Origin of the sequence: Pseudomonas eutrophicaquae (assembly GCF_023544715.1) — a bacterium.
In the GTDB taxonomy this organism is placed as follows: domain Bacteria; phylum Pseudomonadota; class Gammaproteobacteria; order Pseudomonadales; family Pseudomonadaceae; genus Geopseudomonas.
Genome location: NZ_JAMJEZ010000006.1, coordinates 1 through 113,666 on the forward strand (window position 1 = coordinate 1; position 113,666 = coordinate 113,666).

The 113,666-nt window shown below is 65.8% G+C and carries 103 protein-coding genes, 2 tRNA genes and 3 pseudogenes (1 of these 108 running past the window's edge); 75 read left to right on the top strand and 33 right to left on the bottom strand.

Translation table 11 applies throughout. The annotated features are described in order from the left end of the window. From MXC11_RS03970 to fliF, 6 genes are all read right to left on the bottom strand, one after another. On the bottom strand, positions 1–200 hold a 200-nt coding region (locus tag MXC11_RS03970), incomplete at its 3' end, for a hypothetical protein (protein ID WP_250005672.1). A 9-nt stretch (positions 201–209) separates the two neighbouring features. Continuing rightward, the gene (fliJ, locus tag MXC11_RS03975) at positions 210–683 is read right to left on the bottom strand and encodes a flagellar export protein FliJ (protein ID WP_250005675.1); all 474 of its coding nucleotides are present in this window, start codon (positions 681–683) and stop codon (positions 210–212) included. 29 nt (positions 684–712) lie between these two features. Beyond that, positions 713–2,098: a flagellar protein export ATPase FliI gene (fliI, locus tag MXC11_RS03980; protein WP_250005677.1), complete on the bottom strand. Its 1,386-nt coding sequence runs from the start codon at positions 2,096–2,098 to the stop codon at positions 713–715. Beyond that, positions 2,095–2,832 carry a flagellar assembly protein FliH gene (gene fliH / locus MXC11_RS03985; protein WP_250005679.1) on the bottom strand — a complete coding sequence of 246 codons (738 nt, stop codon included), beginning with the start codon at positions 2,830–2,832 and terminating at the stop codon, positions 2,095–2,097. Before fliH ends, fliI begins: the two co-directional genes overlap by 4 nt. Next, positions 2,825–3,820, bottom strand: a complete 996-nt coding sequence (gene fliG, locus MXC11_RS03990) for a flagellar motor switch protein FliG (protein ID WP_250005680.1) — start codon at positions 3,818–3,820, stop codon at positions 2,825–2,827. The genes fliH and fliG overlap by 8 nt, the downstream gene beginning before the upstream one ends. Beyond that, positions 3,813–5,615 carry a flagellar basal-body MS-ring/collar protein FliF gene (fliF, locus tag MXC11_RS03995; protein WP_250005682.1) on the bottom strand — a complete coding sequence of 601 codons (1,803 nt, stop codon included), beginning with the start codon at positions 5,613–5,615 and terminating at the stop codon, positions 3,813–3,815. The genes fliG and fliF overlap by 8 nt, the downstream gene beginning before the upstream one ends. Before the next feature lie 298 nt (positions 5,616–5,913). Here fliF and fliE point away from each other — a divergent pair, with 298 nt between their 5' ends. The 25 genes and pseudogenes from fliE to MXC11_RS04115 all read left to right on the top strand — a co-directional run bounded on the left by fliE (position 5,914) and on the right by MXC11_RS04115 (position 32,838). Further along, entirely contained in the window at positions 5,914–6,243 is a 330-nt protein-coding gene (gene fliE, locus MXC11_RS04000; protein ID WP_250005684.1) for a flagellar hook-basal body complex protein FliE, read from the top strand. Between the two features lie 133 nt (positions 6,244–6,376). Continuing rightward, positions 6,377–7,756, top strand: coding sequence for a flagellar filament capping protein FliD (gene fliD / locus MXC11_RS04005; protein WP_250005686.1), 1,380 nt, complete (start codon positions 6,377–6,379; stop codon positions 7,754–7,756). Positions 7,757–7,786: 30 nt separating this feature from the next. Beyond that, positions 7,787–8,185: a flagellar export chaperone FliS gene (gene fliS, locus MXC11_RS04010; RefSeq protein WP_250005688.1), complete on the top strand. Its 399-nt coding sequence runs from the start codon at positions 7,787–7,789 to the stop codon at positions 8,183–8,185. A gap of 3 nt (positions 8,186–8,188) precedes the next feature. Next, a complete protein-coding gene (gene fliT, locus MXC11_RS04015) occupies positions 8,189–8,566 on the top strand; it encodes a flagellar protein FliT (RefSeq protein ID WP_250005691.1) in 378 nt (125 codons plus the stop codon). Beyond that, positions 8,563–9,696: a flagellar hook-length control protein FliK gene (locus MXC11_RS04020; RefSeq protein ID WP_250005692.1), complete on the top strand. Its 1,134-nt coding sequence runs from the start codon at positions 8,563–8,565 to the stop codon at positions 9,694–9,696. Before fliT ends, MXC11_RS04020 begins: the two co-directional genes overlap by 4 nt. Continuing rightward, a complete protein-coding gene (locus tag MXC11_RS04025; protein ID WP_250005694.1) occupies positions 9,693–9,986 on the top strand; it encodes an EscU/YscU/HrcU family type III secretion system export apparatus switch protein in 294 nt (97 codons plus the stop codon). The genes MXC11_RS04020 and MXC11_RS04025 overlap by 4 nt, the downstream gene beginning before the upstream one ends. Before the next feature lie 281 nt (positions 9,987–10,267). Further along, positions 10,268–11,137 carry a flagellar motor stator protein MotA gene (motA, locus tag MXC11_RS04030; protein ID WP_250005697.1) on the top strand — a complete coding sequence of 290 codons (870 nt, stop codon included), beginning with the start codon at positions 10,268–10,270 and terminating at the stop codon, positions 11,135–11,137. Next, positions 11,137–12,117, top strand: coding sequence for a flagellar motor protein MotB (motB, locus tag MXC11_RS04035; protein WP_250005699.1), 981 nt, complete (start codon positions 11,137–11,139; stop codon positions 12,115–12,117). Before motA ends, motB begins: the two co-directional genes overlap by 1 nt. Before the next feature lie 21 nt (positions 12,118–12,138). Beyond that, on the top strand, positions 12,139–14,451 hold the full coding sequence (cheA, locus tag MXC11_RS04040) for a chemotaxis protein CheA (RefSeq protein WP_250005708.1): 2,313 nt from the start codon (positions 12,139–12,141) through the stop codon (positions 14,449–14,451). After that, positions 14,448–14,948: a chemotaxis protein CheW gene (locus MXC11_RS04045; RefSeq protein ID WP_250005710.1), complete on the top strand. Its 501-nt coding sequence runs from the start codon at positions 14,448–14,450 to the stop codon at positions 14,946–14,948. Before cheA ends, MXC11_RS04045 begins: the two co-directional genes overlap by 4 nt. 364 nt (positions 14,949–15,312) lie before the next feature. Next, positions 15,313–16,404: pseudogene (locus MXC11_RS04050) on the top strand (methyl-accepting chemotaxis protein); the annotation flags it as partial. Positions 16,405–16,481: 77 nt separating this feature from the next. Then, positions 16,482–18,278, top strand: coding sequence for a methyl-accepting chemotaxis protein (locus MXC11_RS04055; protein WP_250005714.1), 1,797 nt, complete (start codon positions 16,482–16,484; stop codon positions 18,276–18,278). Continuing rightward, positions 18,275–19,129, top strand: coding sequence for a CheR family methyltransferase (locus tag MXC11_RS04060; RefSeq protein WP_250005717.1), 855 nt, complete (start codon positions 18,275–18,277; stop codon positions 19,127–19,129). The genes MXC11_RS04055 and MXC11_RS04060 overlap by 4 nt, the downstream gene beginning before the upstream one ends. Before the next feature lie 102 nt (positions 19,130–19,231). Further along, the gene (locus MXC11_RS04065; protein WP_250005719.1) at positions 19,232–20,299 is read left to right on the top strand and encodes a protein-glutamate methylesterase/protein-glutamine glutaminase; all 1,068 of its coding nucleotides are present in this window, start codon (positions 19,232–19,234) and stop codon (positions 20,297–20,299) included. 25 nt (positions 20,300–20,324) lie between these two features. Further along, a pseudogene (locus MXC11_RS12235) lies at positions 20,325–20,777 on the top strand (Tar ligand binding domain-containing protein); the annotation flags it as partial. Positions 20,778–20,843: 66 nt separating this feature from the next. Continuing rightward, positions 20,844–22,022: pseudogene (locus tag MXC11_RS04070) on the top strand (methyl-accepting chemotaxis protein); the annotation flags it as partial. A 69-nt stretch (positions 22,023–22,091) separates the two neighbouring features. Next, positions 22,092–22,481 carry a chemotaxis response regulator CheY gene (gene cheY, locus MXC11_RS04075; protein WP_250005723.1) on the top strand — a complete coding sequence of 130 codons (390 nt, stop codon included), beginning with the start codon at positions 22,092–22,094 and terminating at the stop codon, positions 22,479–22,481. Positions 22,482–22,504: 23 nt separating this feature from the next. Continuing rightward, positions 22,505–23,191: a protein phosphatase CheZ gene (gene cheZ / locus MXC11_RS04080; protein ID WP_250005725.1), complete on the top strand. Its 687-nt coding sequence runs from the start codon at positions 22,505–22,507 to the stop codon at positions 23,189–23,191. Positions 23,192–23,327: 136 nt separating this feature from the next. After that, a complete protein-coding gene (gene flhB / locus MXC11_RS04085; RefSeq protein WP_250005727.1) occupies positions 23,328–24,500 on the top strand; it encodes a flagellar biosynthesis protein FlhB in 1,173 nt (390 codons plus the stop codon). Then, the gene (gene flhA / locus MXC11_RS04090) at positions 24,497–26,572 is read left to right on the top strand and encodes a flagellar biosynthesis protein FlhA (protein WP_250005728.1); all 2,076 of its coding nucleotides are present in this window, start codon (positions 24,497–24,499) and stop codon (positions 26,570–26,572) included. Before flhB ends, flhA begins: the two co-directional genes overlap by 4 nt. After that, a complete protein-coding gene (gene flhF / locus MXC11_RS04095; RefSeq protein WP_250005729.1) occupies positions 26,572–29,232 on the top strand; it encodes a flagellar biosynthesis protein FlhF in 2,661 nt (886 codons plus the stop codon). Before flhA ends, flhF begins: the two co-directional genes overlap by 1 nt. Next, on the top strand, positions 29,232–29,783 hold the full coding sequence (locus tag MXC11_RS04100; RefSeq protein WP_250005730.1) for a hypothetical protein: 552 nt from the start codon (positions 29,232–29,234) through the stop codon (positions 29,781–29,783). Before flhF ends, MXC11_RS04100 begins: the two co-directional genes overlap by 1 nt. After that, positions 29,780–30,241, top strand: a complete 462-nt coding sequence (locus MXC11_RS04105) for a flagellar protein FlhE (RefSeq protein WP_250005732.1) — start codon at positions 29,780–29,782, stop codon at positions 30,239–30,241. The genes MXC11_RS04100 and MXC11_RS04105 overlap by 4 nt, the downstream gene beginning before the upstream one ends. A 136-nt stretch (positions 30,242–30,377) precedes the next feature. Further along, positions 30,378–31,076, top strand: coding sequence for an RNA polymerase sigma factor FliA (locus MXC11_RS04110; RefSeq protein ID WP_250005734.1), 699 nt, complete (start codon positions 30,378–30,380; stop codon positions 31,074–31,076). A 55-nt stretch (positions 31,077–31,131) separates the two neighbouring features. After that, complete coding sequence (locus MXC11_RS04115) at positions 31,132–32,838, top strand: HD domain-containing phosphohydrolase (RefSeq protein WP_250005743.1); 1,707 nt, start codon at positions 31,132–31,134, stop codon at positions 32,836–32,838. A 74-nt stretch (positions 32,839–32,912) separates the two neighbouring features. On the opposite strand, the gene MXC11_RS04120 is transcribed toward MXC11_RS04115, so the two are convergent. Both MXC11_RS04120 and MXC11_RS04125 read right to left on the bottom strand, forming a co-directional pair. After that, positions 32,913–33,290, bottom strand: coding sequence for a flagellar protein FlaG (locus MXC11_RS04120; protein ID WP_250005745.1), 378 nt, complete (start codon positions 33,288–33,290; stop codon positions 32,913–32,915). Positions 33,291–33,372: 82 nt separating this feature from the next. After that, positions 33,373–33,546 carry a hypothetical protein gene (locus tag MXC11_RS04125; RefSeq protein ID WP_250005747.1) on the bottom strand — a complete coding sequence of 58 codons (174 nt, stop codon included), beginning with the start codon at positions 33,544–33,546 and terminating at the stop codon, positions 33,373–33,375. Between MXC11_RS04125 and mpl the strand changes: the two genes are divergently transcribed. Genes mpl through MXC11_RS04140 form a run of 3 tightly spaced genes read left to right on the top strand, consistent with a single transcriptional unit; the run spans position 33,545 to position 35,852 of the window. Further along, on the top strand, positions 33,545–34,924 hold the full coding sequence (gene mpl / locus MXC11_RS04130; protein ID WP_250005749.1) for a UDP-N-acetylmuramate:L-alanyl-gamma-D-glutamyl-meso-diaminopimelate ligase: 1,380 nt from the start codon (positions 33,545–33,547) through the stop codon (positions 34,922–34,924). The two genes, MXC11_RS04125 and mpl, sit on opposite strands and share 2 nt — an antisense overlap. 2 nt (positions 34,925–34,926) lie before the next feature. Beyond that, positions 34,927–35,559, top strand: coding sequence for a flavin prenyltransferase UbiX (gene ubiX, locus MXC11_RS04135; protein WP_250005751.1), 633 nt, complete (start codon positions 34,927–34,929; stop codon positions 35,557–35,559). Continuing rightward, the gene (locus MXC11_RS04140; protein WP_250005753.1) at positions 35,556–35,852 is read left to right on the top strand and encodes a YceK/YidQ family lipoprotein; all 297 of its coding nucleotides are present in this window, start codon (positions 35,556–35,558) and stop codon (positions 35,850–35,852) included. The genes ubiX and MXC11_RS04140 overlap by 4 nt, the downstream gene beginning before the upstream one ends. A gap of 153 nt (positions 35,853–36,005) precedes the next feature. Here MXC11_RS04140 and MXC11_RS04145 read toward each other — a convergent pair whose 3' ends face one another. From MXC11_RS04145 to MXC11_RS04195, 11 genes are all read right to left on the bottom strand, one after another. Next, positions 36,006–37,961: a response regulator gene (locus tag MXC11_RS04145; RefSeq protein ID WP_250005755.1), complete on the bottom strand. Its 1,956-nt coding sequence runs from the start codon at positions 37,959–37,961 to the stop codon at positions 36,006–36,008. Positions 37,962–38,080: 119 nt separating this feature from the next. Beyond that, on the bottom strand, positions 38,081–39,373 hold the full coding sequence (purD, locus tag MXC11_RS04150) for a phosphoribosylamine--glycine ligase (protein WP_250005757.1): 1,293 nt from the start codon (positions 39,371–39,373) through the stop codon (positions 38,081–38,083). 146 nt (positions 39,374–39,519) lie between these two features. After that, the gene (gene purH / locus MXC11_RS04155; protein WP_250005759.1) at positions 39,520–41,127 is read right to left on the bottom strand and encodes a bifunctional phosphoribosylaminoimidazolecarboxamide formyltransferase/IMP cyclohydrolase; all 1,608 of its coding nucleotides are present in this window, start codon (positions 41,125–41,127) and stop codon (positions 39,520–39,522) included. Positions 41,128–41,195: 68 nt separating this feature from the next. Beyond that, the gene (gene fis / locus MXC11_RS04160; RefSeq protein ID WP_250005761.1) at positions 41,196–41,516 is read right to left on the bottom strand and encodes a DNA-binding transcriptional regulator Fis; all 321 of its coding nucleotides are present in this window, start codon (positions 41,514–41,516) and stop codon (positions 41,196–41,198) included. Continuing rightward, complete coding sequence (dusB, locus tag MXC11_RS04165) at positions 41,513–42,511, bottom strand: tRNA dihydrouridine synthase DusB (RefSeq protein ID WP_250005763.1); 999 nt, start codon at positions 42,509–42,511, stop codon at positions 41,513–41,515. Before dusB ends, fis begins: the two co-directional genes overlap by 4 nt. Before the next feature lie 111 nt (positions 42,512–42,622). Then, entirely contained in the window at positions 42,623–43,567 is a 945-nt protein-coding gene (locus tag MXC11_RS04170; RefSeq protein ID WP_250005765.1) for a DUF3426 domain-containing protein, read from the bottom strand. Between the two features lie 27 nt (positions 43,568–43,594). After that, positions 43,595–44,473, bottom strand: a complete 879-nt coding sequence (gene prmA / locus MXC11_RS04175) for a 50S ribosomal protein L11 methyltransferase (protein ID WP_250005767.1) — start codon at positions 44,471–44,473, stop codon at positions 43,595–43,597. Positions 44,474–44,631: 158 nt separating this feature from the next. Further along, a complete protein-coding gene (accC, locus tag MXC11_RS04180; RefSeq protein WP_250005769.1) occupies positions 44,632–45,981 on the bottom strand; it encodes an acetyl-CoA carboxylase biotin carboxylase subunit in 1,350 nt (449 codons plus the stop codon). Between the two features lie 17 nt (positions 45,982–45,998). Next, positions 45,999–46,457: an acetyl-CoA carboxylase biotin carboxyl carrier protein gene (accB, locus tag MXC11_RS04185; RefSeq protein ID WP_250005771.1), complete on the bottom strand. Its 459-nt coding sequence runs from the start codon at positions 46,455–46,457 to the stop codon at positions 45,999–46,001. Positions 46,458–46,477: 20 nt separating this feature from the next. Beyond that, positions 46,478–46,921, bottom strand: a complete 444-nt coding sequence (aroQ, locus tag MXC11_RS04190; RefSeq protein ID WP_250005773.1) for a type II 3-dehydroquinate dehydratase — start codon at positions 46,919–46,921, stop codon at positions 46,478–46,480. A 125-nt stretch (positions 46,922–47,046) separates the two neighbouring features. After that, entirely contained in the window at positions 47,047–48,852 is a 1,806-nt protein-coding gene (locus MXC11_RS04195) for a protein-disulfide reductase DsbD (RefSeq protein ID WP_250005775.1), read from the bottom strand. A 189-nt stretch (positions 48,853–49,041) separates the two neighbouring features. Between MXC11_RS04195 and MXC11_RS04200 the strand changes: the two genes are divergently transcribed. The 3 genes from MXC11_RS04200 to speA all read left to right on the top strand — a co-directional run bounded on the left by MXC11_RS04200 (position 49,042) and on the right by speA (position 52,466). After that, on the top strand, positions 49,042–50,088 hold the full coding sequence (locus MXC11_RS04200) for a DUF2333 family protein (protein ID WP_250005777.1): 1,047 nt from the start codon (positions 49,042–49,044) through the stop codon (positions 50,086–50,088). 10 nt (positions 50,089–50,098) lie between these two features. After that, positions 50,099–50,470, top strand: coding sequence for a translation initiation factor Sui1 (locus MXC11_RS04205; RefSeq protein ID WP_250005779.1), 372 nt, complete (start codon positions 50,099–50,101; stop codon positions 50,468–50,470). Between the two features lie 88 nt (positions 50,471–50,558). Continuing rightward, positions 50,559–52,466, top strand: a complete 1,908-nt coding sequence (gene speA / locus MXC11_RS04210) for an arginine decarboxylase (RefSeq protein ID WP_250005782.1) — start codon at positions 50,559–50,561, stop codon at positions 52,464–52,466. Here the strand turns inward: speA and MXC11_RS04215 are convergent, their stop codons facing one another. Then, positions 52,467–53,381 (bottom strand): histone deacetylase family protein, encoded by a 915-nt coding sequence (locus MXC11_RS04215; RefSeq protein ID WP_250005784.1) that lies wholly within the window; start codon positions 53,379–53,381, stop codon positions 52,467–52,469. A gap of 162 nt (positions 53,382–53,543) precedes the next feature. Here MXC11_RS04215 and tesB point away from each other — a divergent pair, with 162 nt between their 5' ends. Together tesB and MXC11_RS04225 are read left to right on the top strand one after the other, a co-directional pair. After that, a complete protein-coding gene (tesB, locus tag MXC11_RS04220; RefSeq protein ID WP_250005786.1) occupies positions 53,544–54,413 on the top strand; it encodes an acyl-CoA thioesterase II in 870 nt (289 codons plus the stop codon). Then, positions 54,410–55,003, top strand: a complete 594-nt coding sequence (locus MXC11_RS04225) for an HAD family hydrolase (RefSeq protein WP_250005788.1) — start codon at positions 54,410–54,412, stop codon at positions 55,001–55,003. The genes tesB and MXC11_RS04225 overlap by 4 nt, the downstream gene beginning before the upstream one ends. A 13-nt stretch (positions 55,004–55,016) precedes the next feature. Here the strand turns inward: MXC11_RS04225 and MXC11_RS04230 are convergent, their stop codons facing one another. The 3 genes from MXC11_RS04230 to MXC11_RS04240 all read right to left on the bottom strand — a co-directional run bounded on the left by MXC11_RS04230 (position 55,017) and on the right by MXC11_RS04240 (position 60,029). After that, positions 55,017–57,554, bottom strand: a complete 2,538-nt coding sequence (locus MXC11_RS04230) for a bifunctional diguanylate cyclase/phosphodiesterase (protein WP_250005789.1) — start codon at positions 57,552–57,554, stop codon at positions 55,017–55,019. A 53-nt stretch (positions 57,555–57,607) separates the two neighbouring features. Next, on the bottom strand, positions 57,608–58,687 hold the full coding sequence (trmA, locus tag MXC11_RS04235; protein ID WP_250005792.1) for a tRNA (uridine(54)-C5)-methyltransferase TrmA: 1,080 nt from the start codon (positions 58,685–58,687) through the stop codon (positions 57,608–57,610). Positions 58,688–58,886: 199 nt separating this feature from the next. Further along, positions 58,887–60,029, bottom strand: a complete 1,143-nt coding sequence (locus tag MXC11_RS04240; RefSeq protein ID WP_250005794.1) for a methyltransferase — start codon at positions 60,027–60,029, stop codon at positions 58,887–58,889. 60 nt (positions 60,030–60,089) lie between these two features. Between MXC11_RS04240 and radA the strand changes: the two genes are divergently transcribed. Continuing rightward, positions 60,090–61,451, top strand: coding sequence for a DNA repair protein RadA (radA, locus tag MXC11_RS04245; protein ID WP_250005796.1), 1,362 nt, complete (start codon positions 60,090–60,092; stop codon positions 61,449–61,451). A gap of 9 nt (positions 61,452–61,460) precedes the next feature. Here radA and MXC11_RS04250 read toward each other — a convergent pair whose 3' ends face one another. Together MXC11_RS04250 and glyA are read right to left on the bottom strand one after the other, a co-directional pair. After that, entirely contained in the window at positions 61,461–61,817 is a 357-nt protein-coding gene (locus MXC11_RS04250) for a PilZ domain-containing protein (RefSeq protein WP_250005798.1), read from the bottom strand. A 134-nt stretch (positions 61,818–61,951) separates the two neighbouring features. After that, positions 61,952–63,208, bottom strand: coding sequence for a serine hydroxymethyltransferase (gene glyA, locus MXC11_RS04255; protein WP_250005800.1), 1,257 nt, complete (start codon positions 63,206–63,208; stop codon positions 61,952–61,954). A 225-nt stretch (positions 63,209–63,433) separates the two neighbouring features. On the opposite strand from glyA, the gene ettA reads away from it, so the two are divergent. The 10 genes from ettA (at position 63,434) to MXC11_RS04305 (ending at position 73,408) form a co-directional block, all read left to right on the top strand. After that, the gene (gene ettA, locus MXC11_RS04260; RefSeq protein WP_250005802.1) at positions 63,434–65,098 is read left to right on the top strand and encodes an energy-dependent translational throttle protein EttA; all 1,665 of its coding nucleotides are present in this window, start codon (positions 63,434–63,436) and stop codon (positions 65,096–65,098) included. A gap of 145 nt (positions 65,099–65,243) precedes the next feature. Then, on the top strand, positions 65,244–65,570 hold the full coding sequence (locus tag MXC11_RS04265; protein ID WP_250005804.1) for a TraR/DksA family transcriptional regulator: 327 nt from the start codon (positions 65,244–65,246) through the stop codon (positions 65,568–65,570). A 127-nt stretch (positions 65,571–65,697) separates the two neighbouring features. After that, a complete protein-coding gene (locus MXC11_RS04270) occupies positions 65,698–68,172 on the top strand; it encodes a Lon protease family protein (protein ID WP_250005806.1) in 2,475 nt (824 codons plus the stop codon). A 102-nt stretch (positions 68,173–68,274) separates the two neighbouring features. Beyond that, the gene (locus MXC11_RS04275; protein ID WP_250005808.1) at positions 68,275–68,601 is read left to right on the top strand and encodes a PA4575 family protein; all 327 of its coding nucleotides are present in this window, start codon (positions 68,275–68,277) and stop codon (positions 68,599–68,601) included. Positions 68,602–68,679: 78 nt separating this feature from the next. Continuing rightward, positions 68,680–69,168, top strand: a complete 489-nt coding sequence (locus tag MXC11_RS04280) for a TIGR00645 family protein (protein WP_250005810.1) — start codon at positions 68,680–68,682, stop codon at positions 69,166–69,168. 151 nt (positions 69,169–69,319) lie between these two features. Then, entirely contained in the window at positions 69,320–69,631 is a 312-nt protein-coding gene (locus MXC11_RS04285; RefSeq protein ID WP_250005812.1) for a DUF6482 family protein, read from the top strand. Continuing rightward, positions 69,619–71,019, top strand: coding sequence for a 3'-5' exonuclease family protein (locus MXC11_RS04290; RefSeq protein WP_250005814.1), 1,401 nt, complete (start codon positions 69,619–69,621; stop codon positions 71,017–71,019). Before MXC11_RS04285 ends, MXC11_RS04290 begins: the two co-directional genes overlap by 13 nt. Next, complete coding sequence (locus tag MXC11_RS04295; protein ID WP_250005816.1) at positions 71,016–72,560, top strand: cryptochrome/photolyase family protein; 1,545 nt, start codon at positions 71,016–71,018, stop codon at positions 72,558–72,560. Before MXC11_RS04290 ends, MXC11_RS04295 begins: the two co-directional genes overlap by 4 nt. Then, complete coding sequence (locus MXC11_RS04300; RefSeq protein ID WP_250005818.1) at positions 72,557–72,706, top strand: DUF2256 domain-containing protein; 150 nt, start codon at positions 72,557–72,559, stop codon at positions 72,704–72,706. Before MXC11_RS04295 ends, MXC11_RS04300 begins: the two co-directional genes overlap by 4 nt. 84 nt (positions 72,707–72,790) lie before the next feature. Further along, positions 72,791–73,408 (top strand): FKBP-type peptidyl-prolyl cis-trans isomerase, encoded by a 618-nt coding sequence (locus tag MXC11_RS04305; RefSeq protein ID WP_250005820.1) that lies wholly within the window; start codon positions 72,791–72,793, stop codon positions 73,406–73,408. A gap of 91 nt (positions 73,409–73,499) precedes the next feature. Here MXC11_RS04305 and MXC11_RS04310 read toward each other — a convergent pair whose 3' ends face one another. Then, positions 73,500–74,468 carry a polyprenyl synthetase family protein gene (locus MXC11_RS04310; protein ID WP_250005822.1) on the bottom strand — a complete coding sequence of 323 codons (969 nt, stop codon included), beginning with the start codon at positions 74,466–74,468 and terminating at the stop codon, positions 73,500–73,502. A 241-nt stretch (positions 74,469–74,709) separates the two neighbouring features. On the opposite strand from MXC11_RS04310, the gene rplU reads away from it, so the two are divergent. From rplU to MXC11_RS04335, 5 genes are all read left to right on the top strand, one after another. Beyond that, positions 74,710–75,021 (top strand): 50S ribosomal protein L21, encoded by a 312-nt coding sequence (rplU, locus tag MXC11_RS04315; protein WP_250005824.1) that lies wholly within the window; start codon positions 74,710–74,712, stop codon positions 75,019–75,021. Positions 75,022–75,049: 28 nt separating this feature from the next. After that, a complete protein-coding gene (gene rpmA, locus MXC11_RS04320; protein WP_250005826.1) occupies positions 75,050–75,307 on the top strand; it encodes a 50S ribosomal protein L27 in 258 nt (85 codons plus the stop codon). A 97-nt stretch (positions 75,308–75,404) separates the two neighbouring features. Continuing rightward, a complete protein-coding gene (gene cgtA, locus MXC11_RS04325) occupies positions 75,405–76,625 on the top strand; it encodes an Obg family GTPase CgtA (RefSeq protein WP_250005836.1) in 1,221 nt (406 codons plus the stop codon). A gap of 83 nt (positions 76,626–76,708) precedes the next feature. Further along, positions 76,709–77,827 carry a glutamate 5-kinase gene (gene proB, locus MXC11_RS04330; protein WP_250005838.1) on the top strand — a complete coding sequence of 373 codons (1,119 nt, stop codon included), beginning with the start codon at positions 76,709–76,711 and terminating at the stop codon, positions 77,825–77,827. Beyond that, complete coding sequence (locus MXC11_RS04335) at positions 77,824–78,288, top strand: CreA family protein (protein ID WP_250005840.1); 465 nt, start codon at positions 77,824–77,826, stop codon at positions 78,286–78,288. The genes proB and MXC11_RS04335 overlap by 4 nt, the downstream gene beginning before the upstream one ends. 160 nt (positions 78,289–78,448) lie before the next feature. Here MXC11_RS04335 and MXC11_RS04340 read toward each other — a convergent pair whose 3' ends face one another. The 3 genes from MXC11_RS04340 to MXC11_RS04350 form a co-directional block, all read right to left on the bottom strand. Beyond that, the gene (locus MXC11_RS04340) at positions 78,449–81,262 is read right to left on the bottom strand and encodes an FAD-binding and (Fe-S)-binding domain-containing protein (RefSeq protein ID WP_250005842.1); all 2,814 of its coding nucleotides are present in this window, start codon (positions 81,260–81,262) and stop codon (positions 78,449–78,451) included. A gap of 119 nt (positions 81,263–81,381) precedes the next feature. Beyond that, positions 81,382–82,527, bottom strand: coding sequence for an FMN-dependent L-lactate dehydrogenase LldD (lldD, locus tag MXC11_RS04345; protein WP_250005844.1), 1,146 nt, complete (start codon positions 82,525–82,527; stop codon positions 81,382–81,384). Positions 82,528–82,588: 61 nt separating this feature from the next. Beyond that, positions 82,589–84,289, bottom strand: coding sequence for an L-lactate permease (locus tag MXC11_RS04350; RefSeq protein WP_250005846.1), 1,701 nt, complete (start codon positions 84,287–84,289; stop codon positions 82,589–82,591). A 303-nt stretch (positions 84,290–84,592) separates the two neighbouring features. Between MXC11_RS04350 and MXC11_RS04355 the strand changes: the two genes are divergently transcribed. Continuing rightward, the gene (locus tag MXC11_RS04355) at positions 84,593–85,372 is read left to right on the top strand and encodes an FCD domain-containing protein (RefSeq protein ID WP_250005848.1); all 780 of its coding nucleotides are present in this window, start codon (positions 84,593–84,595) and stop codon (positions 85,370–85,372) included. 41 nt (positions 85,373–85,413) lie between these two features. On the opposite strand, the gene smpB is transcribed toward MXC11_RS04355, so the two are convergent. Then, entirely contained in the window at positions 85,414–85,896 is a 483-nt protein-coding gene (gene smpB, locus MXC11_RS04360) for an SsrA-binding protein SmpB (protein ID WP_250005851.1), read from the bottom strand. Positions 85,897–86,006: 110 nt separating this feature from the next. Here smpB and MXC11_RS04365 point away from each other — a divergent pair, with 110 nt between their 5' ends. Beyond that, a complete protein-coding gene (locus MXC11_RS04365; RefSeq protein ID WP_250005853.1) occupies positions 86,007–86,441 on the top strand; it encodes a type II toxin-antitoxin system RatA family toxin in 435 nt (144 codons plus the stop codon). Next, positions 86,434–86,766, top strand: coding sequence for an RnfH family protein (locus tag MXC11_RS04370; RefSeq protein ID WP_250005855.1), 333 nt, complete (start codon positions 86,434–86,436; stop codon positions 86,764–86,766). Before MXC11_RS04365 ends, MXC11_RS04370 begins: the two co-directional genes overlap by 8 nt. A gap of 30 nt (positions 86,767–86,796) precedes the next feature. Here MXC11_RS04370 and MXC11_RS04375 read toward each other — a convergent pair whose 3' ends face one another. After that, positions 86,797–87,333 carry an outer membrane protein assembly factor BamE gene (locus MXC11_RS04375; RefSeq protein WP_250005857.1) on the bottom strand — a complete coding sequence of 179 codons (537 nt, stop codon included), beginning with the start codon at positions 87,331–87,333 and terminating at the stop codon, positions 86,797–86,799. A 90-nt stretch (positions 87,334–87,423) separates the two neighbouring features. On the opposite strand from MXC11_RS04375, the gene fur reads away from it, so the two are divergent. Further along, entirely contained in the window at positions 87,424–87,828 is a 405-nt protein-coding gene (gene fur / locus MXC11_RS04380; protein WP_250005859.1) for a ferric iron uptake transcriptional regulator, read from the top strand. A 38-nt stretch (positions 87,829–87,866) separates the two neighbouring features. Here fur and recN read toward each other — a convergent pair whose 3' ends face one another. Further along, a complete protein-coding gene (recN, locus tag MXC11_RS04385) occupies positions 87,867–89,555 on the bottom strand; it encodes a DNA repair protein RecN (RefSeq protein WP_250005861.1) in 1,689 nt (562 codons plus the stop codon). Positions 89,556–89,725: 170 nt separating this feature from the next. On the opposite strand from recN, the gene grpE reads away from it, so the two are divergent. From grpE to MXC11_RS04425, 8 genes are all read left to right on the top strand, one after another. Then, complete coding sequence (gene grpE, locus MXC11_RS04390) at positions 89,726–90,265, top strand: nucleotide exchange factor GrpE (protein WP_250005863.1); 540 nt, start codon at positions 89,726–89,728, stop codon at positions 90,263–90,265. A gap of 118 nt (positions 90,266–90,383) precedes the next feature. Further along, a complete protein-coding gene (gene dnaK / locus MXC11_RS04395) occupies positions 90,384–92,309 on the top strand; it encodes a molecular chaperone DnaK (RefSeq protein ID WP_250005865.1) in 1,926 nt (641 codons plus the stop codon). 117 nt (positions 92,310–92,426) lie between these two features. Continuing rightward, positions 92,427–93,554: a molecular chaperone DnaJ gene (dnaJ, locus tag MXC11_RS04400; protein ID WP_250005867.1), complete on the top strand. Its 1,128-nt coding sequence runs from the start codon at positions 92,427–92,429 to the stop codon at positions 93,552–93,554. 78 nt (positions 93,555–93,632) lie between these two features. Then, on the top strand, positions 93,633–94,436 hold the full coding sequence (dapB, locus tag MXC11_RS04405) for a 4-hydroxy-tetrahydrodipicolinate reductase (RefSeq protein WP_250005869.1): 804 nt from the start codon (positions 93,633–93,635) through the stop codon (positions 94,434–94,436). Positions 94,437–94,646: 210 nt separating this feature from the next. Further along, the gene (gene carA / locus MXC11_RS04410) at positions 94,647–95,783 is read left to right on the top strand and encodes a glutamine-hydrolyzing carbamoyl-phosphate synthase small subunit (protein WP_250005871.1); all 1,137 of its coding nucleotides are present in this window, start codon (positions 94,647–94,649) and stop codon (positions 95,781–95,783) included. Between the two features lie 36 nt (positions 95,784–95,819). Then, a complete protein-coding gene (carB, locus tag MXC11_RS04415) occupies positions 95,820–99,041 on the top strand; it encodes a carbamoyl-phosphate synthase large subunit (RefSeq protein ID WP_250005879.1) in 3,222 nt (1,073 codons plus the stop codon). Further along, complete coding sequence (gene greA / locus MXC11_RS04420; protein ID WP_250005882.1) at positions 99,038–99,514, top strand: transcription elongation factor GreA; 477 nt, start codon at positions 99,038–99,040, stop codon at positions 99,512–99,514. Before carB ends, greA begins: the two co-directional genes overlap by 4 nt. A 22-nt stretch (positions 99,515–99,536) precedes the next feature. Next, positions 99,537–99,932: a DUF4149 domain-containing protein gene (locus MXC11_RS04425; protein ID WP_250005965.1), complete on the top strand. Its 396-nt coding sequence runs from the start codon at positions 99,537–99,539 to the stop codon at positions 99,930–99,932. 38 nt (positions 99,933–99,970) lie between these two features. Here MXC11_RS04425 and yhbY read toward each other — a convergent pair whose 3' ends face one another. Next, positions 99,971–100,282, bottom strand: a complete 312-nt coding sequence (yhbY, locus tag MXC11_RS04430) for a ribosome assembly RNA-binding protein YhbY (protein ID WP_250005884.1) — start codon at positions 100,280–100,282, stop codon at positions 99,971–99,973. Positions 100,283–100,610: 328 nt separating this feature from the next. Between yhbY and ftsH the strand changes: the two genes are divergently transcribed. The 14 genes from ftsH to pnp all read left to right on the top strand — a co-directional run. Then, a complete protein-coding gene (gene ftsH, locus MXC11_RS04435) occupies positions 100,611–102,527 on the top strand; it encodes an ATP-dependent zinc metalloprotease FtsH (RefSeq protein ID WP_250005967.1) in 1,917 nt (638 codons plus the stop codon). Positions 102,528–102,533: 6 nt separating this feature from the next. Next, positions 102,534–103,385 carry a dihydropteroate synthase gene (gene folP / locus MXC11_RS04440; protein ID WP_250005886.1) on the top strand — a complete coding sequence of 284 codons (852 nt, stop codon included), beginning with the start codon at positions 102,534–102,536 and terminating at the stop codon, positions 103,383–103,385. A gap of 13 nt (positions 103,386–103,398) precedes the next feature. Beyond that, on the top strand, positions 103,399–104,742 hold the full coding sequence (gene glmM, locus MXC11_RS04445; RefSeq protein ID WP_250005888.1) for a phosphoglucosamine mutase: 1,344 nt from the start codon (positions 103,399–103,401) through the stop codon (positions 104,740–104,742). A gap of 65 nt (positions 104,743–104,807) precedes the next feature. Then, the gene (gene tpiA, locus MXC11_RS04450) at positions 104,808–105,575 is read left to right on the top strand and encodes a triose-phosphate isomerase (RefSeq protein ID WP_250005890.1); all 768 of its coding nucleotides are present in this window, start codon (positions 104,808–104,810) and stop codon (positions 105,573–105,575) included. Next, positions 105,568–105,945: a preprotein translocase subunit SecG gene (gene secG, locus MXC11_RS04455; RefSeq protein ID WP_250005892.1), complete on the top strand. Its 378-nt coding sequence runs from the start codon at positions 105,568–105,570 to the stop codon at positions 105,943–105,945. The genes tpiA and secG overlap by 8 nt, the downstream gene beginning before the upstream one ends. 27 nt (positions 105,946–105,972) lie before the next feature. After that, positions 105,973–106,058 (top strand) — tRNA-Leu (locus MXC11_RS04460). Positions 106,059–106,149: 91 nt separating this feature from the next. Further along, a tRNA-Met gene (locus MXC11_RS04465) sits at positions 106,150–106,226 on the top strand. 124 nt (positions 106,227–106,350) lie between these two features. After that, entirely contained in the window at positions 106,351–106,809 is a 459-nt protein-coding gene (rimP, locus tag MXC11_RS04470; protein ID WP_250005894.1) for a ribosome maturation factor RimP, read from the top strand. Positions 106,810–106,857: 48 nt separating this feature from the next. Next, positions 106,858–108,339, top strand: coding sequence for a transcription termination factor NusA (gene nusA / locus MXC11_RS04475; RefSeq protein WP_250005896.1), 1,482 nt, complete (start codon positions 106,858–106,860; stop codon positions 108,337–108,339). Between the two features lie 27 nt (positions 108,340–108,366). Further along, a complete protein-coding gene (gene infB / locus MXC11_RS04480; protein WP_250005898.1) occupies positions 108,367–110,868 on the top strand; it encodes a translation initiation factor IF-2 in 2,502 nt (833 codons plus the stop codon). An 87-nt stretch (positions 110,869–110,955) separates the two neighbouring features. Next, positions 110,956–111,339, top strand: coding sequence for a 30S ribosome-binding factor RbfA (gene rbfA, locus MXC11_RS04485; protein WP_250005900.1), 384 nt, complete (start codon positions 110,956–110,958; stop codon positions 111,337–111,339). Between the two features lie 2 nt (positions 111,340–111,341). Continuing rightward, the gene (gene truB / locus MXC11_RS04490; RefSeq protein WP_250005902.1) at positions 111,342–112,256 is read left to right on the top strand and encodes a tRNA pseudouridine(55) synthase TruB; all 915 of its coding nucleotides are present in this window, start codon (positions 111,342–111,344) and stop codon (positions 112,254–112,256) included. 96 nt (positions 112,257–112,352) lie between these two features. Next, positions 112,353–112,622: a 30S ribosomal protein S15 gene (gene rpsO, locus MXC11_RS04495; protein WP_250005904.1), complete on the top strand. Its 270-nt coding sequence runs from the start codon at positions 112,353–112,355 to the stop codon at positions 112,620–112,622. Between the two features lie 197 nt (positions 112,623–112,819). Further along, positions 112,820–113,666: the 5' end (the start) of a polyribonucleotide nucleotidyltransferase gene (gene pnp / locus MXC11_RS04500; RefSeq protein ID WP_250005907.1), read on the top strand. The gene runs 1,259 nt beyond the window's last position; 847 of the gene's 2,106 nt are visible here — the first part of the coding sequence; its start codon is at positions 112,820–112,822; its stop codon lies off the right edge, out of view.

Sequence of the window (113,666 nt, forward strand, 5' to 3'; positions counted from 1 at the left end):
ACTTCGTCGTCCTCTACGCTCACATCAGTTTCGTCAGCAGAATCACGCCGAGGCGCTGGCGTGTCACTGGCAGGCACGCGCGCACGGGCGCTGGCCAGGTCGCGGGCGAAGTCGCCACTGCCGGCCGGGATCTGGGTGGCCGCTGCCGGGGAGGCAGCCTCGGCGGGAGCGGCAGGAATGGGCAGGGCAGTGATGTTCATGGCGCCTCTTTATGCACGGCGATCGAGAATCGAGGAGTTCGACAGAGCGGCATCCGTTCGCGAGCGGCTGCTGACCTCATCAGTATCGCGCTGTTCGCGGCGATTGGCACGCAGGGTTTCCGCCTGCTGGCGGCGTTCGGACAAAGTGCAGTACGCATTGAGCGTGCGGTGCTGGGCCTGCCAGGCGCGCTGGCTGTTTTCGACCTTCTGCTGCTGGGTGAGCAGCGTCTGACGGGCCCGGGTGATGGCCTGATCCAGCGAGGCGAGAAACTGCCGGTAGTTGGCGAGGCTGGCCGGATCAATGCCCTGACACATAGCCTCCTGCATGCGCCGCGCATACTCCAGGCGATATTCATCCAGCATCTTCAACTGCTGCTGTACCTGCTGCTGGGTGGTGCGTTCGCTGGCCAGCAGGCGGGCAGCCTGGTCTACGGCTTCGCGGGCCAGGCCAATCAGCGTATCGAGTGCCGAGGTTTTTGCCATCGAAAATCCGCTCGTGAGGTGCCCGGCCGTCAGCCGGAAATCAGCGCATCAAGCGCCTGCCAGGTTTCTTCCAGTCCCGCCCGCTCCTGCACTCGCTGCTGCAAGAAGCGCTCGACCTGAGGATACAGCGCCACCGCATGATCGAGCTGGGCATCGTGCCCGGCGGCGTAGGCGCCCACGCTGATCAGGTCACGGTTGCGTTGATATTTGGACAACACCCGTTTCAGTTGTTGCGCCTTGCGCTGCTGTTTTTCGCTGACGATCGACGACATCGCCCGGCTGATCGAGGCCTCCACATCAATGGCCGGGTAGTGGCCGCTCTCGGCCAGGCTGCGCGACAGCACGATGTGGCCGTCGAGAATCGCCCGTGCCGCATCGGCGATCGGGTCCTGCTGGTCGTCGCCCTCGCTGAGCACGGTGTAGAACGCGGTGACCGAGCCGCCGCCGCGCGGGCCATTGCCGGTCTTCTCCACCAGGCGCGGCAGCTTGGCAAACACCGAGGGCGGGTAACCCTTGGTGGCTGGCGGTTCGCCGATGGCCAGGGCAATCTCGCGCTGGGCCATGGCATAGCGGGTCAGCGAATCCATGATCAACAGTACATTCTGGCCACGATCACGGAAATCCTCGGCCAGACGAGTGGCATAGGCGGCGCCCTGCAGGCGCTTGAGGGGGGAAGTGTCGGCGGGAGCCGCCACCACCACCGAGCGCTTGAGACCTTCGGCGCCGAGGATGTTGTCGATGAAATCCTGCACCTCGCGGCCACGTTCCCCGATCAGGCCGACGATGATCACATCGGCCTTGGTGTAGCGGGCCATCATGCCGAGCAACACGGATTTACCGACGCCGGAGCCGGCGAACAGGCCCATGCGCTGGCCGCGCCCGACACTGAGCAGGCCGTTGATGGCGCGGATGCCGACATCGATCTGGGTGTCGATCGGCGCCCGGTTCAGCGGGTTGATGGGCGGAGTGCTGAGAGGGGCATAGCGGGCCTCCAGCAGCGGGCCGGCGCTGTCAAGCGGCTCGCCGCTGCCATCGACCACTCGCCCCAGCAAGCTGTCGCCGAGCGGGAAGCGCCGGGCGCTGAGCGGATCATGGCCGCTGCCCAGCGGCAGAACCCGGGCGCCGGGGGGCAGGCCACCGAGCTCCTCGAGCGGCATCAGGAACAGCTGGTCACCGGCAAAGCCGACCACCTCGGCCTCGGCAAAGCGCAGCGCCTCCGGCAGATGCCCGGGGGGCGCCAGCTCAATGCGACAGCCGCTACCCAGCGGCAGGCGCAGGCCTGTGGCCTCCAACACCATGCCGGCCGCCCGCACGATACGCCCGCTGCCCCGGTACAGCGGCAGGGTGTCGATCCGCTGGGCAACGCTCTGCAAGGTCTGTTGCCAGTGCCGGTGATAGTCGGCGGTCTGCTTCATGGGCTGGCCGGATCGCTGGGCCGCAGGTGATGGCGCAGCTGGGTCAGCAGCTGCTCCCAGCGGCTTTCCCAGGTCGCATCCAGCTCGCCGCTGGCGCTGCTGGCGCGACAGCCGCCGCGGCTGATCTGCTCGTCCGGGCGCAGCTCCCAGCCGGCGGCGTGCAGTTCGTGATCCAGGTGGCTGCGGACCATGGCCAGATCGGCAGGATTCAGCCACAGGCAGGGCTTGCCCTGCAGGGCCGGTTCGGCGTGCAGCAGGGTCTTGATGATGTCGAGGATCTGCTCGGGGCGGCTCTGTAGCTCGCAGCCGGCCATGTGCCGGCCAACCATCAGCGCGAGGCCGAGCAGGTGCTCGCTCACCTGCTCATCAAGGCTGCCCAGCGCTTGGCTGAACGCTTCGGCCAGTTGCGGCAGGGGCAGCAGGACCTCGCGGGCCTGCTGCTGCAGGGCTTGCTCGCCAGCCTGGCGGCCTTCCTCCAGCCCCTGAGAGTAGCCCTGGGCGCGGCCTTCGTTGAAGCCGGCCTCAAAGCCTTGCCGGTGCGCTTCTTCGCGGGCGGCGTTGCGCAATTCCTCGAGTTCGGCATTGCGGCGAAAAGCCTGCTGACGCTGCGCTTCGCGCTGCAGGGCCTGGCGATCGATGCCGGGGGTGCTGGGCGAGCCGGCTGGGCGATCCAGGGCATCCATCTGCCAGCGCTGCCACTGATCGCCGGCGCCCGGGCGGTGGCGATCAGACATACGCATCGTCCCCGCCGCCCAGCATGATCTCGCCGCTGTCGGCCAGGCGACGGACGATCTGCAGGATGGCCTTCTGCTCGGTCTCGACCTGGGAGATGCGGATCGGGCCGCGCGCTTCCATGTCTTCCTTCATCAGCTGGGCCGCACGGCTGGACATGTTCTGCAGGAACTTCTCCAGCAGCGCCGGCGGCGCCCCCTTGAGGGCAATGACCAGCGAGTTGGTATCGACTTCCTTGAGGATGAGCTGGATGGCGCGGTTGTCCAGTTCCAGCAGATTCTCGAACAGGAACATCTCGTCGAGGATCTTCTGCGCCAGATCCTCGCTGTGGGCGCGCACGTTCTGGATGGCGAGCTCTTCCTGGGTGGAGTTCATCAGGTTGAGGATCTCGGCCGCGGTTCTCACGCCGCCCATCTTGCTGCGCTTGAGGTTCTGGCCGTCGAGCATGCCGCCTAGCACTTCGGTCAGCTCCTGCAACGCGACCGGCTGCACGCCGCTGAAGGTGGCGATCCGCAGCACGATGTCGTTGCGCAGGCGCTCATCGAATAGCTCCAGCACGTCGGCCGCCTGGCCGCGCTCCAGGTGCACGAGGATGGTGGCGATGATCTGCGGGTGCTCGTCGCGGATCATCTCGGCGACCGTCGAGGCTTCCATCAGATTGAGCTTGTCGATGCCGCCGCCGGCGTTGTTGGTCTCGAGGATGTCCTCGATCAGGCTCTCGGCGCGCTCGCTGCCCAGCGCCTTGGTCAGCACGGCGCGGATGTGGTCGCTGGAGTGGATGTTGATCGCCGCATACTGCTCGGTCTCATCGAGAAAGTCCTCCAGCACCTGGCGCATCTCGTCGTGGGAGATCTGCGTCAGGCGGGCCATCTCGGTACTGACCTCCTCGACATCCCGTGCCGGCAGGAACTTGATGACTTCCGCCGCGCTGTCCTCGTCCAGACACAGCATGAGGATGGCGCTGCGCCGTACCGGGCTCATCTCAATCATCTTGTTTGCTCATCCAGGTCTTGACGATCATGGCGACCAGGCGTGGATCTTCCTTGGCCATTTCCCGCACGGTCTGCAGGTTCTGCTCATAGACCGACGACTTGCGCCGCTTCTTGCGCAGTTGCTGCAGCGCTTCCTCGCCCTCGGGCGTGCCGGGCTCGCCAGGCTCGCCGGTGGCGCCGGGGCTCGGCAGGCCGAGCTCGGCGGCGGCGGCCTCGCGGGCAGCGGCTTCGGCAGCCGCGGCGGCGGCCAGGGTTTCCTGATGACGGCGCTTGATCGGGCGCAGCACCATCAGCCACAGCAGCAGGGCAACGAAGGCCACCAGCAGGTAGCGCGACAGGCTGGAGGCGAGCTGGAAGAACTCCGGCGTCTGCCACCACTCGACGGCCTCGATTGCGCCATCACGCTCGGCAAACGGGCTGTTGATGATTTCCAGGGCATCGCCACGGGTCGGCGAGAAGCCCATCGCCTGACGGACCAGACGGTTGATGCGCTCAAGCTCGGCCTCGTCCAGCGGCTCGCGCAGCGCTTCGCCTTCCTCGTTGATGCGCTCACGGTAGTTGATAACCACGGCGGCGGTCAGGCGCTGGATGTTGCCGCGCTGATGCTGGACATGCTCGATGCTGCGATCGACTTCATAGTTGATCAGCTGGTCGCGCTTGAGCGACGGCGGGCTGCTGGGCGGGGCAATGCCGGCGCCCTGTACCTCCGGGGCGATGGCGGTGGCTTCGCCTTCCGCGCCCTGAGCCTGTGCGGCGCCGCCAACATTCGCCTCGGCCTGCCCTTCGGCAGGTGCTGGCAGGTTGGGCGGCGTGTTGGTCAGCGCGCCCGGCACACCGCGGGGCGGCGTCTCGCCACCCAGGTAGTTGACGGAAATCTGCTGGCTGCGCACCGCCGCCTCGTTAGGCGGCTGGTTGGGGCCGAAGCGCTCGGCGGTCTGCTCGCGGGTGGAGAAGTCGATCTGGGCGACCACTTGGGCGCGCACGTTTTCCTTGCCGAAGATCGGCACCAAGATGTTCTCGATGCGCCGCTGATAGGAGCGCTCGACTTCTTCGATGTAGGTGAGCTGGGTGCCGTCCAGGTCGCGGCTGGCGGTCTGCGGCAGCGACAGCAGGCGCCCGCCCTGATCGACCACGGTCACTGCATCAGCGCTCAGGCCCGGCACGCTGGAGGAAACCATGTGCACGATGCCATTGACCTGGCTCTCGCCGAGATTACGGCCGCTGTGCAGGGTCAGCACCACCGAAGCGCTGGCCGGCTCGCGCTCGCGCACGAACACCGACTGCCGGCCCATCGCCAGATGCACCCGGGCGCGGGCCACTGGGCCGAGGGATTCGATCGAGCGGGCCAGCTCGCCTTCCAGACCGCGCTGGAAGTTGACCTGCTCGGCGAACTGGCTGACGCCAAAGGCCTGGTTGTCGAGCAGCTCGAAGCCGACATTGCCGCCCTGCGGCAGGCCCTGCTCGGCCAGTTGCAGGCGCAGCACATGCACCTGCTCGGCCGGGACCAGCAGCGTCTGCCCGCCACTGCCCAGCTGGTAGGGAACGCCGCGGGTCTCCAGCTCCCGGACAATACGTCCGCCATCGGCCTCGTTGAGGTTCGAGTAGATCACCCGGTATTCCGGTGCCTGCGCCCAGAGCAGCAGGGCGGCGACGATCAGCAGCGAGATCACCCCGGCGATCATGAACATCAGCATGGGGTTGCTGCGCAGCTGGCCGAGCAGGCGTTGCGCGCCGCTGGCAGGCTCCGCGGCCGGGGTGAGGGCCTCGTTCGGGCCTGGGGTGCCGTTAGTCAAGCAAACCTCCGGCAGCAGGGCAGGGTGGCTGCCGAGCGGGCAGGCAGACGTGCGCTGCGGTCAGCGGCAGGGTGCGCCAGCGGTGGCGCCCCCGGTAATAGCGGGCCTGCGGTGCAGGAAACGGGCATGTGTGCGGCTCTGTCATGCAATCGGGCATCAGTGACGGCGGAAGGGCGGACGATCGGACGATCGGCGGACAGTATTCCGGCAGAGACTGGCGTAGTAAGCGTGTATTCTATCGCGCAAGCGTGTCGATTGCTTGCGCGCCTGGTTTCATCCTTTTCGGGGGTACGCCCATATGAGCACACCAGCCATTCAGTCCACCCTGCAGCAGATGCAGATCATGGCCGCCCAAGCCGCCGGCAGCAAGGCGGTTCAGCCGGCTGCTGTGAATGCGGCGCTGGCGGGTGGTTTTGCCGGCGAGCTGCAATCGGCGGTCCATCGTATCAACCGTCTGCAGCAGACGGCCAGCGCCCAGGCCGAGGCCTTTCAGTCCGGCGATCCGCGTGTGGCCCTCAATGATGTGATCGTGGATATGCAGAAGGCCAGCGTGGCCTTCCAGATGGGCATGCAGGTCCGCAACCGCCTGATCGGTGCCTATAAAGAAGTGATGAACATGCAGGTCTGACCGGGCCGGTCATCAGGCGGTCAGGGGCGCTTCGCTAAAGTTGGGCGCGCGGCCCGCCGATGGTATCTATATTGTTACAGGCCGCACGATCGTTCATCCCCGTGTCGGCGCAGCGAATCGAGGAGCGCAATCCATGGCAGCCATCACTTCCCTTGGCGTCGGCTCAGGCCTTGATCTCTCGGGACTGCTCAACCAGCTGGATAGCGCCGAGCGCCTCAAGCTGCAGCCGCTGACCCAGCAGAAAGCCGCCAACCAGAGCAAGATTTCCGCCTATGGGCGCCTGCAGGGCGGCCTTTCCAGCCTGCAAGCGGCGGTAGGGCGCCTGAACGATCCCAAGACCTTCGAGGGCATGAGCAGCACGCTCAGTGGCAGCGGTCTGGCGGTGGCGACGACCAGCAGTGCAGCGCCGGGCACCTATCAGGTCAAGGTGGATAAGCTGGCGCAGGCGCAGAGCTTGGCGACGGGCGGCGTTGATGACAGGGCGGCGCCGCTCGGTACCGGCACGCTGGCGATCACGGCGGGCGACTCCAGCCTGTCGATCACGCTGGATGAGAGCAACAACAGCCTTGAGGGTATCCGCAACGCGATCAATGCCGAGAAGGCGGGTGTCACGGCCAGTATCGTCAATACCGGCACCGATACCGGCAGCCGTCTGGTGCTGACGTCGGATCAGACAGGCACTGCTTCAACGCTCGACGTGACCTTTACTGAGGCCAGCAGCGGTAGTGGTGGCCAGCTGAATTCCTTGTTTTTGGACCTGGAGCAAACCGTTGAGGCACAAGATGCCGAGCTCACCGTCAACGGTATCACCCTGACCAGCCAGAGCAATACCTTCGAGGACTCACTGGAAGGCATCACCCTGACGGCCTCGGCCGTCGGCGAGCAGCAGACCCTGACCATCAGTCGCGACACTTCCACGATGAAGGGTGCGGTCAATAACTTCATCGAAGCCTACAACACGCTGGTCGGCACCATGTCCAGCCTGACCTCCTATAACGCTGAAACCCGCGTGGCCGGTGAGCTGCTCGGCGATGCCGCCCTGCGTGGCGTGCAGAGCCAGCTGCGCTCGGCGCTGGCCGGGCTGAGCGAGGAGGGCGCCTACAAGGGGTTGTCTGATCTGGGGATCAGCCTGCAGCTCGATGGCAAGCTCAAGCTCGAGAAGCCCGAGCGTCTGGATGCGGCGCTGAGCGGCAATATCACCGATCTTTCGACCTTCTTCGCCGGCACCAGCAGTGTGTCCAGCACCGACGGCTTTGCTGGCAAGCTCGGCAGCACCCTGACCAGCCTGCTGGACAGCAACAGCGCGCTCAATCGCTCGGTCGAGGGGCTGAAAACCCGCAACAAGGGGCTGGATGAGCGCTATGCTCGTATGGAGTCTGGCATCGAGCAGGTGGTGGAGCGCTACCGCAGCCAGTTCGCCCAGCTGGATTCGCTGATTGCCAACATGAACGCGACCAGCACGTACGTGTCTCAGCAATTCGATGCGCTCAACGCACAGCTGGGCCGCGAATAAACATTCATTCAAACGAGGAAGACCCCTTCTATGAGCAATGACGCAAATGTTTACGCAAAGATGGGCGTACAGACCGGCGTGATGTCCGCATCGCCCCACAAGCTGATCGTCATGCTGTTCGACGGTGCGCTGACTTCCGTTCGTCTGGCTCGCCTGCACATGGAATGCGGCAATGTCACCGAGAAATGCGAGGCCATTTCCAAGGCGGTCGATATCATCCAGAACGGCCTGTGGGCGGCGCTGGACATGGAGCAGGGTGGCGAAGTGGCTCAGGGGCTCGAGCAGCTCTATGACCGCATGGTGACCCAGCTGCTCAATGCCAACCTGCGCAACGAGCCGCAGCTGCTCGACGAAGTGGAAGGGCTGCTGGAAAACATCGCCTCGGCCTGGCGCGAGATCGCTCCGCAGGCGGCAGGCGAAGGAGCCTGAGCCATGTCGCCAGCAGACCATGATCTTGATCCCTATCAGCGCCTGCTGGCGCAATCCCAGCGCCTGCTGGCGCTGGCGCGGGCGGGGGACTGGTCTGAGCTGCTGAGTCTGGCCAATGATGAAGCGTGGGTCGATGTCGAGCAGCTGCGTGCCTGTGACGCGGCTGCCCGCCGAGATCCTCAGCAGCAACAAGCCCTGCATGCATTACTGACGCAGATCCGCACGCTGGACGATGAGCTGCGCCAGCGGCTCAGCGCCCGGCGTGACGAGCTGGCCGAACTGGCTGGCCAAGCGCGCCAGCGTGCCGGTAGCGACCTGCGCCCCGGTGAAGGCGCCGCCGCCTACGAAGCGGCCGCCCGTACCGGTAAAGGGTCGGTGTGAGTGGCATCACGCCGCTGCTCGACACCCTGCTGCATCAGGTGCTGGGCAAGCGGGTCGATCTGCCGCTGAGCAAACCGCTGAACCAGCCGGTCACCCCACTCCTGCCTGCAGAGGCCGTTCGCGCCCTGCAGAGTGATTCTCGCCTCGAACCTTCCGCCCTGCAGGCGCGTCCGCAAGCGCCGGTGCCGATCCTTGATGGTCAGCCTGCGGCAGGTGGGCGGGCCGCCAAAGCACCTGCGCTGCCACCGTCGGCAACCACCACCCTGAGCCCCGCGGCCCGGCTGATTGCCGATGTGCTGAGCGGCTACTCTGGGCAGCCATCTGTACTGAAACCCGCGGCCCCGCTGCTCATGCCGGGGGAGCTGCCCTCCCTGGACACCCCGAAGCTGGCAAATCAGCTGCAGCAGAGCATCAGCAGCAGCGGGCTGTTCTATGAGGCCCATCTGGCGCGCTGGCAGCGGGGCGAACTGCCCTTGCCGCTGCTGCAGCGCGAGCCGCAGGCCTGGCTGCTGGCCGCGCGTCCTGAGTCGGCAACGGCCCGCCCGGGGAGCGCTGAGGTTGCGGCCTCGGCAAATCCTGCTGGCGTCGGGCAACCCGCGCCTGCGCTGGTAGGAGGGCTGCTGGATCGGGCCGTGCAGCTGTTGGCGCGCAGCGGCGCAGTGCCGCTCGAGGCGGGCGATGAAGGGGCGCGCGCTCCGGTGTTGCCGCAGGATCCAGCCAGTATCCGCGAATCCCTGCACGGTCTGATTCGCCATCAGCTGGAGCTGCTGGTAACCCCTTCGCTGCGCTGGGAAGGGGCGATCTGGCCGGGCACCTTCATGAGCCTGCTACTGGAGCGGGTCGATGAGGATGACGCACGCCAGGAGGCCTCCGCGCAGGATGGTGAGGAGGCGGGCAGCACGCCGGAATGGCAGGTGCAGTTTTCGGTACGCTTCGAGCGGCTGGGGGAGCTGAGTGTGGCGGCGCGCTGGAAGGGCGAGCAACTGTCGATGGCGCTGGGCAGTGATTCGCTGGCACTGCTGGAGCGCTTTGCCGTGGATCGGGCGCAGCTGCGTGAGCGCCTGCTGGACTACGGGTTCGCCGAGGTCGAGCTGCAGGCCATCGACAGTCGCGAGGAGCGCCCCCTGTGAGCCCCAAGGATGACAAGACCCCGGCCCATCGCCGTCAGCAGGCGCTGGCGCTGTCCTATGCCGAGGGCGATGTCGCGCCCCGGGTGGTCGCCAAGGGTTATGGTGCGGTGGCCGAGCGGATCATCGCCGAGGCGCGCCAGTATGACATTCCGGTGCATGGCTCCCCGGAGCTGGTCAATCTGCTGATGCAGGTCGATCTGGATGCACATATTCCACCGCAGCTCTATCAGGTGGTCGCTGAGTTGCTGGTCTGGGCCTACAATCTCGAGCGCGAGCAGGCGCCGCGCTGAAGGGCGCGCACCGCGCTGTTTTCCCTGCAATGTTTCCCATCCGAGCGCTGTGCGCCGTCGACGAACACGATATGCTGAGAGGGTGCAGGGGGCGTTTTGCGTGCTCTGTCGGTATCGCCTAGGGTGATGCCGGGGGATGTGAAGACCGTTATGCCGGACAGGGGCCGGCTGCAGGGGCGGTCCGCAGGCCGGGCGGAGCGGTGTCTTTGCCCAGACTGCCATCATTCACTGTTTGAGAATGCGCTGCTGACCTGCCAGCGCCCATCAAGGATTTGCCCACCGTGCTCATCGCCATCGGATTCGTCGTTCTCATCCTGTCGGTCTTCGGCGGCTTCGTGCTGTCTGGCGGCAGCCTTGGACCGCTCTATCAGCCCACCGAGTTCCTGATGATCGGCGGGGCGGCTATCGGCACCTTCATTGCCGCCAACAACGGCAAGGTCATGAAGGCCACCCTCAAGGTCACCCCGCGTCTCAAGTACACCCTCAAGTACAACAAGGCGCTGTACATGGACCTGATGGCGCTGCTCTACACCGTGCTGTCCAAGGCGCGGCGCGAGGGCATGCTGTCGATCGAGAAGGATGTCGAAAACCCCGCAGAAAGTCCGCTGTTCAAGGATTATCCGCGCCTTCTGGCTGACTCGATGATCCTCAACTTCCTCACCGACTACCTGCGTCTGATGATCAGCGGCAACATGAATGCCCACGAACTCGACGAGCTGATGCTTCACGAAATCGAGGAGTTCGAGCACGAATCGCACCTGCCTTCCGATGCCCTGACCAAGGTCAGTGACGCCCTGCCGGCCTTCGGTATCGTCGCGGCGGTGATGGGGGTGGTGAAGGCACTGACCGCCGCCGACGCCTCGCCGGATGTGATGGGGCAGATGATTGCTCACGCCCTGGTCGGTACCTTTGTCGGTATTCTGCTGGCCTATGGCTTCATCACCCCGCTGGCCAACCGGATCGACCGCCAGGTTGCCGAGGCGATGAAGGTGCTGCAGTGCATGCGTGTCACCCTGCTGGCCAGCCTCAACGGTTATGCCCCGCAGCTGGCCGTGGAGTTCGGCCGCAAGGCGCTGCACAGTGCCGAGCGCCCTGGCGCGGCCGAGCTTGAGGAGCATGTGCGTAACAGCAAGTCGGGAGGCGCCAGCTGATGGCAGGGGGTGACGAACACCGGCCAATCATCATTGTCCGGCGCAAGAAGGTGGTGCATGGCCACCACGGCGGCGCCTGGAAGATTGCCTTTGCCGACTTCATGACCGCACTGATGGCACTGTTTCTGGTGCTCTGGGTGCTGTCCTCTTCCAGCCCCGAGCAGAAGCAGGCGGTGGCGGAGTACTTCCGCACGCCGCTGGTGGTGGCGATGGCCGGTGGCGATCGCAACACCGCCAGCACCAGCGTGATTCCGGGCGGTGGCCCGGATGCCAGCTTCTCCGAAGGGGAGCGTGACCGCATCGACCCGCGCGAGCAGCAGCTCCTGGCTGAGGAGCGCGAGCGGATGTCCGATCTTGAGGAGCGCATCGAGGCGGTGATCAGCAATGACCCGCTGCTGAGTGATCTGCGTGAGCAGATCCTCATTGAGGCGACTCAGGAGGGCTTGCGCATCCAGCTGGTGGATACCGAGCAGCGCCCGATGTTCGAGCGCGGCAGCGAGCGGGTGGCGCCCTACATGCGCAGCCTGCTGCGCACCCTAGCGCCGATGCTCAATGAGCTGCCCAACAGCATCCAGATCAGTGGCCACACCGACAGCGTGCCCTACGCTGGTGGCGAGTCCGGGTACAGCAACTGGGAGCTGTCGGCGGATCGTGCCGGTGCCTCGCGCCGTGAGCTGATCGCCGGCGGCCTGGACCCCAACAAGTTGCTGCGGGTATCTGGCATGGCTGACCGTCTGGTGCTGGAGGGGGCGGAGCCCTCAGATGCACGCAACCGGCGCATCACCGTGGTCGTGCTCAATAACCGGGTGGCCGAGGCGATCCTCAATCCGCGGGAAACTGATCTGAAGCAATCCGCGGCGCCTGCATCGGCTATACCTTCTGCCAACGAGGCGAGCGCGCCGGCCGCGCCGTCGGTCATTGCGCCGGTCAACAGTGCGCCGGGTATCTCGATACCCGCCGTGCCGGGCAACGCGCGTTAACCCCACAGCCTGGATGCTTGCATGGATATCACTGATTTCTACGATACCTTCTTCGAGGAAGCTGCCGAGCTGCTGGGTGACATGGAGCGTTACCTGCTGGAGCTGGATATCGAGCATCCGGACCCGGAGCACCTCAACGCCATCTTCCGCGCCGCCCACTCGATCAAGGGTGGCGCGGGCACCTTCGGCTTCGATGTGCTGCAGAAGACCACGCACATCTTCGAGAACCTGCTCGACCACCTGCGCCGCGGTGAACTGACCCTGCGCCGCGATATCGTCGACCTCTTTCTGGAAACCAAAGACATGCTGCAAGATCAGCTGGACGCCTATCGCAACAGTGCCGAGCCGGATGCGGAAGCCTTTGCGCGCATCTGTCGGGTCCTGCAGCAGCTGGCCGAGGAGGAAATCGGTCAGGCCGGTGCGCCGGCGGCAGCGCCTGCAGCGGCGGCGCCGACTCCGGCCCCTGCACCGGTCGCCACATCCGCGAGCGTCGCCCCGAGCGAAGCCATCGAGGCCCAAGATGGCGAGGCTCGCCTGTGCGTGGCCCTGCTGGGGGTCGCCGAGAAGGATCGTCAGCTGCTGGTCGAGGAGCTGGGGCAGTTCGGGCGCATCATCAAGACCTCGGGCGATGAGCAGCGCTATGAAGTCGAGCTGTTGAGCAGTGAGGAGCCGGACGACATCGAGGCGGTGCTGTGCTTCGTGGTCGATGCCGACCAGCTGGAAATCTGTGTGCTTGGCATTGCCGACAGCCCCGCCGCTGAAGCAGCGCCTGCGCCGGCACCCACGCCGCCGGCCGCCCCCGTGCCGGCCGCGCCCAGCAGCCCGGCGGCCAGTGGCGATGACGACGATCTGGAAGCCCTGTTCGAAGCCAACCAGAGCCTGTTCGCGGCCCTGCACAGCCAGGGCGCGGTCGAGCCAGCGGGCGCCGTAGCGCCTGCTGCTGTTGAACCGCCTGTGGTTGAACCGCCAGTCAGTACACCGGCGCCGGCCCCGATCGCCGCTCCCGTGGCGCCTGCGGCCCCGGCACCCAGCGCGCCAGCGCCCCGTGCCCCCGCTGCGCCGGCCAGTCCGCGCCCGGCGGCGGACAGCAAGCCTGCGGCGGCCAGCAGTGAGTCCACCAGTCTGCGGGTGCCGGTCGATAAGGTCGATCAGATCATCAACCTGGTCGGTGAGCTGGTCATCACCCAGTCGATGCTCGAGCAGACCGTCAGCCAGCTGGGTGGCGCGCTGCATGGCGATCTGGTCAACAGCATGAGCCTGTTGCAGCGCAATGCCCGCGATCTGCAGGAAGCGGTGATGTCGATCCGTATGGTGCCGATGGACTTTGTGTTCAGCCGCTTCCCGCGCCAGGTCCGTGATCTGGCCGGCAAGCTGGGCAAGGACATCGAGCTGGTCACCGAGGGCAAATCCACCGAGCTGGACAAGAGCCTCGTCGAGCGGATCATCGACCCGCTCAACCACCTGGTACGCAACAGCCTCGATCACGGCATCGAGATGCCCGCCGTGCGTGAGGCGGCCGGCAAGCCGCGCACCGGCCGGCTGACTCTCTCTGCCCAGCATCAGGGCGGCAACATCGTGATCGATGTGATCGACGATGGCGCGGGGCTGGATCGCGAGAAGATTCTCGCCAAGGCGCGCAGCAACGGTCTGGCCGTCTCCGACAACATGAGCGATGAGGACGTCTACCAGCTGATCTTCGCTCCGGGCTTCTCCACCGCGGAGAAGGTCACCGACGTTTCCGGGCGCGGTGTGGGCATGGATGTGGTCAAGCGCAACATCCAGTCACTGGGCGGGCACGTACAGATCCTCTCGCGCAAGGGGCAGGGCACCACCACGCGCATCGTCCTGCCGCTTACCTTGGCGATCCTCGATGGCATGTCGATCCGCGCCGCCAACGAGATCTTCATCCTGCCGCTTAGTGCGGTGCTTGAATCCCTGCAGCCGCGCAGCGAGGACATCTACTCGATGGCCGGCACCGATCAGCTGCTCAAGGTGCGCGAGGAGTACCTGCCGCTGGTGGCGCTGCATCAGGTGTTCAGTGTTGCCGGGGCGCGCACCGAACCGACCGAATGCATCGCGGTGATCGTACAGGGCGAGGGGCGCCGCTATGCCCTGCTGGTCGATGAGCTGATCGGTCAGCAGCAGGTGGTGGTCAAGAACCTGGAAACCAACTACCGCAAGGTGCCCGGCGTGTCCGCGGCGACCATTCTCGGTGATGGCAGTGTCGCGCTGATTCTCGACATCGCCGATCTTTATCGTCTCAGCCGCAACCCGGCTGTCACGCCGGCCCTGTCGGGGCCGGTGCCTTCTGCACAGGAGAAGATGCTGTCATGACTCAACTGAACGAAACCGGCCTGCCGGCGGCCATGCTCGACGGCCACAGTCGCGAGTACCTGGTGTTCTCCCTGGGCAGTGAGGAATACGCCATTGATATCCTCAAAGCGCAGGAGATTCGCGGCTATGAAAACGTCACGCGGATTGCCAACACCCCAGCGTTCATCAAAGGGGTGACCAACCTGCGCGGTGTGATCGTGCCGATCGTCGATCTGCGCATCAAGTTCAACCTGCCGCGCGTCGAGTACGGCGGTCAGACGGTGGTGATCGTGGTCAATGTCGGGGCGCGGGTGGTGGGCGTGGTGGTCGATGGGGTGTCCGATGTGATGACCCTGACCCAGGAGCAGATCAAGCCGGCGCCTGAGTTCAGCCTGTCGCTGTCCTCCGATTACCTGAGCGGGCTGGCCAGTGTCGGTGAGCGGATGCTGGTGCTGGTGGATATCGAGAAGCTGCTGAACAGCGAAGAAATGGCCCTGGTCGATCGCGTTGCGTCCTGAGACCCGGCAACGCTGATCCAGAGCAATAACCTGTGCACCTCAGCACCGCATTCTGAACAACAGGACTGCTCAGGCAGGGCAGCAACAGGCAGACTCACCCTCAAGGCCCGGTAGCGGCCCGCAGGGCACAGTAGGGGGTAATGTGAGCGTTCTCGACAACATGACCGTGCGCGCCAGCTGGGCGCTGATTCTCGCGGTATTCGCTGTGCTGACCCTGCTGCTGGGTGGCCTAGGCCTGTACGGCCTGAGTGCTGCAGAGGCGTTGCTGGCCGGCAGCCGGAGCCCCGCGCTGGCCGAGTTTTCGAGCCTGGCGACCACGCTGCGCTGGATAACCATCCTGCTTATGGCTGGCGTCGGCATTGTGGTGGTCGCAGTGCTGGCGGGGGTGTCGAAGAACGTCATTCAGCCGCTGCAGCGGGTGGTCGAGCACTGCGAGCAGATCGCCGCCGGCGATCTGGCCGGGCAGATCAGCGTGCGTAACCAGAACGAGATCGGCAAGCTGTTCACGGCGCTGACCCACATCCAGCAGCGCCTGTCGGAAACCGTCGGCACCGTGCGGCACAGCAGCCAGCTGATCGATGAGGGGGCGCAGGAGATTGCCGACGGCAGTAGCAGCCTGTCCAACCGGACCGTGCAGCAGGCCGCCTCCCTCGAGGACACCGCCAGCAGCATGGAGCAGATCACCTCGACCGTGGATCAGAACGCCGATAACGCCCGTCAGGCCACCCGTCTGGCTGACAGCGCCGCCCAGGCGGCTCGTCGCGGCGGGCAGGTGGTGGGCGAGGTGGTGCAGACCATGGGCGAGATCAGCAGCAGCTCGCAGAAGATCACCGAGATTATCAAGCTGATCGACTCGATTGCCTTCCAGACCAACATCCTCGCCCTGAACGCCTCGGTGGAAGCCGCGCGCGCCGGTGAGCAGGGCCGCGGCTTTGCCGTGGTAGCCGGTGAGGTGCGTAGCCTGGCCAGCCGCAGCGCCGAGGCCTCGCAGGAGATTCGTGCCCTGATCACCACCTCGGTTGAGCAGGTGGATGCCGGCAGCCGTCTGGTCACCCAGGCTGGGGGCGCCATGCAGGAGATCGTCGAGTCGGTGCAGAAAGTGGCCGACATCATGGACGAGATCGCCGCGGCCTCCCAGGAGCAGAGCAAGGGCATCGCGCTGGTCAATCAGGCGGTCACCCAGATGGATACCGCGACCCAGCAGAACGCATCGCTGGTGCAGGACGCAACGCGCGCTGCCGAGGAGCTGGTCGGTGAGGCGCGGCGTCTGCGTCAGGCGGTTGATGGTTTTCGCGTGCGCAGCGAGTTCGAGCAGCGCCAGCATCGTGGGCGTACGCCGGCGCGGCCGCAGGCGGCACAGGCATTAGCCAGCAGTCGACCCCAGTCGCGCCCGGCGGCGCCCAGCGCTTCGTCGGCTCCGAGTGCGGCGGCGGATGACGACTGGCAGAGTTTCTGAGTTCATAATGAAAAAAGATCAACGGTGTGCGCGCTGTCTGAATGCGCACACCACCCATGCCCTGGAGAGCAGTCCGCATGCGCATCAATCAGCCAGTCACCCAGCGTGAGTACGAACTGCAGGATGATGACTTCCTGATTTCCCGTACCGATCTCAAGGGCGTCATCACCTATGCCAACCCGGCGTTCGTCAAGGTCAGCGGCTTTACCCATGAGGAGCTGATCGGCGAGAACCATAACCTGGTGCGCCATCCGGACATGCCGCCGGTGGCGTTCGCCAACCTGTGGAGCACCGTCGAGGCCGGTCACAGCTGGAACGGCTATGTGAAGAACCGGCGCAAGAACGGTGACCACTACTGGGTGCGCGCCAACGTCACGCCCTATTACGAGAACGGCCGTCTGGCCGGTTATGCCTCGGTGCGGGTGCGTCCGAGCCGTGAGGAAGTGGCGCGCCATGATGCCGCCTACCGTGAAATCATGGCCGGCCGCGGCAAGCATCTGACCCTGGATCGTGGCCAGCTGGTTCAGCGCGGCCTGCCGGGCTTGCTGGCCAAGCTGAGCCGGGTCAGCTCGCTGCGCGGGCGCCTGACCGTGATGGCCGGCAGCTCCATCCTGCTGCTGCTGCTGAGCGGCCTGATCGGACACCTGGGCCAGCAGCCGGGCGCTTCGGCCGCCTATCCGTACCTGCAGATGGGGCTGGTGGTGATCGGCCTGCTGCTGCTGGGCATGCTGGGCTACTCCACGGCGCGCTCGGTCAACCGGCCGCTGCAGGCGTCACTGGACTTCACGGCCCAGCTGGCGGCCGGCAACCTGAGCAGCAGCATGCCGGACTTCGGTGACCATGAGCTGGGCAAGATGACCCGTCTGCTGGAAACCATGCGCAAGAGCCTGACCAGCATTGCTACCGACGTGAATGCCGGTATCGACACCTTCTCCCACTCCGCCAACGAGATTGCCCGCGGCAACGAAAACCTCGCCTCGCGCACCGAGCAGCAGGCGGCCTCACTGCAGGAAACGGCAGCGAGCATGGAGGAGCTGACCGGTACCGTGCAGCAGAACACCGCCAACGCCCGTCAGGCCAGCCAGCTGGCCGGGGATGCTTCCTCGACCGTGCGCGACAGCGGCCATGTAATGCATCAGGTGGTCGATACCATGGGCGAGATCACCGCGACCTCGCGCAAGATGACCGAGATCATCAACGTGATCGACTCGATTGCCTTCCAGACCAACATCCTCGCTCTGAACGCCTCGGTGGAAGCGGCGCGCGCGGGTGAGCAGGGCCGCGGCTTTGCCGTGGTTGCCAGCGAGGTGCGCAATCTGGCTACCCGCTCGGCCGCGGCGGCCAAGGAGATCCGCAGCCTGATCGACAGCTCCTCACGGCAGATCGATGCTGGCGCCGAGATGGTGCGTACCGCCGAGCAGCGCATCGAGAGCGTGGTGGCGGCGGTGACCCGCGTCAACGACATCATGGGTGAGATTGCCGCGGCCTCGGACGAGCAGAGCCACGGCATCTCGCAGATCAACCAGGCGGTGGCGCAGATGGATGACGTCACCCAGCAGAACGCCGGGCTGGTGCAAAGCGCCGCTCAGGTGGCCAAGCGCCTGGAGGATCAGGTGGCTGAGGTGGAACGGGCGATCTCGATCTTCTGCCTGCGCAGTGGCAGTAGTAATGGCAGTGGCCGCGCTGCTGCAGCGAGCGGCGCCGCCGCGCAGACCACGGCATCCCGCACGACAACGCCCGCCCGGACGACGACCAGTCGCCCCGCGGTCGCACACAGGGAACAGGAGCCTGCGGCCCCGGTGGCCAAGGGTAATTCAGGCACGTCAGCATCGGGCCGCACTGTGCCGGTCGTCGATGAGTGGGAGTCGTTTTGAGCATCCAGACAAGCAGCAGCCTGGGCGGGCGTGATCTGGTTCTGACCGATGCGGACTTCAACCGTATCTGCCAGCTGATCTACGAGCGCGCCGGCATCGTCCTCGCCGACAACAAGCGCGAGATGGTCTACAGCCGTCTGGCCAAGCGCCTGCGCCTGCACGGCATCAGCCACTTTGGTGATTACCTGGACCGGCTGGCGCGCCAGCCGGCAGCGCGTGAGTGGGAGGCCTTCACCAATGCGCTGACCACTAACCTCACCGCCTTCTTCCGTGAGGCGCACCACTTCCCGCTGCTGGCCCAGCACATTGCCGGGCGCAACGAGCCGGTGCGTGTCTGGTGTGCGGCGGCCTCCACCGGCGAGGAGCCTTATTCGATCGCCATGACCCTGCTGGAAACCCTGCCCTCCAGCGTGGCCAGTCTGTCCCAGGTGGTGGCAACCGACATTGATACCGAGGCGCTGTCCAAGGCCAAGATGGGCATCTACCCGCTCAAGCAGGTGCTGGAAGTCGGCGAGGAGCGCGCCCGGCGCTTCTTCCTGCGCGGCAGCGGCGATCGGGTCGGTCTGGCGCGGATTCGTCCGGAGGTGGCCAAGCTGGTGGACTTTCGCCAGCTCAACCTGCACTCGCCGCGCTGGGACATCAACGGGCCTTTTGATGTGATCTTCTGCCGCAACATCATGATCTACTTCGACAAGCCGAGTCAGACGCAGATCCTCAAGCGCTTCGTCAGCTACATCAAGCCCGATGGCCTGCTGATTACCGGCCACTCGGAGAACTTCACCTACCTGACTGAAGACTTCAAGCTGCGAGGCCAGACCGTCTATACCCTCGCCGCCAGCGCCAGAAGCTGAAACCCGGCCCTGCACCCGTTCAGGACCTGAGCCCTGCAGGCAGGGCTGGGTTGCAGGCGTGCCAGCGGAAGACCGGTCTGCGGGCCGTATAGGAGATTTGCCGTGAGTAGTTCCAAGATCAGGGTGCTGTGTGTCGATGATTCGGCACTGATTCGCGACCTGCTGAGCGAGATCATCAATGCCCAGCCCGACATGGAGGTGGTGGCGGTTGCCCCCGATCCTCTGGTGGCGCGCGACCTGATCAAGCAGTACAACCCCGATGTGCTGACCCTTGATGTGGAAATGCCGCGCATGGATGGCCTCGACTTTCTCGAGCGCCTGATGCGCCTGCGTCCGATGCCGGTGCTGATGGTGTCCTCGCTGACCCAGGCGGGGTCCGAGGTGACCCTGCGGGCACTGGAGCTCGGTGCCGTGGACTTCATCGCCAAACCCTCGGTGGGCATTCGTGGCGGCATGCTCGAATACAGCGACCTGATCGCCGACAAGATTCGTGGCGCGGCGCGTGCGCGCCCGCGTGTCGCGGTGCCGCGCACGGCCAGCACGCCGCGCCCGGCCACCTTGCGCGCACCGATGATTTCCAGTGAGAAGCTGGTGATCATCGGCTCCTCGACCGGCGGCACCGAAGCGCTGCGCGTGCTGCTCGAGCCGTTGCCGGCCAACAGCCCCGCCATCCTGATTGCCCAGCACATGCCCGGCGGCTTCACCCGCTCGTTTGCCGAGCGGCTGGACCGGCTGTGCAACATCGCGGTGAAGGAAGCCGAAGATGGCGAGCGCATCCTGCCCGGCCATGCCTACATTGCGCCGGGCACCGCGCACCTCAAGCTGGCGCGCAGCGGGGCCAACTACATCGCTCGCCTTGATGATGGTCCGCCGGTCAATCGTCATCGCCCCTCGGTGGATGTGCTGTTCCACTCGGCCGCCGAGTGTGCTGGCCGTAACGCGTTGGGGGTGCTGCTGACCGGCATGGGCAAGGACGGTGCGCGTGGCCTTTTGGAGATGCGCGAGGCCGGTGCTCACACCTTTGCTCAGGATGAGGCCAGCTGCGTGGTGTTCGGTATGCCGCGCGAGGCCATTGCCCTGGGGGCGGCCTGCGAGGTGGTACCGCTTGATCAGATGGCCGAGCGTATCCTGCGCCAGGTCGCCGCCTCCGGACGCGCTCAGCGCGTCTGATTTTTCAGTCTTTCAGGAGTCAACCGTGCACGCTCTGCTCAGTCGGATCAGCGTCAAGAACCTCATCAATGCCGTGCTGGCAGCTTTCATGCTGCTGCTGTTGCTGCTGGCAGGACTCGGTTACGTCAACGGTCGCCAGGGGCTGGCCATGCTGCACGAACTGGATCGCGTGGCTGTGGTGCAGGTCGATCAGGTCTCGCGGGCCAACCTGCATTATCTGCGGGGTGTGGAGCAGCTGAGCCGTCTGGCCAGTGGCCTGCGCACCACGCAGGACATCAGCGTGGACGAGCGCCGGGCACTGTTCGAGTCGGTCCGCGCCGATTATCAGCAGGCGAGTACCTTCCTGGCCGACTATGCCGCAGGCAAGGCGGCGGGTGAGGAGTCGGCGCTAGTCGAGGGCGTGGTGCAGGGCATGCAGCCCCTGCTGGCCAGCCTCGAGCGTCAGCTGGCGGCCATGGAGCGTGAGGATTATGCGAACTATCACGCGCTGCGCTTTGCCGATCGTGCCCCGCTGGCAACGCTGCAGCAGGCGCTGGAGGCTTACCTGGCCTACACCGATCGCCTCGATGAGCAGCTGGTCAGCGCCTATGACCAGCAATACAACCGCTCCATGCTGCTGGGCGCGGTGCTGCTCGGCATTGCGCTGGTGATCCTGCTGGTGATGCGCAGTGCGCTGACGCTGGTGCTGATCCGCCCGCTGCAGACGGCGGTGGGCAACCTGCAGCAGCTGGCCAAGGCCGATCTGGCGCAGCCGATCAGCAGTGCCCTGCAGAACGAGGTGGGCCAGCTGTTCCAGGCCATGCGCGAGATGCAGGACAACCTTGGGCGCATCGTCGGGACCGTGCGTGAAAGCAGCTACCTGATCCTCGATGGCGCAGAGGGCATTGCCCATGGCAACGCCGATCTGTCCTCGCGTACCGACCAGCAGGCCGCCTCCCTGCAGGAAACCGCAGCGAGCATGGAGCAGCTGACCTCCACGGTGCGCCAGAACGCCGACAACGCTCGCCAGGCCAGTGCGCTGGCCAACGACGCCTCGACCACCGCCGATCATGGCCGTGACGTGGTGCGTCAGGTGGTGGAAACCATGGTCGGCATCACCGACAGTTCCCAGCGTATTGCCAGCATCATCAACGTGATCGACTCGATCGCCTTCCAGACCAACATCCTTGCCCTCAACGCCTCGGTCGAGGCGGCGCGCGCCGGTGAGCAGGGCCGCGGCTTTGCGGTGGTGGCCGGCGAGGTGCGCAACCTTGCCAGCCGCAGTGCCGATGCCGCCCGTGAGATCAAGGCGCTGATTGAGGACTCCGGGCGCCGGGTCGAGGACGGCTCGCAGTTGGTCGAGCAGGCCGGACGCACCATGGCCGATGTGGTCAGTGCGGTACGCCGGGTGACGGACATCATCGACGAGATTTCCGCCGCCTCCCAGGAGCAGAGCGACGGCATTGCCCAGGTCAACGTGGCCGTGGCGCAGATGGATCGGGTCACCCAGCAGAATGCCGGGCTGGTGCAGGAGGCAACAGTGGCGTCGTCGACGCTGGCCGAGCAGGCCCAGCGCCTCGAGCAGGCGGTGGCTGCCTTCCGCATTGCCGGTGAGCAGCGCCATACTGGGAGTGACAAGCGCAGCCGCGTCCAGCCGGCCCGTGCGCCGGGCGGCAGCGCCCCGGCACGCCGCGAGCCCGCCCAGCCGGCCGCGCAGGCCAGCGATGACTGGCAGGAATTTTGAGCCGGTGCAGGCACCGCCGGTCCTGCACCCATTTACATGCCGTATGCCGTGAGATAACGAGGAAACAAGATGACCGACAAGAACATGAGCATCCTGGTGGTGGACGACTTCCCGACCATGCGCCGGATCGTGCGCGGCCTGCTCAAGGAGCTGGGCTTCAATAACGTCGAGGAGGCCGAGGACGGTCAGGATGCGCTCAACAAGCTGCGCAGCGGCAAGTTCGAGTTCGTGGTGTCGGACTGGAACATGCCCAATCTCGATGGTCTGGACATGCTCAAGGCGATTCGTGCCGACGCCGCCTTGCAGCATCTGCCGGTGCTGATGGTCACTGCCGAGGCCAAGAAGGAAAACATCATTGCTGCCGCCCAGGCCGGTGCCAACGGCTATGTGGTCAAGCCCTTCACCGCAGCGACCCTCGAAGAGAAGCTGAACAAGATCTTCGAGAAACTGGGCAAATAAGAGCCGATTGAGGAGGCAGACGCATGAGCGACAAGATGCCAAACGAGGATAACGACTGGGGCCCGGCTTCCCCGGACGAGCTGATCCAGCGTATCGGTCATGTAACCCGCATGCTGCGCGAAAGCATGCGCGAGCTCGGTCTGGACCGCGAGATCGAGAAGGCCGCCCAGGCCATTCCCGACGCCCGCGATCGCCTGACCTATGTGGCCGCGATGACCGAGCAGGCCGCCGAGCGGGCGCTCAATGCCGTCGATCGTGCCCAGCCGATCCAGGATGAGCTGGCCAAGGGCGCTGAGGAGCTTGATCGCCGCTGGCAGGAATGGTTCAGCAAGCCGCTGGATCTGGAAGATGCCCGCGCGCTGGTCCAGGAAACCCGTGCCTACCTGCACGAGGTGCCGCGCCGCACCCAGGCTACCCAGAGCGAGCTTTTGGAAATCCTCATGGCGCAGGACTTCCAGGATCTCACCGGGCAGGTCATCAAGAAGATGAACGAGGTGATCCGCGAGATCGAGCACCAGCTGGTGCAGGTGCTGATCGACAGCGTGCCGGAAGGCGCCGAACAGGCCGCCCTCAAGCGCCTGGCCGAGGCGGAGTGGGAAGAAGAGAAGCCCGCCAGCCTGCTCAACGGGCCGCAGATCAAGCCGACTGAGGGGGATGCGGTGGCCAACCAGGATCAGGTCGATGACCTCCTGGAACAGCTGGGATTCTGATCAACCCACTCGCCGGAACGTGCGACAATCGCCGCCTGCGCAGGCGGCGTCCTGACCGGGAGTCGGTCGCCGCCCAGGGTGGGTGCCCCGGCGTCCCTGCCCCGCAGCGTGACCCTCACCGACCTTGCAGAGCGCCATGGCCGACGACAGCAGCGATCAGGACAAGACAGAACCCGCAACGCCCCGACGCATCGAGAAAGCGCGTGAAGAAGGCCAGGTTCCCCGCTCGCGGGAGCTGACCACCTTCCTGATGCTGCTGGCGGGTGTGGCGGGGCTCTGGGGCATGGGTGGGCTGCTCTACAGTCAGCTGGGCACGGTGATGGAGCAGGCCATGCTGTTCCAGCGCCAGCAGGCCTTCGATGCCGCCAGCATGCTGGCGCATTTCTGGATTCTCGGCGAGCGCACGCTGTTTGCGCTGCTGCCGCTGTTTCTGCTGATGACCGTGGCGGCGCTGGTGGCCCCTTCGCTGCTGGGCGGGCTGCTGATTTCGACCAAATCCCTGCAGCCGCAGCTGTCCAAGCTCAACCCGATCAAGGGACTGGCGCGGATTTTCTCCAGTCAAGCCCTGGCCGAGCTGGGCAAGGCGATTGCCAAGAGCCTCTTGGTCGGCTCGGTTGCGGTGTTCTTTCTCAAGGCGCACGTCGGCGAGCTGATGAGCCTCTCGCAGATGCCGGTGCAGCAGGCGCTGGCGTCCGCGCTGCGTTTGGCGGCCATGGCCTGCGGGCTGATGGTGCTGACCCTGATCGTGGTGGTGGCCATTGATGTGCCCTACCAGCTGTGGAGCCATGCCAAGAAGCTGCGCATGAGCAAGGAAGAGATCCGCAAGGAGTACAAGGAGTCCGAGGGCGATCCGCACATCAAGGGCCGGATCCGCGCCCAGCAGCAGGCGATGGCCCGCTCGCGGATGATGAGCAAGGTGCCCAGCGCCGATGTGATCGTCACCAACCCGACCCGCTACGCGGTGGCGCTGGCCTACCGCGAAGGGCAGATGGAAGCGCCGCAGGTGATCGCCAAGGGCGTCGATCTGGTCGCGGCGCGGATCCGCGAGCTGGGCGAGGAGCACCAGATTCCGTTGCTGGAAGCGCCGCCGCTGGCGCGTGCGCTCTATTACCATGTCGACCTTGACCGGGAAATCCCGGCTGAACTTTACACGGCCGTCGCCGAAGTGCTGGCCTGGGCCTACCGCCTGCGGCGTGTCGAAGCCGAAGGCGGCGAGCAGCCCCCCGCGCCCCGTGATCTGCCCGTGCCCGATGGCATGGATCAGCGTTCGCAGCGTGGTCCGTTATCTGAGGATGCGCAGGATCGATGAAAGCGTTGAACACTCTGCTGGGCCGCCAGCGCTGGCTGGCCGATGCCAACATGCGCGTGCTGGCCGGGCCCATTCTCATCATCCTGATTCTGGCGATGATGGTTTTACCCCTGCCGCCGTTCCTGCTCGATTTGCTGTTCACCTTCAATATCGCCCTGGCGATCATGGTGCTGCTGGTCAGCATGTTCACCCAGAAACCGCTGGATTTTGCCGCCTTCCCGGCGGTGCTGCTGTTCACCACCTTGCTGCGGCTGTCGCTGAACGTCGCCTCGACCCGGGTGGTGCTGCTGGAGGGCCACCAGGGCGGTGATGCGGCGGGCAAGGTGATCGAGGCCTTTGGCCAGTTTCTGGTCGGCGGCAACTTTGCGGTCGGTCTGGCGGTGTTCCTGATTCTGGTGATCATCAACTTCATGGTGATCACCAAGGGTGCCGGGCGGATTGCCGAGGTCGGTGCGCGCTTCACCCTCGATGCGATGCCCGGCAAGCAGATGGCCATCGATGCCGACCTTAACGCCGGCCTGATCGGTGAAGAGGACGCCCGCGCCCGGCGCAAGGAGATCTCCCAGGAAGCCGACTTCTACGGCTCGATGGACGGTGCCAGCAAGTTCGTGCGCGGCGATGCGGTGGCCGGCCTGGTGATCATGGCGGTGAACATTATCGGCGGCCTGCTGATCGGCATGCTGCAGCACGACATGGGCTTTGGCCAGGCGGCGCAGAGCTATGTGCTGCTGACCATCGGTGATGGTCTGGTGGCGCAAATTCCCGCGCTGATGATTTCGGTCGCCGCCGGTGTGGTGGTGTCGCGGGTCAACACCGAAGAAGACGTGGGCCAGCAGATGCTCGGCCAGCTGTTCAACAGCCCGCGGGTGATGTTCCTCGCCGCCGGCCTGATCGGTCTGCTGGGGCTGATTCCCGGCATGCCCAACGTGGTATTCCTGCTGTTCACCGTGCTGCTGGGCGCGCTGGGCTGGCACCTGATGAAGCGCGGCGAGCAGCAGCAGATCGAGCGGGTCGAGCGGGCGCCGCCGCCGGCCGCCATGGAAGCGCCCGAGGCCAGCTGGGACGATGTGCAGCTGGTCGACACCCTCGGCATGGAGGTTGGCCACCGGCTGATCCCGCTGGTGGACAGTCGCCAGCAAGGCGAGCTGCTGGCCCGGATCAAGAGTGTGCGCAAGAAGTTCGCCCAGGAGGTGGGCTTTCTGCCGCCGGTGGTGCATATCCGCGACAACCTGGAGCTGCCGCCCAATACCTACGTGCTGACCCTCAAGGGGGTGGAAATCGGCCGGGGCGAGCTGTATCCGGGCAAGTGGCTGGCCATCGATCCCGGTCAGGTCAGCGGCCGTCTGGAAGGGCTGCCGACTCAGGATCCGGCCTTCGGCCTGCCGGCGGTGTGGATCGAGACCGCACTGCGCGAGCACGCCCAGGTCTATGGCTACACGGTGGTCGATCCCAGCACGGTGGCGGCGACCCACTTCAACCATCTGCTGCGCCGCAATGCCAGCGATCTGCTCGGCCGCGGCGAGGTGCAGGCGCTGCTCGACAAGCTGGACAAGCAGCAGGTCGAGGAGCTGGTGCCCAAGGTGCTGGCGCTCAGCAGCCTGCAGCGTATCCTGCAGTCGCTGCTGGATGAGGATGTGTCGATCCGTGACATGCGCACCATCCTCGACACCCTGGCCGAGCTGGCCCCGCAGCAGAGCGATCTGCAGGAGCTGGTGGCGATGGTGCGGGTGGCGCTGGGCCGGGCGATTACCCAGCAATGGTTTGCCGGCCTGCCGGAGCTGCATGTGATTGGCCTTGAGGTCGGGCTGGAGCAGGTACTGACCCAGGCGGTGGGCGGCAGCGGCGCGCTGGAGCCGGGGCTGGCCAGCACCCTGATGCAGCAGGCGGAAACCGCGCTGGCGCGTCAGGAGTCCAACGGCGAGCCACCGGTTCTGGTGGTACCGCATAAGCTGCGTCCGCTATTGTCTCGCTTCCTGCGCCGACGCATGCCGCAACTGGTGGTCATGTCACTGGCCGAAATTCCCGATGACCGCATACTGCGCGTCACGAGCCTGATCGGAGCTTCTAACTGATGAGCGTCAGACGCTTTTTCGGTGCCAACAGCCGCGATGTCATGCGCCAGGTGCGAGCTGCCCTGGGCGATGATGCGCTGATCCTGTCCAACCGCAGCACCCCTGAGGGGGTGGAAATCCTCGCCATGGCCGACGATGCCCATCGTCAGCTGGCCGGTGATCCACCGCCGGCCTCCCCGCCACCACCCGCGGCGGCGCCGGCCCCCTCGGGTGGACTGCCACCGCGCTTTGGTGCGCGCCCAGGCTTTGAACCGGCGCCGACAGGCCCGGCGCGGCCGTTCGGTGCACCGGCCTCGGCTGAGCCGCCACGCTTTGGCGCAGCCAGTACCGGGGAGGGGGCGTCGGCTTTTGCCGACAGCCGCCAGCCGCCTGCGGAGCGGCCGTTCGCGGCCGAGTCGGCACCGGGTGAGGGCGGTTTTGTGCCGGGTGGCGTCAGCGCCTATCAGCGCGCTGCCAGCATGGCCGCATATGCCGCGCAGACTCCGCCACTGCCGGTCGGCATGCCGCCCAGTGCGGCCCCTGCACCGGCGGCGCCGATGTCTGCCCCACCGGCACCCCCGGCGCCGGAAGCGCCGGCTCGCCCGGATACCAGTGCTGCGCCGCCACCGCCGAGCGCCGCCTTTGCCGCCGAAGCCCTGGCCAGCCCCCATGCGCCGGTCGATTTTGCCGCGCTGAGCGAGCGGCTGTTCAGTGAACTGCAGAGCATGCGCGAGCTGCTCAATCGCCAGGCCAGCAGTGCCGCGACCCGGACCGACTGTGGCGGGCAGCTGTATCAGCGTTTGCTGAGTGCCGGCTTCGGGCCGCTGTTGGCCTCCGAAGTGCTGGCCGCACTGCCCGGCGAGCTGGCCGATGCCCCCGCCGATGCCCCGCCTGTGCTGGCTTGGCTGGAGCGTCAGCTGGCCGCCCGGCTGCCGGTCCTGGATGACGAGGCGGCGCTGCTGGATGCCGGCGGGGTGATCGCCCTGGTCGGGCCGACCGGGGTCGGCAAGACCACCACCACCGCCAAGCTGGCGGCGCGTTATGTGATGCGCCACGGCGGCAGTCAGGTGGCGCTGGTCACCACCGACAGCTTCCGGATCGGTGCCCATGAGCAGCTGCGCATCTATGCGCGCCTGTTGGGCGTCGAGGTCTATGCGCTGGCCGCCGATGCACCGCTCGATGAGCTGCTGCGCCAGCTGGCCAGCAAGCGGCTGGTGATCATCGACACCGTGGGCATGAGTCAGCGCGACCAGCGCCTGCTCACCCAGATCGGCCAGCTGGGTGCCGCGGGGCGGCCGATCCGCCTGATGCTGCTGCTCAACGCCGCCAGCCACGGCGATACCCTTGAAGAAGTGGTCGATATCTACCAGCGCGCGGCGCTGGCGGCGGGCAGCGTGCTCAGCGACTGCATCGTCAGTAAATGCGATGAGGCAGCGCGGCTCGGCTCGGTGCTGGACATCCTGATCCGCCACGGCCTGCGCCTGAACTACGTGGCCACCGGCCAGCAGGTGCCGGAAGATTTGCAGCTGGCCGAAGCCCTGCCGCTGATGCGTCAGGCGCTGGCGGTCAGTCAGGCTTCGCCCTTCGTGCAGCCGGATCGTGCCCCGGCCAATGCCGCCCAGCGTCTAGAGGCGCTCTCGCGCGGGCTGCTGGGCCAGGGCCGCGCCCTGGCGACCACGCTGGATACCCTGCGCCGCGAAATCGACGGCTTTGCCCTGCTCGAATCGGCCTGGAGTCTTGGCTCCTTGCCGCGCAGCCTGCAGGGCGAGCGACTGGCGCAGATGCTCGCCGCCCTGGATGCAGGCAGCCCGCCGACGGCAAGCACGCTGCTCTGGGGCCGCAGTACCGCGGTCAGTGGGGCCGGCTGGCAGATGCCGCTGCTCGGGCTGGATACACAGGGCGATCTGCAGGTACGCCCCTGGCTGATGCACCAGCTGCCGGCGGGACAAGAGCGGCGCCTGCAGTGGGCGCTGCAGCAGCTGGGGACGCGGCGTCATCTGCTCAGCGCCCCGCCCGATGCGCCGGCACTGGCCGAACTGCAGGTTCAGCGTAGTGCCTGGATGGCCCCTGCACGCGCCAGCAGCCGGGTCGAATATCAGGGCATGCGCCACACCCTGGCGCAGCTGCAGGCGCTGGCCAGCGCCCAGCACAACAGTGACCTGCGCCACCGGGGCCGGACGTTGCGTCTGCAGCTGGCGCGCCTGCCGGTGCAGATCCGTCCGGCGGGCAGTCGTCAGGGCGCCGCCGCGCTGACCCTGCAGGCCTGGTTCGGGCGTCTGCATGATGAGGGCGAAGCCCGTCCGGCGGCCATGCGCTACTGGCTGGCCTGGAGCTCGGACGAGAGTGCGGCCGGGTTGGCCGGTCAGGTCGAGGATCTGCGCCGCCAGCTGGCGCTGGATGACCTGCCCTCGCTGACCCTGCGCGCCTGGCAGGCCCTGGCCGATGCCAATCACCCGCTGCAGCAGGAGCTGCGGCTGTTCCTGGCGGCGGGCCTCGCAGCCACCGCCAGCCGCCTTGAGCAGGCCGAGGGCGACTGGGCGATGGATGTGCGCGCCCAGCTGCTCAACCTCAGCGGCAGCCGCAAGCCGCGCTCGGCGGCCCAGCAGCTGGAAGCGCTGCTGCATCTGTTGACCGCCCGCGATGCCCTGCAGCGCATGGGCTCCCAGGGAGGGATTGTCTGATGTTCGAAGCACACGACAGCGCAGCGCCGGCCAGCAATGGCCTGGGCGCCAGCGATCAGGCGGCGGGCCTGCGCCGCTGGGCCGAGCAGCAGGGGCTGCAGCGCAGCCATGAACCCGCCGAGGCGGGGCGTGCCGCGTCGAGCGGCTTGCGCCATACCCTGATGGTCATCGGCCTGCCGGACCCGGATGATGCGCAGTGCGCGCGGGCCTGGCGCACGCTGCAGCGCTGGCACGTCAACGGCCATCGCTGGATCGGTCATCCGGATGACTGGCAGATCACCGCAGTGGATACCAGCGATGCACAGCTGGCGCAGCAGATTGCCAGCCAGTCGCGCTGGGCGTTGTGGGTCGACAGCGATCTGGACAGCTTCCGGCGGGCTTACCTCAACCTGCGTCGCCTGCGCGATGCCGGCGGTCCGCGCCGGCTGCTGGTGCTGCACCCGGGAATCAGCTCCTGTCGCGGCTTGCTGGGTAATCTGCAGCAGGCGGCGGCGAGTTTTCTCGGCGTCGACCTGCTGCTGCTCTCCGAGCAGCCGCCGGGGGGGCGATGAAGGCAGCCGGTGCACTCTGGCAGGGCGTGCTGGGCAGCGTCCTGCTGCTGCTCGCCAGCGCACTGCCGGCTGAGCTGCGCAGTCACCGCGTCCCGGTCAGTGCCGAAGGGCCGCTATTGACCGAGCCGGTGCGCGGTAGCTGGCAGGGGCAGATCGCCCGCCTGAGCGTGGCCGTGCAGGGCCGCGACACCCAGAGTGAGCGCCTGCAGCCGCCAGCCGAGGCGCAGGGCCGGCGACTGGCACATATCCGCTGGCAGTTTCGCCTGAGCGGAGTGCACTACCTGCCGGCCTGGCTGTGCCATCCGCAGCAATGCGTACCGCTGCCGGCCTCCCGGGGGGTGACGCAGGCACTGGCGGGGCTGGATGCGGGGGCGCCGCTGCAGCTGCGCTTTCGTCGCCTGCCCGGCATGCCTGTGGTCGAATTGCACGACCTGCAGCTGCTGGTTCACTACCGCTGAGCCATATCGGCCTGCTATAACTCCACCGGCAAGCCGGTCGATTGAGGCGCCAGGGGCGCAGGCCAGACACCTGGCGTAGATTCACAGCGCTGTTTCAGCGACCGGCTGGGCAGGTCCATGAGGTACGGGGTAAGGGATGTATACGGCGCAGGGCAAACTCAAGCAGCAGTACATGATCGAGCAGCACCTGCCGCTGGTCAGGCGCCAGGCGCTCAATCTGCGTGCCCGGCTGCCGGCCAGTGTCGAGCTGGATGACCTGATCCAGGCCGGCACCATCGGTCTGATCGATGCCGTGCGCCGTTTTGATCCGGAGCAGGGTGTGACCCTGGTCACCTTTGCCACCCAGCGTATTCGCGGGGCGATGCTCGATGAGCTGCGCAGCCGCGACTGGGTGCCGCGCAGTGTCCGGCGTAATGTGCGCACCCTGGACACCGCTCTGCGCCAGCTGGAACAGCGCCTCGGGCGTCACCCGGAGGAGCGCGAGATCGCCGCTGAGCTGGACCTGCCACTCGAGGAGTACCGCCAGCTGCTGCTGGATGCTAATGGCAGCCACTTGCTGGCGCTCGATGAAATGGCCAGTGACGAGGTGGATGCCCGCAGCACCGCCACCCACAGTCCTTCACCCTTTGCCGAGCTGGTCGATGGCCGTGATCGCCAGCGGCTGGTTCAGGCCATCGACAATCTGCCAGAGCGGGAAAAGCTGCTGATGGCGCTCTACTACCAGGAAGATCTCAACCTCAAGGAAATCGGTGCCGTGCTCGGTGTCAGTGAGTCACGGGTGTGTCAGCTGCACAGTCAGGCGGTCGCCCGCCTGCGTAACTGGCTTGCCGAATGACGTTTGCCCAACAGGGCATTCGGTGCTTGCAGCCTACATCTGAGAAGAGAATCCCATGTCGGAACATCCCCAAGAGTTATTGAGCTGCCAGGAGCACCCGCAGCGCTGCCAGACATTGCTGGAGGATCTGAGCCTGCAGCATGACCTGCAGCTGCTCAACATCCACCAGCCGGAGCAGCCCCTGCCGGTGCTGCTGTCCGGCGTGCAGGCGGGGCAGGCGCTGGTGCTGGATCTGACCGCCACCCCCGGCATTGCCGACATGCTGGAAAACCTGCCCGAGTCCTTCCAGCTGGCCGGGCGCAGTGGTCCGGCGCTGGTACGCACCTCGGTGCTGCGCGTGCGCGGGCGCATGCCGCCAGATGGCCGTATCCAGCTGCGCTGCGACTGGCCTGAGAGCCTTGAGGTGCTGCACCGGCGCCATGATTTCCGTGCCGAACTGAACCGGCGCATGGAGGTGCAGGTCAGCCTGCAGCTTGCCGAGAGCGATAAGCCCCTGAAAGGGCGCCTGTGCGACCTATCTCTAGGCGGCTGCCGGATTCAGATCGCCGCCACCGGCGGGGCCAACGAGCTGTTGGCCGAGCAGGTGCTGGAGCGGATCGAGCTGACCTTCCCGTCCGGTGAGCGGGCCGTGCTGCAGGGCAGCATCCGCCATGCCCAGATCAGCCATGACCTGCAGAGCGTGTACTTTGGCTGTGCCTTTGCGGAGCTGGCCAATGATCAGGAGCGGCGGCTGTGGTTCTATGTGCGCGAGATCGAGCGTGAAGCCAGCCGGATTGCCGCCGGCGGTGATCCGCAACTGGCGCCTTCGGGGCTGTTCCAGCGCCCCGAGCGTAGCCGCGCCACGGAGCTGTCCCGCCAGCATGGTCTGGACTATGTGACGCCCATGGCGCGCCGTCTGGCCCGGGTGGCGGTCTATCTGAATGCCCAGTTGCTGCGCCTGCAGCAGGGCGGCGAGATCGACCCGGTGCAGCTGTCCCGCCAGAGCGAATTTCTGCTGGGGCTGCTGGAGGATGATCGCGAGGCGCTGCTGTTTGCCAGTCACTGTCTGGTCGATGACCTGCCGCTGGTGCAGCACTGCATCGCCGTGGCTGTGCGCCTCTGCGACCTGCTCAAGGTGCGGCGCATGCCGGCCGAGCAGCTCAAGGCCGTGGCCGCCTGTGCGCTGGTCCATGACCTGGGCAAGGCCTTGCTGCCGCCGGCGCTGCTGCGCTGCACCCGGATGGACGAGGCGCAGCGCGCCGAGTTCGCCAGCCACGTGGCCCTGCTGCGGGCACGGATGAGCAACTGCACCTGGCTGCCGCGTCCGGTCATTCAGGGGGTGATCTATGGCATCAACGAGCGACTCGATGGCAGTGGTTATCCGCGCGGTCTCAAGGCCGAAGAGCTCAGTGAGCTGGCGCGAGCGGCGGCGGTGGTGGATGTCATCGATGCCATGAGCCGGGCGCGCCCGGATCGCGCGGCGCGTACCGTGACCGGCATCTATCGCCATCTGGTCGAGCAGCGCGAGGCACTGGACCGGCAGTGGTGCGGGCAATATGTGCGGCACTTCGGGGTGATCCCCATCGGCGCGCTGGTGCGCTTTGAGGCCGGTCAGCTGGGCTGGGTGCAGGCGCTGGATGCCCAGCAGCGGGTGGCTCGGGTGCTACTCAGCGAGCGTCCGAGTCTGGTGGGCGCGACCGAGGCGCAGGTGGTCAGTGCGGAAGCGCTCAGCCGGCTGGGGCGGATCGAGGGGATCATCGTGCCGGCGGAGATGTTGCCCTGAATGCATCACGGCCCGCAAAGCGGGCCGTGGGAGCAAAACGGTTCAGGCTGCGCTGAAAGACCGCGCAGCCAGACTCAAGCCTGCTGATCGAGCAAAAAACCCGCGCCGGTTTCTGCGAGGCGCTCGGCCAGACGCAGGACTTCATCGCTGGGGATCTGGCGGATCAGGTCACCACTCTCGCGGTCGATCACGCGGGTGACCAGACGCTGGCCCGGATCGCTGAGCTGAAACTCCACGCCGAAGCTGCTCAGGGTTTCATTGATACGCTGCACCGGCTTGACCAGCTCATCACGGGTGATCAGGGCTGCCTGATTGCTGGCGCTCTGGGCATCGGCAGTGCCAGGCGCTGGCAGTTTCTGGCTCAGGGCTTCCTCCAGGCGCTGTCGTGGAGTGATGTTGGCAGTGGCCGGGTTGGGATTGACGCTGCCGGCATCCAGCAAGGGTGAACTCATCGGGGTACCTCCCTTTCTCGTAACGAGAACTTACTGTTTTTATAGATCATTGACAGGCATATCGGGCAGTGGAAGCGGATCTTTAGCGCCGAACGGTCATGATCTTGCATACAGTGTGGATTTTCTGACGCAGATCGCTGTCGCCGCGATACCGCCGCAACGCCTGCGCGTGCGGCCCCTCGGGCGCGCTGCCGCGCTGTGCTACCCTGCGCGGCAGTTTGGCGGGGCCTGCCCGCGCGCATTCGAGGTCATCCATGCATATCCATATTCTCGGCATCTGCGGCACCTTCATGGGCTCGCTGGCGGTGCTGGCCAAGGAACTCGGTCATCGGGTCACCGGCTCCGATGCCAATGTCTATCCGCCGATGAGCACGCAGCTGGCGGCGCTGGGGATCGAGCTGCTGGAGGGCTATGACCCCGCGCATCTGGAGCCGGCGCCGGATCTGGTGGTAATCGGCAATGCCCTGTCGCGCGGCAATCCGGCGGTCGAGCAGGTGCTGGAGCGTGGGCTGCCGTATGTCAGCGGGCCGCAGTGGCTGGCGGATCATGTGCTGCAGGGCCGCTGGGTGCTGGCGGTGGCCGGTACCCACGGCAAGACCACCACCAGCAGCATGCTGGCCTGGGTGCTGGAAGAGGCCGGGATGAGTCCGGGCTTTCTGATCGGCGGGGTGCCGCAGAACTTCGGCATCTCGGCGCGCCTCGGTGACATGCCGTTCTTCGTGGTCGAGGCCGACGAGTACGACAGCGCGTTCTTCGACAAGCGCAGCAAATTCGTCCACTACCGCCCGCGCACGGTGATTCTCAATAACCTTGAGTTTGATCACGCGGACATTTTCCCGGATCTGGCAGCCATCGAGCGGCAGTTCCACCATCTGCTGCGCACCGTGCCCGGTGGTGGTCTGATTGTCCGCCCGGCCGAGGACGAGGCGCTGGCGCGGGTGCTGGCAATGGGGCACTGGACGCCGGTGCAGACCACCGGCCGTCATGGCCAGTGGCAGGCGCGCCTGCTCGCCGAGGATGGCTCGCACTTTGCTGTGCTGCTGGAGGGCGTCGAGCAGGGTGTCGTCGAGTGGCCGCTGACCGGCCAGCACAACGTGGCTAATGCGCTGGCGGCGCTGGCGGCGGCGCGGCACGTTGGTGTGACGCCGGCCCAGGGCTGTGCGGCGCTATCGCGGTTTCGCAGCGTCAAGCGGCGCATGGAGCAGCTGGCCGAAATCGGCGGCGTGACCGTCTATGACGATTTCGCCCACCATCCGACCGCCATCGCCACCACCCTTGAGGGCCTGCGCAAGCGGGTGGGGGATGCGCCGATCCTAGCGGTGATCGAGCCGCGCTCCAATTCGATGAAGCTCGGCGCGCACCGCGACGGGCTGGCCGCCTCGGTGGCGGCCGCCGATCAGGTCTACTGGTACGCCCCGCCGGGGCTCGGCTGGGATCTGGCCGCCAGCGTGGCCCACGCCCAGGTGCCGAGCGCGGTGCTCGATTCGCTGGAGGGGATCGTCACTGCGGTCTGCGCCGCGGCGCAGCCGGGCAGTCATGTGGTGATCATGAGTAACGGCGGCTTTGGCGGGCTGCACGGTCAGCTGCAGAGCGCGCTGGCGGCCCGCGCCGCTTGCGGGGTGCAGGGGGGATGAGCATGTACAAGGGACCCGAGCGCATCACCCTGGCGATGACCGGCGCCTCCGGCGCGCAATACGGCCTGCGGCTGCTCGACTGCCTGGTGCAGGAGGAGCGCGAGGTGCATTTCCTGATTTCCAAGGCCGCCCAGCTGGTGATGGCCACCGAAACCGACGTGGCGCTGCCGGCCAAGCCGCAGGCCATGCAGGCTTTTCTTACCGAGTACACCGGTGCGGCGGCCGGGCAGATCCGGGTGTTTGGCAGCAATGACTGGATGGCGCCCCCGGCCTCGGGCTCCAGTGCGCCGGCGGCAATGGTGGTGGTACCCTGCTCGACCGGCTCGCTGTCGGCGATTGCCACCGGCGCCAGCAACAACCTGATCGAGCGGGCGGCCGACGTGGCGCTCAAAGAGCGCCGCCAGCTGATCCTGGTGCCCCGCGAGGCGCCCTATTCGAGCATCCATCTGGAGCACATGCTCAAGCTCTCCAACATGGGCGCAGTGATCCTGCCGGCGTCTCCCGGCTTCTACCATCAGCCACAGAGCATCGATGATCTGATCGACTTCATCGTCGCCCGGATCCTCAATCTGCTGGGGATTCCCCAGGACATGCTGGCCCGCTGGGGCGAGCATCACCGGGTCAGCAGCGAGTGAGACGCCTGCTGGTGCTGCTGGTACTGCTGGGGCTGGCGCTGTCGCTGGGCGGCTGCGCCAGCGTGCGGGTGCTGGATGCGGCCCAGCCCGAGGCGCCGCTGATCTACGCTGGCACCCGGCTGGACTGGTACGCCCTGCAAGGCGGCTGCTGCGCCCGTGAGCGCTTCGGGGCCGAGGCGCCGGCGCATCCGGGGCTGGACCTGCCAGCCAGCCTGCTGCTGGATACGCTGCTGCTGCCCTTGGCCGTGGCGCAGGAGCTGGGCATCTCGCTGCTGATCCAGGGCGGGCGTTAGCGGCGCGTCTCCTCGACGGCGCGTCCGCAGCTGGCGCAGGCGTAGCTGCAGAACAACTGGCTGAGCATCTGGGCAAGGTTCATGGCGTGTACTCCGCAAATCCGTTCACGCCGATTGTCGGTGAGCCGCCGCTGGCTGGCTGCTGGATTGCCTCTATCGGAGCGATAGGGCGCGCTGCGCCAGGCAGTGCTCGATCAGGCGGCGCAGCTGGGTCAGCTCCACCGGCTTGGTCAGGTGCTCGTCCATGCCGGCGCGCTGCGCCTGCTCGCGGTGGCTGGCGAGGATATGGGCGCTGAGGGCCACGATCGGTGTGTGCGGCAGGCCGCGGGCCTGCTCCTCGGCGCGCCAGCGCTGGGTGGCGGCGAAGCCATCGAGCACCGGCATCTCGCAGTCCATCAGCACCAGATCGTAGCGCTGGCGCTGCAGCGCCCGCAGCGCTTCCTCGCCGTTTTCCACGGTATCCGGGGTGACATTGAGCTTGGCCAGCATGCCGCAGATCACCTTGGTGGAGATGCTGTTGTCCTCGGCGACCAGCACCCGCAGCGTTTCCAGTGGCGCTGGCGGCGTGGTCCCCGCCCGCGGCAGGGCCGGCTGGAAGGGCTGACTGCCCAGCACGTCGATCAGCGTGGCGCGCAGCGCGTAGCCGGCCACAGGCTTGGCCAGCAGACGAGCAATGCCGGTATTGCGCAGGGTGACCGGCCCCGGCGGCTGCGCCTGGCTGCCGAGCATGATCAGCGGCAGCGCCTGGTTGATGAGCGGGTCCGACTGGATGCGCACCGCCAGCTGCAGGCCATCCATGCCCGGCATCGCCTCGTCGAGCAGCACCACATCGAAGTAGTCCTGCAGGTTGGCCTTGGTGCGCAGCAGCGCCAGCGCTTCGACGCCGCTGGCCGCCGCCGTGGCCTGCATGCCCCAGCTGCTGCATTGCTGCAGCAGGATCGTGCGCGAGGTTGGATTGTCATCCACCACCAGCACCCGCACATCTCGCAGTGGCTGGTGCAGATCCGGCCGCCACGCCTCACGCTGGGCGGCGCGCAGTGGCAGGTCGATCCGGTAGGTCGAGCCTTGGGCATCGCTGTCGATGCTGAAGGTGCCGCCCATCTGCACGGCCAGCTGCCGGCAGATCAGCAGGCCCAGCGGACCTTCATGGCGGCGCCCGCTCAGGTAGTTGTGCCGGCCCAGCGGGGTGTTCAGCACGGCCTGACGGGTGGTGTGATCCAGCGGCGTGCCGCTGTCGCGCACGCTCAGGCAGAGGCGCTGGCCGGTGTCATCGGTGCTGGCGCTGAGCAGGATTTCCCCCTCGCGGGTCTGGCGAAAGGCCTGTTCGAGCAGGTTGAGCAGGCTGTGGCGCAGGCGACCCGGATCACCGCTGAGGTGGTGGGGCAGGCGTGGGTCGATCGAGCCGATCAGCTCCAGACGCTGGCGGGCGGCCTTGGCACGGAAGATGTTCAGGCACTCATCGATCAGCGCCTGCAGGTCGAACTGCACATCATCCGGGGCTTCGGCGCCGCTGCTCAGGGCATTGAGATCCAGCAGTTCATTGAGGCGCACCAGCAGCTCGTTGCCCGCGCTGTGAATGGTCTGCACGTAATCGCGCTGGCGCTCGGAGAGGGGGGTGTCGAGCAGCAGTTCGGTCATGCCCAGCACGCCGTTGAGGGGCGTGCGCATGTCGTGGCTGAGCTCCTCGAGCAGGGTGGTCTTGCCGGCCAGTGCGGCGCGGTTGGTGTCCTCGGCGCGGCTGGCGTCCAGGTGCTCGGAGTGGCGGCGGCGCTGCAAGTGGCTGAGGTAAGCACCCAGGCCAAGCAGGCTGGCGAGCAGGCTCAGCAGCAGGACGCTACTGGCCAGATTAGCCGGCAGCCACAGGCTGGTCGCGGCACTCAGCAGGCCCAGCAGGGCGAGGATCAGGTTGCGATAGTCGCGCGCGGGGCGGCGCAGAAACCGTAGCAGGTGCTGGCCACCCAGCAAGAGCAGGGCGCCGGGCAGCATGCCGTAGAGCAGCAGTGGCAGGGGCACAGCGGCAGCCATCACCGGCTCGCTGGCCAGCAGCGGGGCGGGCAGGCTCGCGGTCAGGCCGATCAGCGGGGTCAGGCAGGTCTGCAGCCAGCGCACGGACAGTCCCTCTCGGGGCGGGTGACAGATGGCTGGGCAGGGTACGGGCAGAACTCCCCGTGGTGCAACAGGCAGGATGCCGTCCCCGGCCACCTGCACGGGCGACCGGGGAGGGGCGATCAGGCTTCGCCGCGCTCGCGGGCAATGGCGCGATAGCCGATGTCCTTGCGGTAGAAGCAGCCGTTCCAGTCGATCTGCGCCGCCAGGGCGTAGGCCTTCTGCTGGGCTTCGGTGACGCTGGCACCGATTGCGGTGGCGCACAGCACGCGCCCGCCGCTGGTGACCACCCGGTTGGCGGTATCCAGGCTAGTGCCGGCGTGGAACACCTTGCCTTGCAGCGCCGCGGCTGCGTCGAGGCCGGCGATCACGTGGCCCTTGTCGTAGTCGCCCGGGTAGCCGCCAGCGGCCAGTACCACGCCGACGGTCGGACGCGGATCCCACTGCGCTTCGATCTTGTCCAGCGCCTTGGCCAGCGCGCCTTCGATCAGCAGCACCAGCGAGGACTCCAGGCGCAGCATCACCGGCTGGGTTTCTGGATCGCCGAAGCGGCAGTTGAACTCGATGACCTTGGGCGCACCGCTCTTGTCGATCATCAGGCCGGCATACAGGAAGCCGGTGTAGACGTTGCCCTCGGCCGCCATGCCGCGCACGGTCGGGTAGATGATTTCGTCCATCACTCGCTGGTGCACCTCGGCGGTGACCACCGGGGCCGGCGAGTAGGCACCCATGCCGCCGGTGTTCGGGCCGGTGTCGCCGTCGCCGACGCGCTTGTGGTCCTGGCTGGTGGCCATCGGCAGCACGTGCTCGCCGTCGACCATGACGATGAAGCTGGCTTCCTCGCCATCGAGGAAGTCCTCGATCACTACCCGCGAGCCGGCCTCACCGAAGGCATTGCCGGAGAGCATGTCCTTGATCGCTACTTCGGCCTCGGAGAAGGTGGTGGCGACAATCACGCCCTTGCCCGCGGCCAGGCCATCGGCCTTGACCACGATCGGCACGCCGCGCGCGCGCAGGTATTCCAGCGCCGGCTGCACTTCGGTGAAGTTCTGGTAGGCGGCGGTGGGGATGTTGTGGCGGGCGAGAAAATCCTTGGTGAAGGCCTTGGAGCCTTCCAGCTGCGCGGCGCCGGCGGTCGGGCCGAAGATGTCCAGGCCGCGCGCGCGGAACAGATCGACCACCCCGGCGACCAGCGGCGCCTCGGGGCCGACGATGGTCAGCTGCACGTTGGCGGCGGCGAAGTCGGCCAGACGCTCCAGCTCCAGCACGCCGATCTCGACGTTTTCGCACTTGTCTTCCAGCGCGGTACCGGCGTTGCCCGGGGCGACGAAGACTTTCTCGACGCGCGGGTCCTGGGCGACTTTCCAGGCCAGGGCGTGCTCGCGGCCGCCGTTGCCGATGATCAGTACATTCATTGCATGCTCCTTGGAGAGGCGGGCTGCGGACCCGCGCGGTGGATGGCCTCAGCCCGCCACCCTACGAAAAAAGATGCCCTGCGGCGAGCGCGCTGACAGGGCGCCCGCCCGGAGCAACGGGCCGCCTTGCACGCGGCCCGCTCATCTTAGTGACGGAAGTGACGCATGCCGGTGAACACCATGGCCATGCCGGCTTCATCGGCGGCGGCGATCACCTCGGCGTCGCGCATCGAGCCGCCCGGCTGGATCACCGCAGTGATGCCGGCCTTGGCGGCGTTGTCGATGCCGTCGCGGAACGGGAAGAAGGCGTCCGAGGCCATCACCGCGCCCGGGACCGGCAGGCCCGCGTGCTCGGCCTTGATCGCGGCGATGCGCGCCGAGTTGACGCGGCTCATCTGCCCGGCGCCGACGCCGACGGTCTGGCGGTTCTTGGCGTAGACGATGGCGTTGGATTTGACGAACTTGGCCACCTTCCAGGCGAAGATCAGGTCATGCAGCTCCTGCTCGCTCGGCGCGCGCTGGGTGACGACCTTCAGATCCGCTTCAGTGATCATGCCGATGTCGCGGCTCTGCACCAGCAGGCCACCGTTAACGCGCTTGTAGTCCAGACCGTTGATACGCTCGGCCGGCCACTGGCCGCACTCGAGTAGGCGCACGTTGGCCTTGGCCGCGACCACTTCACGGGCCTCGGCGGACACGCTCGGGGCGATGATCACCTCGACGAACTGGCGTTCGACGATCGCTTTGGCCGTTTCGCCATCCAGCTCGCGGTTGAAGGCGATGATGCCGCCGAAGGCGGATTCGGCATCGGTGGCATAGGCCAGATCGTAGGCCTTGCGGATGCCGCCTTCATTCTCCGGCACCACCGCCACGCCGCACGGGTTGGCGTGCTTGACGATCACGCAGGCCGGCTTGGTGAAGCTCTTCACGCACTCCAACGCGGCGTCGGTGTCAGCCACGTTGTTGTAGGACAGTTCCTTGCCCTGCAGCTGCTTGGCGGTGGCGATGCTGGCCTCGGCCGGGTTGGCCTCGACGTAGAAGGCCGCGTTCTGGTGCGGGTTCTCGCCGTAGCGCATGTCCTGCGCCTTGATGAACTGGCTGTTGAAGGTGCGCGGGAATTCGCTGCGGCCCTCAGTGCCCAGGGTCTCGGCCTGCTGGTCGATGGTGCCCAGGTAGTTGGCGATCATGCCGTCGTAGGCGGCGGTGTGCTCGAAGGCCTTGAGCGCCAGATCAAAGCGCTGGGCGTAGCTCAGGCCGCCATCTTTCAGCGATTCGATGATGCTGGCGTAGTCGCCAGCATTGACCACGATGGCGACGTCTTTGTGGTTCTTCGCCGCCGAGCGGACCATGGTCGGGCCGCCGATGTCGATGTTCTCGATGGCGTCCGGCAGGGTGCAGCCCGGCTTGGCCACGGTGGCGGCGAACGGGTAGAGGTTGACCGCGACCAGATCGATCGGGCGGATGCCGTGTTCTTCCATCACCGCGCCATCGAGGTCGCGACGACCGAGAATGCCGCCGTGGATCTTCGGGTGCAGGGTCTTCACCCGGCCGTCCATCATTTCCGGGAAGCCGGTGTAGTCGGCCACTTCCACGGCGTTGATGCCATTGTCACGCAGCAGCTTGAAGGTGCCGCCGGTGGAGAGGATTTCGACGCCAAGGGCGGCGAGCTCGCGGGCGAAATCGACGACGCCGGTCTTGTCGGACACGCTGATCAGCGCGCGGCGGACGGGCAGGCGGGTGGTCTGGTCGGTCATCTCGGATTCCATCAGGACAGTCAGGATCGGGGAATGGGTGCAGCGCAGTGCACCCGCGGGCAAAGGATTTACAGCAGATCGTACTGCTTGAGCTTCTTGCGCAGGGTGCCGCGGTTGAGGCCGAGCAGCTCGGAGGCCTTGGTCTGGTTACCCTTGACGTAGCGCATCACGGTCTCCAGCAGCGGCGCCTCCACCTCGGAGAGCACCAGATTGTAGACATCGGTGACCGGCTGGCCATCCAGGTGGGCGAAGTAGTTCTGCAGCGCCTGACCAACGCTGTCGCGCAGGGTCTGCCGCTCCTCGCTGGGGGTCACAAGGTGGTGCTTGAGGTTGGCGTTGTCGCTCACGGCAGTCATTCCACTCACAAAATTCTCGTTCAGGGTCATCATGCGGCCGTTTCCGTATCGGCTCCCTGGTGTGTGGCCAGGAATGCGCACACCGCCTGGCGCTGGGCGTCCGGGCAATCCAGCTGGTTGAAGTGGCTTCTGAAATCACGGGCGCCGGCGAGGGTCGCCAGGTACCAGCCGACGTGCTTGCGGGCGATGCGCACGCCCTGTTCGGCGCCGTAGAAGGCATGCAGCGCCGCCAGGTGCTCCAAAAGGATGCTCTGGCGCTCATCGGCACTCGGCGGCGGCAGGTGCTGGCCGGTCGCAAGGTAGTGATTGATCTCGCGGAAGATCCACGGCCGGCCCTGGGCGGCGCGGCCGATCATCACCGCATCGGCGCCGGTGGCCTCGAGCACGGCGCGGGCCTTCTCCGGCGAGTCGATGTCGCCATTGGCAAACAGCGGCAGGCTGACCGCCTCGCGGATCGCGGCGATGGTCTGGTACTCGGCCTCGCCGGTGTACAGATCCGCGCGGGTGCGCCCGTGCACGGAGAGGGCGGCAATGCCGGCCTGCTCGGCAATCCGCGCGATGCGCACGCCGTTCTTGTTGTCACGGTCCCAGCCGGTGCGGATCTTCAGGGTCACCGGCACGTCCACCGCCGCCACCACCGCATCGAGGATCTGCCCGACCAGCTGCTCGTCCTTCATCAGCGCGGAACCGGCGGCCTTGTTGCAGACCTTCTTGGCCGGGCAGCCCATGTTGATGTCGATGATCTGCGCGCCGAGCTCGACGTTGCGCCGCGCCGCCTCAGCAAGCATCTGCGGATCACCGCCGGCGATCTGCACCGAGCGCGGCTCGGGGTCGCCCTCATGGAGCATGCGCAGGCGCGACTTGCGGCTGTGCCACAGGCGCACGTCGCTGGTGAGCATTTCGGCCACCACAAGGCCGGCGCCCAGGCGGCGGCACAGTTGGCGGAACGGGCGATCGGTGACGCCGGCCATCGGGGCCAGGATCACGCGATTGGGGAGTGTGTAGGGGCCGATGCGAACCACCGACATGGAATCATCCCTGCCGCAGGGGCAAATCAGCTGCTGGAAAAGGGTGGCGATGATACCCGCTCCACCGATGGGGATAAAGCAGTTCTGGCTGATTTTTGAACAGCCGCGCCCTCAGTCCGGCGAGTGGAAGACCAGCTTATAACTGCTGGCGCGTACCCGTGGGTCGAGCAGATCCATGCCGATGTGAATGGGGATCTGCGGCGGCATGCCATCGGTTTCGCGGCGCGGCGGGCTCAGGTATTCGCTGGGGCGAAACCGCTGGCTGTGCAGCAGACGGGCATTGCTGTCCAGCAGTTGCAGCTCCAGTACCGGCAGCGGCTGGGTGAAGCTGGCGCGGTTGTAGAGCACCGCCTCGGCGACCAGCACGCCCGGACGCCGCGGGTGGCGACCGACGCTGAGGTTGCTGCTGCGCAGCTGCTCGACGTCCACCCGGCTCGGCAGGCTGCAGCCGAGTGTCGGGCAGATTCGCTCGAACCAGGGCCGCCACTGATCCTGGCGGGCCAGGTTATCGAAGTTCAGGTACAGGTACTGGGCGAGTAGGGCCAGCACGGCCAGCAGACCGAGCAGCCACCACAGGCCGTGGCGGCGGCGCGGCGGCGTCCCGAGCGGCCGCTCGTCATCCTCGGTGAGATCCCGCTCCAGCTCCTGCAGGCGCGGCTCCTGACGGCTGCGCGGCGTATCGGCCTGGCTGCGCCGCCGGCTGGCGGGCGCGGGGGTGACGTCCTCGCGCTGGGCGCTCAGGCGCTCCTCACGCCGGCGTGGCGCTTCACTGGGCTCGGCCGCGCCAAAGGCGGGCGTTGCCGCGGGGGGCGTCGGGCGTCGGGGCGGTGGCTCGCGGGTGGCGGCACTGCGCGGCGCCGGCGAAACCGGCGCACGGGCCTGTTCAGGCGGTGCGGTGACAGCCGGCGGTACACGCAGGCCCAGCTGGCCGGCGGCATCGAAGATCTGCTGGCACTGGCCACAACGAACCTTGCCGGCCGCCTGGGCCAGCTGCGCCGGGGTGACCCGGAAGCGGGCCTGGCAGTGCGGGCATTCGGTGATGTGCTGGGTGCTCATGAACAGACTCCGTGATCCGCGACTGCTTCAGCGCCGTACGCCGCTGATCCGTACCCAACCGTCCTTCTCGGCGGTCGAATCGAGAGTGAAGGCCTCGGCATAGGCGGCGCGCACCTCCTCGGCCTGCTCGGCGAGGATGCCGGACAGCGCCAGACGCCCGCCGCTCTTGACCAGCGCGGTGATGGTCGGCGCCAGCTCGACCAGCGGACCGGCGAGGATGTTGGCCAGTACCACATCGGCCTGCTGCGCCGGCAGATCGGCGGGCAGATAGACCGGGAAGCGCGCCGGGTCGATGCCGTTGCGGCTGGCGTTGTCGCGGGAGGCTTCCAGCGCCTGGGGGTCGATGTCGGTGCCGACCGCCTGACGCGCGCCGAGCAGCAGCGCGGCGATGGCGAGGATGCCCGAGCCGCAGCCAAAGTCCAGCACCGCGCAGTCAGCCAGCGGCTGGCCATCCAGCCATTCCAGGCACAGCGCGGTGGTCGGGTGGGTGCCGGTGCCGAAGGCCAGGCCCGGGTCCAGCAGCAGGTTGACCGCCGAAGGCTCGGGCGCGGCATGCCAGCTCGGCACGATCCACAGGCGCTGGCCAAAGCGCATCGGCTGGAAGTTGTCCATCCAGCTGCGCTCCCAGTCCTGATCCTCGATGTGCTCGACCTGATGCTCGGGCAGCTCGCCGCCGCGCAGCAGACGCAGATGCGCGAGCAGGGCCGCGGAGTCGGTATCGGCCTCGAACAGGGCCAGCAGGTGGGTGTGGGTCCACAGCGGGGTGGTGCCCAGATCCGGCTCGAAGATCGGCTGATCTTCGGCGTCCATGAAGGTCACCGAAACAGCGCCCAGTTCCAGTAGCTGGTCTTCCAGCACGCTGGCCTGGTCGGGGGTGATGGCGAGTCGGACTTGCAGCCAGGGCATGGGCGGGGCCTCTTGGGATTCGGGCAAAGAAGGCGCGCAAGCTTACTGGAGGGCGCAAGGCGCGGCCAGCGCCCCTGTGCATCGACGCACTGTACCGGCGGCGCGCAATGACAGAGGCCGCCCGAAGGCGGCCTCTGTGTACAGCATCACATCACGGCTCAGTGCTTGTTCATGCCGAGCTTCTTCTCGAGGTAGTGAATGTTGACACCCCCCTTGCAGAAACCGGCATCGCGCACCAGATTCCGGTGCAGCGGCGCGTTGGTCTTGATCCCATCGACGATCAGCTCGCCCAGCGCATTGCGCATGCGGCCCATGGCCTCCTCGCGGGTCGCCCCGAAGGTGATCAGCTTGCCGATCAGCGAGTCGTAGTACGGCGGTACCGCATAGCCGTCGTAGAGGTGCGAATCGACGCGCACGCCGTTGCCGCCCGGGGCGTGGAAGTGCTTGACCTTGCCGGGGCTCGGCATGAAGGTCGCCGGGTCTTCGGCGTTGATCCGGCACTCGATGGAGTGGCCGCGGATCACCACATCCTCCTGCTTGATCGACAGCTTCTCGCCGCCGGCGATGCGGATCATCTCCTTGACGATGTCCACACCGGTGACCATCTCGGTGACCGGGTGCTCGACCTGCACGCGGGTGTTCATCTCGATGAAGTAGAAGTGGCCGTCTTCATAGAGGAACTCGAAGGTGCCGGCGCCGCGGTAGCCGATGTCGATGCAGGCCTGCACGCAGTGCGCCTGGACCTTGCGGCGGGCGTCTTCGTCGATCAGCGGAGCGGGTGCTTCCTCGATGACCTTCTGGTGGCGGCGCTGCAGCGAGCAGTCACGGTCACCCAGGTGGATGGCGTTGCCCTGGCCGTCGGCCAGCACCTGCACTTCCACGTGGCGCGGGTTGACCAGGAATTTCTCCAGGTAAACCATCGGGTTGCCGAACGCCGCGCCGGCCTCGGTGCGGGTCAGTTTGGCGGAGGCGATCAGATCTTCCTCCTTGTGCACCACGCGCATGCCGCGACCACCACCGCCACCAGCGGCCTTGATGATCACCGGATAGCCCACTTCACGGGCGATGCGCAGGGCCTCCTGCTCGTCTTCAGGCAGCGGGCCGTCGGAGCCCGGTACGGTCGGCACACCGGCTTTTTTCATCGCATCCTTGGCCGAGACCTTGTCGCCCATCAGGCGGATCACGTCGGCAGTCGGGCCGATGAAGGTGAAGCCGGAGTTCTCCACCTGCTCGGCGAAGTCGGCGTTTTCGGCGAGGAAGCCATAGCCTGGGTGGATGCCGTCGGCACCGGTCACCTCGGCAGCGGCGATGAGCGCCGGGATGCTCAGGTAGGACTGGGCCGCCGCCGCCGGGCCGATGCACACGGATTCATCGGCCAGGGAGACATGCATCAGATCACGGTCGGCCGTCGAGTGCACCGCCACGGTCTTGATGCCCAGTTCCTTGCAGGCGCGCAGCACGCGCAGGGCGATCTCGCCGCGGTTGGCAATCAGGACTTTTTGCAGCATCGCAGGATCTCCGCGGGTCAGACGATGGTGAACAGCGGCTGGTCGAATTCGACCGGCTGGCCGTTCTCCACCAGGATCTGGCCGATGGTGCCGCTGGCTTCGGCTTCGATGTGGTTCATCATCTTCATCGCTTCGACGATGCACAGGATGTCGCCTTTCTTGACGCTCTGGCCGACTTCAACGAAGGCCTTGGCTTCCGGCGAGGAGGCACGGTAGAAGGTGCCGACCATCGGCGAGCGCACCACGTTGCCGCTCAGGGCCGGGGCGGCCGGTGCGGCAGCCGCAGCCGGAGCGGCCGGTGCCGGGGCGGCGACCGGGGTGGGCGCGGCAACCTGCATCGGCTGCGGGGCGTACTGCACCGCACGATTGCTGTGGCGGCTGATGCGTACCGACTCTTCGCCTTCACAGATTTCCAGCTCGTCGATACCGGACTCTTCCAGCAGTTCGATCAGTTTCTTGACTTTACGAATGTCCATCAGTCACTCCAGAAAGGGGCTCAGGGGCGTTGCAGTTGTTCGAGGGCGGCCTGCAGGGCCAGGCGGTAGCCGCCAGCGCCGAGGCCACAGATCACACCGACCGCCACATCGGAGAAGTACGAGTGATGGCGGAACGGCTCGCGTTTGTGCACGTTCGACAGGTGAATCTCGATGAATGGGATGCTCACCGCCAGCAGCGCGTCACGCAATGCGACACTGGTATGGGTGAAGGCCGCCGGGTTGATCAGGATGAAGTCCACCCCCTCCAGGCGCGCGGCATGAATGCGCTCGATCAGCTCATGCTCGGCGTTGCTCTGCAGGTGGTGCAGGACATGCCCGCCGGCCTCGGCCAGCTGCTCAAGCTCGCGGTTGATGTCGGCCAAAGTGGTCGCACCATAGACACCCGGCTCGCGGGTGCCGAGCAGGTTGAGATTGGGGCCGTGCAGCACCAGGATGGTGGCCATGAAGCCTCCTGTCAGCGGGGTCGGGGAATCTTTCGGACTATGCCGGAAAACCCGCTGGGCTGTCCAGTCGCCGTTATTTTGCCGTAGATGTCCGCATGTTGGCGGCCAATGGCCGGAGTCGCGCCTCAGAGACGGGCGCGGGCCTGTGCCAGACGCTCGGCAAAGGCAGCAGCGTCGATTTCCCCGATCACCCGCAGATCGCGCCACTCATCGCCGCCGGCAGCAAACAGCTGCAGCGCCGGTGGGCCGAACAGCCCGTAGCGATCGAGCAGGGCGCGCTGCTCGGCGGTGCTGGCGGTCATGTCGAAGCGGATCAGCTGCCAGCCCTGTAGGGTCTGGCGCACCGCGGGAGCCTGCAGCACCTCGCGTTCGATCACCTTGCAGCTGATGCACCAGTCGGCGTACCAGTCGAGCAGCAGCGGCTGGCCGGCGGCACGGGCACTGGCCAGAGCGCTGTCCAGATCCGCAGCGCTTTCCAGCGTCTGCCAGCCATCCTCGGTGGCTGCCGGCGAGCTGGCGCCATTGCCTGCCAAACCCAGCGGGCGCAGCGGATCGCTCTCGCCACGCAGGGCGCCGACCCAAGCGGCCAGGGCGTAGACCAGCAGCAACAGCCCCAGCAGCTGGGCGAGTTTCTGGCGATGGGTCTTGGGCGTCAGCTCCAGGGTGCCGAGCCACAGCGCCACGCCGCCGGCCAGCAAGCCCCAGAGAGCCAGGCTCAGGGCGCCGGGCAAAACCCGCTCCAGCAGCCAGATCGCCACCGCCAGCAGCAGCACGCCAAAGGCATTGCGCACCGAGACCATCCACGCGCCGGCACGCGGCAAGAGCGCATTGCCGCCCGAGGCGAACAGCACCAGCGGCGCCCCCATGCCAAGGCCCAGGGCGAACAGGCGCAGACCGCCGCCCAGCGCATCGCCACTGGCACTGATGTACAGCAGCGCCCCGGCCAGCGGTGCCGAGACGCAGGGCGAGACCAGCAGGCTGGACAGCACGCCGAGCAGCGCCGCGCCGAGCAGCGAGCCGCCCCGTGCGTTGCCGGCCAGCCGATCCAGCGGTTCGCGGACGAACGCCGGCAGGCGCAGCTCGAACACGCCAAACATCGCCAGCGCAAAGGTGGCAAAGAACAGCGCAAAGGGCACCAGCACCCAGGGCGACTGCAGGCGCGCCTGCAGATTCAGCTCCGCGCCGAACAGCCCCATCAGCGCGCCGAGCACGGCAAAGCAGGCGGCCATTGGCAAGACATAGGCCAGCGAGAGCAGCAGCCCGCGCGCCCCGCCGACCTGGCCGCGCAGCACCACCCCGGAGAGGATCGGCAGCATCGGCAGCACGCAGGGGGTGAAGGTCAGGCCGAGGCCGGCGAGGAAGAACAGCGCCAGCGCCTGCCAGTCCCAGGCGCCTTGCCCGTTGCCATCCAGCGGCATGCCGAACAGCCCGCTCCCCGTGGCCGCGTTCGCGGCGGGGGCGGCCCCGCCATTGACCGGCAGACGCGTGACCTCCGGGGGATAGCAAAGTCCCTTGTCGGCGCAGCCTTGGTAGCCGAGCAGCACGCTGAAGGGGGTATCCGGCCCGGCGCGCAGCGGCACCTCCAGCAGCAGGTCGCCGTAGTAGACCTCGACCTCGCCGAAGAACTCATCCTGCTTGCGCAGCCCGGTAGGCAGCACCGGCTCGCCGAGCAGCCCCGGTGGTTCACTGGCCACGCTCAGGCGATGGCGATAGAGGTAGTAGCCTTCGGCGCTGCGGATGCGCAGCGTCAGGTGCTGGGGCTCGACGCGCAGCACCTCGGCACGAAACGCTTCCTCGACCGGCAGAAAATCAGCGCTGTTATTCAGCGCCGCGCCCAGCACGCCGGAGCTGGGGGCCGGTTTGTCGGTCAGCAGCGCATTGGCGCTGGCGGGCAGGGTGAACAGCAGCAGGATCAGCAGCAGACGGTACATGGGCGGCTCTCGTGCGGGGAGGGCTGGATGATAACGGAAAGCACCGCAGGGCGGCCTGCGGCACGCCATCCCTTTCGGGCGCCGCCGATGGGCGTCTCGCTGCGCGGGGGGATGGCATGCTTTATAGTGGCGCCTCAACCGGCGTGCCGCGGTGCGCGCCCTCCCACGATCCTCAGGGGTGCAAGTCACATGCTCAACTGGAAGAACAAAACCGCGGCGGCGCAGCCGAGCACCGCCACGCCCGCCGCCGCGCGGCGCCTGCTGCCGGGCAATGGTCTGGCCAAGGTCGCCAGCGGTGTGCTGAGTGCCTATCTGGTCGGTGCGCTGGTGGTCGGCTGGTACTGGAGCCTGGAGCCTGAGCGCCTGGCGGTGCTGGAAGTGGCCCAGCAGTCGGCCGAGCAGGCCGGCGTGCAGCGCGTCACCGGTTACACCACCGCCGAAACCCTGCAGCAGGTCGCCCGTACCCTGCTCGACAAGCCCGGTGGCTATCTGTCCAACGACCTCGCCCCGCCGGGGCTGTGGCTGGACAACATGCCCAACTGGGAATACGGCGTACTGGTGCAGGTGCGTGATCTGGCCCGCGCCCTGCGCAAGGACTTCGCCCGCTCCCAGTCGCAGTCCACCGAGGATGCGGACCTGGCGCGTGCCGAGCCGCGTTTCAACTTCGACAACGACAGCTGGGCGCTGCCGGCCAGTGAGGACGAGTACCGCGCGGCGATTCGCTCGCTGGAGCGCTTCCAGATGCGCCTCGCTGATCCTGCGCAGAGTCAGGCGCAGTTCCACGCCCGCGCCGACAATCTGCGCAACTGGCTGACCGATGTGGAGACCCGGCTGGGCTCGCTGTCCCAGCGCCTGTCGGCCAGCGTCGGCCAGCTGCGCCTGAATACCGACAACGCCGGCGCACTCCCAGGCAGCGGCGAGGAAGTGGTCAAGACGCCGTGGCTGCAGATTGATGACGTGTTCTACGAGGCCCGCGGCCAGGCCTGGGCGCTGGCGCATTTTCTGCGCGCCATCGAGGTCGATTTTGCCGACGTGCTGGCCAAGAAGAACGCCACGGTCAGCGTGCGGCAGATCATCCGCGAGCTGGAAGCGGCGCAAGAGCCGCTGTGGAGTCCGATGGTGCTCAATGGCGACGGCTTTGGCATCCTCGCCAACCACTCGCTGGTGATGGCCAACTACATCTCGCGGGCTAACGCGGCGATCATCGACCTGCGCCAGCTGCTCGAGCAGGGTTGAGGGACGCGGTATGAGCAAGAAGCTGTCCTCGCTCGCCGCCCTCGGCGGGCTGGTGTATTCCACCGATGCCGGGCGCCATTGCCCGGATTGCTCACGGCCGGTCGCCGAGTGCGTCTGCGGTCAGCCGGCGCTGCCGGCGGGCGATGGCATCGCCCGGGTGCGCCGCGAGAGCAAGGGCCGCGGCGGCAAGACGGTGACCACCATCACCGGCGTGCCGCTGGCCGGCGAAGAACTCAAGGCGCTGGCCACGGCGCTGAAAAAGCGCTGCGGCACCGGTGGTGCCCTCAAGGACGGGGTGATCGAGATCCAGGGCGAGCACGTCGAGCTGCTGATCGCCGAGCTGGAGAAGCGCGGCTTCAAGGCCAAGAAGTCCGGCGGCTGAGTCAGCGGGTGCGTTGCGCGGGCCTGGCCGTCATCAGAACCGGCTATGGTGAAAGGACTTCCTTTCACCGCACGGCAGGAGCAGCGTCATGGCCTCAGCACACACCGATCCCACCCACGGCTGGAGCGTGGCCGACAGTCGGCGCGTCTACGGCATCCGCCACTGGGGAGCCGGCTACTACGCGATCAATGAGGCGGGCAATGTCGAGGTGCGCCCCGACGGCCCGCACAGCACGCCGATTGATCTTAACCAGCTGATCGCCCAGCTGCGTGAGGCCGGGCTGTCGCTGCCGCTGCTGGTGCGCTTCCCGGCCATCCTGCAGGACCGGGTGCGCCGGCTGACCGGCGCCTTCGATGCGAGCATCCAGAGCCACGACTATCAGGGCAGCTACACCGCGCTGTACCCGATCAAGGTCAACCAGCAGCAGGCGGTGATCGACAGCATCATCGCCACCGAGCATGTGGCGGTCGGCCTTGAGGCCGGCTCCAAGGCCGAGCTGATGGCGGTGCTGGCGTTGGCGCCGCGTGCCAGCACGCTGGTGTGCAACGGCTACAAGGATCGCGAGTTCATCCATCTGGCGCTGATCGGCCAGAAGCTCGGCCATCGGGTGTTCATCGTCATCGAGAAGGAGTCCGAGGTGGGGCTGCTGATCGAGGAGGCGGCGGCGCTGGCGGTCGAGCCGCTGATCGGGCTGCGGGTGCGGTTGTCCTCGCTGGCCTCCAGCAAGTGGGCGGATACCGGCGGTGAGAAGTCCAAATTCGGCCTCTCGGCAGCGCAGATTCTTGCAGTGGTCGAGCGGCTGCGCGCCGCCGGGCTGGCGCAGAGCGTGCGCCTGCTGCACTTTCATATGGGCTCGCAAATCTCCAACATCGCCGACTACCGCAAGGGCTTTCGCGAGGCGGTGCGCTATTACGGTGAGCTGCGCACGCTGGGGCTGCCGGTCGATCACGTCGATGTCGGCGGCGGGCTGGGGGTGGACTATGACGGCACCCACTCACGCAATCCCAGCTCGATCAACTACAGCCTGGAGGACTACGCCTCGACGGTGGTCAGCATGCTCGGCGAGTTCTGCGACCGGCAGGCGCTGCCGCATCCGCACATCCTCTCCGAAAGTGGCCGAGCGCTGACCGCGCACCATGCGGTGCTGGTGGTACAGGTCACCGATGTCGAGCGGCCCAACGATGCGCGGCCCGTGCTGGACGCGGGCGTGGAGTACCCGCCGCCTCTGCAGGCATTGATCGAGCTGCTGGATGACACCGACCCCGAGCAGGTGGCCGAGACGTACTGGCGGGCCAGTCATTTCATCGCCGAGGTGGCGGCGCAGTATGCCGCCGGCAAGCTGTCGCTGGCTGAAAAGGCGCTGGCCGAGCAGTGCCACGCGGCGCTGTGCCGGCGCCTCTATGAGCAGCTCAAGGTGCGCCAGCGCGCGCATCGCGAGCTGCTCGACGAGCTGCATGATCGGCAGGCCGACAAGTACATCTGCAACTTCTCGGTGTTCCAGAGCCTGCCCGACACCTGGGCGATTGCGCAGATCCTGCCGATCCTGCCGATCCAGCGCCTGGATGAGGCGCCGACCCGCCGTGCGGTGCTGCAGGATCTGACCTGCGATTCCGACGGCAAGATCCGCCAGTACGTCGATGAGCAAAGCCTTGAGAGCAGTCTGCCGGTACATGCCCTGCGCGAGGGCGAGGATTACCTGCTCGGGGTGTTCCTGGTCGGTGCCTATCAGGAGATTCTCGGCGACATGCACAACCTGTTCGGCGACACCGATTCGGTCAACGTCTACCAGCGCGCCGACGGCAGCCTGCAGCACAGCGGCGTGGAAACCCACGACACCATCGAGGACATGCTGCGCTATGTGCACCTGCAGCCGGAGCAGCTGATGGCCCGCTACCGCGAGAAGGTCGCCAGCACGGCGCTGAGCGGTGCCGAGCGCGTGCAGTTTCTCGATGCGCTGCGCCTGGGGCTGACCCGCTCGACCTATCTGGCGCCCTGATCAGGACAGGCCAAAGGCGCGCCAGGCCTGCATGGCGGTGTGTTCGAGGATCGCATGCCGGCGGGCCAGGCGTGCGTGGTCGGGGTGATAGCCACCGCCGATCACGCAGGCCACCGGAATGTCGCGCCCCAGGCACTGCTCGAACACATGCCAATCGCGCGCGGCAATCCCGGCATCGCTGAGCGCCAGCTTGCCCAGCGCGTCCTCGGCATGCACATCGACGCCGCCGTCATAGAGCACCAGATCCGGCTGGTAGAGCGCCAGCAGGTAGCTGAGCAGGCCATCGAGCTGGCGCAGGTACTCGGCGTCCCCGGTGCCGCTGGCCAGCGGAAGATCCCAGTCGCTGCAGGCCTTGTCGAAGGGGAAGTTGTCGGCGCCGTGCAGCGAGACGGTGATCAGTTCCGGCTCCTCGGCCAGAATCCGCGCGGTGCCATCGCCTTGGTGTACGTCGCAGTCGAGGATCAGGATGCGGCTGGCCTCACCGCGCGCCTGCAGGGTGCGGGCCATCACCGCTAGGTCGTTGAACACGCAAAAGCCCGCCGGGTGCGCCCAGTGGGCATGATGGGTGCCGCCGGCCAGGTTGCAGGCCAGGCCATGGTGCAGCGCGAGCTCGGCGGTCAGCAGCGAGCCGCCGACCGCGCGCAGGGTGCGGCGCACCAGCGCTTCGCTCCACGGCAGACCCAGCTGGCGCTCCTCGCGCGGGCTCAGCGCCCCGGCGAGAAAACGCTCGATATAGCTGCGCTCATGGGCGAGGGCGATGCAGTCCAGCCCGGCGTCCTCCGGCGTGTGATAGCGCGCCTCGGGCAGGGTCTCGCGCAGGTGCTCGTGCAGCAGGCGGTACTTGAGCATCGGGAAGCGGTGGCCCGCCGGCAGCGGCGGGCTGTAATCGGGATGAAAGACCAGCGGCAGGGACATGGCAGGCACCAAAGCGAAACATCGCCCGGCATTATGCCGCGACCGGCGGCAGGTCAGCGCGGCGGCGGGAAATTCATTACCATGGCGCCCAGCAGGCCGCCAGACGGCCGCAACCCCCGTGCCAGACCGCCGCCGCGGTCGCCAAGCGTGAAGGAGAATTGCATGACTCAGGTGCTCGACGAGCTGGTGGCGCTACTGAGCCTTGAAACCATCGAGGAGAACCTGTTCCGTGGCGTCAGCCAGGATCTGGGCTTTCGTCAGCTGTTTGGTGGACAGGTGATCGGCCAGTCCCTGTCGGCGGCCAGCCAGACCGTGCCGCCGGACCGGCCAGTGCATTCGATGCATGGCTACTTCCTGCGTCCAGGGGACGCGACCCGCCCGGTGCTCTATCAGGTCGACCGGGTGCGCGACGGTGGCAGCTTCACCACCCGCCGGGTGCTAGCGATCCAGAAGGGCCAGCCGATCTTCTCGGCCAGTGCCTCGTTCCAGCGTGTTGAGGAGGGCTTTACCCACCAGCAGGCGATGCCCGAGGTACCGGCGCCGGAAACCCTGCTCAGCGAGCAGGAACTGAGCCGGCGCAACATCTACCTGCTGCCCGAAGGGGTGCGCGAGCGGATGAACTTCGACATGCCGATCGAAATCCGTCCGGTGCGCCCGCTCGATGCGGTATGCCCGGAGCGGATCGAGCCGGTCAAGCACCTGTGGTTCCGCGCCGATGGCAGCCTGCCGGACAACCCGGCGCTGCACAAATACCTGCTGGCCTACGCCAGCGACTTTGGCCTCTTGACCACCGCCCTGCAGCCGCACGGGGCGAGCTTCTGGCAGCGTTCGATGCAGATTGCCAGCCTCGATCACGCCCTGTGGTTCCACCGCGAGGTGCGGGCCGATGAGTGGCTGCTCTACAGCATGGACAGCCCGTGGGCCGGCGGAGGACGTGGTCTCAGCCGGGGCAGCATCTTCAATCGTGCTGGGGAGCTGGTGGCCTCGGTGGCGCAGGAGGGGCTGATTCGCCAGCGGCCTGATTGGGCATGAGGGCGCTGCGCGAGCGCCAGCACTGGGTGTTCGACATGGACGGCACCCTGACCCTGGCGGTGCATGACTTTGCCGAAATCCGCCGGGCACTGGCGATTCCCGCCGAGGCAGACATCCTCGCCCATCTGGCCAGCCTGCCAGAACCCGAGGCAGCGCGCTGTCATGCCTGGCTGCTGGAGCATGAGCGGGCGCTGGCCGAGGCGGCGCAGCCGGCGCCGGGTGCGGTGGCGCTGGTCCGTGACCTGCATGCGCGCGGGGTGCGGCTGGGCATCCTGACCCGCAACGCCCGCCCGCTGGCGCAGATCACCCTGCGCAGCATTGGCCTGCTCGACTGCTTTGCCGAGGTGGACATCCTCGGCCGTGACGAGGCGGCGCCCAAACCGCAGCCCGATGGCCTGCTCCAGCTGGCGGCGCGCTGGGCTGTGCCGCCTGCGCAGCTGGTGATGGTCGGGGATTACCACTACGACCTTAACTGCGCCCGCGCCGCCGGGGCGCTGGCGGTGCTGGTCAACTGCGTCGACAATCCCTGGCCGCACCTGAGCGATCACCACGCCCGCGACTGCCACGCGCTGCATCAGCTGCTCGGCTAAGGCCCGCGGTGGTTCAGGTGGCGAGCGGGGCGTGCGTCTGTAGCTGCCACGCGCTGGCCCAGGCGGTAAACGCCTCGGCCGGCAGGGCAGGGCTGAACAGGTAACCCTGCATCTCGTCACAGCCCAGCTGGGTGAGCAGCTGGTACTGCGCCGCGCTCTCCACCCCCTCGGCGATCACCCGCATCCCAAGGTTATGGGCCAGGCCAATGATCGCCTGCACGATTGAGCGGTCGCTGTCATCGTCCTCAAGGTGGCGGACGAAGGACTGGTCGATCTTCAGCTTGTGCACCTCCAGCCGCTTCAGGTAGTTGAGCGAGGAGTAGCCGGTGCCAAAATCATCGATGGCCAGGTGTACGCCGCGCTGGCTGAGGCGCTGAGTCAGCGCGATGACCCGCTCGGGCTGGTGCATGGCCACGCTTTCGGTCAGCTCCAGTTCCAGATGCTGTGCCTGCAGGCCGCTGTCGCTCAGCACCTGCTCGATCGTGGTTTCCAGTTGCGGATCATTGAACTGCGCCAGCGACAGGTTGACCGACAGGCGCAGATCACCGCTCCAGGCGCAGTCTCGCCAGGCCTTGCGCTGGCGCACCGCCTCGCGCAGTACCCAGTGGCCGATCGGCACGATCAGACCACAGCCCTCGGCGACGGGGATGAACTCCCCCGGACTGATCGGCCCCAGCTGCGGGTGCTGCCAGCGCAGCAGCGCCTCGATGCCGCACAGCCGGTTGCGGCAATCGACCTGTGGCTGGTAATAGAGCTGCAGCTCGTTGCGCTCCAGCGCCTGGCGCAGGGCATTTTCCAGCGAGAGGGTGCGCAGCGACTGGGCCTGCAGTTCGGCGGTAAATAGCCGATAGCGATCACGCCCCTCCTGCTTGGCGCGGTACATCGCCGCGTCTGCATGCTGGGTGAGCTGCTCGCAGTCGTCACCATCTTGCGGATACAGGGCAATGCCGATCGAGGCGCTGACGGTCAGGGTGTGCTCCTGAACCGCAAAGGGCAGCGCCAGCAGGGTACGCAGGCGCTCAGCGGTATGCACCGCCCCGGCTGCGTTGGTGTCCGGCAGGCAGAGCATGAACTCATCCCCACCCTGACGCGACAGGGTGTCCTCGTCGCGCAAGGCGGCCTGTAGGCGCCGGGCGATCTGCTTTAGCAGCACATCGCCGATGCGATGGCCGAGAGAATCGTTGATGTACTTGAAGTGGTCGATGTCGAGGAACAGCAGCGCCAGCGGCCGGCCATGGCGCTCGGCGATGCCCAGCACTTGCTCCAGGCGCGACTGGAACAGCACGCGGTTGGGCAGGCCGGTCAGCGGGTCGAAGTGCGCCAGATAGTCGATGCGTTGCTGGTCACGGCTGCGCTGGGTGATGTCGCGCGACAGTACGATGAAATGCTCATCCGCAGAATCCCGGCGCAGCAGGTGACTGACCGACAGCTCGAAGCGCCGCTCGCTGCCATCGGGCAGCGCCAGGGTCAGCTGGTGCCCGCTGGAGCGTCCGTGCCGGCGGGCCTCGGCAAACGCCTCCAGGCAGATGGTGGCCGCCTCGCTCGGCAGTACATCGCGCAGGTTGCGTCCCAGTAGCTGCTCGGGCGGGGCGCGCAGCAGCTCGTTGCTGGCGGTATGCACGGCCAGATAGCGGCCTTCGCCATCCAGCTCGAACAGCGCATCGGGGATGGCATCGAGGATCGCCTGATTGTGCTGGCGGGCCTGCTCCAGCGCGCGGTAGGGCGTGGCAATGGTCTGCACGAAGATCGCCTGATAGAGCAGCAGGTAGGCGACCAGTTTGTAGACATGCCCGCCGAGGTTGTAGACATCGGTGGCCGAGCGGTACACGGCAAAGGGCAGCTCGCCGAGGGTCATGGCCAGCAGGCTGAGCAGCAGCAGGGGGATGTTCAGCTGGGAGGGTTCGCGCAAGCGGGTGAGCAGCACGGCAATGACCAGCAGCAGTACCGCTACCACGCCCAATTCCGCCAGCTGCTTGAACAGGGTCAGTCCGCTGCCGGGCAGGTAGGTGGCCGGGATCAGCTCTGGCTGCCAGAGTGCCAACCAGTGCACCGGCAGCAGAAGCAGCAAGACGCCCGGCAGAAACAGGCGGTGCCAGCGCGGGCTGTTCGGCATATCGCTCGGGGAGAGCAGCGGCCAGGGGCGCCAGATCATCGCCAGCAGGGCGAAGGCAGCCAGATAACGGGCCGGCAGCCAGAAGTGGATGCCCTTTTCCACATCACTGGGGGTGACAAAATCCGGCATGCCGGGGAAGGACAGCATGTGGGAGAAGTCGAGGACCGCCACGCCGAGAAAGGCGCAGGAGGCCAGCAGCACATTGCCCTGCCGGTGCAGCGTGCGGGTATGCCAGCCCACCGCGAAGATCAGTGCCGCCACCACGATCGACAGGGTTTCCAGCAGCATATGCCAGCTGAGAAAGCCCGGAATCGGCGGCTCCTGATGCTCGAGCAGCGCCAGCAGCGGCAGACCGCCCAAAAGCGCCAGCAGCCAGGGCAGCGTGCGCCGCAGGGGCCTTCGGTGTTGCGGGTGGATCCAGTGGCCGTCGATAGGCACGGTGCGCCTCGCTTGCAGGTGACCCGCCGTGGGTCACCGGGGTGGTCCGGGACTCAGCGCCGCTCCAGCAGCACGCCGCTCTCCATGTGGTGAGTCCAGGGGAACTGGTCGAACAGGGCGCAGCGAACGATACGGTGGGTGTCGTGGAGCTGGGCGATGTTGGCTGCCAGGGTCTCGGGGTTGCAGGAAATGTACAGAATGCGCTCAAAGCGGCGCGTCAGCTCACAGGTATCCGGGTCCATGCCGGCGCGCGGCGGATCAACAAAAACACTGCCAAAAGCGTAGCTGCCAAGGTCGATGCCGGCCAGTCGGCGGAACGGACGCACCCTGTTGAGTGCCTGGGTCAGCTCCTCGGCGGACAGGCGCACCAGCTCAATATTGTCTGCACCGTTGTCCTCGATATTGGCCAGCGCGGCATTTACCGAGGTCTTGCTGATCTCGGTGGCCAGCACCCGGCGCACGCGGGTGGCTAGCGGCAGGGTGAAGTTGCCGTTGCCGCAGTAGAGCTCCAGCAGGTCGTCATCGCGCTCGCCCAGCGCCTCGTAGGCCCAGTTGAGCATCTTCTCGCAGACCACCCCGTTGGGCTGGGTGAAGGCACCTTCCGGCTGGCGGTAGCGGAACAGCCGTCCGGCGACGCTCAGCTCCTCCTCCACATAATCCTTGCCGATGACGATGCGCTTGCCACGCGAGCGGCCGATCAGGCTGGCGCCAAGCTGCGCCGCGAGCCGCTCGGCCTCTGCCTGCCAGACGTCGTCGATCGGCCGGTGGTAGCACAGGGTGATCAGCGCATCGCCCTTGAGGGTGGTGAGGAACTCGACCTGAAACAGCTTGTGGGACAGGGTTTCGCTGGCCTGCCAGGCGGCTTTGAGCTGCGGCATCAGCGCGTTGATGCGCGCACTGGCAATCGGGAACTGCTCGATCAGCACCGGGGTGTGCTTGTCGCCCTCGAACATGGCGTAGTGGCGCTGGCCATCTTCGCGCCACAGGCGGAACTCGGTACGCAGCCGATAATGCTCGGCGGGGGAGTCGAAGACCTCGGGCTCGGGGGCCGCAAAGGGCGCCAGCAGGGCCTTGAGGCGGGCGGTCTTTTCGGCCAGCTGGGCGGCGTAGAGGGTCGGATCGTTCGGGATCATCGGTCGCTCGTCGGGTACGGGGCGAACACGGTCGCCGTCTGTTGGAATGCCGGGGCGTGGGCCCGGAAAAAGCAGGCGCGCATCATACCAGCCGCCGCGTGCTCCCTTGCAGAAGGGTGCGCGCCGGCTGGGCCGATCCCGAAGGCTGGCGTGGGGCGCTACGCGAGGCGCCCCCCGTTCATACCGGCATCAGCCGTCCTCAGCCCTTGCGGGCACGGAGGATGACGAACTTGGGCGTGGCACCGATTTGGCTCACCTCGCGGAACAGGCGCTTGAGCTTGGCGTGATAGCCCAGGTGCCGGTTGCCGACGATCCACAGCGCACCCCCCGGCACCAGCGCGGCATGGGCCTGCTGGAACATCCGCCAGGCCAGAAAGTCGCCGACCACCTGCTGCTGATGGAACGGCGGGTTGCACAGCACCACCTCCAGCGAAGCTGGCGGCTGACCGGCCAGACCGTCGGCGGCGCGCATTTGTACCGGCCGCTCGCCCAGTGCGGCGCGCCAGTTGTCCTGCGCCGACTGCACGGCCATGAACGACTCATCCACCAGGGTGTATTCGGCCTCGGGATTGGCCAGCGCGCTGGCAATCGCCAGCACACCGTTGCCACAGCCCAGATCCGCGACACGGGCACGGCCAAGGCCGCTGGGCAGGAACGGCAGGAAGGCGCGGGTGCCGATGTCCAGCCCCTCGCGGCAGAACACGTTGGCCTGGTTGAGCAGCGTCAGGGGGCGGCCTAGCAGGGCCGGCTCGTTGAGGGTGTAGCGGCTCGGGTAGGGTGAAACCGGCTGCGGGCGCGCGGCGGGCGTGCACAGCAGCAAGCGGGCTTTCTTCACCGCCAGCGAGGCCTGTACCGGGCCGATATAGCGCTCCAGCAGCTCACCGGCGGCGCGCGGCAGGTGCTTGAGCATCCCGGCGGCGATCACCTGCGCGCCGGGGGCGAGCTGGCCGTGCAGGCGGATCAGCTGCTCCTCAAGCAGCGCCAGGGTCTTTGGTACGCGGATCAGCACCACGTCGAACGGCCCCGCAGGCACTGCGCTGGCGGGGACAAACTCGACCGCCTCAAGCGCCAGACCGTTGCGGGCCAGATTCTTCTGCAGCGCCAGAGCGCCGAGGAACGAGTCGCCACTGCTGACCACCCGGGCGTGGGTGGCCAGCGCGCAGCCCAGCGCGCCGAAGCTGTCGTTGAGCAGCAGCACCCGGCTGCCGGGTGTCAGGCCCTGTGCGTGCAGGTGGGTGAGCAGGTACTCGTCGGCGGCGTCGAAGGCCTGCAGCGGATCGTCACGCTGCGTGGGCTGGCGCAGCAGATCGAGTGAGGCAAAGGGGGGCACGAACAGGGGCATGGCGGACGACTCGGCGGCGACGGGGGCGCTATTATCGCCCTTTTATGGACGGAGACCGCCATGGCCAAGGCCAAGCGCATGTACGGCTGCACTGAATGCGGCGCCACCTTCCCCAAATGGGCCGGCCAGTGCGGCGAATGCGGCGCCTGGAACACCCTGGTGGAAACCGTGCTGGAAGGCGCGGCGACGCCCGCCGGGCGCGGTGGCTGGGCGGGGCAGCAGGCCAACGTCAAGACCCTGGCCGAGGTCAGCGTCGAGGAGACGCCGCGCTTCTCCACCGCCTCCAGCGAGCTGGACCGGGTACTGGGCGGCGGGCTGGTCGATGGCTCGGTGGTGCTGATCGGCGGCGACCCGGGGATCGGCAAGTCGACCATCCTGCTGCAGACCCTGTGCCGCATCGCCGAGCGCATGCCGGCGCTCTACGTCACCGGCGAGGAATCCCAGCAGCAGGTGGCGATGCGCGCGCGCCGGCTCGGCCTGCCCGAGGACAAGCTCAAGGTGATGACCGAGACCAACATCGAATCGATCATCGCCACCGCGCGCCACGAGCAGCCACGGGTGATGGTGATCGACTCGATCCAGACCATTTTCACCGAGCAGCTGCAGTCGGCGCCCGGCGGCGTCGCCCAGGTGCGCGAGAGCGCGGCGCTGCTGGTGCGCTTCGCCAAGCAGAGCGGCACTGCGGTGTTTCTGGTCGGCCACGTCACCAAGGAGGGCGCGCTGGCCGGGCCGCGGGTGCTGGAGCACATGGTCGATACGGTGCTGTATTTCGAGGGCGAGTCGGACGGGCGCCTGCGCCTGTTGCGGGCGGTGAAGAACCGCTTCGGCGCTGTCAACGAGCTGGGGGTATTCGCGATGACTGACCGCGGCCTCAAGGAGGTCAGCAACCCCTCGGCGATCTTCCTGACCCGCGCCGCCGAGTCGGTGCCGGGCAGCGTGGTGATGGCCACCTGGGAAGGCTCACGGCCGATGCTGGTGGAGGTGCAGGCGCTGGTCGACACCAGCCATCTGGCCAACCCGCGCCGCGTCACCCTGGGGCTGGACCCCAACCGGCTGGCGATGCTGCTGGCCGTGCTGCACCGCCACGGCAGCATCCCGACCTACGATCAGGACGTGTTCCTCAACGTGGTTGGCGGGGTGAAGGTGCTGGAAACCGCCTCGGATCTGGCGCTGCTTGCCGCGGTGATGTCCAGCCTGCGCAACCGGCCGCTGGCCCATGATCTTTTGGTGTTCGGCGAGATCGGCCTGTCCGGGGAGATCCGTCCGGTGCCGAGCGGCCAGGAGCGGCTCAAGGAGGCCGCCAAGCATGGCTTCAAGCGCGCCATCGTGCCCAAGGGCAATGCGCCCAAGGAGGCGCCACCCGGCCTTGAGGTGGCGGCGGTGACGCGCCTGGATCAGGCGCTGGATGCGCTGTTCGAGTGAGCGGCCTGCTCAGCCGTAGAGCAGCGCGGCAAGGTCCCGTTCGAGCAGGCTGCTGCTGCCAATGTTCAGCTCCAGCAGGCGGCGCAGGTGGGTGATGGAGTCGAGATCGATTTCATCGCAGTGAAAACCCAGCCAGTCGGCTTCCTGATGGGCCAGGCTGACCGTCATCACCACTTCGGCATCCACGCCAAGCGGGATGCGCACCCGGCAGCGAGCCTCAGGCTGGGCAGACCAGTCAGCTGGCCGGCTGACCAGCACGCCGCGCAGGGACAGATCATGCAGCTCGACCAGCCATTGCTGCTGGCCCTGCTGCAGTTCGGCCTCGGTGACGAAGGGGATACGCTGGAAGCGGCGACGTTCGGACATGATGGCAGTTCCTCAAAGGGGGCTCTCTGCACTATAGCCCGGCGTCGCCGGCCCTGCAGTGCGCGGCGGATCTTGCCTTGCAGGCAAAAAGAAACCCGGCCGAGGCCGGGTTTCTTCACTGCAGCGGATCTGGCTTAGTGGCCGTACACCGGCAGGCGCGCGCAGATGGCCTTGACCTTCTCGCGCACGGCATCGATCACCGACTCGTCGCCCATGTTCTGCAGGATGTCGCAGATCCAGCCGGCCAGCTCGCGGCAGTCAGCTTCCTGGAAGCCGCGGGTGGTGACCGCCGGGGTGCCGATACGCAGGCCAGAGGTGACGAACGGCGAGCGCGGATCGTTCGGTACGGCGTTCTTGTTCACGGTGATGAAGGCGCGGCCGAGGGCAGCGTCCGCATCCTTGCCGGTGATGTCCTGCTTGATCAGGCTGAGCAGGAACAGGTGATTCTGGGTACCACCGGAGACCACATCAAAGCCGCGCTCGACGAACACGGCAGCCATGGCCTGAGCGTTCTTCACCACCTGCTGCTGGTAGGCCTTGAACTCGTCGGAGAGGGCTTCCTTGAAGCACACCGCCTTGGCAGCGATCACGTGCATCAGCGGGCCGCCCTGGCCGCCCGGGAACACCGCGGAGTTGAGCTTCTTCTCGATCTCCTCGTTGGCACGGGCGAGGATCAGGCCGCCGCGCGGGCCGCGCAGGGTCTTGTGGGTGGTGGTGGTGACCACGTCAGCGAACGGTACCGGGTTCGGGTACACGCCAGCGGCGACCAGACCGGCGACGTGGGCCATGTCGACAAACAGGTAGGCACCGACCTTGTCGGCGATTTCGCGGAAGCGGGCGAAGTCCAGCACCTGCGAGTAGGCGGAGAAGCCGGCGATGATCATCTTCGGCTGGTGCTCGACGGCCAGACGCTCGATCTCGTCGTAGTCGATCAGACCGGTTTCCGGGTTCAGGCCGTACTGCACGGCGTTGTAGATCTTGCCGGAGAAGTTGACGCTGGCGCCGTGGGTCAGGTGACCGCCGTGGGCCAGGCTCATACCGAGGATGGTGTCGCCCGGCTTGACCAGCGCCTGGAATACCGCGGCGTTGGCCTGCGAGCCGGCGTGCGGCTGGACGTTGGCGTAGTCGGCACCGAACAGCGCCTTGGCGCGGTCTATGGCCAGCTGCTCGACGATGTCGACGTACTCGCAGCCGCCGTAGTAGCGCTTGTGCGGGTAGCCTTCGGCGTACTTGTTGGTCAGCACGCTGCCCTGGGCTTCCATCACCGCCGGGCTGGTGTAGTTCTCGGAGGCGATCAGCTCGATGTGGTCTTCCTGGCGCTGGGCTTCTTGCTCCATGGCGGCAAACAGGTCGGCATCATAGCGGGCGAGGGTCAAATCACGGCTGAACATGGCGGTCCTCAGGGGATCTGGGCAGAAATGAAGCCGCATTCTACCCCAATGCCTGCGCGCTGGCACATGAATGGCGATCAAGTGAATACGACAAAGTGCGCAAGGGCCGCGAGGCGTGCCTGGGCGGTGGTTTGCCCTGTCCTGCGCATTCGGGTAGCTTTGCGCCACGCCCGCAAGGCCCCGTCTGCCTTGCCTGTTAACCCCTGCAATTACCTCAGGTCCGTCATGGCTCAATACGTGTTCACGATGCATAGGCTCGGCAAGATCGTGCCGCCTAAGCGTGAGATTCTCAAGAACATCTCCCTGTCGTTCTTCCCCGGCGCCAAGATCGGCGTGCTCGGCCTGAACGGCGCGGGCAAGTCGACCCTGCTGCGCATCATGGCCGGCGTGGATACCGAGTTCGAGGGCGAGGCCCGGCCGATGCCGGGGATCAAGATCGGCTACCTGCCCCAGGAGCCGCAGCTTGATCCGCAGAAGACCGTGCGCGAGATCGTCGAGGAGGCGGTCGGCGAGATCAAGGCCGCCCAAGCGCGTCTGGATGAGGTGTACGCCGCCTACGCCGAGCCGGACGCCGACTTCGACGCGCTGGCCGCCGAGCAGGCCAAGCTGGAGTCGATCCTGCAGGCGGCCGATGGCCACAACCTCGAGCGTCAGCTGGAAGTCGCCGCCGATGCGCTGCGCCTGCCGGCCTGGGAGGCGAAGATCGAGCACCTCTCCGGTGGCGAGAAGCGCCGTGTGGCGCTGTGCCGCCTGCTGCTCTCCGCCCCCGACATGCTGCTGCTCGACGAGCCGACCAACCACCTGGATGCTGACTCGGTGGCCTGGTTGGAGCGCTTCCTGCACGACTTCCCCGGCACCGTGGTGGCGATTACCCACGACCGTTACTTCCTCGATAACGTCGCCGGCTGGATCCTCGAGCTGGACCGCGGTCAGGGCATCCCCTTCGAGGGCAACTACTCGCAGTGGCTGGAATCCAAGGCCGCCCGTCTGGCCCAGGAAGCCAAGGCCGAAGCGTCCCACGCCAAGGCCATGAAGGCGGAGCTGGAGTGGGTGCGTCAGGGCGCCAAGGCCCGTCAGGCCAAGTCCAAGGCGCGTCTGCAACGCTTCGAGGAAATGCAGTCGCAGGAATTCCAGAAGCGCAGCGAGACCAACGAGATCTACATCCCGGCAGGGCCACGCCTCGGTGACAAGGTCATCGAGTTCAACGGCGTGTGCAAGGGCTACGGCGAGCGCGTGCTGATCGACAACCTGAGCTTCAGCATGCCCAAGGGCGCGATTGTCGGCGTGATCGGCGGCAACGGCGCGGGCAAGTCAACGCTGTTCCGCATGATCCTCGGCAAAGAACAGCCGGATGCTGGCAGCATCGACATCGGCGAAACCGTGCAGATCGCCAGCGTCGATCAGAGCCGCGAGCATCTGGATGGCAGCAAGACCGTCTGGGAGCAGGTTTCCGATGGCTTTGACATGATTAAGGTCGGCAACTACGAGGTGCCCTCGCGCGGTTACGTCGGGCGCTTCAACTTCAAGGGCGGCGACCAGCAGAAGTTCGTCAAGGACCTCTCCGGCGGTGAGCGTGGCCGTCTGCACCTGGCGCTGACCCTCAAGCAGGGCGGCAACGTGCTGCTGCTGGATGAACCGTCCAACGACCTCGACGTGGAAACCCTGCGCGCGCTGGAAGAGGCGCTGCTCGACTTCCCCGGCGCGGCCATCGTGATCTCCCACGATCGCTGGTTCCTTGACCGTATCGCCACCCACATCCTCTCCTATGAAGATGATGGTCAGGTGTACTTCTTCGAAGGCAACTACACCGAGTTCGAGGCCGACCGCAAGAAGCGCCTCGGCGACGCCGCGGCCCAGCCGCACCGGGTGCGTTACAAGAAGCTGGCCTGATCGGCCGCGCTAGCCCTGCGAAACCCCGCGCCTCTGGCCGGGGTTTCGTCGTTTGGGGCGCCGCCTCTTTTGATGCAGGGCAGTGCAGGGGCGCAAGATCCGGCCATACTGCAAGGCACATCCACTGCCGCAGGGAGCTGCCGCCATGACCGAATTCAATCCGCAACAGCATCTCGACCAGTTGGCCGATGAGTACCAGCGCCGGGCCACGGCGATTCGCCGTGACCTCAGCGGGGCGCATTCCGCCGACTTTGCCGAACAGGTTACCGAGCGTGAAAACGACGATGTGCTGCGCGCGCTGCTGGCCGAGGCGGAAGACGGACTGCAACAGGTGGAGCGCGCCCGCCAGCGGCTGAGCGCCGGGCTGTATGGCCAGTGCGTGCAGTGCGGCGCCTCGATCGGGGTGGCGCGTCTGAGCGTGCTGCCGACCGCCGAGCGCTGCATGGACTGCCTGCGCGCCAGCGAGGGCTGAAGCACGTGGCCTGCGCTGTTCTTGTCAAGCGGGGGGGATGGGTCAACAATCGGTGTCCCGATGGCCGGTATGCCGGCCTACGCCGCGCGGTGCTGCCGCGCGTCCGTCACCTCTGTGGAAGACCCCGATGGCCGATATCTACAACGCCCTCTGCCTGACCCCCGAGCAGCTGAGCAGCCAGTTCGACCCCGATGCCCTGCGTTTTGCCAACACCGACGAGCTGGAGCCGTTTCTCGGCGTGCTGGGCCAGGAGCGCGCCGTGGAGGCCCTGCAGTTCGGGGTGGCCATGCCGCGCCCGGGCTACAACGTGTTTGTCATGGGCGAGCCGGGCACCGGGCGTTTCTCCTTCGTGCGCCGCTACCTCAAGGCCGAAGCCAAGCGCCTGCAAACGCCCAGCGACTGGCTGTATGTGAACAATTTCGACGATCCGCGCGAGCCGCGCGCCCTGCGCCTGCCGGCCGGCACCGCGCAGCAGCTGATTACGGCCATTGAGCAGCTGATCGATAACCTGCTGGCGACCTTCCCGGCGGTGTTCGAGACCCCGGCCTATCAGCAGAAAAAAGGCGCCATCGACCGCGGCTTCAACCAGCGCTACGACCGCGCGCTGGATGTGGTGGAGAAGCTGGCGCTTGAGCGCGGCATTGCCCTGTACCGCGACAGCAGCAACATCGCCTTCACACCGATGAAGGATGGTCAGGCGCTGGATGAGGCGGAATTTGCCCAGCTGCCGGAAGCCGAGCGCGAGCGCTTTCACACCGACGTCAGCGAGCTGGAGGAGCGCCTCAACGAGGAGCTGTCGGCGCTGCCGCAGTGGAAGCGCGAGTCCAGCAACCAGCTGCGCCAGCTCAATGAGGAAACCGTCACCCAGGCGCTGGAGCCGCTGCTCTCGCCACTGGCCGGCGAGTACTGCGACAACCCGGATGTCTGCACCTGGCTGCAGGCGGTGCAGGCGGACCTGCTCAAGACGGTGGTCGATCAGCTGGTCGAGGACAACCGCAGCGATGCGCAGAAGCGTCAGGCGCTGGCCGAATACTACGGCCCTTGCCTGGTGGTCGGTCACGCCCGGGACGGCGGCGCGCCGGTGGTGTTCGAGTCGCACCCGACCTACGACAACCTGTTCGGGCGCATCGAATACAGCTCCGACCAGGGCGCGCTGTACACCAGCTACCGCCAGCTGCGCCCCGGCGCGCTGCACCGCGCCAATGGCGGCTTCCTGATCCTTGAGGCGGAAAAGCTGCTCGGCGAGCCGTTCGTCTGGGATGCCCTCAAGCGCGCCCTGCACACCCGGCGGCTGAAGATGGAATCGCCGCTGGCCGAGCTTGGGCGGATTGCCACGGTGTCGCTGAATCCGCAGGTGCTGCCGCTGCAGGTCAAGGTGGTGATCATCGGTGCCCGCCAGCTGTATTACGCGCTGCAGGAGCTGGACCCGGACTTCCAGGAGCTGTTCCGTGTGCTGGCCGATTTCGACGAGGACATTCCGCTGGCCAGCGACAACCTTGAGCAGTTCGCCCAGCTGCTGAAGACCCGCACCAGCGAGGAGGGTATGGCGCCCTTGACCGGCGAGGCGGTGGCGCGGCTGGCCACCTACAGCGCACGGCTGGCCGAGCATCAGGGGCGGCTGTCGGCACGGATCGGCGATGTGTTCCAGCTGGTCAGCGAGGCGGACTTCATCCGTCAGGTGGCCGGCGATGAGCTGACAGACATCGGCCATATCGAGCGCGCCCTGAAGGCCAAGGCGACCCGCACCGGGCGCGTCTCGGCGCGCATCCTCGATGACATGCTGGCCGGGGTGATCCTGATCGACACCCAGGGCGCTGCGGTCGGCAAGTGCAACGGGCTGACCGTGCTGGAGGTCGGTGATTCGGCGTTTGGCGTGCCGGCGCGGATTTCCGCCACGGTCTATCCGGGCAGCTCGGGGATTGTCGATATCGAGCGCGAGGTCAGCCTCGGGCAGTCGATTCACTCCAAGGGGGTGATGATCCTCACCGGTTATCTGGGCAGCCGCTACGCTCAGAAGTTCCCCCTGGCGATCTCGGCAAGCATCGCCCTGGAGCAGTCCTACGGCTATGTCGATGGCGACAGCGCCTCGCTCGGCGAGGTCTGCACGCTGATCTCGGCGCTGTCGCGCACGCCGCTCAAACAGTGCTTTGCCATCACCGGCTCGATCAATCAGTTCGGTGAAGTGCAGGCGGTCGGCGGGGTCAACGAGAAGATCGAGGGCTTCTTCCGCCTCTGCGAGGCGCGCGGGCTGACCGGCGAGCAGGGGGTGATCATTCCCTGGGCCAACGTCTGCAACCTGATGCTCGATGAGCGGGTGCTGCACGCGGTGCGCGCCGGGTTGTTCAATGTCTATGCGGTGCGCACCGTGGACGAGGCGCTGGGGCTTCTGGTCGGTGAAGAGGTTGGTGTGCTGGGCGAGGATGGCCAGTTCCCGGCTGGCAGCGTGAATGCCCGGGTGGTCGAGCGGCTGCGCGAGATTGATGCGCTGCTGGATGAGCCGGAAGACGCCGGCGAGGAAGGCGAGAACAAGGAGGGCGAAAGCAAGGACGGCGAGAGCAAGGCGCCCGCCGAGGCCGCCGCTGAGCCACCTGTGTCCGCCTGAACGGACCACTGGTCCGTTGTATGCGCCCGCCAGACCGGTGGCCTGTTGCTACGCGGAGTGCGGGTCTAGTCTGAGACCAATACTTGGGCGAGGCGGGCGATCATGAGCAGCATCCACTGTCTGCGGCGGCAGTTTCCGGGCATCACCACGCGGGTCGAGCTGAGCGTCTGCCCGCTGGCCGGTGCCCGCGGCCTGCACATGCTGTTCTGCGCGGTCGGCATGGATGGCCTGCAGCCTTCGATTGTGCGGGCCCAGGGGCCGTTTCATGGCCATGCCGCGGCCGAGGCGCATCTGCAGGCGCTTCTGGCGAGCCTGGCTGAACAGGGTTACCAGCCGCTGGAGGCGCTGCCGATCTGGGCGCTGCACCTGCAGGCCGAGCGGCGCCGGCAGAATGCGGCGCGCGGCTACCCGTGCCATGGCTGCCGTTAGCAGCGCGGAGCCTGGCTGCGAAGCGGCGGTTGCTACGGATATACTGCGCGCCCGATCCCTGAAGTCCGATTGCCTGCCATGGAACGATTGCTCGAAAACACCATGTACGCCGCCCGCTGGCTGCTTGCGCCGATCTACTTCGGCCTCTCGCTGGGCCTTTTGGCGCTGGCCCTGAAGTTCTTTCAGGAAATCTTCCACATCCTGCCCCACGTCTTCGACAAGAGCGAAGCGGACCTGATTCTGGTGCTGCTGTCACTGATCGACATGGCGCTGGTCGGTGGTTTGCTGGTGATGGTCATGATCTCCGGCTACGAGAATTTCGTTTCGCAGCTGGACATCGAGGAGGGCAAGGAGAAGCTCGACTGGCTCGGCAAGATGGACTCCGGCTCGCTGAAGATGAAGGTCGCCGCCTCGATCGTGGCGATCTCCTCGATCCACCTGCTGCGCATGTTCATGGACGCGCAGAAGATCGATAACGACAAGCTGCTCTGGTACGTGATCATCCACATGACCTTCGTGGTCTCGGCGTTTGCCATGGGTTATCTGGAGCGAATCACCAAGCACTGAGCCTGCGCGGCGCGCATTGACGCCCGGCTGTCCCCTGGATAGGCCGGGCGTTTTTGTCTGGACGCTCGGGGCGCGATGGTCTGTCCGGGGTTATGCAAAATCTTGTACGATTCGGTTAACCTGTACAGATTACGTGATCCGAGGGGATGCCATGAAGCTGCACGAACTGATCGCCCATGCCCAGGCCGGGCGCATCGAATCGCTCGACCTGATCTCCATCGAAGGCGGGATCTACCTGCTGGAGGCCCGCATGGACGGGCGTATCCACAGCCTGCGTGACGGGCGCGACAAGACCATGCACCTGCGCTCGGTCGAACATGCCCGCGATCTGCTCGAGCAGGCCCCTGAGCTGCCGTTCCATCTGGTACACGCCTGCGCTTATGACGAGATGTGCGGCCTCAGCGAGGGCCGCCGCGAGCCGCTGCGCCTGCCGATCAGCATGCGCTCGCAGTGGAGCAGCTGAGCGCACTGTTCGGCAGCCGTGCGCTGGCGGTGCTGGATGTTGAGACCACCGGCCTGCATCCTCAGCGTGACCGGATCTGGGAGCTGGCGATCCTGCTGATCGATCAGGGCCAGGTGAGCGGTCGGCGCAGCTGGCTGCTGGATCCAGGCTTTGCCCTGCCGGCCAGCATCTCGGCGCTCTGCGGGGTGTTGCCGCAGGAGCTGGTCGGCCAGCCGCGCTTTGCCGAGATTGCCGATGAGCTGATGCAGGCGCTGCGCGGGCGGGTGCTGGTCGGGCATAACCTGCGCTTTGACCTGGCCTTCCTGCGGCAGGCGCTCCTCGAATGCGCGCAGCCCTTGCGGGTCCGCCAGCTCTGTACTCTGCGTCTGGCGCGCAGCATTTGCCCACAGCTCAGCAGCCATAGTCTGGACGCGTTGTGCGAGCACTTTGCCATTGCGCGCTTCATCCAGCACCGCGCGCTGGCGGATGCCGAGGCCACCTGGGCGCTGCTGCAACACTTGGCCCACCGCGATGCCCCGGCGGTGCAGCAGGCGCTGGGTGCGCAGCTGCGCAAGGCGGCGGTGCCGCGGCATCTGCAGGCCGAGGATCTCAGTGCGCTGCCCGAGCGGCCCGGTGTGTACTACTTCTACGGCGACAATCAGGCGCTTCTGTATGTCGGCAAGAGCCGCAACCTGCGCCGCCGCGTGCAGTCGCATTTCCAGAATGATTACGCCAGCCGACGCAGCCTGCAGATTGCCCAGCAGATCCGCGAGATCCGTGTGCAGCCGACCGCCGGCGAGCTGGGTGCGCTGCTGTTGGAGGCGGCCGAGGTGGCGCGTCTGCAGCCGTTGTACAACCGTCAGCTGCGTCGCCAGCGCGAGCTGCTCAGCTGGTCGCTGGAGCCGGGCGAGGGCGGCTGTGTGCCAGTGCTGCGCCCGCTGCAGACGCTACGCCCCGGCAGTCAGCATGCCGGACTGTTCCGCGCCCGGCGCGAGGCGCTTGGCTGGCTGCGCGCACTGGCTCGCGCGCGTGGCCTGTGCCTGCGCCTGCTCAGGTTGGAAAAGGGCCAGGGCGCCTGCTTTGCCGCCCAGCTTGGCCAATGCCGGGGCGCCTGCTGCGGCCGCGAGAGCCGCGCCGAGCACGACGCCCGGCTGCGCGAGGGCTGCTCGCGCCTGCAGGTGGCCGACTGGCCGTGGCGTGGTGCGGTGGCGCTGGTCGAGCGCGATCCGCAGCATGGCCTCAGTCAGTGGCATGTGCTCGACGGCTGGCGGCATCTGGGCAGCTGCGAGGACCCGGCGGCGATTCCGGCCCTGCTGGCGCGCGCCGAGGCGCCTTTTACCCGCGACACCTACCGCATCCTGCGCAGTCACCTGCGCCGTCATCCCGATATGGAGCTGATCGAACTGTGAACCCACCCAAGACCGGGGCGCTGCGGCTGATCCTTGGTGATCAGCTGTCCTTTGAACTGGCCTCGCTGGCTGACCTTGACCCGTTGCACGACCGGGTGCTGCTGGCCGAGGTGGTCGAGGAAGCCACCCATGTGCCGCACCATCCGCAGAAGATCGCCTTTTTGTTCAGCGCCATGCGCCACTTTGCCGAGGCGCTGCGCGCACGCGGCGTGACGGTGGACTATGTGACCCTGGATGACCCGGACAACACCGGCAGCCTGGTCGGTGAGCTGCAGCGCCATGTGGCGCGCTGGCAGCCTTCCAGCATTCATGTCACCGAGGCCGGTGACTGGCGGGTCGAGCAGTCGCTGCGCGGCAGCGGCCTGCCGATCACCTGGCATGCCGATCAGCGTTTTCTCTGCTCGCGTGAGGCATTTGCGCGCTGGGCCAAGGGCAAGAAGCAGCTGCGCATGGAGTTCTTCTACCGCGAGATGCGCCGCCAGAGTGGCCTGCTTCTGGAGCCAGACGGTAGCCCGCTGGGCGGGGCGTGGAATTTTGATGCCGATAACCGCAAGGCGCTGCCCAAGGACTTCAAGGCGCCGCCGCTGCGTCGCTTTGCCGCCGATGCGATCACCCGCGAGGTGCTGGCGCTGGTCGCTGCGCGCTTTGCCGATCACTACGGGCGCTCGGAGGCCTTCGATTACCCGGTGACCCATGCCGAGGCCGAGGCGCTCTGGCAGCACTTTCTCGAGCATGCGCTGGCCGAGTTTGGCGACTATCAGGATGCGATGGCCCGCGGTGAGCCGTTCCTGTTCCACGCCAGGATCAGCGCGGCGCTGAATGTCGGGCTGCTCGATGTGCGCCGCCTGTGTGCCGATGTGCAGGCGGCGTTTTTTGCCGGGCGGGTGGCGCTGAATGCCGCCGAGGGCTTTATCCGGCAGCTGATCGGCTGGCGTGAGTATGTGCGCGGGATCTACTGGCTGCAGATGCCGGACTACGCCACGCGCAATGCGTTCGGCAACACCCGCGCGCTGCCGGCGTTCTACTGGAATGGCCAGACGCGCATGCAGTGCATGCGCCAGACGATCGATCAGACCCTCGAATACGCCTACGCGCACCACATCCAGCGCCTGATGGTCACCGGCAACTTTGCCCTGCTGGCCGGGATTGCCCCGCAGCAGATCAGCGACTGGTACCTGGCGGTGTACATGGACGCCTTCGAGTGGGTCGAGCTGCCCAATGTGCTGGGCATGGTCATGCACGCCGATGGCGGCTACCTCGGCTCCAAGCCGTACTGCGCCAGCGGTCAGTACATCAAGCGCATGTCCGATTATTGCAGCGGCTGTGCCTACAAGGTGGCGGAGAGTACCGGTGCGCGTGCCTGCCCGTTCAATGCGCTGTACTGGCATTTTCTGATCCGCCACCGCGAGCAGCTGCGCGGCAATCCGCGCCTGGCGCTGACCTACAAGAACCTGGAGCGCATGCCCGAGGCGCGCCGTGAGGCGCTCTGGGCCTGGGGCGAACACTTGCTGGCGCGGCTGGATGCGGGGGAGATGCTGTGAGAAAGAAGTCCGATCTGCCGGTGAAGACCTGTGTGGTCTGCGGCCTGCCGTTCACCTGGCGCAAGAAGTGGGAGCGCTGCTGGGAGGAGGTGCGCTACTGCTCGGAGCGCTGCCGGCGCCAGCGCCGCACGGTGTCGGAGCCCTAAGCGCCGCGCCGCCGTGCGGGATGACGGATCCCCGGCGCAGGTGTGCTAGGCTGCGCGGCCTCATTCCCACGACTTGGAGTTCCCATGTCCCAACTCGATCTGTCCACCGACGAAGCTCGCGTCAGCTACGGTATCGGCCTGCAGCTGGGCGGCCAGCTGCGTGCCAACCCACCGCCGGGCGTGCAGCTGGAAGCCATCCTCGCCGGTCTCGGTGATGCCTTCAATGGCCAGGCGCCGCAGGTGGCGGGCGATGCCCTGACCGCCAGCTTCCAGGTGATCCGCGAGCGCATGCAGGCCGAGCAGGCCGCCAAGGCCGAGGCCGCGGCTCAAGCCGGTCGCGACTACCTGAGCGAGAACGCCAAGCGCGAGGGCGTCACGGTGCTGGTTTCTGGCCTGCAGTTCGAGGTGCTGGTGGTCGGCGAGGGCGCCCAGCCGAGCGCTGAGGATCATGTGCGTACCCACTACCACGGCACGCTGATCGACGGCACCGTGTTTGACAGCTCCTACGAGCGCGGCCAGCCGGCTGAATTTCCGGTGACCGGGGTGATTCCGGGTTGGGTCGAGGCGCTGCAGCTGATGAAGGTCGGCAGCAAGTGGCGTCTGCATGTGCCGAGCGAGCTGGCGTATGGCGCTCAGGCGATTGGCAGCATTCCGCCGCACAGCACCCTGGTGTTCGATGTCGAGCTGCTGGATGTTCTGTGATCGCTGATCGCTGATCGCTGATCGCTGATCGCTGAAATGCAAAACGCCCGTCCGGTCTGACCGTGACGGGCGTTTTGCGGTGACGGGGCGATCAGTGGGTGCGGGCCACGGCGAACTCGGTCAGCTCGATCAGTGCGGCACGGTACGGGCTGTCCGGCAGCACCTGTAGCGCCTCGATGGCCTGTGCAGCGTACTCGCGGGCCTTGGCGGCGGTGTAATCGAGCGCCCCGCTGGCTTCCACCGCAGCCAGTACCGGTGCGAGATCCTCCAGGCCACCTTGCTGGATGGCCTGACGCACCAGCTCAGCCTGCTCGGCGCTGCCCTCACGCAGGGTGTAGATCAGCGGCAGGGTCGGTTTGCCTTCGGCCAGATCATCGCCGACGTTCTTGCCCAGGGTGGCGGCATCGCCGCGGTAGTCGAGCAGGTCATCGACCAGCTGGAAGGCAACGCCCAGCGCATCACCAAAGCAGCGAAGGCCGGCAATCTGCGCCTCGCTGGCGCCGGCCAGCAGCGCCGCGCTGTGGGTCGATGCCTCGAACAGCATGGCCGTCTTGCCGCGGATCACCTCCATGTAGGTGTCCTCGCTGGTGCTGGCATCACGAATCTTCGACAGTTGCAGCACTTCACCTTCGGCGATTACCCGGGTCGCAGCGGAAAGCACCTGCATGACCGGCAGCTCGCCCAGTTCGACCAGCATCTCGAAGCAGCGGGCATAGAGGAAATCACCGACCAGCACGCTGGGCGCATTGCCCCATAAGGCGTTGGCGGTGGCACGACCGCGACGCAGGCCGGACTTGTCGACCACATCGTCATGCAGCAGGGTGGCGGTGTGCAGGAACTCGACGCTGGCCGCCAAAAGCCCCAGGCGCTCGCCGCGCAGGTTCAGGGCGTTGCCGGCCAGCAGCACCAGCAGCGGGCGCAGGCGCTTGCCGCCGGCGGAGGTGATGTAGTCGCCGATCTTCTCCACCAGCGGGACGCGGGAGATCAGCTGCCGGCGGATGATGGCATCGACGGCGGCAAAGTCGTCCGCGACCACACGGTAAAAGGCCTGGGGTTGCATCGGCTATCAAGGCTCCTCAAGGGTTGCGCGGCATGCTAGGTGGCGGGTATGACAGTGTCAAGGAAAGCCGCCGATGCCCTTGTCAGGGCGTATGGTGTTTCGTACAATCCGTGCCCCGAACTTCCTGGCACTCCCTGCCTTACGCAATTGCACGGCTTACCCCTCCCGGTAGCGTGCAGCCATGCTGGCCAATAACTCCTTCACCAAAGCGCCAGGTGAGCAGGTCTAACGGAGACATTCCATGTACGCAGTAATTGTTACCGGTGGCAAGCAGTACAAAGTCGCTGAAGGCGAATTCCTCAAGATCGAGAAGCTCGACGTAGCCACCGGTGAAAGCATTGCTTTCGACAAGGTGCTGCTGGTCGGCAACGGTGATGACGTCAAGATCGGTGCGCCGGTCGTTGAAGGTGCCAAGGTCACTGCTGAAGTGATCAATCAGGGGCGTCACGACAAGATCCGCATCATCAAGTTCCGTCGTCGTAAGCACCACATGAAGCGTCAGGGCCACCGTCAGTGGTTCACTGAAATCAAGATCACCGGCATTCAGGCCTGATCCCCTCTTTTTCCGGAGTATTTGACTCATGGCACACAAAAAAGCTGGCGGTTCTACCCGTAACGGCCGCGATTCCGAAAGTAAACGCCTGGGCGTGAAGATGTACGGCAGCCAAGCCGCTGTGGCTGGCAACATCCTCGTGCGTCAGCGCGGCACCAAGTTCCACGCCGGTGTCGGTGTTGGCATGGGCAAAGACCACACCCTGTTCGCCAAGGTGAACGGCGTGGTCAAGTTCGAGACCAAGGGTGCCTTCGGTCGCAAATACGTGAGCGTCGTGGCCCACTAAGCCCGCGTTTGCCGAAAAAGCCCTGTCAGCAGACAGGGCTTTTTTGTTTGTACATCCCTTGCTCTAATAACCCGCCCGGGGCGGGGAGGCGTTACCCATGAAATTCGTCGACGAAGTATCCATCCATGTGCAGGCCGGTGACGGCGGCAACGGCTGCATGAGTTTTCGCCGTGAAAAGTTCGTGCCCTTCGGTGGACCGGACGGCGGCGACGGGGGTGACGGCGGCTCGGTCTGGCTGCAGGCTGATGTCAACCTCAACACCCTGGTGGACTACCGCTATACCCGCCGTTTTCAGGCCCAGCGGGGCGAAAACGGCCGCAGCAAGGACTGTACCGGCTCCAAGGGCGAGGACCTGATCCTGCCGGTACCGGTCGGGACCACCATCATCGATGCGGCCACCCAGGACATCATCGGCGATCTGACCGAAGACGGTCAGCGCATTCTGGTCGCCCGTGGTGGCTGGCATGGTCTGGGCAATACCCGCTTCAAGTCCAGCACCAACCGGGCACCGCGCCAGACCAGCCACGGCAAGCCGGGTGAGGCGCGCGACCTCAAGCTCGAATTGAAAGTACTGGCCGACGTTGGTCTGCTCGGCATGCCCAATGCCGGCAAGAGTACGCTGATCCGCGCGGTATCCGCCGCCAAGCCCAAGGTCGCAGATTACCCGTTCACTACCCTGGTGCCGAATCTTGGTGTGGTCAGTGTCGGGCGTCTGAAGAGCTTTGTGATCGCCGACATCCCCGGTCTGATCGAGGGCGCGTCCGAAGGCGCGGGCCTCGGGATTCGCTTCCTCAAGCATCTGGCGCGTACCCGCCTGCTGCTGCACCTTGTTGATCTGGCGCCGCTGGATGAGTCGGATCCGGCCGATGCCGCCGAGGCGATCATCCGTGAGCTGGGTCGCTTCAGTCCTGCGCTGGCCGAGCGCGACCGCTGGCTGGTGCTGAACAAGGCCGATCAGCTGCTGGACGAAGAGCGTGAGACCCGTCTGCGCCATGTCCTTGAGCGTCTGGACTGGAAAGGGCCGGTCTATGTGATCTCCGCTCTGGAGCGCGAAGGGACCGACAAGCTGTGCGGCGACATCATGAACTACATCGACGAGCGCAGTCTGCGGATCAGCGAAGAGCCTGAGTTTGCGGCGGCAATCGCCGAGCTTGATCAGCGCATCGAGGACGAAGCCCGTGCCCGCCTGCAGGCGCTGGATGATGCCCGTGCGCTGCGCCGCGCCGGGGTCAAAAGTGCCGAGTCGCTGGATGAGGATCTCGATGACTTCGACGAGGAAGATGACGAAGACGGTCCGGAGATCTTCTACGTCCGCTAAAGCCCGGTGGTCGCCGGTCGGCCGGCGATCGAATCGAGGCGGGGCGGTGTGCGTCCCGCCAGCTGAGTGCAAGGTTGCTGAACATGCGTGAGAAGGTGAGCAAGGCCCGCCGCTGGGTGGTGAAGATCGGCAGTGCGCTGCTGACCGCCGACGGTCGCGGCCTCGACCGCGGCGCCATGGCCGTGTGGGTCGAACAGATGGTGGCGCTGCGCCGCTCGGGTGTCGAGCTGGTGCTGGTGTCGTCCGGCGCGGTGGCGGCCGGGATGAGTCGACTGGGTTGGGAAACCCGTCCGGCGACCATCCATGAGCTGCAGGCGGCCGCCGCTGTCGGTCAGATGGGGCTGGTGCAGGCTTGGGAATCGAGCTTTGCCGAGCATGGCCTGCATACCGCCCAGGTGCTGCTGACCCACGACGACCTCTCTGATCGCAAGCGTTACCTGAATGCACGCAGCACCCTGCGCACGCTGGTGGATCTGGGGGTGATTCCGGTCATCAACGAGAACGATACCGTCGCCACCGATGAGATCCGCTTTGGTGACAACGACACGCTGGCCGCGCTGGTGGCCAATCTGGTGGAAGCGGATCTCCTGGTGATCCTTACCGATCGTGATGGCATGTTTGATGCCGATCCGCGTCACAACCCTGATGCCCAGCTGATCTTCGAGGCCCGCGCCGATGATCCGTCACTGGATGCCGTGGCGGGGGGTGCGGGCGGTGCGCTGGGGCGTGGCGGCATGCAGACCAAGCTGCGTGCGGCCCGTCTGGCGGCACGCTCCGGGGCCAATAGCGTGATCATTGGCGGGCGCATCGAGCGGGTGCTGGATCGCCTGCGTCAGGGCGAGCGTCTGGGGACCCTGCTGACCGCTGAGCAGGGTCGGCATGCGGCGCGCAAGCAGTGGCTGGCTGGTCATCTGCAGACCCGTGGCAGTCTGACGCTGGATGCCGGTGCGGTGCGGGCGCTGCTCGAACAGCGCAAGAGCCTGCTGCCGGTGGGAGTCACTGCGGTCGAGGGTAACTTCCGTCGTGGCGAGATGGTGGTCTGCCTGGCGCCTGACGGGCAGGAAGTCGCCCGTGGACTGGCCAACTACAGCGCTGCCGATGCGCAGCGGATCATTGGGCTGGGCACCGAGGCGATCGAGCAGGAGCTCGGCTATATCGACGAGCCGGAGCTGGTGCACCGCGACAACCTGGTGCTGGTATGAGGCGCGCGCTGCTCGGCCTGGCGGCGGCCCTGAGCCTGGCGGGTGGTGCGCAGGCCGAGGTGATCGGCGAGGTCTCCACGGTGTTCAAGCTGCTCGGCCCCAACCACCGGATCGTCGTCGAGGCCTTCGACGACCCCAAGGTGGAGGGGGTGACCTGCTACCTGTCGCGAGCCAGGACCGGCGGCATCAAGGGCGGCTTGGGCCTGGCCGGGGACCGCGCCGAGGCATCGATCGCCTGCCGCCAGGTCGGCCCGATCCGCTTCCGCGACACGCTTGAGGACGGCGAGGAGGTGTTCAAGGAGCGCACCTCGCTGGTGTTCAAGACCATGCAGGTGGTGCGCTTCTTCGACCAGAAGCGCAACAGCCTGGTCTATCTGGTCTACAGCGATCGGGTCATCGAAGGCAGCCCGCAGAATGCGGTGACCGCCATCCCGATCCTGCCTTGGCCGCAGGGGAACTGAGCGGCGGCGCTTACCCATCAGATACAGCCACGCAGGGCATCGGTAGAAAATCGCTGCGCGAGCTTTCTACCCTGCCTGGCTGATGCCCCGCGGCAGACAAAAAAGACCCCGCCGAAGCGGGGTCGAAAGTGCCGTAGCACGACCTTGATTCGTCGGCCGCTCAGGCTGGCGGTCGGGCGCGTGTGACCCGGTCGACCAGGTAGACCAGGCCGTGGTAGTCGATCCCCGCATGCTGCGACAGGCCGATCTCGCAGGTGCGGCTGGTCGATACGCCCTCGTTGCACTGCTGCACCGCCTCCTTCAGCGAGCGCAGCGCGTGGCTGTTGAGTTCCGGGACGTTGAAGCCCTTGTCGCCGGCGAAGCCGCAGCAGTGGATGCCTTCCGGTACCACCACTTGCGTGGTGCAGCGGCGGACGATGTCGATCAGTCCCTGGGCCTCGCCCAGGTGCTGGGTGCTGCAGGTGACGTGTACCGCTACCGGCTCGGCCTGCGGGATGAATTCCAGGCGTTCGAGCAGCTGTTCGCGGATGAACTTCACCGGGTCGAAGATCTTCAGTCGGCTGTCGGCCAGGTCCTGTACCAGGCGCAGGGTGCAGGGGCTGGTGTCGCAGTAGATCGGGTCGAGGCCGCCGCGGCTGGCCAGCAGCAGGGCGTGGCGCAGTTCTTCGCGCTTGTCCTCGGCCTGCTGCGGGTAGCCCTTGGAGGCGAACGGCTGACCGCAGCAGAGGTTGTCGAGGTTGTCGGGGAAGACTACGGCGAAGCCGGCCTTTTCCAGCAGGGCGCGGGTCTTGTCGAGCAGCGGAACCTGCTCGGCATCGCCGGCTGCCGGGCCCATGACCCGCGACACGCAGGCGGCCAGATAGACCACCCGCGGTTTGTCCGTGGATGGCGTCGCGGCCGGCAGCTGCAGGCGTACCGGCTGCGGCATGGCATTCGTCCACTGCGGCAGGCGTTCGCCGGAGAGGCGGCGCAGGCCGGCGCTGAGGGCGGCCAGGCGCGGTGCGCCGAGCAGCTTGCGGGCGCTGTTGGCGGCGCTCAGGGTCAGCCGGGTGCCCTTGAGGGCGGTGGCGAAGTGGCGGGCCAGCCAGGTGGCGGTGCCCGGATGTTCGGCTGTCGCGGCGCGCAGCTGGCGCACCAGGTCGCCGGTGTTGATGCCTACCGGGCAGCGCTGCGCGCACAGGCCGGTGGCGGCGCAGGTGTCGAGGCCGTGGTAGCGGTAGGCGCGTTCCAGCTCCGTGGTGTCGATGCCGGCGCGTTTCTTTGCCTGGATGTCGCGCCAGATGACGATGCGCTGGCGCGGGGTGAGGGTCAGGCCGCGTGACGGGCAGACCGGTTCGCAGAAGCCGCATTCGATGCACTTGTCGACGATTTCGTCGGCGGCCGGCAGCGGCTTGAGGTTCTTCAGGTGGATCTCGGGGTCTGCGGAGAGCACCACGTCGGGGTTGAGGATGCCGCGCGGGTCGAGCAGGCGCTTGATCTGCCACATCAGCTGGTAGGCGTCGCTGCCCCATTCCAGTTCGACGAAGGGGGCCATGTTGCGCCCGGTGCCGTGTTCGGCCTTCAGTGCGCCGCCGAACTCGACGGCGACCAGCTGGGCGACGTCCTGCATGAAGGCTTCGTAGCGGGCCTTTTCCGCCTCGCTGTCGAAGCCCTGGGTGAACACGAAGTGCAGGTTGCCCTCCAGGGCATGGCCGAAGATGATCGCCTCGTCGTAGCGGTGCCTGTCGAACAGTTCGAGCAGGCGCTTGACCCCCTCGGCGAGCTGCTCGACCGGGAAGGTGACGTCTTCGATGATCACCGTGGTGCCGGTGCGGCGCACCGCGCCGACCGCCGGGAAGGTGTCCTTGCGGATTTTCCACAGCTGTTCGCAGACCGCCGGGTCTGTGCTGAAGTCGACCTGCTTTTCCACCGGGAAGTGGGCGATGGCGGCAATGATCTGCGCGATCTGTTCGTGCAGCAGGCTCTGGCTGGCGGCGCGCGATTCGATCAGCAGGGCGCAGGCGCCATCCGACAGTTCGCGTACCCAGGCCGGCATGCCCGGCTTGCTTTCCACCGAGCGCAGGCTGCGGCGGTCGAGCAGTTCGACGGCGGAGACCGGCTGCTGGCGCAGCACCGGCACGGCGCGGCAGCAGTTTTCCACATCCGGGAAGACGATCAGCGCGCTGGCCTTGTGCGGGTAGTCGGGCACGGTGTGGTAGGTGACGGCGCTGATGAAGCCCAGGGTGCCCTCGGAGCCGACCATCAGGTGGTTGAGGATGTCCAGCGGGTCGTCGTAGTCGACCAGGGCGTTGAGGGACAGGCCGGTGGTGTTCTTCAGGCGGTACTTGTGGCGGATCTTCGCCGCCAGTGCGCTGTTGGCGCGGGTCTGGCGGCCCAGTTCGGCCAGCTGTTCGAGCAGTCCGGCGTGGCTGGCGCGGAAGGCGGCGACGCTGGCCGGGTCTTCGCTGTCCACCAGGGTGCCGTCGGCGAGGATCAGGCGCAGGCCGGCGAGGGTCTGGTAGCTGTTCTGCGCGGTGCCGCAGCACATGCCGCTGGAGTTGTTGGCGACGATGCCGCCGATCTTCGCTGCGTTGATCGACGCCGGGTCAGGGCCGATCTTGCGCTGGAAGGGGGCCAGCACGGCGTTGGCCTGCGCGCCGATCACCCCCGGCTGCAGGCGGATCTGCGCGCCTTCTGCGCGGATTTCCCGGCCATTCCAGTTGTCACCGAGGACGATCAGTACCGAGTCGCTGATCGCCTGGCCGGACAGGCTGGTGCCGGCGGCGCGGAAGGTCACCGCCACCTGCTCGGCATGCGCCAGGCGCAGCAGCTCGACCACCTCGCGTTCGGACTCGACGCGCAGCACCAGCTGGGGGATCAGCCGGTAGAAGCTGGCGTCGGTGCCGAAGGCCAGGGTGGACAGCGGATCGTCGAAGCGCCGCTCGCGGGGGATCAGGCGCTCGACGGCGTTGAGGAAGGCGGCGGGCAGGCTCATGGGCAACTCCGGCAGTCACGGTTCGGGTACGGGGCAATCGCGCTGTGTGCGGGCCGGCACCGAGCGCCCCCTCTCCCAGGTCTGGGAGAGGGGAGAACAGCGGCGCGCGGCGCATGGCCTCAGGCGCCCAGTTCGCGGACCAGCGAGTCGCGGCTGATCTCGGCGATCGAGCGGGCGCCGGTGAGGGTCATGGCCACGCGCATTTCCTTGTCGATCAGCTCCAGCAGGTTGCGCACCCCGGCCTCGCCGTCGGCAGCCAGGGCATAGACGAAGGCGCGGCCGAGCATCACGCTGTCGGCGCCGAGGGCGAGCATGCGCACCACGTCGAGGCCGGTGCGGATGCCGGAATCGGCGAGGATCTTCAGTTCGCCCTTCACCGCGTCGGCAATGGCCGGCAGAGCGCGGGCGCTGGACAGCACGCCGTCGAGCTGGCGGCCGCCGTGGTTGGAGACGACGATGCCGTCGGCGCCGAACTTCACCGCGTCGCGGGCGTCGTCCGGGTCGAGGATGCCCTTGATCACCATCGGGCCGTCCCAGAAGTCGCGGATCCACTCCAGGTCCTTCCAGGAGATCGACGGGTCGAAGTTGTTGGCCAGCCAGCCGATGTAGTCCTCGAGGCCGGTGGGGTTGCCGCGATAGGTGGAAATGTTGCCCAGGTCGTGGGGCTTGCCGAGCAGGCCGACGTCCAGCGCCCAGCGCGGGTGGGTGACCGCCTGCAGGTAGCGGCGCAGCGCCGCGTTGGGGCCGCTCATCCCCGAGTGGGCGTCGCGGTAGCGGGCGCCGGGCACCGGCATGTCGACGGTGAACACCAGGGTGGTGACGCCGGCGGCCTTGGCGCGCTCCAGGGCGTTCTTCATGAAGCCGCGGTCCTTGAGCACGTAGAGCTGGAACCACATCGGCCGGTCGATGGCCGGGGCGACTTCCTCGATCGGGCACACCGACACGGTGGACAGGGTGAAGGGGATGCCCTTGGCCGCCGCGGCACGCGCGGCCTGCACTTCGCCGCGCCGCGCATACATGCCGGTCAGGCCGACCGGCGCCAGGGCCACCGGCAGGGCCAGCTGCTCGCCGAACAGCTCGGTGCTGAGGCTCAGCTCGGACATGTCCTTGAGCACCCGCTGGCGCAGGGCGATGTCGGCCAGGTCGGCGACGTTGCGCCGCAGGGTGTGCTCGGCATAGGCGCCGCCATCGATGTAGTGGAACAGGAACGGCGGCAGGCGGCGCTGGGCGGCGGCGCGGTAGTCGGTGGAGGCGGAGATGATCATCGGGCGGCTCCCGGTAGGTTCGTGGGGACCGCGCCCCGCTCGGGGCGGGGCGCGGTCGGGCTTAGGCTTGGCCGGCCAGCAGCGGGTCGCTGACGCCGAGGACGTAGACCGCGAACAGGGCGATCAGGCCGGTGAACAGCACGTAGTACAGGGTCGGCCAGACGGTCTTGCGCAGGGTGGTGCCCTCGCGACCGAGCAGGCCGACGGTGGCCGAGGCGGCCACCACGTTGTGGATCGCCACCATGTTGCCGGCGGCGGCGCCGATGGCCTGCACGGCGACGATCAGCGCGGTGGAGATGCCGAGGTTCTCGGCCACGCCGAACTGGAACTGGCTGAGCATCATGTTGCTGACCGTGTTGGAGCCGGCGATGAAGGCGCCGAGGGCACCGATGCTCGGCGCCAGCAGCGGGTAGATGCCGCCGACGCTGTCGGCCACCCACTGCGCCATGGCGATCGGCATGCTCGGCAGCTCGGCGGCGTTGACCCCGGAGTTGATCAGGATGCGTACCATCGGCACGGTGAACAGCAGGACGAAGCCGGCACCGAGCAGCACCTTGCTGGATTCACCGACTGCGGCAGTCAGTTCACGCAGCTTCATGCCGTGCAGGAAGAAGGTGGCGATGACCACGGCGACGAGGATGCCGCCCGGCAGGTACAGCGGCATGAAGTCGGCCTTGATGCCGGTCTCGCCGAGGATGTCGGGGAATACCAGCACCACGGACTTCAGCGCTGCGCCGACTTCCGGGAACACCCGGCTGATCACCAGCAGGGCACCGACCAGTACATACGGCAGCCAGGCACGCAGGGTGCTCATCGGCTTGGCGGTGAGCTGGTCGAGCTTCATTTCGACGCTGCCCAGCCACTCGCTCGGCCAGTCCTTGGCGTCGGCGAAGTCCCAAGTGGTCTTGGGTACCAGGAAACCGAGGCGCGCGGCGCTGGTGACGATGGCCAAGCCGACCAGGCCGCCGAGCAGCGAGGGGAATTCCGGGCCGAGGAACACGCCGGTGGCGGCGTAGGGCAGGGTGAAGGTCAGGCCGGCGAACAGGGCGAACGGCAGCACCTCGAAGCCGGCCTTCCAGCTTTTCTCCTTGCCGAAGAAGCGGGTCAGCATCAGCACCATGATCAGCGGCATCAGGGTGCCGACGATGGCGTGGATGATCGCCACGTTGCCGGTGATCAGCTGCAGGAAGACTTCCCAGCTGGAGCCGTTCTCCGCCAGGCGCGCGCCGATCGAGGCGGTGTCCAGGCCGCTGTTGAGGCCGATGATGATCGGTGTGCCGACCGCGCCGAAAGATACCGGGGTGCTCTGCACCAGCATGCCCATCAGCACCGCAGCCAGCGCCGGGAAGCCGATGGCGACCAGCAGCGGTGCGGCGATGGCCGCCGGGGTGCCGAAGCCGGAGGCGCCTTCGATGAAGCAGCCGAACAGCCAGGCGATGATGATCGCCTGGATGCGCCGGTCGGGGCTGATGGTGGTGAAGCCGCGGCGGATCGCGGCGATGCCGCCGGAGTGCTTGAGGGTGTTGAGCAGCAGGATGGCGCCGAAGATGATCCACAGCACGCCGATGGTGATTATAAGCCCCTGCAGGGTGGAGGCGAGTACCCGGTTGAAGCTCATGTCCCAGGCGTACAGGCCGATGCCGGCGGTGAGCAGGTAGACCAGCGGCATGGCGCGCTTGGCGGGCCAGCGCAGGCCGACGAGCAGGATGGCGGCGAGCAGGATCGGGGAAAACGCGAGTAGCGCGAGAAGGCCAGGTTGCATGGCGATGACCTCGAGTCAGGAGTGCGCTACGCGCAGGCGGTGGGTGATGGTGTCGCGGGCGAGCAGGACAGGCATGGTGAAACCTCGTCGGCCGGTTCTTGGAATTGTAGGCGCGAAATTGGTAATACCAATTTACAGGGTGCAGGAATCAGGGTAAAAGTCGACCTGCGGGCTGTCAAATGGACGTGCTACGACTTTGGTCGCATGCTGGCGCTCTGTAAGCCCTGCGCCGGGGGCGCTAGGCTTACCGGCTGTTCGCGCCGGCAGTCCGGTTGGCGGTCAAACCACTGGAGAGACAAGGCAATGGGATACGGTCCGGTGCGGCAGCGCCGTCTGTCGGATGACATCGTCGAGCGCCTCGAGGCGCTGATTCTCGAGGGCTCGCTGAAGGCCGGCGAGCGCCTGCCGGCCGAGCGTGCGCTGGCCGAGCAGTTCAGCGTGTCGCGGCCGTCGCTGCGCGAGGCGATCCAGAAGCTGGTGGCCCGCGGCCTGCTGGTCAGCCGCCAGGGTGGCGGCACCTACGTGGCCGACAGCCTCGGCACCACCTTCAGCGATCCGCTGCTCGAGCTGCTCGGGCGCAGCAGCGAGGCGCAGCGCGACCTGCTGGAGTTCCGCCATACCCTGGAGGGGGCCTGCGCCTACTATGCGGCGCAGCGTGCCACGCCGGTCGATCACCAGCGCCTGCGCGAGGCGTTCGAGAACCTGCAGCGCTGCTATGCCGCGCTGGTGCCCGGCGGCGGTGCCGAGGAGGGGCTGGCCGATGCGCGCTTCCATCTGGCGATCGCCGAGGCCAGCCACAACGCGGTGCTGCTGCACACCATCAAGGGGCTGTTCGACCTGCTCAAGCGCAACGTGGTGACCAACATCGGCGGCATGTACGCGCAGCGCGGCGAGACCCGCGATATGCTGATGCGCCAGCACCAGGAGCTGTTCGAGGCGATCGTCGCCGGGCACGCCGAGGAGGCGCGGGCGATCTCCAGCCGGCACATCCACTACGTGCAGGAGGTGCTCGCCGAGGTGCAGCAGGAGGCCCATCGCGAGGCGCGGGCACGGCGGCGGCAGGGGCTGCCGCGGGAGGAGTAGGGGGAGGCGGGGATGCGCCGGCGACAGCCGCCGGCGCGGGCTCAGTCGTCCTTGCCCTTGCTGCGCACCGCACGCTGGATCTCGCGGTTGGAGTCGCGTTCCTTCTCGACGGCGCGCTTGTCGAATTCCTTCTTGCCCTTGGCCAGGGCGATCTCGCACTTGACCAGGTGCTTCTTCCAGTACAGCGCCAGGGCCACGCAGGCGAAGCCCTTCTGCTGCACGGCGCCGAACAGCTTGCCCAGCTCGTTCTTGTGCAGCAGCAGCTTGCGGGTGCGGGTCGGGTCGGCGATGACGTGGGTGCTGGCGGCATTCAGCGGGGTGATGTGACTGCCGAGCAGCCAGGCCTCGCCATCTTTGAGCAGCACGTAACTGTCAGTCAGCTGGCCTTTGCCGGCGCGCAGACTCTTGATTTCCCAGCCGGCCAGCGCGATGCCCGCCTCAAAACGCTGCTCGATGTAGTAATCGTGCAGCGCCTTCTTGTTGAGGGCGATGGTGCCGGAGGGTTGTTTCTTCTGTTTAGCCATAGCGGCGCATTATAGGCGCTTGCTGCGCCATGTACAGACGGCACGTGCTTGAGCCGCGCAGATGAATTTCGGACAATGCCTGCTCCTTTTCTGCCGGGCCATTTTGTGACATGAGCACCCGTATTCAACGCTCGGCCTTGCTGCCTTATCCGGCGCAGGCGCTCTTTGACCTGGTCAATGATGTGGCCAGCTATCCACAGTTCCTGCCGTGGTGTCAGGGCAGCGAGGTGCTGGAGTCCAGTGAGCGGCAGATGCGCGCCACGCTCAAGGTCGGGCGTGCGGGTATCAGTCAGCAGTTCACGACCTGCAACGTGCTGGTGCCTAGCGAGTCAATCACCATGCGCCTTGAGCAGGGGCCGTTTCGCTCCCTGCATGGAGTCTGGACGTTTCAGGCGCTGAGTGAGCAGGCCTGCAAGATCACTCTGGATCTGTCTTTCGAGTATTCCGGGGCGCTGGTCAAGGCGACCCTCGGCCCGTTGTTCAACCAGGCTGCGACGACCATGGTCGAGGCCTTCTGCCAGAGAGCCCGGCAACTGTATGGATAAGCCCGATACCATCGCTGTGGAAGTGGTCTATGCGCTGCCCGAGCGACAGAAGCTGCTGCGCCTGGCCGTGCCGCGTGGCACTACGGTGCGTGAGGCGGTCGAGCGCTCGGGCATTGCCGCGCTCTTCCCGGAGCTGGACCTGCAGGCCGCGCCACTGGGAATCTTCGGCAAGGCGGTCGCCAAGCCCGAAGAGCGCGTGCTGGAAGAGGGGGAGCGGGTAGAAATCTACCGGCCGCTGATTGCCGATCCTAAAGAGGCACGCAAGCAGCGGGCGGCCAAGGTAGCGCGTGATAAAGGCGCAGAGGCCGCGACGCCAGAGGCCTGATCGGGGCAGCGCATGAGCGCCGCCTTCGGCTCAGTCGAGCTTTTCCGGGCTGGGTACGGGGGCGCGCTGCACTTCATCGACCTCGCGCTGGATCTCTTCCAGCAGTGAGCCTGGCTGCACCACGTTGCTCGGCCGCTCTGGCTCGCCGGCTGGGGAAGCCGGTGCGCTCTGCTGTGGCACAGTGCGCTCTGCTGTGGCAGGCGTGGCGTCCGGTGCTTCGAGTGGGCGGCTCATGCCGGGCAGGAAGTCACCCGAAAGGCCGGTCAGCAAGCCCTGCTCATCGAAGATCAGCGCAATACGCTCCTGCTGGCGGGCGCCGCCACCGGCCTGCAGGCTGTACAGATAGTCCCAGCGATTGGCATGGAAGGTATCGGTGATCAGCGGGTTGCCCATGACAAAGCGTACCTGGTTGCGAGTCATTCCCGGGCGCAACTGGTCTATCATGTCCTGCGTAATCACGTTGCCCTGCTGGATGTCGATCTTGTAGACCCCCGGAAGCGAGCAGCCGGCGAGCGCGGCAGTTCCCAGGAAGGTGAGGCCGGTCAGCAGGAGCTTGGCTTTTTGCATCGGTGGGTCTCTATCTGGCGAAGCAACAGAATCGGGATCATACCCGCATTGAGGAAGGCTGCGAAGCATCCCCACCACGAGAAAGCAGACATGGCTGAAAACAACGAACTGCGCAAGGCCGGCCTCAAGGTCACCCTGCCCCGCGTGAAGATTTTGCAGATCCTTGATACCTCCGCCCAGCGTCACCTGAGTGCCGAAGATGTGTACAAGGCCCTGATGGAAGCGGGGGAGGATGTCGGACTGGCAACCGTCTACCGCGTGCTGACCCAGTTTGAGGCCGCAGGCCTGGTCGAGCGGCACAACTTTGATGGCGGCCATGCCGTGTTCGAGCTCTCCGATGGCGAGCATCACGATCACATGATCGACGTCGATAGCGGGGAGGTGATCGAGTTCATCGATCCGGAGATCGAGCGCCTGCAAAAGACCATTGCTGCCCAGCATGGTTTCGAGCTGGTCGATCACAAGATGGTGCTGCACGTCCGCCGCCGGCGTTGAGGGGCGGCGGACGCCGGGGCAGGGTCTGCCCCGGCGGGTCAGGCTGCCAGCGCGCTGCGTTCGGCGCCCTGGATCATGCAGCGCGCATGGGCCAGGGACTCGCGGGTGAGGTCCAGCCCGCCCAGCATGCGCGCTACCTCTTCGATGCGCTGGCGCTCATCAAGCAGGGTGACCGCAGTGCGGGTCTGTGCGCTGTCGCGCTGCTTGTGCACGAACAGATGCTGATGCCCTTGAGCCGCCACCTGGGGCAAATGGGTCACGGTGATGACCTGACCGCCGGCGCCCAGTCGGCGCAGTAGCTGGCCGACCACCTCGGCCGTGGGGCCGCCGATACCGACATCCACCTCGTCAAACACCAGCGTTGGCGTGCGCGAGGTCTGCGCGGTGATTACCTGGATCGCCAGACTGATGCGCGATAGCTCACCGCCAGACGCCACCTTGGCAATGCTTCTGAGTGGCTGGCCCGGGTTGGCGCTGACCTGAAACTCCACCAGCTCGGCACCCTGCGGATGCGGCTCGTCATGCGCGAGTGGCTGCAGGGTGATGGCAAAGCGCCCGCCCGGCATCCCCAGCTGCTGCATTTCGCGCTCCACCGCGCAGGCCAGCGTATTCGCGGCCTGCTGGCGCTGGGCGCTGAGTTGCGAGGCTTGCTCCCGATACTGCTCGGCCAGCTGCTGCTGCTGTGCCTCGAGGTCTTCAAGGCCGGCATCGTCGGCGTCGAGATGCTGCAGCTCTTCGCGCAGGCGGGCCTGCAGGGCGTGCAGCTCGGCCGGCTGGACCCGGTGCTTGCGGGCCAGGCTATAGATGCTGTCCAGGCGCTGCTCGATCTGCTGCAGGCGCTGCGGGTCGGCCTCGAAGTGATCGACGAAGCGGTGCAGGCCGGCGGTGGCTTCTTCGACCTGAATCTGCGCACTGGCCAGCAGCTCGAGTGCTTCATCTAGGGCGGCGGGGCGGGCCGGGCTGCTGCTCAGGCGCTGGATACTGCTGCGCAGGGCCTGCAGCACGCTGCCGCTGTCATGTTCGCTGCACAGCTCGATGACCCGCTGGCAGCTGTCCAGCAGGCCTGTGGCGTTGACCAGGGTTTTCTGTTCCTGCTCCAGCTGCGTGAGTTCATCCGCTTCGAGCGCCAGATTGTCGAGCTCCTCCAGCTGGTAGCTGAGCAACTGACGATGGGCGCGGCGCTCCTCGCTGTGGCGGCTGCCGTCCTCCAGGCTCTGGCGGATCTGGCGCCAGCGCTGGGCCGTCTGCTGAACCTGACGCGCCAGCTCGACGGCACCGGCGTAGGCATCCAGCAGGCGGCGATGGGTGTCGGGTTTGAGCAGGGACTGGTGTTCGTGCTGGTTGTGGATGTCGATCAGGCGCTCGCCCAGATCCTTGAGGTCCGCCAGCGTGCAGGGGGTGCCGTTGATATAGCCGCGTGAGCGGCCTTCGCGGGTGATGACCCGGCGCAGGATGCACGGGCCGTCGTGATCGAGGTCGCGCTCGCTCAGCCACTGGCGCGCTTCGTCGATACCGGTCAGATCGAAGGTGGCGAGGATGTCGGCGCGCTCGGCGTCGGTGCGGACCACACCCTGATCGGCGCGATCGCCCAGCGCCAGGCCAAGGGCGTCGAGCATGATCGACTTGCCGGCGCCGGTCTCGCCGGTGATGGCGGTCATGCCGCCCTGAAGCTCCAGATCGAGCTGTTCGACGATGGCGTAGTTGCGAATCGACAGGTGTACCAGCATCGCAGCGCTCCTCGCGGGTGTTTTCTGGTCATGCGTACAGTATGTGGCTATTTATACAGTCGCCAGAGCGTTACCGGCAATCCCCTCTCTTGAACTGCGCGCGCACATCCCCATATAGAACGGCAGATCAAGGGCCGCGTGGCCCGCTCCCCGCATTCAAGGAGATATTCATGGCCGACGAACACAACGCTGATCCGCAGAATCCTGAACTCGACAACGCACCGGCATCCGAGGTGGCCGGTGATGAGCTGAGTACACGCGTGCAGGCGCTCGAGGAGCAGCTGGCCGAGGCCCGCGATCAGGCTCTGCGCGCCGTTGCCGAGCTGCAGAACGTGCGCCGCCGCGCCGAGCAGGATGTGGAGAAGGCGCACAAGTTTGCCCTGGAAAAATTCGCCAGCGACCTGTTGATGGTGGTCGATAGCCTGGAGCGCGGCCTTGAGCTGTCTGATCCGGCCGATGAGGCGCTGCGCCCGATGCGCGAGGGGATGGAGCTGACCCTCAAGGCGCTGCTCGACACCCTCAAGCGCTATCAGGTCGAGCAACTCGACCCGCATGGCGAGCCGTTCAACCCCGAACACCACCAGGCGATGGCCATGGAGCCGAGCGCCAGCGTCGAGCCGAACAGCGTGCTCAAGGTGTTCCAGAAGGGTTACCTGCTCAACGGCCGACTGCTGCGTCCGGCCATGGTAGTGGTCAGCCGTAGCGCGTGATCGATCGTGGGAATGCCCTTGAAAATCCTCCGGGCATCCCCATCTGTACTGCCAAGCATCTGAATCATCCGGGCAGCCACCGACAGGCTGCCGGGATCCAAGTTTCCGGAGAGTCAACATGGGCAAAATCATCGGTATCGACCTGGGCACCACCAACTCCTGCGTATCCGTCCTGGAGAATGGCACCGCCAGGGTGATCGAGAACGCCGAAGGCGCGCGCACCACCCCGTCGATCATTGCCTACACCAACGATGGCGAGATCCTGGTCGGCCAGAGCGCCAAGCGCCAGGCGGTCACCAACCCGCACAACACCCTGTTCGCAGTGAAGCGCCTGATCGGCCGCCGCTTTGAAGAGGATGTGGTGCAAAAGGACATCAAACTGGTGCCCTACACCATCGCCAAGGCCGACAACGGTGATGCCTGGGTGGAAGTGAAAGGCCAGAAGATGGCACCGCCGCAGATCAGCGCCGAAGTGCTGAAGAAGATGAAGAAGACCGCCGAAGACTACCTCGGCGAGGTGGTCACCGAGGCAGTGATCACCGTGCCGGCCTACTTCAACGACAGCCAGCGTCAGGCCACCAAGGACGCCGGCCGCATTGCCGGTCTGGACGTCAAGCGCATCATCAACGAGCCGACCGCGGCCGCGCTGGCCTACGGCATGGACAAGTCCAAGGGCGATCACACCATCATCGTCTATGACCTGGGCGGCGGTACCTTCGATGTGTCGGTGATCGAGATCGCCGAAGTCGATGGCGAGCACCAGTTCGAGGTACTGGCGACCAACGGTGACACCTTCCTCGGTGGTGAAGACTTTGACATGCGCCTGATCGACTACCTGGTCGATGAGTTCAAGAAAGAGTCGGGCATCGACCTCAAGGGCGATCCACTGGCCATGCAGCGCCTCAAGGAAGCTGCCGAGAAGGCCAAGATCGAGCTGTCCTCCAGCCAGCAGACCGACGTCAACCTGCCCTACGTCACCGCGGACGCCACCGGTCCCAAGCACCTCAACGTGAAGATTTCCCGCGCCAAGCTGGAAGCGCTGGTCGAGGATCTGGTCGCCCGTACCATCGAGCCGTGCCGCGTGGCGCTGAAGGATGCCGGTATCGAAGCCGGCAAGATCGATGAAGTGATCCTGGTTGGTGGTCAGACCCGCATGCCGCTGGTGCAGCAGAAGGTCGCCGAGTTCTTCGGCAAGGAGCCGCGCAAGGACGTCAACCCGGATGAGGCGGTAGCCATGGGCGCCGCCATTCAGGGCGCTGTACTGGCCGGTGAGGTCAAGGACGTGCTGCTGCTCGACGTCTCGCCGCTGACCCTCGGTATCGAGACCATGGGCGGAGTGATGACCGCGCTGATCGAGAAGAACACCACCATCCCGACCAAGAAGTCGCAGGTGTTCTCCACCGCCGATGACAACCAGGGCGCGGTGACCATTCATGTGCTGCAGGGCGAGCGCAAGCAGGCCGCGCAGAACAAGTCGCTGGGGCGTTTCGATCTGGCTGACATTCCGCCGGCGCCGCGTGGTGTGCCGCAGATCGAGGTCACCTTCGACATCGATGCCAACGGCATCCTGCACGTGTCCGCCAAGGACAAGGCCACCGGCAAGCAGCAGTCCATCGTGATCAAGGCCAACTCGGGTCTCTCCGAGGAGGAAATCCAGCAGATGGTTCGCGACGCCGAGGCGAATGCCGAGGAAGACCGCAAGTTCGAGGAACTGGTCACTGCGCGCAATCAGGGCGATCAGCTGGTGCATGCCACCCGCAAGATGCTAGTCGAGGCCGCCGACAAGGTGAGCGCTGACGAGAAGACCGCCATCGAAGCGGCTCTCGGTGAGCTGGAGGCGGCGGTCAAGGGTGACGACAAGGCCGCGATCGAGGCGAAGATCGAAGCGCTGTCGGCGGCTTCCGCGCCGGTCGCGCAGAAGATGTACGCCGAGCAGGCTCAGGATGCCACTCAGCCGGGCGGCGCCCAGCAGGACAAGCCGGCGGGCGATGACGTGGTCGATGCCGAGTTCGAAGAGGTCAAGGACGGCAAGGACAACAAGTAAGCGTCACGCTTGCTTTCGCCCTGGCCCGCGACGTGTCGCGGGCCTGACTCGCCACGCGGGAGCTTGCTCCCGCGTCGGCGTATCTGGGGAAGATGAATCCGGAGTACAGCGAAGACTATGGCAAAACGTGACTATTACGAGGTGCTGGGCGTACAGCGCGGCGCCAGCGAGGCCGAACTGAAGAAGGCCTACCGCCGTCTGGCGATGAAGTATCACCCTGACCGCAATCCCGACGATAAGGAGGCCGAGGAGAAGTTCAAGGAGGCCAACGAGGCCTATGAGGTGCTCTCCGATGCGTCCAAGCGTGCCGCGTATGATCAGTACGGGCATGCCGGGGTCGATCCGAACATGGGTGGCGGGGCCGGCTTTGGCGCAGGCGGCGCCAATTTCTCAGACATCTTCGGCGACGTGTTCAGCGATCTGTTCGGGGGCGGGCGCGGCGGCAGTCGCGGCGGCCCGCAGCGCGGCAACGATCTGCGCTATACCCTGGAGCTGGATCTTGAAGAGGCGGTGCGTGGCACCAGTGTGACCATTCGCGTGCCGACGCTGGTGGCCTGCAAGACCTGCGATGGCAGTGGTGCCAAGAAGGGCACCTCGCCGGTGACCTGTACCACCTGTGGCGGGCACGGTCAGGTGCGCATGCAGCAGGGCTTCTTCTCGGTGCAGCAGACCTGTCCGCGCTGCCATGGCAGCGGGCAGATGATTGCCGACCCGTGCGGCACCTGCCACGGGCGCGGGCGTGTCGAGGAGCACAAGACCCTGTCGGTCAAGGTGCCGGCGGGTGTTGATACCGGTGATCGTATCCGGCTGTCCGGTGAGGGCGAGGCCGGTGCGCTCGGTGGCCCGGCGGGGGATCTGTATGTGGTGGTCAATGTCCGCGAACATGCGATCTTCCAGCGTGATGGCAAGCACCTGTACTGCGAGGTGCCGATCAGCTTTGCCGATGCGGCGCTGGGTGGCGAGCTGGAGGTGCCGACCCTGGATGGACGGGTCAAATTGAAGATCCCCGAGGCGACACAAACCGGTAAACTGTTCCGCCTGCGTGGCAAGGGGGTGACCCCGGTGCGCGGTGGCGGTGCAGGGGATCTGATGTGCCGGGTGGTCGTGGAGACACCGGTCAACCTGGACAAGCGCCAGCGCGAGCTGCTTGAGGAGTTTCGTGGCAGCCTGCAGAGCGACAGCTCGCACTCGCCGCGTGCCAAAGGCTGGTTCGACGGTGTGAAGCGGTTCTTCGGCGATTTGTAGTCAATCGGCGGCAAGTGTCGCGTGGCGCTCGATGAGGCGCCGCGCTTGCGGCCATGAGCGTGCAGCGTGGAGCGAATGATGCAACGTATTGCAGTGATGGGCGCCGCCGGGCGCATGGGCAAGACCCTGATCGAGGCCGTGCAGCAAGCCGCCGGTGCCGAGCTGACGGCTGCGATTGATCGCCCGGACAGCAGCCTGATCGGTGCCGATGTCGGCGAACTGGCCGGCCTTGGACGTCTGGGTGTGAACCTGGCGGGTGATCTGCAGGGCGTACTGCAGGATTTCGATGTCCTGATCGACTTCACCCATCCCAGCGTCACCCTGCAGAACCTCGAGATCTGCCGCGCCGCCGGCAAGGCGATAGTCATCGGCACCACCGGCTTCACTCCGGAGCAGAAGCAGCGTCTACTGGAAGCGGCCGCAGATGTCCCGGTGGTATTTGCCGCCAACTTCAGTGTCGGCGTCAACCTGTGCCTCAAGCTCTTGGACATGGCTGCGCGAGTGCTGGGCGATGAGGTCGATATCGAGATCATCGAGGCCCACCACCGTCACAAGGTCGATGCGCCCTCGGGCACCGCGCTGCGTATGGGTGAAGTCGTGGCCGAGGCGCTCGGTCGTGACCTGCACAAGGTGGCTGTTTATGGCCGCGAAGGGCAGACCGGTGCCCGTGCGCGCGAGACCATCGGCTTTGCCACGGTGCGTGCCGGTGATGTGGTCGGTGATCACACGGTGCTGTTCGCGGCCGACGGCGAGCGGGTCGAAATCACCCATAAAGCCTCCAGCCGCATGACCTTCGCCCGCGGCGCCGTGCGCTCGGCGCTGTGGGTCAAGGGGCGTGCGCCGGCGCTGTATGACATGCAGGATGTGCTGGAGCTGGACTGACGAGGCCTGCACCCTCATGGGGCAGCGTGTGGTCTGGCGCCGTCCGCCGCCCTTTTCGCTGCGGGTGTTTTGCTCTAGAATCCAGCTTTAGTGTGTGTACAGAAAGCATGCGAATAATCCGAAAAGAAGCGGGGTGATGTGTAACACACGTCATTCCGCTTTTTTGCAACCTGCGTTTGCAGGCAACGGCTCTATTTACGGGAGGTCTTCTTGACTAAGCCAGCCATACTCGCGCTTGCCGATGGCAGCATTTTCCGCGGTGAAGCCATCGGTGCCGATGGTCATACCGTTGGTGAGGTGGTGTTCAACACCGCCATGACCGGCTATCAGGAAATTCTCACCGATCCTTCCTACTGCCAGCAGATCGTCACCCTGACCTATCCGCACATCGGCAACACCGGCACCACTCCTGAAGACGCCGAGTCCAACCGCGTCTGGGCGGCCGGTCTGATCATCCGCGATCTGCCGCTGCTGTCCTCCAGCTGGCGCGACAAGCAGCCGCTGCCGGAGTACCTGAAAGAGCACGGCACCGTGGCCATCGCCGGCATTGACACCCGTCGCCTGACTCGCATCCTGCGCGAGAAGGGCTCGCAGAATGGCTGCATCCTCGCCGGCGACGACGCCACTGAGGAGAAGGCCCTCGAGCTGGCTCGCAGCTTCCCGGGTCTCAAGGGTATGGACCTGGCCAAGGTGGTGTCCTCCACCGAGCGTTATGAGTGGCGCTCCAGCGTGTGGAGCCTGGAAACCGACAGCCACCCGGAAATTCCGGCCAGCGAGCTGCCCTACCACGTGGTCGCCTATGACTTTGGCGTCAAGCTGAACATCCTGCGCATGCTGGTCGCCCGCGGCTGCCGGCTGACCGTGGTGCCGGCGCAGACCCCGGCCAGCGAAGTGCTGGCGCTGAATCCGGATGGCGTGTTCCTCTCCAATGGCCCGGGCGATCCCGAGCCGTGCGACTACGCCATCCAGGCAATCAAGGACATCCTCGAGACCGACATCCCGGTGTTCGGCATCTGCCTCGGCCACCAGCTGCTGGCTCTGGCCTCCGGTGCCAAGACGGTGAAGATGGGCCACGGCCACCACGGCGCCAACCACCCGGTGCAGGATCTGGATACGGGCGTGGTGATGATCACCAGCCAGAACCATGGCTTCTGCGCCGACGAGGCGACCCTGCCGGGCAACCTGCGCGCCACCCACAAATCGCTGTTCGACGGCACCCTGCAAGGCATCGAGCGCACCGACAAGGCGGCCTTCAGCTTCCAGGGCCACCCGGAAGCCAGCCCGGGCCCGCACGACGTGGCCCCGCTGTTCGACCGCTTCATCGCCGAAATGGCCAAGCGTCGCTGAGTTAGCCGACAGATCAACGGATTCGTGTGAGAGACCATGCCAAAACGTACAGACATTAAAAGCATCCTGATCCTCGGCGCCGGCCCCATCGTCATCGGCCAGGCCTGCGAGTTCGACTATTCCGGCGCCCAGGCCTGCAAGGCCCTGCGCGAGGAAGGCTTCCGCGTCATCCTGGTGAACTCCAACCCGGCCACCATCATGACCGACCCGGCCATGGCCGATGCCACCTACATCGAGCCGATCAAGTGGCAGACCGTGGCCAAGATCATCGAGAAGGAGCGTCCCGACGCCCTGCTGCCGACCATGGGCGGCCAGACCGCGCTGAACTGCGCCCTGGACCTGGAAAAGCACGGCGTGCTGGAGAAGTTCGGCGTCGAGATGATCGGCGCCAACGCCGACACCATCGACAAGGCCGAGGACCGCTCGCGCTTCGACAAGGCCATGCGCGACATCGGCCTGGAGTGCCCGCGCTCCGGCATCGCCCACAGCATGGACGAAGCCTATGGCGTGCTCGACAAGGTCGGCTTCCCGTGCATCATCCGTCCGTCGTTCACCATGGGCGGCACTGGTGGCGGCATCGCCTACAACCGTGAAGAGTTCGAGGAAATCTGCACCCGTGGTCTGGACCTGTCGCCGACCAACGAGCTGCTGATCGACGAATCGCTGATCGGCTGGAAGGAATACGAAATGGAGGTGGTCCGCGACAAGAAGGACAACTGCATCATCGTCTGCTCCATCGAGAACTTCGACCCGATGGGTGTGCACACCGGCGACTCGATCACCGTGGCGCCGGCGCAGACCCTGACCGACAAGGAATACCAGATCATGCGCAACGCCTCGCTGGCGGTGCTGCGCGAGATCGGTGTGGAAACCGGCGGCTCCAACGTGCAGTTCGGCATCAATCCGGCCGACGGGCGCATGGTGGTGATCGAGATGAACCCGCGCGTGTCGCGTTCCTCGGCACTGGCCTCCAAGGCCACCGGCTTCCCGATCGCCAAGATCGCCGCCAAACTGGCGGTCGGCTACACCCTCGACGAGCTGCAGAACGACATCACCGGCGGCCGCACCCCGGCATCCTTTGAGCCGGCAATCGACTACGTGGTCACCAAGATTCCGCGCTTCGCCTTCGAGAAGTTCCCCAAGGCCGACGCCCGCCTGACCACTCAGATGAAGTCGGTTGGTGAGGTGATGGCCATCGGCCGCACCTTCCAGGAGTCGGTGCAGAAAGCCCTGCGCGGCCTGGAAGTCGGTGTCGCCGGCTTCGATCCCAAGCTCGATCTGGCCGATCCGGAAGCCGAGAGCATCCTGCGCCGCGAGCTGACCGTGCCGGGTGCCGAGCGCATCTGGTACGTCGCTGACGCCTTCCGCGCCGGCAAGAGCATCGACGAGATCTACGCGCTGACCAAGATCGACCACTGGTTCCTGGTGCAGATCGAAGACCTGATCAAGGATGAGGAGCAGGTCAAGACCCTCGGCATGGCCGACCTGGATGCGGCACTGCTGCGCAAGCTCAAGCGCAAGGGCTTCTCCGATACGCGCCTGGCCAAGCTGCTTGGCATCACCGAGAAGAGCCTGCGCGCCCAGCGCCACAAGCTCGGCGTGCTGCCGGTCTACAAGCGCGTTGACACCTGCGCGGCTGAATTTGCTACCGACACCGCCTACCTGTACTCGACCTATGAGGAAGAGTGCGAAGCCCAGCCGTCCGGCCGTGACAAGATCATGATCCTTGGCGGCGGTCCGAACCGCATCGGTCAGGGTATCGAGTTCGACTACTGCTGCGTCCACGCTGCCCTCGCCATGCGCGAAGACGGCTACGAGACCATCATGGTCAACTGCAACCCGGAAACCGTTTCCACCGACTACGATACCTCCGACCGTCTGTACTTCGAGCCGGTGACCCTGGAGGACGTGCTGGAGATCGTCCGCGTCGAGCAGCCCAAGGGCGTGATCGTGCAGTTCGGCGGGCAGACCCCGCTGAAGATCTGCCGCGCGCTGGAAGAGGCCGGTGTGCCGATCATCGGTACGACTCCGGACGCCATCGACCGCGCCGAAGACCGCGAGCGCTTCCAGCAGATGGTCCAGCGCCTCGGCCTGCGCCAGCCGGCCAACGCCACCGCGCGCAGCGAGGACGAGGCCCTGGCCCACTCGAAGGCCATCGGCTATCCGCTGGTGGTGCGCCCGTCCTACGTGCTGGGCGGCCGGGCGATGGAGATCGTCTACCAGGAAGAAGAGCTCAAGCGCTACATGCGCGAAGCGGTGAAGGTGTCCAACGACAGCCCGGTGCTGCTCGACCACTTCCTCAACTGCGCCATCGAGGTGGACGTTGACGCGGTGTGCGACGGCGAGACCGTGGTGATCGGCGCGATCATGCAGCACATCGAACAGGCCGGCGTGCACTCCGGTGACTCCGCCTGCTCGCTGCCACCGTACTCGCTGCCGGCGCATATTCAGGACGAGATCCGCAACCAGGTCAAGAAGATGGCCTTGGAGCTCGGTGTGGTCGGCCTGATGAACGTGCAGATGGCCGTGCAGGGCGAGGACATCTACGTCATCGAGGTCAACCCGCGCGCCTCGCGGACCGTGCCGTTCGTCTCCAAGTGCATTGGCGAGTCGCTGGCCAAGGTCGCGGCGCGGGTGATGGCGGGCAAGAAGTTGGCGGATGTTGGCTTCACCACCGAGATCATTCCGCCGTTCTTCAGCGTCAAGGAAGCGGTGTTCCCGTTCAACAAGTTCCCGGGCGTTGACCCGATCCTCGGCCCGGAGATGAAGTCCACCGGCGAGGTGATGGGTGTCGGTGATAGCTTCGGCGAAGCCTTCGCCAAGGCCCAGCTGGGTGCCAGCGAGATTCTGCCGACCAGCGGCACGGTGTTCATCAGTGTGCGCGAGGACGACAAGGGCTTCGTCGCGCCGATCGCCCGTGACCTGATCGGCCTCGGCTTCGAGGTGGTGGCCACCGCAGGCACCGCGAAGATCATCGAGGCGGCCGGGCTGCCGGTGCGCCGGGTCAACAAGGTGACCGAAGGCCGCCCGCACGTGGTCGACATGATCAAGAACGACGAAGTCAGCCTGATCATCAACACCACCGAAGGCCGTCAGTCGATCGCCGACTCCTTCTCCATCCGTCGCAACGCCCTGCAGCACAAGATTTGCATCACCACCACGATTGCGGGTGGTCAGGCAATCTGTGAAGCGCTGAAGTTCGGTCCTGAGAAGACCGTGCGCCGGCTGCAGGATCTGCATGCAGGAATCGAGGCATGAGCAAATTCCCGATGACCGTCCAGGGCGCTCGCGCCCTGGAGGACGAACTCAAGCACCTGAAGACCGTATTGCGCCCGCAGATCACCCAGGCCATCGCCGAAGCGCGTGAGCTGGGTGACCTGAAGGAAAACGCCGAATACCATGCCGCTCGCGAACAGCAGGGCATGGTTGAAGCGCGCATCCGCGATATCGAGGGACGCCTGCAGAACGCCCAGATCATCGATGTTGCGGCCATCCCGCACACCGGCAAGGTGATCTTCGGCACCACTGTGGAGATTGCCAACGTCGACACCGACGAGAGCGTGATCTACCAGATCGTCGGCGACGACGAGGCTGACATCAAGGCCGGCAAGATCTCGGTCAGCTCACCCATCGCCCGTGCCCTGGTGGGCAAGGAGGAGGGTGATGTGGTGGTGGTGCAGACTCCCAGTGGCAAGGTCGAGTACGAGATTGTCGAAGTTCGGCATCTCTGATCGCCCGCTGGCATCCAGCTCGCTGCGCGCCGCCGCCATGGCCTGGCGGCTGGCGCAGACCTTCTGGGTCGGCGGGCTGTGGATGCTGTATTTCGTGCTGTTGCCGGCCCTTGAGCATTACGGGCTGGCACCGGCGCTGCTGGAGACCTTGTCCGAGGCGCTGCTTCAGCTGTTGCTGTGCTTTGCCCTCTTCTGCGTGCTGATGCAGCAGGTCGTGCTGACACAGGCGAAAGGCTTCAGGGCGCTGTGGCGGGATATGCGCGGGCAGCTGCTGCTGTCGGTACAGGGCCTGGCGGCGGCGGCGCTACTGGCGCCCCTGCTGGTGAGTGAAGCGCAGGCCTTGAGCCATTATGCGCTGCTCGCAACGGCGACCTGCGGGTTGCTGCTGGTCTTGCAGCCGGTGCCGGGGGAGTCGTGATGCGGACGGGCGCTGCAATATACAGCGCCCGTGACGATTCAGAGCGAGTGACGAACCACGTTGGACAGCTGACGGTTCTGCTTGGCGGCCTTGCGGTAGACCAGCGCCATCTTGCCAATCACCTGGACCAGTTCGCAGCGTGCCTGCTGGCACAGCTCATCGATCAGCGCACGGCGATCATCGCGTTCGGGCAGGGCGAACTTGATCTTGATCAGCTCATGATCGTTCAGCGCGCGTTCAAGCTCGGCCATGACCCCTTCACTCAGGCCATTCTCGGCGACGATCAGAACCGGGCTCAGGTGGTGGCCGATCGACTTGTAGTGTTTCTTCTGCTCATTGGTGAGCGGCATAATCTGACCCCTGCGTCCGATCCAGTTGAAAAGCGGCGGCTAGTGTACCCGAGAGACCGTCAGCCGCACAGATGAGCCGCCTTGGGCGCGTCTATCGCTGAGGGCGGGAGTCTTGCGATACTCATGCGGATAGACAGCGGCGCGCTTATTGATCAAGGCGTGGTACTCAGGATTTGCACGCCGCTGCCGCCTGAAAGGGTCAAACGGCGTTACAACCATGCCTGCCTGTACGGCAGTAGCTGTAGTAATTTAAGGCCATAGCGATCCGGCCGTGGTGAAAAGCGGTTTTCACGCGGTGCCGGTCAGAGAGGGTAGTCAATTGAACGACATGGCAAAGAACCTGATCCTGTGGCTGATCATCGCCGCGGTTCTGGTGACGGTGATGAACAATTTCTCGTCTCGGCCGGAGATGAGCAACCTGACGTATTCGGAGTTCATCCAGCAGGTCAAGGATGGCAAGGTCGAGCAGGTAACGGTCGATGGTTTTGTGATCAGCGGTCGGCGCCTGGACGGCAGTACCTTCGATACCGTGCGACCTGCCATTCAGGATAACGGCCTGATCGGTGATCTGATCGATAACAATGTTGCCATCGTCGGCAAGATGCCTGAGCAGCAGAGCATCTGGGGCCAGTTGCTGGTGGCCAGCTTCCCGATCCTGGTGATCATCGCGGTGTTCATGTTCTTCATGCGCCAGATGCAGGGCGGTGGCGGCGGCAAGGGTGGCCCGATGAGCTTTGGCAAGAGCAAGGCGCGTCTGCTCTCCGAAGATCAGGTCAAAACTACCCTGGCAGACGTGGCGGGCTGTGATGAGGCTAAGGAAGAGGTCGGCGAGCTGGTTGACTTCCTGCGTGATCCTGGCAAGTTCCAGCGCCTCGGTGGGCATATTCCCCGCGGTGTGCTGATGGTCGGCCCGCCCGGTACCGGTAAGACCCTGCTGGCCAAGGCGATTGCCGGTGAGGCCAAGGTGCCGTTCTTCACCATCTCCGGTTCGGATTTCGTCGAGATGTTCGTCGGTGTGGGTGCCTCGCGAGTACGTGACATGTTCGAGCAGGCCAAGAAGCATGCGCCGTGCATCATCTTCATCGACGAGATCGATGCGGTCGGTCGTCACCGTGGCGCGGGCCTGGGCGGTGGGCATGACGAGCGCGAGCAGACCCTCAACCAGCTGCTGGTGGAAATGGATGGTTTCGAGATGAATGACGGCATCATCGTCATCGCCGCGACCAACCGCCCTGATGTACTAGATCCTGCGCTGCTGCGCCCGGGGCGTTTCGACCGCCAGGTGGTGGTTGGCCTGCCAGATGTGCGTGGCCGCGAGCAGATTCTCAAGGTACACATGCGCAAGGCCCCGCTGGGCGATGACGTTCAGCCCTCGGTGATTGCCCGGGGTACGCCGGGCTTCTCGGGTGCGGATCTGGCCAACCTGGTCAACGAGGCCTCGCTGTTTGCTGCGCGCAACGGCAAGCGTCTGGTGGAGATGAAAGAGTTCGAGCTGGCCAAGGACAAGATCATGATGGGCGCCGAGCGCCGCTCCATGGTCATGACCGAGGACGAGAAGCTGCTCACGGCGTACCACGAATCGGGGCACGCGATCCTGGGCTGCCTGTTCCCCTCCGATCCGGTGCACAAGGTCACCATCATTCCGCGTGGCCGCGCGCTGGGTGTAACGGTTTCCCTGCCGGAGCGTGATCATCTGGGTTACAGCCGTCTGTGGCTGAACAACAAGCTGAAGATGATCTTTGGCGGGCGGATTGCCGAGGAAATCATCTTCGGGCATGACAAGGTCACCAACGGTGCCACCGGCGATATCGGTCAGGCGACGCGCATTGCGCGCACCATGATCACGCAGTGGGGGATGAGCGAGAAGCTGGGCTTTTTGTCCTATGCCGATGAAGAGGAGGAGGTGTTCCTCGGGCGTTCGGCGGGGCGTGGCAGTCATGTCTCCGCGGAAACCGCCCGCCTGATCGATGAGGAAGTGCGCTCCCTGATCGATGGCAACTATTCCCAGGCCGAGCAGGCGCTGCGTGACAACATGGACAAGCTGCATGCCATGGCGCAGGCGCTAATGAAGTTCGAGACCATCGATGCCGAGCAGGTCCATGACATCATGGAAGGTCGTGAGCCTCGCGAGCCCAAGGGTTGGAAGGATTCCGGCAGCAATGGCAGCAGCGCACCGCGCACCGAGCCTGACACAGAGGCGGAACGTGGCGAAAAACCGATTGGCGGTCCGGCTGGCGAGCACTGAGTCCTGATGAATCCTTTTGCCTCCTTTGACCGGCTGCCCTGTGGCAGCCGGTTTCTTGAACTCTCCCGTCCCCACGTGATGGGGATCCTCAATGTCACTCCGGACTCCTTCTCGGATGGCGGGCGCTTCAACCGTCTCGATGAAGCCCTGCGCCATGCCGCGGCGATGGCGGCCGCGGGCGCGACGCTCATCGATGTCGGTGGTGAATCGACCCGCCCGGGTGCGCTGCCGGTCAGCGAAGCCGAGGAACTGGATCGGGTTGTGCCGGTGGTGGAGCGGATTGCCCGCGAGCTGGACGTGGTGGTATCGGTTGATACCTCCACCGCTGCGGTGATGCGCGAGTCGGCTGCGGCAGGCGCCGGTCTGCTCAATGATGTCCGCTCGTTGCAGCGCCCGGGCGCCCTTGAGGCGGCGGCGCAGAGCGGCCTGCCGGTCTGCCTGATGCACATGCGTGGTGAGCCGGGCAACATGCAGGATGATCCCTGTTATGCCGACATCCATGCGGAAGTGCACGATTTTCTGGCTGAGCGCATGGCGGTCTGTGAAGCGGCGGGGATCCCGGCCGAGCGTATCCTGCTGGATCCGGGCTTCGGCTTTGCCAAGACCCTTGAGCACAACCTGCGCCTCTTCCAGCACATGCAGCGTCTGCACCGCTTGGGACGACCGCTGCTGGTCGGGGTGTCGCGCAAGAGCATGATCGGCAAGGTACTGGATCGCAGTGTCGACCAGCGTCTGCCCGGTAGCTTGGCGCTGGCGGCGCTGGCCGTGGCCAAGGGCGCACATATCATCCGTGTGCATGACGTCACCGAAACGGTCGACGTGGTGCGCATGATCGCTGCCGTGGAATGGGCAGGCTGAGGGGAAGCATCTGATGAGCAGAAAGTACTTCGGAACCGATGGGATTCGTGGTCGGGTTGGTGAGTTTCCGATTACCCCCGAGTTTGTCTTGCGCCTGGGGTGGGCGGCCGGCATGGCCTTCCGTCGTCAGGGGCATTGCAAGATCCTGATCGGTAAGGACACGCGGATTTCCGGCTATATGTTCGAGTCGGCGCTGCAGGCTGGTCTGATTGCCGCGGGTGCGGATGTGATGTTGCTGGGCCCGATGCCGACGCCTGCGGTCGCTTACCTGACGCGAACCTTTCATGCCGATGCGGGAATCGTGATCAGTGCTTCGCACAACCCTCATGACGATAACGGCATCAAGTTCTTCTCCGGGCAGGGCACCAAGCTGGCCGATGAGGTCGAGCAGATGATCGAGACCCTGCTCGATGCGCCGATGAGCGTGGTCGAGTCAGCCCTGCTCGGCAAGGCGTCGCGGATCAATGATGCGGCTGGCCGTTATATCGAGTTCTGCAAAAGCAGCGTGCCAACCAGCACGGATTTTTCCGGCCTTAATATCGTGCTCGACTGCGCTCATGGCGCGACCTACAAGGTGGCACCGAGCGTATTCCGTGAGCTGGGTGCTGAGGTGTCGGTGATGGCTGCCCAGCCCGACGGGCTGAACATCAATGCCGGCGTGGGCTCCACCCATATGGAGGCCCTGCAGCAGGCGGTGCTGGCACGCGGCGCTGATCTGGGCATTGCTTTTGACGGTGACGGGGATCGCGTGATGATGGTTGATCATCAGGGGGCGGTCGTCGATGGTGATGAGCTTTTGTACATCATCGCCACGGATCTGCAGGAGCGTGCCCGGCTGCCGGAAGGGAGCGGGGTGGTGGGGACGCTGATGAGCAATCTCGGCTTGGAGTTGGCGCTGGCTGCCCACAATATTCCTTTTGCGCGCGCCAAGGTGGGTGATCGCTACGTAATGGCAGAGCTGCTTGAGCGTGGCTGGGTGCTCGGGGGTGAGAACTCGGGGCATCTGGTCTGCCGTCAGCATGCCACGACGGGCGATGCGATCATTGCCGCGCTGCAGGTTGTGCTGGCCCTGCGCCGGCGCGGCACGACGCTGGCGGATGAGCGCCGGGCCTGGCGCAAATGTCCGCAAGTGCTGATCAATGTACGACTGGCGAATGGTGACGATCCGTTGCAGTACCCCGCACTGCAAGAGGCCAGTGCGCAAGTCACCGAGGCATTGGCCGGGCGCGGCAGGGTGCTGCTGCGCAAATCCGGTACTGAGCCGCTGCTGCGGGTGATGGTTGAGGGTGAAGATGAGCAGGAAGTGCGGCGGCATGCCGAGGCACTGGCTGAGCAGGTGCGTCGCTTGTGCGCCTGATTCGGCTTGCCTCGTTTTCGGGGCTTGAGTAACATCTGCGCCCACTTTATCTGCCGAGGTCCTGCATGCGCCGTCCCCTGGTCGCTGGAAACTGGAAGATGCATGGCACTCGTGCCAGTGTCGCCGAGCTGATCGCTGGTCTGCGTACTCAGACTTTGCCGGAAGATGTCACTGTTGTGGTGATGCCGGCCTTCGTGCATTTGATGTCTGTGGCTGACCAGCTTGGGGCATCGAGCATGAATCTCGGTGCGCAGGACTGCGCCACAGAACCCATGCCCTGTGCCCTGACCGGTGAGGTAGCCGCCAGTCAGCTGACGGACCTTGGTTGTCGTTATGTGTTGGTCGGGCACTCCGAGCGTCGTTTGCTGCTGGGCGAAGGCGATGCACTGATTGTGCGGAAGTTTTCGGCTGCTCAGGCGGTTGGATTGACGCCGGTGTTGTGCGTTGGGGAAACGCGCGAGCAGCGTGAAGCGGGGCAGACGTTGCCGGTGGTTCTGGCGCAGCTGGATGCTCTAATCGATACGCTGGGCGTTGCAGTGCTCAACCGTGCAGTACTGGCTTATGAGCCGGTCTGGGCAATAGGCACTGGCCTGACGGCCACTCCCGAGCAGGCTCAGGAAGTACACGCGGCAATCCGGCAGCATATTGCGATGCGTGATGCTGCGGTGGCTGCGGGGGTGCAGATTCTTTATGGCGGTAGCGTCAAGGCATCCACGGCGGGTGAGCTGTTCGGGATGCCGGATATCGACGGGGGGCTTGTGGGTGGAGCTTCTCTCAATGCAGATGAATTCGGTGCGATCTGTCGTGCCGCAGGGCGTGTGAAAAATGCTTGAGACAGTGATCAACGTATTGCACCTGTTGGTGGCCATTGCGGTAGTTGGCCTGGTGCTGATTCAGCAGGGTAAGGGTGCGGATGCGGGGGCCTCCTTTGGTTCGGGGGCTTCGGCGACAGTGTTTGGTAGCCAAGGCTCTGCCACCTTCCTCAGTCGCGTAACTGCCTTGCTGGCAACGATTTTTTTTATCACAAGTCTTGGTTTGGCCTTTTACGCCAAGCAAAAGGCTGATATGATCAATTCCATTGGATTACCTGATCCGGCAGTGCTTGAAGTTAAAGCAAAGCCCGCCTCTGATGACGTCCCCTTGGTTGAAACCAAGCAAGAATCTTCAGATGTACCACAAGCAGCAGAAAAGTCTGCTGAGTGATCAAAAAAGTAATTCATGAACGAATATGCCGAGGTGGTGGAATTGGTAGACACGCTACCTTGAGGTGGTAGTGGCCATAGGCTGTAGGGGTTCGAGTCCCCTCCTCGGTACCATACAAGAAGACCCGCATCATGCGGGTCTTGTTGTTTCCAGGGTGTTGCTTGACCTTTCTATGTTAGAGGTTGTAGTATTCGCCGACTTTGACGCGGGGTGGAGCAGTCTGGTAGCTCGTCGGGCTCATAACCCGAAGGTCGTAGGTTCAAATCCTGCCCCCGCAACCAGTTTTTCAAAAAGCCCCTTTTCAGGGGCTTTTTGCTAAATAAATGATTTTCGCCATGCACATGGCGACCTACGGGATGGGCTTTATGCCCATTTTTTGTTTGCACAGCATGTGGAGGTGATCAAGTGTCGAGCAAGCTGGAACAGTTGCAGGCCTTGTTGGCCCCGGTAGTTGAAGCGCTTGGCTATCAATGCTGGGGCATCGAGTTCATTTCCCAGGGGCGGCATTCGCTGCTGCGCGTCTATATCGACCATGTCGATGGCATCCTGATCGATGACTGCGAGAAGGTCAGTCGTCAGATCAGTGCCGTTCTGGACGTGGAAGATCCGGTCAGCGGCGAGTACACCCTGGAAGTTTCTTCTCCGGGAATGGATCGCCCCCTGTTCACCCTCAAGCAATTTGCAGCCCATGCCGGCGAGCAGGTGAAGATTCGCCTGCGCGCGCCTTATGAAGGGCGGCGGAATTTTCAGGGGCTACTGCGCGGGGTGGAAGAGCAGGACGTAGTCGTTCAGGTCGATCAGCACGAGTACCTGCTGCCGGTCGATTCGATCGACAAGGCCAATATCATTCCCCGTTTTGACTGAGGCGCGGATCCAGCGGGTCCCAATGGATTGCGAAAGGCGAGGCGTACGATGAGCAAAGAAGTACTGCTGGTAGTGGAGTCGGTATCCAACGAAAAGGGTGTACCGCCTGGCGTGATTTTCGAAGCGCTGGAGCTGGCCCTGGCCACTGCTACCAAAAAGCGTTATGAAGAAGAGATCGATGTTCGTGTGTCGATCAATCGTCAGAACGGTAACTACGAAACCTTCCAGCGCTGGACCGTGGTGTCAGATGACAACCTGATCAATCTGGCCTCGGAATTGACGCTGGATGAGGCGCGCGAGAAGCGTGAAGACGCGCAGATCGGTGACATCATCGAGGAGCGCATCGAGTCCATCGAGTTTGGCCGGATTGCCGCGCAGACGGCCAAGCAGGTCATCGTGCAGAAAGTGCGCGAAGCCGAGCGCGCCCAGGTTGTCGATGCCTACCGTGAGCGTGTAGGTGAGATCATCGCCGGAACCGTTAAGAAGGTGTCCCGTGAAAGCGTGATCGTGGATCTGGGCAACAATGCCGAGGCACTGCTGGCGCGCGAGCATATCATCGCTCGTGAGACCTTCCGCGTCGGCACCCGCGTGCGCGCCCTGCTCAAGGAAATTCGCAGCGAGAACCGTGGCCCGCAGCTGATCCTGTCGCGTACCGCACCGGAAATGCTTATCGAGCTGTTCCGTATCGAAGTGCCGGAAATCGCTGAAGGGCTGATTGAGGTGATAGCGGCTGCCCGTGACCCGGGCTCGCGTGCCAAGATTGCCGTGCGCTCCAAGGACAAGCGCATCGATCCGCAGGGTGCCTGCATCGGTATGCGCGGTTCGCGCGTACAGGCGGTATCCGGTGAGCTGGGCGGTGAGCGCGTCGACATCGTTCTCTGGGACGACAACCCGGCGCAGTTCGTGATCAACGCCATGGCCCCGGCGGAAGTGGCGGCGATCATAGTCGATGAAGATACCCACACTATGGATATCGCCGTCGCCGAGGACAATCTCGCCCAGGCGATCGGCCGCAGTGGACAGAACGTGCGGCTGGCCAGCCAACTGACCGGCTGGTCGCTGAACGTGATGACCGAGGCAGATATCCAGGCCAAGCAGCAGGCTGAGGTGGGCGATATCCTGCAGCGCTTCGTTGACCAGCTGGGTGTTGATGAAGAGCTGGCCGAGGTGCTGGTCGAGGAGGGGTTCACGACCCTGGAAGAAATTGCCTACGTGCCGGTCGAGGAGATGCTGAGCATTGAAGGCTTTGACGAAGATATCGTCACCGAGCTGCGTGCCCGTGCCAAGGATCGCCTGCTGACCCAGGCTATTGCGACTGAAGAGAAACTCGCCGATGCCCATCCGGCCGAGGATCTGCTGGCACTGGAAGGCATGACCCGCGAGCTGGCCATCGAGCTGGCACTGGGTGGAGTGACGACCCGAGAGGATCTGGCCGAGCAGTCGATTGACGACCTGCTCGAGATCGACGGCATGACCGAAGAGCGTGCCGGCAAACTGATCATGGCCGCCCGAGCCCACTGGTTCGAGTAAGCGGTCGCGGCCTGAGGAGAGAATTGCATGACGCAAGTCACGGTGAACAAACTGGCCCTTGAGGTCAACACACCGGTAGAACGCCTGTTGCAGCAGATGCGCGAGGCGGGTCTGCCGCACAACAGCGCCGAGCAGGTAGTAACCGATGCCGAGAAGCAGAAGCTGCTGTCTCACTTGAAGAGCAGCCACGGCGAAAAGCTCGAAGAGCCCAGCAAGATCACGCTCAAGCGCAAGACCACCAGCACCCTGCGTGTGGCTGGTAGCAAGACCATCAGTGTCGAAGTGCGCAAGAAGAAGACCTTCGTCACCGAGCCGCCCAAGGCGGAGCAGCCGGTTGAGAAGCCGGCCGAAAAGCCGGCTGAAGCGCGCCGCGAGGCGCCTGCTCGGCGTAACGACGCGCCGGCCAGTGCGCCGCGCAGCGAGGCCCGTCGTTTCGATGATGCCGAAGAAGCCCGTATCCGCGCAGTCGAGGCTGCCCGTCAGGCGGCCGCGGCCGCTCAGGCTGCCGCCGCTGCTTTGCCGGCTGCAGACGGTAAGCCGGCCGAGCGTGCGGATGCCCGTCGCGCCACACCGCCGCGCCGTAACGAAGATGATGAGCGTCGTGAGCGCAAGCAGGCCCAGCCGCGTCCTTCCTTGAAGGAAAAGGCGCCGGCTCCGCGTGTGGCGCCGCGCAGCACCGACGAAGAGAGCGATGGCTTTCGTCGTGGTGGCCGTGGCGGCAAGGGCAAGCAGAAGAAGCGCAATCAGCATGGCTTCCAGAGCCCGAGTGGCCCGATCGTGCGCGATGTGAGCATTGGTGAGACCATCACCGTCGCTGAGCTGGCCGCGCAGATGTCGGTCAAAGGCGCCGAAGTGGTCAAGTTCATGTTCAAGATGGGCTCGCCGGTGACCATCAACCAGGTACTCGATCAGGAGACCGCGCAGCTGGTGGCCGAGGAAATGGGCCACAAGGTCAAGCTGGTCAACGAGAATGCACTTGAAGAGCAGCTGGCCGAATCGCTGAAGTTTGAAGGTGCGGCCGAGTCGCGTGCCCCGGTCGTGACCGTGATGGGTCACGTTGACCACGGTAAGACCTCGCTGCTCGACTACATCCGTCGTACCAAGGTGGCGGTGGGCGAGGCCGGTGGCATTACCCAGCACATCGGCGCCTACCACGTGGAAACTGACCGCGGCATGGTCACCTTCCTCGATACGCCCGGTCACGCCGCGTTCACCGCGATGCGTGCCCGGGGTGCCAAGGCCACGGATATCGTCATTCTGGTGGTGGCGGCCGATGACGGCGTGATGCCGCAGACCCAGGAAGCGGTGCAGCATGCCAAGGCAGCCGGTGTACCGATTGTGGTCGCCGTCAACAAGATCGACAAGCCCGACTCCAACCCGGACAACATCAAGAACGGCCTGGCCGCGCTGGATGTGATTCCGGAAGAGTGGGGCGGCGATGCGCCGTTCGTGCACGTGTCGGCCAAGTTCGGTACCGGCATCGACGAATTGCTCGAAGCGGTACTGCTGCAGGCCGAAGTTCTGGAGCTGACGGCAACGCCGAGCGCCCCGGGCCGGGGTGTGGTGGTTGAGTCGCGCCTCGACAAGGGCCGTGGCCCGGTCGCTACCGTGCTGGTGCAGAACGGCACCCTGCGTCAGGGTGATGTGGTGCTGGCCGGCGTCAACTATGGCCGCGTGCGCGCCATGCTTGATGAAAACGGTCGTCCGATCCGCGAAGCCGGCCCGTCCATCCCGGTGGAAATCCTCGGTCTGGATGGCACTCCGGAAGCCGGTGATGAGCTGACCGTGGTCGCCGACGAGAAGAAGGCCCGTGAAGTGGCTCTGTTCCGTCAGGGCAAGTTCCGCGAGGTCAAGCTGGCCCGTCAGCATTCGGCCAAGCTGGAAAACATCTTCGAGAACATGGGCCAGGACGAGAAGAAGACCCTCAACATCGTCCTCAAGTCCGATGTGCGTGGTTCGCTGGAGGCCCTGCAGGGTGCGCTCTCCGAACTGGGCAACGAGGAGGTCCAGGTGCGCGTGGTGGCTGGCGGCGTCGGTGGTATCACCGAGAGCGACGCCAACCTGGCACTGGCTTCCAGTGCGGTGATCTTCGGCTTCAACGTGCGTGCCGATGCCGGTGCGCGCAAGATCGTCGAGCAGGAAGGTCTGGATCTGCGTTACTACAACGTCATCTACGACATCATCGAAGACGTCAAGAAAGCGCTCACCGGCATGCTGGGCAGCGATGTTCGCGAGAACATCCTTGGTATCGCCGAGGTTCGCGATGTGTTCCGCTCGCCCAAGTTCGGCGCGATCGCCGGTTGCATGGTCACCGAGGGTATCGTGTACCGCAACCGTCCGATCCGCGTGCTGCGTGACGATGTGGTGATCTTCGAGGGCGAGCTCGAGTCGCTGCGCCGCTTCAAGGATGACATGTCCGAAGTGCGTGCTGGCATGGAGTGCGGTATCGGCGTCAAGAGCTACAACGACGTGCGCGTTGGCGACAAGATCGAGGTCTTCGAGAAGGTCGAAGTGGCACGTTCGCTGTAAGGCACTACCCGTCATGAAGCTGGCCAGCGACAGGTGCTCTTGCGCCTGGCGCTGGCCGGCTTCCGGCATTCTGGGGGTTTAAACAAGATGGCCAAAGAATACAGTCGTACCCAGCGCATCGGCGATCAGATGCAGCGCGAGCTGGCGCGCATGATCCAGCGTGAAATCAAGGACCCGCGCCTTGACCTGGTCACCCTGACCGGCATCGAGGTCAGCCGAGATCTGTCCCATGCCCGGGTGTTCTTCACGGTGATGGGACAGGATGACGACGCGCAGAAGATCGCCTTCAATCAGGAGATCCTCAACGAGTCGGCCGGTTACCTGCGCATGCTGCTGGGCAAGTCGCTGAAGTTGCGCACCATTCCGCAGCTGCATTTCCATTATGACGAAAGCGTCAGCCGGGGTGCCCATCTCTCGGCCCTGATCGAGCGGGCGGTTGCCGAAGATCGTCGTCACCAGGACGAGGAGTAACCGTGGCTCAGGTCAAACGTGTCCGCCGTGCCGTCAATGGCGTGCTGATTCTCGACAAGCCGCGCGGCATGAGTTCCAACGCGGCGCTGCAGAAGGTGCGCTGGTTGTTCAATGCCGAAAAAGCTGGGCATACCGGCAGCCTCGACCCGCTGGCCACCGGCGTGTTGCCGCTGTGCTTTGGGGAGGCCACCAAGTTTTCCCAGTACCTGCTGGATGCCGAAAAGGGTTACGACACGGTCGTACACCTGGGCGTGACCACCACGACCGGGGATGCGGAAGGTGAGGTGCTGACCCAGGTGAGCCAGCCTTGCAGCCGCGAGCAGCTCGAGGCACTGTTGCCACGCTTTCGCGGGCCGATCCTGCAGGTGCCGCCGATGCACTCGGCGCTCAAGAAGGATGGTCAGCCGCTGTACAAGCTGGCACGGGCCGGAGAAGTAGTGGAGCGCGAGGCGCGTTCTGTTACTATTGAGCGCCTTGAGTTGAACCACTTTGAGTGGCCGTTTGCCACCCTGTCGGTGCGCTGCAGCAAAGGCACCTACATCCGCACGCTGGCTGAGGATCTGGGTCAGGCACTGGGCTGTGGCGCACATGTGGCTGAGCTGCGGCGCACGCAAGCCGGTCCCTTCGTGCTGGCACAGGCCATCAGCCTTGAGACCCTGCTGGCCGCCCATGAAGCGGGCGGCGCCGAGGCGCTGGATGCCTTCCTGCTCCCGGTTGACAGCGGTCTGGAGCACTGGCCCGTGGTGCAACTCTCCGAACACAGTGCCTATTACTGGCTGCATGGTCAGCCGGTGTGGGCGCCCGAAGCGCCGAAATTCGGCATGCTGCGGGTACGCGATGCACAAGGCCGCTTCATCGGTATCGGTGAGGTCGGTGATGACGGGCGCCTGGCGCCGCGTCGACTGATTCGGTCGTAAGACCGGACAAGGGTGGCTGTCGGCAGGCACGGTCACACCTTATTTCATGAAAACGGGGGAATGCCCCGGCCTGTTACCACAGAGGAAAAGTCCACCATGGCACTGAGCGTCCAGGAAAAAGCGCAGATCGTTAACGATTTCCAGCAGGCTGCTGGCGATACCGGTTCCCCGGAAGTGCAGGTTGCCCTGCTGACCGCCAACATCAACAAGCTGCAGGATCACTTCAAGGCCAACGCCAAGGATCACCACAGCCGTCGCGGCCTGATCCGCATGGTTAACCAGCGCCGCAAGCTGCTGGACTACCTGAAGGGCAAGGACACCACTCGTTACAGCGCCCTGATCGCGCGTCTGGGTCTGCGTCGCTAATACGCTGTTCCTTGTGAGCCTGAAGCTGGGTGTTCGCAATCGATGACCGGGACTTGTCCCCATCGGTTACGGACTCCCAGCTTTTGGTTTTCCAGGTGGCGTACGAAAGGGGTTTCTGAGGGACCGTCGTTTCGTACGTTACCTGCCCCGTGCAGGTCGACCGTTATCCCCAAGGCAACACAGAGAAGGAAAATACCGTGAATCCGGTTATCAAGCAGTTCCAATTCGGTCAGTCGACCGTCACCCTCGAAACCGGCCGCATTGCGCGCCAGGCCAGTGGTGCCGTGCTGGTCACCATGGACGATGTGACCGTGCTGGTCACCGTGGTGGGTGCCAAGCAGGCTGATCCGGGCAAGGGCTTCTTCCCGCTGTCCGTGCACTACCAGGAAAAGACCTACGCTGCCGGTCGCATCCCGGGCGGCTTCTTCAAGCGTGAAGGGCGTCCGAGCGAGAAGGAAACCCTGACCTCGCGCCTGATCGATCGCCCGATCCGTCCGCTGTTCCCCGAGGGCTTCATGAATGAAGTCCAGGTGGTCTGCACCGTGGTCTCCACCAACAAGAAATCCGATCCGGATATCGCCGCGATGATCGGCACCTCCGCCGCACTGGCGATCTCCGGCATTCCGTTCGATGGCCCGATCGGCGCAGCCCGCGTCGGCTATCACGATGAACTTGGCTACATCCTCAACCCCAACTACGAGCAGCTGCAAAGCTCGCGCCTGGACATGGTGGTCGCCGGTACCGAAGACGCGGTGCTGATGGTCGAATCCGAGGCTCAGGAGCTGACTGAAGACCAGATGCTCGGTGCCGTGCTGTTCGCCCACGAAGAGCTGCAGAGCGTGGTGCGTGCGGTCAAGGAACTGGCCGCTGAAGCTGGCAAGCCGCGCTGGGACTGGCAGGCTCCGGCCGCCAACACTGCGCTGATCGAGGCGATCAAGGCCGAGTTCGGTGCGGCGATCTCCAACGCCTACACAATCACCATCAAGCAAGATCGTTACGCGGCGCTGGGCGCCCTGCGCGATCAGGCGGTGGCCCGCTTTGCCG

Bases quoted from the DNA above. Each gene is read 5' to 3' on its own strand.
- flhA (WP_250005728.1), top strand. From the start codon at position 24,497: ATGAAAGCGTTGAACACTCTGCTGGGCCGCCAGCGCTGGCTGGCCGAT.
- cheA (WP_250005708.1), top strand. From the start codon at position 12,139: ATGGATATCACTGATTTCTACGATACCTTCTTCGAGGAAGCTGCCGAG.
- speA (WP_250005782.1), top strand. From the start codon at position 50,559: ATGGCCTCAGCACACACCGATCCCACCCACGGCTGGAGCGTGGCCGAC.
- ftsH (WP_250005967.1), top strand. From the start codon at position 100,611: ATGGCAAAGAACCTGATCCTGTGGCTGATCATCGCCGCGGTTCTGGTG.
- MXC11_RS04200 (WP_250005777.1), top strand. From the start codon at position 49,042: ATGCTCAACTGGAAGAACAAAACCGCGGCGGCGCAGCCGAGCACCGCC.
- MXC11_RS04305 (WP_250005820.1), top strand. From the start codon at position 72,791: ATGTCCCAACTCGATCTGTCCACCGACGAAGCTCGCGTCAGCTACGGT.
- MXC11_RS04205 (WP_250005779.1), top strand. From the start codon at position 50,099: ATGAGCAAGAAGCTGTCCTCGCTCGCCGCCCTCGGCGGGCTGGTGTAT.
- cheY (WP_250005723.1), top strand. From the start codon at position 22,092: ATGACCGACAAGAACATGAGCATCCTGGTGGTGGACGACTTCCCGACC.
- fliH (WP_250005679.1), bottom strand. From the start codon at position 2,832: ATGTCTGATCGCCACCGCCCGGGCGCCGGCGATCAGTGGCAGCGCTGG.
- dnaK (WP_250005865.1), top strand. From the start codon at position 90,384: ATGGGCAAAATCATCGGTATCGACCTGGGCACCACCAACTCCTGCGTA.
- rplU (WP_250005824.1), top strand. From the start codon at position 74,710: ATGTACGCAGTAATTGTTACCGGTGGCAAGCAGTACAAAGTCGCTGAA.
- rpmA (WP_250005826.1), top strand. From the start codon at position 75,050: ATGGCACACAAAAAAGCTGGCGGTTCTACCCGTAACGGCCGCGATTCC.
- MXC11_RS04370 (WP_250005855.1), top strand. From the start codon at position 86,434: ATGGATAAGCCCGATACCATCGCTGTGGAAGTGGTCTATGCGCTGCCC.
- carB (WP_250005879.1), top strand. From the start codon at position 95,820: ATGCCAAAACGTACAGACATTAAAAGCATCCTGATCCTCGGCGCCGGC.
- dapB (WP_250005869.1), top strand. From the start codon at position 93,633: ATGCAACGTATTGCAGTGATGGGCGCCGCCGGGCGCATGGGCAAGACC.
- yhbY (WP_250005884.1), bottom strand. From the start codon at position 100,282: ATGCCGCTCACCAATGAGCAGAAGAAACACTACAAGTCGATCGGCCAC.
- MXC11_RS04215 (WP_250005784.1), bottom strand. From the start codon at position 53,381: ATGTCCCTGCCGCTGGTCTTTCATCCCGATTACAGCCCGCCGCTGCCG.
- MXC11_RS04100 (WP_250005730.1), top strand. From the start codon at position 29,232: ATGTTCGAAGCACACGACAGCGCAGCGCCGGCCAGCAATGGCCTGGGC.
- folP (WP_250005886.1), top strand. From the start codon at position 102,534: ATGAATCCTTTTGCCTCCTTTGACCGGCTGCCCTGTGGCAGCCGGTTT.
- tesB (WP_250005786.1), top strand. From the start codon at position 53,544: ATGACTCAGGTGCTCGACGAGCTGGTGGCGCTACTGAGCCTTGAAACC.
- MXC11_RS04250 (WP_250005798.1), bottom strand. From the start codon at position 61,817: ATGTCCGAACGTCGCCGCTTCCAGCGTATCCCCTTCGTCACCGAGGCC.
- nusA (WP_250005896.1), top strand. From the start codon at position 106,858: ATGAGCAAAGAAGTACTGCTGGTAGTGGAGTCGGTATCCAACGAAAAG.
- MXC11_RS04275 (WP_250005808.1), top strand. From the start codon at position 68,275: ATGAGCAGCATCCACTGTCTGCGGCGGCAGTTTCCGGGCATCACCACG.
- recN (WP_250005861.1), bottom strand. From the start codon at position 89,555: ATGCTGGTACACCTGTCGATTCGCAACTACGCCATCGTCGAACAGCTC.
- mpl (WP_250005749.1), top strand. From the start codon at position 33,545: ATGCATATCCATATTCTCGGCATCTGCGGCACCTTCATGGGCTCGCTG.
- infB (WP_250005898.1), top strand. From the start codon at position 108,367: ATGACGCAAGTCACGGTGAACAAACTGGCCCTTGAGGTCAACACACCG.
- purH (WP_250005759.1), bottom strand. From the start codon at position 41,127: ATGACCGACCAGACCACCCGCCTGCCCGTCCGCCGCGCGCTGATCAGC.
- fliG (WP_250005680.1), bottom strand. From the start codon at position 3,820: ATGATTGAGATGAGCCCGGTACGGCGCAGCGCCATCCTCATGCTGTGT.
- MXC11_RS04125 (WP_250005747.1), bottom strand. From the start codon at position 33,546: ATGGATGACCTCGAATGCGCGCGGGCAGGCCCCGCCAAACTGCCGCGC.
- fur (WP_250005859.1), top strand. From the start codon at position 87,424: ATGGCTGAAAACAACGAACTGCGCAAGGCCGGCCTCAAGGTCACCCTG.
- purD (WP_250005757.1), bottom strand. From the start codon at position 39,373: ATGAATGTACTGATCATCGGCAACGGCGGCCGCGAGCACGCCCTGGCC.
- ubiX (WP_250005751.1), top strand. From the start codon at position 34,927: ATGTACAAGGGACCCGAGCGCATCACCCTGGCGATGACCGGCGCCTCC.
- fis (WP_250005761.1), bottom strand. From the start codon at position 41,516: ATGATGACCCTGAACGAGAATTTTGTGAGTGGAATGACTGCCGTGAGC.
- MXC11_RS04375 (WP_250005857.1), bottom strand. From the start codon at position 87,333: ATGCAAAAAGCCAAGCTCCTGCTGACCGGCCTCACCTTCCTGGGAACT.
- MXC11_RS04120 (WP_250005745.1), bottom strand. From the start codon at position 33,290: ATGAGTTCACCCTTGCTGGATGCCGGCAGCGTCAATCCCAACCCGGCC.
- ettA (WP_250005802.1), top strand. From the start codon at position 63,434: ATGGCTCAATACGTGTTCACGATGCATAGGCTCGGCAAGATCGTGCCG.
- MXC11_RS04365 (WP_250005853.1), top strand. From the start codon at position 86,007: ATGAGCACCCGTATTCAACGCTCGGCCTTGCTGCCTTATCCGGCGCAG.
- MXC11_RS04355 (WP_250005848.1), top strand. From the start codon at position 84,593: ATGGGATACGGTCCGGTGCGGCAGCGCCGTCTGTCGGATGACATCGTC.
- MXC11_RS04265 (WP_250005804.1), top strand. From the start codon at position 65,244: ATGACCGAATTCAATCCGCAACAGCATCTCGACCAGTTGGCCGATGAG.
- MXC11_RS04280 (WP_250005810.1), top strand. From the start codon at position 68,680: ATGGAACGATTGCTCGAAAACACCATGTACGCCGCCCGCTGGCTGCTT.
- lldD (WP_250005844.1), bottom strand. From the start codon at position 82,527: ATGATCATCTCCGCCTCCACCGACTACCGCGCCGCCGCCCAGCGCCGC.
- flhB (WP_250005727.1), top strand. From the start codon at position 23,328: ATGGCCGACGACAGCAGCGATCAGGACAAGACAGAACCCGCAACGCCC.
- aroQ (WP_250005773.1), bottom strand. From the start codon at position 46,921: ATGGCCACCATCCTGGTGCTGCACGGCCCCAATCTCAACCTGCTCGGC.
- prmA (WP_250005767.1), bottom strand. From the start codon at position 44,473: ATGCCCTGGCTGCAAGTCCGACTCGCCATCACCCCCGACCAGGCCAGC.
- fliS (WP_250005688.1), top strand. From the start codon at position 7,787: ATGAGCAATGACGCAAATGTTTACGCAAAGATGGGCGTACAGACCGGC.
- glmM (WP_250005888.1), top strand. From the start codon at position 103,399: ATGAGCAGAAAGTACTTCGGAACCGATGGGATTCGTGGTCGGGTTGGT.
- MXC11_RS04310 (WP_250005822.1), bottom strand. From the start codon at position 74,468: ATGCAACCCCAGGCCTTTTACCGTGTGGTCGCGGACGACTTTGCCGCC.
- rpsO (WP_250005904.1), top strand. From the start codon at position 112,353: ATGGCACTGAGCGTCCAGGAAAAAGCGCAGATCGTTAACGATTTCCAG.
- MXC11_RS04225 (WP_250005788.1), top strand. From the start codon at position 54,410: ATGAGGGCGCTGCGCGAGCGCCAGCACTGGGTGTTCGACATGGACGGC.
- trmA (WP_250005792.1), bottom strand. From the start codon at position 58,687: ATGATCCCGAACGATCCGACCCTCTACGCCGCCCAGCTGGCCGAAAAG.
- fliI (WP_250005677.1), bottom strand. From the start codon at position 2,098: ATGAAGCAGACCGCCGACTATCACCGGCACTGGCAACAGACCTTGCAG.
- fliJ (WP_250005675.1), bottom strand. From the start codon at position 683: ATGGCAAAAACCTCGGCACTCGATACGCTGATTGGCCTGGCCCGCGAA.
- glyA (WP_250005800.1), bottom strand. From the start codon at position 63,208: ATGTTCAGCCGTGATTTGACCCTCGCCCGCTATGATGCCGACCTGTTT.
- MXC11_RS04335 (WP_250005840.1), top strand. From the start codon at position 77,824: ATGAGGCGCGCGCTGCTCGGCCTGGCGGCGGCCCTGAGCCTGGCGGGT.
- smpB (WP_250005851.1), bottom strand. From the start codon at position 85,896: ATGGCTAAACAGAAGAAACAACCCTCCGGCACCATCGCCCTCAACAAG.
- MXC11_RS04170 (WP_250005765.1), bottom strand. From the start codon at position 43,567: ATGAGCACCCAGCACATCACCGAATGCCCGCACTGCCAGGCCCGCTTC.
- MXC11_RS04105 (WP_250005732.1), top strand. From the start codon at position 29,780: ATGAAGGCAGCCGGTGCACTCTGGCAGGGCGTGCTGGGCAGCGTCCTG.
- MXC11_RS04240 (WP_250005794.1), bottom strand. From the start codon at position 60,029: ATGCCCCTGTTCGTGCCCCCCTTTGCCTCACTCGATCTGCTGCGCCAG.
- secG (WP_250005892.1), top strand. From the start codon at position 105,568: ATGCTTGAGACAGTGATCAACGTATTGCACCTGTTGGTGGCCATTGCG.
- MXC11_RS04045 (WP_250005710.1), top strand. From the start codon at position 14,448: ATGACTCAACTGAACGAAACCGGCCTGCCGGCGGCCATGCTCGACGGC.
- greA (WP_250005882.1), top strand. From the start codon at position 99,038: ATGAGCAAATTCCCGATGACCGTCCAGGGCGCTCGCGCCCTGGAGGAC.
- dnaJ (WP_250005867.1), top strand. From the start codon at position 92,427: ATGGCAAAACGTGACTATTACGAGGTGCTGGGCGTACAGCGCGGCGCC.
- MXC11_RS04055 (WP_250005714.1), top strand. From the start codon at position 16,482: ATGCGCATCAATCAGCCAGTCACCCAGCGTGAGTACGAACTGCAGGAT.
- rbfA (WP_250005900.1), top strand. From the start codon at position 110,956: ATGGCCAAAGAATACAGTCGTACCCAGCGCATCGGCGATCAGATGCAG.
- MXC11_RS04340 (WP_250005842.1), bottom strand. From the start codon at position 81,262: ATGAGCCTGCCCGCCGCCTTCCTCAACGCCGTCGAGCGCCTGATCCCC.
- proB (WP_250005838.1), top strand. From the start codon at position 76,709: ATGCGTGAGAAGGTGAGCAAGGCCCGCCGCTGGGTGGTGAAGATCGGC.
- MXC11_RS04195 (WP_250005775.1), bottom strand. From the start codon at position 48,852: ATGTACCGTCTGCTGCTGATCCTGCTGCTGTTCACCCTGCCCGCCAGC.
- grpE (WP_250005863.1), top strand. From the start codon at position 89,726: ATGGCCGACGAACACAACGCTGATCCGCAGAATCCTGAACTCGACAAC.
- cgtA (WP_250005836.1), top strand. From the start codon at position 75,405: ATGAAATTCGTCGACGAAGTATCCATCCATGTGCAGGCCGGTGACGGC.
- fliD (WP_250005686.1), top strand. From the start codon at position 6,377: ATGGCAGCCATCACTTCCCTTGGCGTCGGCTCAGGCCTTGATCTCTCG.
- dusB (WP_250005763.1), bottom strand. From the start codon at position 42,511: ATGTCGGTGGTTCGCATCGGCCCCTACACACTCCCCAATCGCGTGATC.
- motB (WP_250005699.1), top strand. From the start codon at position 11,137: ATGGCAGGGGGTGACGAACACCGGCCAATCATCATTGTCCGGCGCAAG.
- MXC11_RS04285 (WP_250005812.1), top strand. From the start codon at position 69,320: ATGAAGCTGCACGAACTGATCGCCCATGCCCAGGCCGGGCGCATCGAA.
- radA (WP_250005796.1), top strand. From the start codon at position 60,090: ATGGCCAAGGCCAAGCGCATGTACGGCTGCACTGAATGCGGCGCCACC.
- accB (WP_250005771.1), bottom strand. From the start codon at position 46,457: ATGGACATTCGTAAAGTCAAGAAACTGATCGAACTGCTGGAAGAGTCC.
- fliE (WP_250005684.1), top strand. From the start codon at position 5,914: ATGAGCACACCAGCCATTCAGTCCACCCTGCAGCAGATGCAGATCATG.
- MXC11_RS04270 (WP_250005806.1), top strand. From the start codon at position 65,698: ATGGCCGATATCTACAACGCCCTCTGCCTGACCCCCGAGCAGCTGAGC.
- accC (WP_250005769.1), bottom strand. From the start codon at position 45,981: ATGCTGCAAAAAGTCCTGATTGCCAACCGCGGCGAGATCGCCCTGCGC.
- MXC11_RS04350 (WP_250005846.1), bottom strand. From the start codon at position 84,289: ATGCAACCTGGCCTTCTCGCGCTACTCGCGTTTTCCCCGATCCTGCTC.
- MXC11_RS04115 (WP_250005743.1), top strand. From the start codon at position 31,132: ATGTCGGAACATCCCCAAGAGTTATTGAGCTGCCAGGAGCACCCGCAG.
- fliT (WP_250005691.1), top strand. From the start codon at position 8,189: ATGTCGCCAGCAGACCATGATCTTGATCCCTATCAGCGCCTGCTGGCG.
- tpiA (WP_250005890.1), top strand. From the start codon at position 104,808: ATGCGCCGTCCCCTGGTCGCTGGAAACTGGAAGATGCATGGCACTCGT.
- flhF (WP_250005729.1), top strand. From the start codon at position 26,572: ATGAGCGTCAGACGCTTTTTCGGTGCCAACAGCCGCGATGTCATGCGC.
- MXC11_RS04110 (WP_250005734.1), top strand. From the start codon at position 30,378: ATGTATACGGCGCAGGGCAAACTCAAGCAGCAGTACATGATCGAGCAG.
- cheZ (WP_250005725.1), top strand. From the start codon at position 22,505: ATGAGCGACAAGATGCCAAACGAGGATAACGACTGGGGCCCGGCTTCC.